Here is a 113,800-nt window from a genome sequence, read left to right on the forward strand (position 1 = left end):
ATGCGAATGTGGCGAATCAACACAAACCTGTGTTCCTACGAGCTGGGATCGGACTATTTCTGCATTTTTGGTAATAATCGAATGCACATAAGTGAGCCCCCCTCTTTTTAGAGTCGCCTCAATAAATGCAATGATCACCCTCAGTACAAAATTGGAACAGCAAAGATAAACTTCTTCGTAGATGGCTCTGATTTCCTGTGCCAAATTTTTGCTATATGACAGCAGACTGGCCTTGGCATCCAACGTTGGCCATTGCTTACCGGTATCCTCCAGAACGATAAATGACGCGCCCTTTTCAACCAGGAGTGCATACTCGTCGATAGCGGTTTTATGGCAGAACCGAAAAGAGGTATCGAGGATTAAAATTATATTGAGCCGACAGCATAGCACCACAATATTTTTCATCATGGCTGCATCAATGACGAAACCTGTCGGGTTATTGGGATTGACCATGAACAAAGCGTCAAGTTTTTTGTTCTGAATAAACCTTTCTAGCAAACACAGGTCCGAAAACATGCTTTCTGGAACAGCTTCAAGCTCGACTTCCCTACGCCGAAGTAACTGGGCGAGGTTGTCAAATGTGGGTTCGACAAGGCCTATTTTCAACTGCTTTGATCGCGCCCACGCTCCCACTATGTCTATGCTGTTTGATGCGGTAGGGCAGATCGAAAAATGCTGGTGTTTTTTTAAACCAGGAAGCGCGAAATAATCTGCAAAAACATCTTTGAAAGCCATTTCCATTTGCGGAATAGGCGTCTCGGCCGCCGAACCCCATAAGTCAGGCAACTCAGACAACACACCTCTAAAATGCGCTATCGCGGAAATGTAACTATGACCATCGGCAAGATTATATTTTGCCGACAATCCAAAAACTTCATGTTCAGTCAGGCTCTGGCTTTGGTAATCAGGCATAAGGCTCATCGGGTTTCCAATCGGCTAATTTTATATTTAGTTCGACCTTGATCCAAGACTGCCTTCCATGACGAACCAAACCTTAATAACCAGGCACCTGCATGTAAAGTTGATATACCCACAACTAGTTATCTAGATATTTCCCACGCTTAACCGACAGACAAAGCTGATACTTACGACAGGAAATTTTGTAACGTAGATATTCGACAAACCATCGACTTTATAGGCTAAAGTATTGTTACCACGACATGCCTACTAGCGTACCTACTCGCAACACACCCAATAACTTATCCCGCATTTCAAAATATCTCACAGTAATAATTTGTATGCCTTTGGCAAGCATAGGGTGGACATTAAAAATGTTACAATCTGTCACCTTTCAGTGAAAGCGCTTGACCTGCCATCTCCCACGCTGAGCACTCTCAAAAACCTATCAGTTCTGATAGTAGACAACATTTCCATTCCGGCCGAGACTGAGTTAATTGTCTGTTTCCTGGAAAACGATCGATGTCGAACACTTCTGACAGACTATTAATTCAATATCGATACGATGCTCTCGATCTTCTGGTCAGCTACGTGCCTACCAACCAACCCCGGTGTGACCGGTTCTATCTATTAGATCGGCTCGCTACAGAAATCCAAGGATCCATTCAGTATCAGGTTTTTCAGACCATGGATATCTTGCTGGCGGAAAACTACAGAGGGAACAACCCGCGTACGTCACGCCTGCTGACCGACAAGCATCGCTCGGTGCTGCAGAGCAGCGACGGCACCTCAATCTATACGCCTTACGGTCATCGCACCGCTCAAGGGGGCCTGAGCAGTCTTCTGGCTTTCAACGGCGAAAGGAACGATACAATCACGGGTTACTACTTGCTGGGAAATGGGCACCGTGCGTTCAATCCTGTTCTGATGCGTTTTAACAGCCCTGACAGCTTGAGCCCCTTTGGGGACGGAGGACTGAACTGTTATGCATATTGCCAGGGAGACCCCATTAATCGTACGGATCCCACGGGACGGATTCCGCACGGGTTGCTGTGGTTTGCAAATGGGCTGATGGAGTTCGGCGGGAGCTATGTACTTCCGTTCCTTGCTCCTAAAGCGCTGGCACGACGGCTTCCATTTGTCGCTGGCGCCAAATTCGGGCGCACCACCAAAGTAGTGGCGGCCAGCAGCGCCTTCGCAGGGACCGTCAGCTATATAGTGCTGAACCGAATGGAGGCGCATCATCCTGAATCACCCGTCAATGACCCGCTCCTGATCGCCCTGGTGGCGCTGGCGGCGATTGGCATGGTGAGTGGTTTTGGTGCTTTGCTGCATAAACGAGCTCAACTGCCCCGAATTTTGCTGCATAAACGAGCTCAACTGCCCCGAGCTCTGAATCCATTGAACCCACGCCGCCCTGGTCACTATCTTATTGCCAAACGCCCTAGCCATTCATCAATACCTACCGCCCCCCGAGAATCTCTAGTCTCCTCACCTGTTTCCTCGACGACTCCACGAAATTCAGGTTTTAACGAACGAAGGAGAATATTTGATCAGGGCGAGTTCAGGTTTACGCTAAAAGCTTTGGATATCCGAAGAAATTCCCGTTAGCAATGACCCTATGAATGGCACACACAAACAAAAAGCCCCGCTAGTTAGCGGGGCTCTTCGTCATGCAACTTGAGGCTGAACGCTCACCGGCTGTAGCGGCAGCAACGGTGCATGAGGGTCGGCCTTGACCGACTCACGCCACGCCGCCAGCCACTCTGGATGTGCCTCGCTCCAGACCTGCTCGTGCAGGCGAGACAAGGCCACCGGGTCGCTCAGCAGGGCCAGGCGCTCGGCATTGCTGAGACCGGCAGGGCCGACCTTCAGGGCGTGCCGAACACGCTCGACCCGCAGCCATTCAATCGGCTCGGCCTGGCCGTGACGCGAGGTGGCCAGCGCATACGCCAAGGCGTTCTGTTGTGGATCGACCACTGCCCGGATGAAACCGTCGTTCAGTGCATGCCAACGGTTCTCATGGGTGTACTGGTCCGTCGACAACAGTTCCTGCGGCGGTGCGTATTCCTCGGGAATCAGGAACAGGCTTTCGTCACGGGACTTCAAGCCCAGGCCCACGCGGCTGGAGATAACCGACACCGGGATCGACAGCATCAGCGAACCAACGATCGGCACCAGCCACCAGAGGAAGCTTGGGTTCAGCCAGATCACCAGCAAAGCCCAGAAGAAGCCCAGTAAGGTTTGTGGGCCGTGGCGCTTGACCGCTTCGCTCCATGGCGTGGAGTCGTCGTCACGTTTCGGCGAGTTCCAGGTCGCGGCCCAGCCCAGGAAAGCGGCAAGGACGAAACGAGTGTGGAAGATCATCCGCACCGGCGCCAGCAGCATGGAGAACAGCATCTCCAGCAGCATCGACATGGTCACCTTGAACTTGCCACCGAATTCCTTCGCGCCTTTGGCCCAGATCAGGACGATGCTCAAGAGCTTGGGCAGGAACAGCAGCACGATGGTCGTCGAGAACAGCGCGATGGCTTTTTCTGGATGCCATTGCGGCCACAGCGGATACAGCTGGCGTGGCTCGAGGAAGTACTGCGGCTCCATCAGCGTGTTCACCGCCAGCAGCGCGGTGGACAGCACCAGGAAGAAGAACCACAGCGGCGCCGATAAGTAGGACATCACGCCGGTCAGAAACACCGCACGGTGCACCGGGTGCATGCCCTTGACCAGGAACAGCCGGAAGTTCATCAGGTTGCCGTGGCACCAGCGACGGTCACGCTTGAGTTCGTCCAGCAGGTTCGGTGGCAGCTCTTCGTAGCTGCCCGGCAGGTCATAGGCAATCCACACGCCCCAGCCGGCACGGCGCATCAGCGCGGCTTCGACGAAGTCGTGGGACAGGATGGCACCGGCGAACGCGCCTTTACCGGGCAACGGCGCCAGGGCGCAGTGCTCGATGAAAGGTTTCATGCGGATGATCGCGTTGTGGCCCCAATAGTGGGATTCGCCCAACTGCCAGAAGTGCAAACCAGCGGTGAACAACGGGCCATACACCCGCGTGGCGAACTGCTGCATGCGCGCATACAACGTGTCCATGCCCGAAGCCCGTGGCGCGGTCTGGATGATGCCGGCGTCCGGCGTGGCTTCCATCAGGCGCACCAGACTGGTCAGGCATTCGCCGCTCATCACCGAGTCCGCGTCGAGCACGACCATGTACTTGTAATCACTGCCCCAACGACGGCAGAAGTCGTCGAGGTTACCGCTCTTGCGCTTCACGCGACGGCGACGACGGCGGTAGAAGATCTTGCCGAAGCCCCCGGCTTCACGGCAGACATCCAGCCAGGCTTGCTGTTCGGCCACGCAGATGTCGGTTTCGTTACTGTCGCTGAGCACGAAGAAGTCGAAACGATCCAGGTCACCGGTGGCGGCCACCGACTCGAAGGTCGCGCGCAAACCGGCGAATACCCGCGGCACGTCTTCGTTACAGATTGGCATCACCAACGCGGTGCGGGCGTCCTTGGGAATCGGCTCGTTGCCGGCGCTGGCGCCGGAAATGCGGTATTTGTCATGGCCGGTGAGCAATTCGAGAAAGCCCATCAGCGCCGTCCAGAAACCCGCCGACACCCAGCAGAACAGGATCCCGAACAGAATCAGGATGCTGGTTTGCAACGCATACGGCAGCACTTGCGTAGCCGTCTGCAGCAACGGTTGGTGCAGGACTTCGTCCAGGTCCACCAGCGACCAGCCCTGGTACGGCATGATGCCTTTCATGTACCAACCAGCCACGATGGTCTGGCCGAGCATCAGGATCAGCAGGATGTAGCGGCGGATCGAACCCACGGTACGCCAGCGTGCATGGGGCAGCACGCGCTCATCCTTGGGCGGCTTCGGCGGGTTGGTACGCCCGGTCAGGCGCCGCCAACCGCGCACCAGGATATTGGTGCGCCACGGTTCCGGCACGACCTTGGTCCGGCGAATCGGCGGAGTCGCCTTCAAGCACACCCGGCCGTTGGCATCGAGGGCCAGCATTTCGGCGTCCTCGAGTTCCTCGGCGGTGCTCAGCGTCAGGCGACGGCCCACCGAGGCTTGAGCCGCCTCGTTGGGTGCGTCGAATGTCGAAGAAGCCAGGCGCTTGTGCAACTCGCTGAATGACGAGCAGCCCGCCAGCTCGGCGCGCTGCTCGTCGGTCATCGGCAAATGGGCCAGATACTCACTGAGAGATTCTGGTTGTACGGACGTATTACTCATCGGCAGGCAACTGGTAGCTCCAGGTCTCGGTCAGGACTTGTTCAGTCTGTTCCGGTTCCTGTGGGGTTGGGGTCGGCTCGGCGGCGGCGGCGGACGCCTTGACGGCCTTGGCTTCTTTCTGCTCGCCGGCTTGCTCGTTGGCTTTCTCTTTTTCGCTCTGCTGCTTGGCGACCTTGTCGGCCTTGGCCAGTGTGGTCACGGAATGCCCGCTGGCTGGCAACTCGACAGGAACCAGCGGCCTGACCAATGCGGCACGCATCTCGGTCGCTTTGCTCGGGTCCTTGATCTTCAGGCGCAGCGTCAGGCGCCAGCCTTTGGTATCAGGGTTGTAGCGCACGCTGTTCTCGACGATCTCGCCGTTGTCGCCCACGCTCACCTGGCTACGCACCTCGGCGTCTTCAGGCAGCGCTTGCAGGGACGGCCCCTCGAAATCCACCAGGTAGGCCACACTGCCGTCCGGTTGACGGATCAGGTTGGACTGCTTCACGTCACCGGTGGAACGCAGGGTCTGTTTGACCCAGGCGCTGTCCGGCGAGTGTAGGTTGGCTTCGTCGAGGGTCCAGTGCAGACGGTAGGCGAAGTCCAGCGGCTGGCCTGGCTCAGGCAGCTTTTCCGGGCTCCAGAACGCAACGATGTTGTCGTTGGTTTCGTCGGCGGTCGGGATTTCAACCAGATCGACAGTACCTTTACCCCAATCGCCTTTCGGTTCGATCCAGGCGCTTGGACGTTTTTCGTAACGGTCATCCAGGTCTTCGTAGTGGCTGAAGTCACGACCCCGTTGCAGCAGGCCGAAACCACGCGGGTTTTCTACCGAGAAGTTGCTCACGGCCAGGTGTTTCGGGTTGTTCAGCGGACGCCAGATCCACTCGCCGTTGCCGGCATGGATGGACAGGCCGCTGGAATCGTGGAGTTCACGACGGTAGTTCAGCACCTTGGACGGCTGGTTGGCGCCGAACAGGAACATGCTGGTCAACGGAGCGATGCCCAGTTTGTTGACGCGATCACGCAGGAATACGCGTGATTTCACGTCGACGACGGTGTCGGTGCCCGGACGCACGGTCAGGCGATAGGCGCCAGTGGCCCGTGGCGAATCCAGCAGGGCGAAGATCACCAAGTGCTTGTCGGTCGGTTTCGGACGCTGGATCCAGAACTCGCGAAAGCGCGGGAATTCCTCACCGGATGGCAGCGCGGTGTCGATGGCCATGCCACGCGCGGACAAGCCGTAGACCTGGCCCTTGCCGATAACGCGGAAATAACTCGCGCCCAGCATGGTCATGATTTCGTCTTGCTTGTCGGCCTTGTTGATCGGGTACAACACGCGGAAACCGGCGTAGCCCAACTGTTCGGTAGCCTTGGGATCGAACTTCACATCACCGAAATCGAAACGTGTCGGGTCGTACTTGATCTCGTCGACGGTGGTCGCGGTGATTTCGTTGATCTTCACCGGCGTGTCGAAATGCATGCCCTGGTGATAGAAGGACAGCCGGAACGGGGTCTTCTGGTCGGCCCATTCAGCTTTTTCGGTGCGGAAACGGATTTTCTGATAATCGGCGAATTTCATTTCGCGGAATTCGTTCGGCAAATTGCTGCGCGGGGCTTCGAACTTCTGCCCGGCCAATTCTTGTGCCTTCGCCGATACATCATCCAGGCTGAATGCCCACAGTTGGCCCGCGCCGAACAGGCACAACAGGGCCGAGCCCGTTACCAGGGCGCTTCTCAACCGTTTGGCAGTCATTTTTGGTGCATTACAGGGACTAACAATCACGAGCAACCCTCGCCGAAAACTGATCAAAAAACCAACGGCCAGATAAAGTATCTGCACGGTAACGGTGCTGAAAAACCGTTCCTGCGGACCACTCTTGCCAAGTTGGCGAGCATTGTTCCGACTCCGACGGGGCAAAATGATTCCCCAAACGGTCCAGGACAACTCTCTACCTAAGTCAAATGGATCAGCGAACGCTGATCCCCCGTAGCGCGCGATTATCTAGTAGCCCGCGTGACAACGCATCAGGGGTAGCAAAGTATTTATCGAGAAAACTCCCTGTTTGACCTCGAAACAGAACCGAAAAGATGTTTCAAACGCTTTCAGGACTGTAACAGGAAGGTTACCGGGCCATCATTGACCAGATGAACCTGCATGTCGGCGCCGAATCTACCTGATGCCACAGTGCCATGCACCTGTTTCGCCTGGGTCAGCAAATAGTTGAACAACTCTTCGCCCAAGGCCGGTGGCGCGGCCGTGGAAAAACTCGGGCGCAAGCCGCTTTTGGTGTCGGCCGCCAAGGTGAACTGCGACACCAGCAGCAACCCACCACCGACATCCACCAAGGACAGGTTCATCTTGCCCTCGGCGTCGCTGAACACTCGATAGTTAAGCAGTTTGTGCAGGAGTTTGTCGGCGCTGGCCCGGGTATCCCCGGGCTCAACGGCCACCAACACCAGCAAGCCCTGGTCCACGGCCCCGACGATCTCGCCCGCCACTTCGACCCGGGCGCCACGCACCCGTTGCAACAGCCCCTTCATGCTTCTTCGGGCGGCAGATCAAGCAGGCGCCGGGCCATTTGCGCGGCGGCGCGCACCAGTGCATCGGTAATCCCCGGCTCCGAAGCGGCGTGACCGGCGTCGCGGATCACCTGCAGCTCGCTGTTGGGCCAGTTCTGATGTAGCTCCCAGGCATTGTCCAATGGGCAGATGACGTCGTAGCGGCCGTGCACGATGACGCCCGGCAAATGGGCGATCTTGCCCATGTCGCGAATCAACTGGTTGGGTTCGAGGAAGGCGTTGTTGGTGAAGTAGTGGCATTCGATCCGGGCGATGGACAGCGCCCGTTGCGGCTCGGAGAAGCGATCGACCACCAGCGGGTTCGGACGCAGGGTCGCGGTGCGACCTTCCCAGGTGGACCAGGCCTTGGCCGCGTGCATCTGGGCGATCTGGTCGTTGCCGGTCAGGCGTTTGTGGAAAGCGCTGAGCAGGTCATCGCGCTCGTCCAACGGGATCGGTGCGATGTAGTCCTGCCAGTAGTCGGGAAACAGGCGACTGGCGCCAGCCTGATAGAACCACTCGATTTCCTGCGGACGGCAGAGAAAGATCCCACGCAGGATCAGGCCATGCACCCGCTCCGGATGGGTCTGGGCATACGCCAGGGCCAGGGTCGAACCCCAGGAACCGCCGAACAGCACCCATTTCTCGATGCCCAGGTGCTTGCGGATGCGCTCCAGGTCTTCAACCAGGTCCCAGGTGGTGTTGTTTTCCAGGCTGGCGTGGGGGGTGGACCGACCGCACCCGCGCTGATCGAAGGTGACGATGCGGTACAGGTTCGGATCGAAGTAACGACGGCTCTGCGCATCGCAGCCGGCACCCGGGCCGCCGTGAATGAACACCACTGGCAGGCCTTCCGGGGAGCCGCTTTCATCGACATAGAGCGTGTGGGTGTCATCGACAGCCAGATCGTGCCGGGCATGGGGTTTGATCTGCGGGTACAAAGTCTGCATTGCGCGCTCCGTAAGGGGTCGAGTCATCCCTGTAGGGACTTCTATTTAGTCTGCCGTTCGGCATCATAAACCCGAATGACCTTAATGAGCATGCCCCCTGCGCAGTCAAAGCATGTCAGCCAGGTACGCCAACAGGGTGCGATACATCCGATCGACCTCTGGCACCTGGCCCCGGCCACGCAGGCAACCGTGGACCAACCCTTTGCCGAGATACAGCACGGCGTCGCCTCCTGCGGCGTTCAGCCGCTCGCTGTAACGGACGCCATCGTCGCGCAGCGGGTCCCATTGCGCGACGGCGACCAGGGCTGGCGGCAAGCCGCTCAAGTCGGCGGCAAGTAGCGGCATGGCATAGGGCGAGGGCCGAGCGCCACCCAGGTACAGCGCCTCATAACGTGCCAGGTCGCGGCTGCTCAGGAGTGGGGCATCGAAGCACTCGTGGCGCGAGGGCAGATCCGCGGGGCCGCCGAGCGCCGGATAAATCAAGACCTGGGCCCGGGGTAATGGTTGTCCAGCGTCGCGCAAGGCCAGGCATAACGCGGCGGCGAGATTGCCGCCGGCACTGTCACCAACCACCAGCCGACGACGCGGGTCGATGGCAAACGGGGCGTCCGTCAGGTGACGCCACACTGCGAGGCAATCTTCGAAACCGGCCGGAAATGGATGTTCCGGGGCCAGCCGGTAATCCACCGCCACCACCAACGCGCCCAGCTCAGCCGCCAGCGCCATGCAGATGAAGTCATGGGAGTCCAGGTCCCCCACCACCCAACCGCCACCGTGCAGGTAAAGAAGGCATGGCCAGCCGGCAATCGGTGCCGCGCGCTGCGGGTAATAGGCCCGCACCGCCACGCCGGCCAGCTCGAAATCCTCGATGGCCAGCGTCGGCGGACATGGGGGACTGAACGCCCGGCACATTCGGCTGTAGGCCTGGCGCGAACCGGCGAGGCTGTCGTCCGGGCTGGTGAAGCTCAGGGTCTGGTCGATGAAGGCTGATATCTGTTTAGAGAGTGGATATGAGGCCATGATGAACACCACCTATTAAAATGTGGGAGCAAGGCTTGCCCGCGATGGCAGTGGTACATCCAATCGTTATTTCGGCTGACACATCGCTATCGCGGGCAAGCCTTGCTCCCACAGATAAATCATTCCACCACAGATAAATCACCCCGCCGCAGCTAGGTAGGTCATTTTTTGAGACTGGCCTGCACCGCCGCTACGCCATCCTTGCCATCAAAGCTCGCGACGCCAGCCAGCCAGCGCTGCAAATCCTCGGGATGCTCGCGCAGCCATTGCCGGGCGACATCCTGGGGTGTCTTGCGCGCCATGATCGGCACCATCAACTGACTCTCCTGGGCAGCGGTGAAGGTGAGATTTTCCAACAGCCGGTTTACATTCGGGCACCGCTGTGCATAGTCCGGCGCTGTTACGGTGGACACGGTCGCGGCGCCTTCGTTCGGGCCGTAGACGTCCTCGCTGCCAGTCAGGTACGTGATATTCATATTGATGTTCATCGGGTGCGGGGTCCAGCCGACGAAGACCACGAACTCCTTGCGGTTCACCGCCCGCTGCACCGCCGCCAGCATCCCCGCTTCACCGGACTCGATCAGTTTGAAGTCCTTGAGGCCGAAGTGGTTGGTTTCAATCAGGGTCTTGATGGTGGTGTTGGCGCCACTGCCCGGCTCGATGCCGTAGATCTTGCCGCCGAGCTGATCCTTGAACCGGGCGATGTCGGCAAAGGTCTTGAGCCCCGCCGCCGCCACGTAATCCGGTACGGCCAATGTGGCCTGGGCGTCGGCCAGGCTTGGTTTGTCCAGCACCTTCACCTGGTTGGCCGCCAGGAACGGCGCGATGTTCTTGTCCATCGCCGGCTTCCAATACCCCAGGAAGATGTCGAGCCGCTTGTCGCGGATGCCGGCGAAGATGATCTGTTGCACGGCGCTGGTCTGCTTGCTGTCGTAGCCCAGTCCGGTGAGCAGCACATCGGCCATGCCGCTGGTGGCGATCACATCGGTCCAGTTGACCACGCCCATGCGCACGGTCTGGCAGGACGCAGGCTCGGCGGCCATCGCGCCGGTGCTCAAGATAGCGGTACCGCAGAGGATCGACAGACAGCCTTTGAACAGTCTTTTCATCGGGGGAGGTCTCGTGCGGCAGCGGGATTATTGTAGGTCGGTGTCTTGGCGCACCGTGACCGGAACATTACGCAGCGTCGAGGGGGCGAAGGTGAACTGTGGCGACGCGGTTTTGCACGGTGGCGACAGTTTCCGCCCGAGGCTCAAGAACAACACAAACCTGTAGCGAGAGGATCTGTGGGAGCAAGGCTTGCCCGCGATGAAGACACCGCGGTTCCCCTGAAACCGAGGCGCCTGTATCGCGAGCAAGCCTTGCTCCCACAGGTAAGTCCCCTCGCTACAGGAGTATTGGTAGGCCTTTATTTCTTGTAAGCCTGCCGTCCCCACGCCAGGAAACCTTCCAGCAGCTCCTTGAGTACCACTTGGGTCGGTGCCGCCAGATCCGGGCGGTAGTTGAACGGTTCGAACTCTTCCATGTAGGTGCTCTGGCACAGTTCCAGTTGCACCGCATGGATGTCTTCGGCCGGGTTGCCATAGTGCCGCGTGATGTGGCCACCCTTGAAACGCCCGTTGAGCACGTGGGTGAACTGACCATGGCGGGCGCAGATGGCTTCGAGTTTACTGGCCAAGGTCGGATCGCAACTGGCACCGTTGAACGTTCCGAGGTTGAAGTCCGGCAGCTTGCCGTCGAACAGGTGCGGGATCATCGAGCGAATCGAGTGGGCATCGAACAGCAAGGCATAGCCGAACTCGGCCTTGAGCCGTGCCAGTTCCTGCTGCAGCGCTTGGTGGTACGGCATCCAGACCTGTTGCAGATACGTCGCCCGTTCCTCGGCCGACGGTTCCAGCCCTTCGCGAAACAACGGCACGCCATCGAACAGCGTCGCCGGGTACAACCCAGTGGTGGCGCCGACGTACATCGGTTTGTCGTCGGAGGGGCGATTCAGGTCGACGACGAACCGCGAGTACTCCGCGGCCAGGGTGCTGGCGCCCAGCTCATTGGCGAATTCATAGAGCTTGGGAATGTGCCAGTCGGTGTCCGGCAGGCTCTGGGCTTCGGGGATCAACCCAGCCTTCACCGCCGGCGTCAGGCGCAGGCCGGCGTGGGGCATGCTGACCAACAGCGGCACACGCCCTTGCTTGAAATTCAGGACCTTCTCCACAACCGTTCTCCTCAATCGATTTCCACGCCGTGACGCACGACGCGTTTTTCCAGATCGCCACCGAGCCAGTACGCCAGGTCGGCCGGGCGGTCGATGTGCCAGGCGACAAAGTCCGCGACCTTGCCGACCTCCAGCGAACCGTGAGTCTGCGCCATGCCCAAGGCCTGTGCCGCATGAATCGTCGCCCCCGCCAAGGCTTCCTCCGGGGTCATGCGGAAACAGGTGCAGGCCATGTTCAACATCAAGCGCAACGACAACGCCGGCGAGGTGCCGGGGTTGAGGTCGCTGGCCACGGCGATTTTCACCCCGTGCTTACGCAGGGCATCCATAGGCGGCAGTTGAGTTTCGCGCAGGAAATAAAACGCCCCCGGCAGCAACACTGCCACGGTGCCGGCCTCGGCCATGGCCTTGGCGTCGTCCTCGGTCATGAACTCCAGGTGATCGGCCGACAGCGCCTGGTAACGCGCCGCCAGGCTGGAACCGTGCAGCGACGACAGTTGTTCGGCGTGCAGCTTTACCGGCAGCCCCAGTTGTTGTGCGGCGATGAACACGCGCTCGACCTGCGCCGGGGAAAACGCCAGGTATTCGCAAAAGGCATCCACCGCATCCACCAGCCCCTCGGCCGCCAGGGCCGGCAGCATCTCGGTGCAGATGTGTTCGATGTAGTCATCGGCGCGATCTTTGTATTCCGGCGGCAAGGCGTGGGCCGCCAGGCAGGTGCTGCGTACGCTGACCGGCAACTCGGCCCCAAGGCGACGGATGACTCGCAGGATCTTGCGTTCGCTGGCCAGGTCGAGACCGTAGCCGGACTTGATTTCCACCGTGGTCACGCCGTCGTGCATCAGGCTTTGCAGGCGCTTGGCGGCACTGGCGAACAGCTCGTCTTCACTGGCGGCGCGGGTGGCGCGCACGGTGCTGGCGATGCCACCGCCGGCCGCCGCGATCTCGGCGTAGCTGACGCCTTGCAGGCGCTGTTCGAACTCACCGCTGCGGTTGCCGCCAAACACCGTGTGGGTGTGGCAATCGATCAACCCCGGCGTGACCCAGGCGCCCTTGAGGTCGTTGACCGCCGGGTAGTCACCCGTCGGCAGTTCGGCACGCGGGCCGATCCAGTGAATGTGCTCGCCCTGGGTGACAATGGCCGCGTCTTCGATGATCGAGTAGACGCCCTGGGCCATGGTGGCGGCGTGGCAGTTTTGCCAGAGGGTTTTCATCCCGAGTCTCCTCGTCTCATTCAAAATCGATTCGCGAGCAGGCTCGCTCCCACAAGGGCCAGGGTGTATCCCAAATGAATGTTCAACCCCTACCCCTGTGGGAGCGAGCTTGCTCGCGATGAGGCCCTTACAGGCTCGGCAACAACTGCGCCGTGACCAATTCATTCAGGCAACGACTGGCCAACAATTCAGTAGCCGCATTGATGTCCGGCGCAAAGAAGCGGTCCTTCTCATAAAACGGCACTTCTGCGCGCAACAGGCTGCGAGCCTGTTCCAGTTTGACGGAGGTCTTCAAACCGCCGCGCAGGTCCAGCCCCTGGCACGCCGCGAGCCATTCCACCGCCAGAATCCCACGGGTATTTTCGGCCATTTCCCACAGGCGCTTGCCGGCGGCCGGGGCCATGGAGACGTGGTCTTCCTGGTTGGCCGAGGTCGGCAGGCTGTCCACCGAATGGGGATGGGACAGCGCCTTGTTTTCACTGGCCAGGGCCGCAGCGGTGACCTGGGCGATCATGAAGCCGGAGTTCACCCCGCCATTGGCCACCAGGAACGGCGGCAGTTGCGACATGTGCTTGTCCATCATCAACGAGATACGACGCTCGCTCAGGGAGCCGATTTCGGCAATCGCCAGGGCCATGTTGTCGGCGGCCATCGCCACCGGTTCGGCGTGGAAGTTGCCACCGGAAATCACGTCACCCTCGGCGGCGAACACCAGCGGGTTATCCGACACCGCGTTGGCCTCGATCACCAGCACCTCGGCGGCCTGGCGGAACTGAGTCAGGCAGGCGCCCATCACTTGCGGCTGGCAGCGTAAGGAGTACGGGTCCTGGACCTTGTCGCAGTTCTGGTGCGAATCGGAGACTTCGCTGCGCTCGCCCAGCAGATCGCGGTAAGCGGCGGCGGCATCGATCTGGCCTTTCTGGCCGCGCGCGGCATGGATGCGCGCATCGAATGGCGAACGCGAGCCGAGCACCGCTTCCACCGTCAGGCTGCCCAGGGCCAGGGCGCCGGCAAACAGGTCTTCGCCTTCGAACAGGCCACGCAGGGCAAACGCGGTGGACACCTGGGTGCCGTTGAGCAGCGCCAGGCCTTCTTTGGCAGCCAGGGTCAGCGGCGCGAGGCCAGCGACTTTCAGGGCATCGACAGCCGGCAGCCATTCGCCTTTGTAGCGGGCCTTGCCTTCACCCAGCAGCACCAGGGACATGTGAGCCAGCGGTGCCAGGTCGCCGGAAGCACCGACCGAACCTTTCAGCGGAATGTGCGGATAGACCTCGGCATTGATCAGCGCAATCAGCGCATCGATCACCTGCCGGCGAATGCCCGAAAAACCCCGGCTCAGACTGTTGACCTTGAGCACCATGACCAACCGCACCAGCGCATCGCTGATCGGCTCGCCCACACCGGCGGCATGGGACAGCACCAGGGAGCGCTGCAGGTTCTCCAGGTCTTCGCTGGCGATGCGGGTCGAAGCCAGCAGGCCGAAACCGGTGTTGATGCCGTACGCTGTACGGTTCTCGGCCAGGATCTGCTCGACACAGGCGACGCTGGCTTCGATCTGCGCCGACGCGCTGGCGTCGAGGCTGAGGGTCACGGGTTGCTGATAGATGTCACGCAATTGAGCCAAGCTCAATTGGCCGGGAATCAGGTTTAAGGCAGTCATGTATTGCTCCTTTTGAGAGTTTTGTTTTTTCACCCGCCAGTCGCTCCGGAATGTTCCGTTATCCGTCACCCTCGCCTTTTGGGCGATGGATGCCTTGGCACGCCGGCGGTTTTTTGATCAATTCAAATTCGGTAAAGCATCGTGCAGCACGATTGGATCTTTAAGCAGCGCCGCAGCACTGGCGATGTCCGGCGCCAGCCAGCGGTCCTGGTCGTAGGCCGGTACGCGCTCGCGCAGCAGCTTCCAGGCGATGTCGGTGCCGGCGCCGAAGCGCTGGGCCTTGAGAAACTCAAAGGCCTGAGCCGCCAACAGGTATTCGATGGCGAGGATCTGCGTGCAGTTTTCCAGCGCCCGGTGCAGCTTCAGGGCCGCGTTGGTGCCCATGCTCAGGTGATCTTCCTGCAAACCGGAGGTGACGAAGTTGTCCAGCACCGCCGGTTGCGCCAGTTGCTTGTTCTCCGCGCACAGCGACGCGGCGACATATTGCACAATCATCATCCCCGAGTTCACGCCGGGGTTGGCCACCAGGAAGGCTGGCAGGCCGCTGACGTGGGGGTTGATCAAGCGGTCGAGGCGACGCTCGGCGATGGAACCGATCTCTGCCATGGCAATCGCCAACAGGTCCGCCGCCAACGCCACCGACTGGCCGTGGGGATTGGCCTGGGACATGACCCGGAAATTCTCCGGCGTACCCAGCAGCAGCGGATTATCGGTGACCGCGTTGAGTTCGGTTTCGATCTGTTGCCGGGCGTGGGCCAACTGATCGCGAGCGGCGCCGTGCACCTGGGGAATCGAACGGATGCTCAAGGCGTCCTGGGTACGGATGCCCAGGCTCGCGGCGATGACCTCGCTGCCATCGAGCAATGCCCGTAAATTCACGCCGACCTGCTGCATGCCCGGGTGCGGCTTGAGGGCAATGACGTCGGCGTCGAATGCGGCAATCTGGCCGCGCTGGGCCTCGAAGCTCATGGCGCCGATCACGTCGGCCCATTGCACCAGGCGCGTCGCATCGGCCAGGGCCAGGCAGCTCAGGCCAGTCATGCACGGCGTGCCGTTGACCAGGCACAAACCGTCCTTGGCCCCCAGTTGCACCGGTTGCAAACCCTCGGCGGCCAAGGCCTGTTGCGCCGGGACTATTTGTCCGCGGTAGCTGACCTGGCCGACACCCAGCAGTGCGATGCCGATGTGAGCCATGTGGGTCAGGTAACCCACCGAACCTTGGGATGGCACTTGCGGTGTGATACCGCGATTGAGCAGCGCCAGCAACGCCTCGACCACTCGGCGATGGATACCGGACTTGCCCTGGCTGTAGTTGAGGATGGCGGCGCAGATAATCGCCCGGGTCTGCTCATCGGAAAGCACCGGGCCGACGCCACAGGCATGGCTGAGCAGGGTGTTGCGCGACAGCTGGCTGAGTTGTTCGTCCTTGAGCGAGACATTGCACAAGGCCCCCAGGCCGGTGTTGACGCCGTAAGCGCGCTCGCCGCTTTCGACGATGCGCTGGACGATGGCCTGGGCATTGTCGATCCGCGCCCAGGTCTGGGTCGACAACTCGAGCACAGCGCCGAAGCGGGCGACAGCGACGACGTCCTGCCAACGCAATGGAGCGCCGGTGATGATGATTTTTTCAGCCTGGGACATCTAAAGCCTCATGCACATAAAGTTGCCAATAACATTTGTGGCAAGGAGCGGACATCTGTGGGAGCAAGGCTTGCCCGCGATAAAAACAACGCGGCCTCTCTGGAACCGAGGCGCCTGTATCGCGAGCAAGCTTTGCTCCCACAGATAAATCCCCTCGCCACAACTGAGTTCAGCCTTACACCACCGCAGCCCTACGCTGCACAAACCGATCGACATACTCATCCGCCGGCGAGTGCAGGATCTCTCGCGGCGTGCCGACCTGGATCAGCTTGCCGTCCTTGAGAATCGCAATACGATTGCCAATGCGCACGGCCTCATCGAGGTCGTGGGTGATGAAGACGATGGTCTTGTGCAGGGTCTTTTGCAGTTCCAGCAACTGGTCCTGCATTTCCGCGCGGATCAACGGGTCGAGGGCGCTGAAGGCTTCGTCCATCAGGATGATGTCGGTGTCCGCCGCCAAGGCCCGGGCCAGACCGACCCGTTGGCGCATACCGCCGGAGAGCTGGTGCGGGTATTTGTTCTCGTAGCCTTTCAGGCCCACGGTGTTGATCCAATGCAGCGCGCGCTCGGCGCACACCTGCTTGCTCTCACCGCGCACTTTCAAACCATAGGCGACGTTGTCCAGCACACTCTTGTGGGGCAACAGACCGAAGCTCTGGAACACCATGCTGATCTTGTGCCGGCGAAACTCGCGCAGGGCGTCCATGTCCAGTTGCAGGATGTCTTCGCCGTCCACCAGGATCGCGCCACTGGTGGGATCGATCAGCCGGTTGAAGTGGCGCACCAACGTGGACTTGCCGGAGCCGGACAGGCCCATGATCACGAAGATCTCACCGGTGCCGATGCTCAACGACAGGTCGTTCACACCGACCACGCAACCGGTTTCCGCCAGCACCTGGTCCTTGGTCTTGTTCTGGCGGATCAGCTCCAGGGCTTCCTTGGAGCGATTGCCGAAAATCTTGAAGACGTTCTTGACTTCGATCTTGCTGATGGCTGCGTTGCTCATTTGCTCACCTCATGCCGAGGACGACCATAGGCCTGGGTAATGCGGTCGATGACCACGGCGAGAATCACGATGGCCAGCCCCGCTTCCAGGCCGCGTCCAACGTTGAGGGTCTGGATGCCCACCAGTACGTCTTCACCCAGGCCTCGGGCGCCGATCATCGAAGCGATGACGACCATCGACAAGGCCATCATGGTGGTCTGGTTGATCCCGGCCATGATGCTCGGCAGGGCCAGGGGCAGTTGCACGCCGAACAGCTGCTGCCAGCGGTTGGCGCCGAAGGCGTTGATGGCTTCCATCACTTCGCCGTCCACCTGGCGGATGCCCAGGTCGGTCAGGCGAATCAACGGCGGCGCGGCGTAGATCACCGTGGCGAAAATCGCCGGGACCTTGCCCAGGCCGAACAGCATCAACACCGGAATCAGGTACACGAAGCTCGGCATGGTCTGCATGATGTCCAGCAACGGCATCAGCACCGAACGCAGGCGATTGCTGCGCGCCGAGAGGATGCCCAGGGGAATGCCGATCAACACCGAGATCAGCGTCGCCACCAGCATCAACGCGAGGGTCTGCATCAGCTTGTCCCACAGGCCCACCGCGCCCACCAGGAACAACAGGCCGACGATCACCGCCGTGGTCACGACCTTGCGGGTGGCGTGCCAGGCAACGCCGCCGACGATGGCCAGCATCAGCCACCAGGGCGCCATGCGCAGCACACCTTCGAGGTTGACGATGGCCCACAGCAGGGTGTCGGAGATATGCCGGAACACATCGCCATAGTTGGTCACCAGGGAGTCGACCCAACCGTTGACCCAATCGGCGATGGAGAAGGTAAAGCTTTCGGGAAACATAAGAGACTCTCGATCAAGTGGATGCGGTGAACGTCCCGGCCAGCCCTAAGGTTGGCCGGGGGTATTCGACCTACAGAGCCGCGTCGATTTTCTTGGCAGCGTCTTCACTGACCCAGGCGTGCCAGACTTCAGGATGTTCCTTCAGGAAGATCTTCGCCAGTTTCGGCGACTCGATCCGCTCCTTGGCCATACGCCCGAGGTTCTGGTTCAGGATATCGATGGGCAGGTTGACCTTTTCCAGCACCGCCACCAGTTCCGGGGCTTCGTCGTGGAAGGTCTTGGACAGGCCGACCTTGATGCTTACGCTCTTATCCACGCCCGGTTTTTCTTCCAGTTTCACCAGGTCCACCTGGCCCATCAGCGGTGTTGGCGACCAGTAGTAGAACAGGATCGGTTCGCCACGCTTGTAGCTCGACAGCACCGCCGCATCCAAGGCCGGGCCGGTGCCTGGGCGGAAGTTGGTGTAGGTTTTTTCCAGGCCGTAGCTTTTCAGCATTTCGCTGTTGTCCAGCTCGCAGGTCCAGCCGGCCGGGCAGTTGTAGAAGCGGCCCTTGGACGGTTCTTCCGGGTCCTTGAACACGGCAGCGTATTGGCCCAGGTCGGCGATGTTCTTCAGGCCCGGGGCCTTGGCTTCGAGCTTGCGCTTGGCGTCGCCTTCAACCACGTAGCGTGGCACGTACCAGCCCTCGATGGCGCCCACGACCGGGGCACCGACGCCGACCACCTTGCCGGCTTTCTCGGCCTTGTTCCAGACTTCACTGCGGCCGACCCACTCTTCGGCGAACACCTGGATGTCGTTGCTGCTCAGGGCGTTTTCCATGGTGATGGAGTTGCCCGGCAGGCTGTCGGTCTTGCAGTCGTAGCCTTTTTCCAGCACCACTTGCAGGACATCGGTCAGTAGCATGCCGCTTTCCCAGTTCAGGCCGGCGAACTTCACCGGTTTACCCGACTCGCACCAACCCGCCGCTTGCGTGGCGCCGGCGCTGGCCAGCAGGCCCATGGAAAGCAATGTGGTCAGCAGGGTCTTGTTCGACTTCATTATGTGACGCTCCTAATCAGTTGGATTGGCTTACGGCAGTCAAGAGGCATCCAGCCCTGTCAACGTCCCATCAGACCGCTTGGATGCGGCCCGCCCTGCTCGGTTGTGCGTCAACCGCGTCCTGCTCGAGCGGCAGGATCAATTGATCGGGTACTGCGCTGTGCCACTTCTTGGCGAGGACGAAATACAGCGCCGCCGGGACCACCAGGCCGATGATCCAGGAGATATCCACACCGCCCATGGCTCCCACCAGCGGACCGGTATAGAACTTGGTGGCGATGAACGGCAATTGCACCAGCACACCGAAGACATAAACGCTGATGCCGAGGGCATTCCAACGACCATAGCGACCGTTCGGGTCGGCCAGTGCCGGCACGTCATAGCGCTCGCGCGTGATGCAGTAGTAATCCACCAGGTTGATCGCGCTCCAAGGCGTAAAAAACGCCAGCAAGAACAAGATGAAGGACTTGAACGCCCCGAGGAACGAGTGCTGGCCGAGCAGCGCGATCAGGGTCGCAGCGCCGACGATGACCAGCACGAAGATCAGCCGCTGCAAACGCGTGACGTTCAGGTGCCCCCGGAAACCGCTGATGATGGTGGCAATGCACATGAAGCTGCCGTAGGAGTTCAGCGTGGAGATGGTGACCTTGCCAAACGCGATGCTGAAGTACAGCAGCGCAGCGGTGGCGCCGGTACCCCCCAGGCCCACGATGTAGGCCACTTCGTGACCGGCGAATTGCCCATTGGCCGAGGCGGCGGCAAACACGCCGAGGATCATCGCCACCTGTGCGCCGATGACTGAACCGGCGCCTGCGGCAAAAAAGGTTTTCACCGAGGACGTCTTGCTCGGCAGGTAACGCGAATAGTCAGCCACGTAGGGGCCGAAGGCGATCTGCCAGGAGGCCGCGAGCGACACCGCCAGCAGGAAACTGCTCCAGCTGAAATGGCGGATCTGCAGGAGTGCGCCAACGTCCGTCTGGCTGATCAGTCGAGCGAACAGGTAAACAAAGGCAATCACACCGATAACGCTGGCGACACGGCCAATGAAGTGAATCACCCGATAACCGAGCACCGTGACCAGCACGATGACACTGGCGAAAATGAGGATGCCGACACTGTCGCTGACGCCAAACAACTGGCCCAGCGCCTGGCCGGAAAGCACGGTTCCCGTCGCGGTGAAACCCAGGTACATCAGGCACACCAGCACGATCGGGATAGCCGCGCCATACACACCAAACTGCACCCGGCTGGAGATCATCTGCGGCAGGCCAAGCTTGGGCCCTTGGGCGGCATGCAACGCCATGACGCCACCGCCGAGCACTTGGCCGATCAGCAAACCGATCAACGACCAGAACACATCACCGCCCAGCACCACCGCCAATGCACCGGTGACAATGGCCGTGATTTGCAGATTGGCCCCCATCCAGAGAGTGAACTGGCTCAACAGCCGACCGTGTCGCTCCGCTTCCGGGATGTAATCGATCGAACGTTTCTCGATCAACGGCTTGCTGCTTGCGCGTTCGCTGGTGACAGCCATGGTTCAACCTCTGGTGGATTGTTCTGGAATTCATTGGCTCTGCAATTTCCCTGTGGGAGCGAGCTTGCTCGCGATAGCGATGGGTCAGTACCCGCTCCATCGACTGACACACCCTCATCGCGAGCAAGCTCGCTCCCACATGGGCTTCAGGGGTTACTTGCCGGTGATCATCGGCAGGTTCAGCCCCTGCTCCTTGGCGCAATCAATGGCGATCTGGTAACCGGCATCGGCATGGCGCATCACCCCGGTGCCCGGGTCGTTGTGCAGTACGCGGGCAATCCGTTCAGCCGCTTCGTCGGTACCGTCGCAGACGATCACCATGCCCGAGTGCTGGGAGAAGCCCATGCCGACGCCGCCACCGTGGTGCAACGACACCCAGGTCGCGCCGCTGGCGGTGTTGAGCAAGGCGTTGAGCAGCGGCCAGTCGGAAACGGCGTCGGAGCCGTCCTGCATGGATTCGGTTTCACGGTTCGGGCTGGCGACGGAACCAGAGTCGAGGTGGTCGCGACCGATGACAATCGGCGCCGACAACTCGCCGCTGCGCACCATTTCGTTGAAGGCCAGACCCAACTTGGCGCGCTGGCCCAGGCCAACCCAGCAGATACGCGCCGGCAAGCCCTGGAAGCTGATGCGCTCGCGGGCCATGTCCAACCAGTTGTGCAGGTGGGCGTCGTCGGGGATCAGTTCCTTGACCTTGGCGTCGGTCTTGTAGATGTCCTGGGGGTCACCGGACAGCGCAGCCCAACGGAACGGGCCGATGCCACGGCAGAACAGCGGACGGATATAGGCCGGGACGAAGCCGGGGAAGTCGAAGGCATTTTCGACGCCCTCTTCCTGGGCCATCTGGCGGATGTTGTTGCCGTAGTCGAAGGTCGGCACGCCCATTTTCTGGAAGGCCAACATGGCTTTGACGTGGACGGCCATCGATTGCTTGGCAGCCTTCACCACGGCAGCGGGTTCGGTCTTGGCACGGGCACGGTATTCGTCCCAGGTCCAACCGGCCGGCAGGTAACCGTTGAGGGGATCGTGGGCGCTGGTCTGGTCGGTGACCATGTCCGGGCGCACACCACGACGGACCATTTCCGGCAGGATTTCGGCAGCATTCCCGCACAGCGCGATGGAAATGGCCTTGCCTTCGGCGGTGTATTTCTCGATACGCGCCAAGGCGTCGTCGAGGTCTTTGGCTTGCTCGTCGACGTAGCGGGTTTTCAGACGGAAATCGATGCTCACCTGCTGGCATTCGATGTTCAGCGAGCACGCACCCGCCAGTGTCGCGGCCAGGGGTTGTGCGCCGCCCATGCCACCCAAGCCGGCGGTCAGGACCCAACGGCCCTTGAGGTTGGAGTCGTAGTGCTGGCGACCGGCTTCGACGAAGGTTTCATAAGTGCCCTGCACGATGCCCTGGCTGCCGATGTAGATCCAGCTGCCAGCGGTCATCTGGCCGTACATGGCCAGGCCCTTGGCGTCGAGTTCGTTGAAGTGCTCCCAACTGGCCCAGTGCGGCACCAGGTTGGAGTTGGCGATCAGTACGCGAGGGGCATTGCTGTGGGTCTTGAATACGCCCACCGGCTTGCCGGATTGCACCAGCAGGGTTTCGTCGTCGTTCAGGTTGGTGAGGCTTTCGACGATCTTGTCGTAGCACTCCCAGTTACGCGCCGCGCGGCCGATGCCACCGTAGACCACCAGCTCCTTGGGGTTCTCGGCCACTTCCGGGTCGAGGTTGTTCATCAACATGCGCAGCGGCGCTTCAGTCAGCCAGCTTTTGGCGGTCAGCGTGTTACCGCGAGGGGCGCGAATTTCAACGTCACGGTATTTTTCGGGTTTACGGGTAGCGTCGGTCACAGCAAAAACTCCTCAGCGATCAATCCAGACCAGCCCGGGCAGTGGGCAGCGATTTTGCGAACGTTGCGTTGAATATCGGTGACTCATACGCATACGTCTTTACTTGTATGTACAAGCATATGCAATCAAGCGGCCAACTTGTTGGAAGTGATGCTTAGGAACGGCTGGGGAATTGGCTGAAAGCCCTGTAGTTGAAGGGTTAACGAGCCGTATGAAATTTTTTAAGAGGGCTTTTTAGGGGAAGATCAGAGGGACAAAAAAGCGTGGTATTGCGCCACGCTGGGGCATTCGGTAACAAGTTGGTGCGCAGAAGAAACAGTAGGCAGGCACCTTGTGAAGAGGGGATTTATCTGTAGGAGCAAGGCTTGCCCGCGACGCAGGCGACTCGATTTTCTGGCAGACCGCATCGCCTGCATCGCGGGCAAGCCTTGCTTCCACAGGGTACTCAAGAAGTTGAAATTAGTGGGCCGTCAGCTCGATCACGCAGCATTGACCGTGGGTGGAGACATCCACCAGCCCGGTGTTACCGCTCAGTTGCAAGCAGTCGTAGAGTCCCAAATCCACGGCAGATTCAGCGATCTTGATGGCCAATCCCGGGGCGGCACTGAACACCAACACCGTCCCCGCCTCGCTGAAAAACCGCTGCTGGCCGCCCAACCACTGCAACCGCACGCGGTAACGTTGTGGCGCGTAGATCAGGTTGAAGTCGCGAATCGGCCCGCCCAGCAGCGTGCAATACACATGACTCTCGCCACTGAACGCAAAAGGGTCCAGCGGATGCAAAGCCCGCGTGGCCTGGCCATCGACGCTCAACGTCATGCCATCACCTTGCAAGACGCTGATGATCCGCTCGTAACCGGCGAAGCTGGAAAAGCCGCCCGATTCAGCAATATCGGCGATCGACAGGCGCCAACCGAAACCTTCCAGGCCGGCCCCGGCATCGCGGGTGATTTCCTCGGTGCTGCCACCGCCGTTTTTCCACGGCATGCGGGGGTAATCCGCTGCGCGTAAAACCTTCAACTGGCTCATTTATGAAAGCGCCCTTCCAGGCTGTGGCGGGAGCCCGGATGGATCAGGCGTGCGGCGGTCACCGGTTGGCGTCCGGACCAGGTACGACGGCGGATCAACAGGCACGGCTCACCTCGCTCGATCTGCAGCAGCTTGCATTCGCTCGGCTCGGCCAGGATCGCTTCCACCACGTGCTCGCCTTCGGTCAGTGGCGCAACCTGGTTCAGGTAGGCGTAAGGGGTCTGCACGGTGAAATCCTGCTTGAGGTAGTCAGGCGCCACCAGTGCGTTGACAAAACGGTCCTCGATTTGCACGGGGATGTCATTCTCGAAATGCACGATCAGCGAATGGAACACCTTCTGGCCTTCACGCATGTCCAGGGCCAGGGCTCGCTCGGAACCGGCCGCCTCTTCTTCCAGGGTGATCACCTTGCAGGTGTGGCGATGACCACGGGAGGCGATTTCGTCGGCAATGTTGTGCACTTCGAACAACGCGGATTGGCTCTTGGGCTCGGCCACGAACGTGCCCACCCCCTGCATGCGCACCAACAGGCCGTCGGCGGTCATTTCCCGCAGGGCACGGTTGATGGTCATGCGACTGAAGCCCAACTGGCTGACCAGCTCGCTTTCCGACGGCACGCGGTAATGCGGCGGCCAGTTTCCACTGTCGATCTGCTGGGTGATCATCTGTTTGACGCGGGCGTACAAGGGCGCCGGACTGTCACCCATGTGTGCGGCCAGCGGCGGTTTGGCAGGCGGAGTCGGCACGGCGGTTCCCTGTTCTGCGGATAAGGTTGCTAGCTTGCCGGAGTTTACCGGCCAGGCAAACGTCTGTATATGTATATACAAATTACGCACGATGAGGTTGAACCATGTCCGCCTTCTTTGCCGAACGCGCGCTGCTGCCTAGTGGATGGGCCCACGATGTACGTCTTGAGGTCGATGCCGAGGGCGTACTGACCCATATCCAGGCCGGTTCCCACGCAGACGGCGCCGAACGGCTGGGCGGCCCGTTGTTGCCGGGCATGCCGAACCTGCACTCCCATGCTTTTCAACGGGCGATGGCCGGGCTGGCGGAAGTGGCGGGCAATCCCAACGACAGTTTCTGGACCTGGCGCGACTTGATGTATCGCCTCGTCGGAAAAATCAGCCCCGAGCAACTCGGCATCATCGCTCGCCAGCTGTACATCGAAATGCTCAAGGCCGGCTACACCTCGGTCGCCGAATTCCATTACGTGCACCATGACACCGACGGCGCGCCCTACGCCGACCCGGCGGAGCTGGCCCTGCGCATCAGCCACGCCGCCAGCGCCGCCGGCATCGGCCTGACGCTGCTGCCGGTGCTCTACAGCCATTCCGGTTTTGGCGGCCAGGCGCCCAATGACGGGCAGCGCCGGTTCATCAACAGCACTGAAAACTACTTGAAGCTTCAGTCGCGCTTGCAGCCGATCCTGGCCGGGCAACCGTCCCAGGCACTGGGCCTGTGTTTCCACTCGTTGCGCGCTGTGACGCCCGAACAGATCCAGGACGTGCTGGCCGCCAGCGACCGTGATTGCCCGGTGCACATTCACATCGCCGAGCAGCAAAAGGAAGTCGATGACTGCCTGAGCTGGAGCGGCGCCCGCCCGTTGCAATGGCTGTACGAAAACACCGAGGTCGACCAGCGCTGGTGCCTGGTCCATGCCACCCATGCCAACGCCCAGGAAGTCAGCCTCATTGCCAAGAGCCGGGCGATTGCCGGTCTGTGCCTGACCACCGAAGCCAACCTGGGGGACGGGATTTTCCCGGCCGTGGATTTCCTCGCCCAGGGCGGACGCCTGGGGATCGGCTCCGACAGTCATGTGTCGTTGAGCGTGGTCGAAGAATTGCGTTGGCTGGAATATGGCCAGCGCCTGCGTGATCAACGGCGCAACCGCTTATACCGGACGGATCAGCCGATGGTTGGCCGCACCTTGTTTGACGCGGCATTGGAAGGCGGCGCCAAGGCCCTGGGACAACCGGTCGGCGCCCTCGACATCGGCAAGCGCGCCGACTGGCTGGTGCTCGATGGCAACGACCCATACCTGGCCACCGCCCAGGGCGACGGGATCCTCAATCGCTGGCTGTTTGCCGGCGGCGATCGCCAGGTGCGCGATGTGATGGTCGGTGGACAGTGGGTTGTGCGCGATGGGCGTCATGCCGGCGAAGAGGAAAGCGCCCAGGCGTTTACCCAGGTATTGCGCGAACTCCTGGGCTGATCGCAAAGAATCAATGTGGGAATACCACTGTGGGAGCGAGCTTGCTCGCGATGAGGCCTTCACACTCAACGCAATGTTGACTGGAAATCCGTCATCGCGAGCAAGCTCGCTCCCACACTGGTTTTCGGGTGACCGTCAGTCCGAGGTCTTGGCCATCTGCCGATCCGAGGCGCGCCAGATCAGTCGTGTCGTGTCATAACCCTGCTGGCGCGCCTTGCTCAGCAGTTCCTCGCGCACGACGCTATTGACGGTCGGTGTGCGGGACAGCAGCCACATGTAGCGGCGGCTCGGGTCGCCGACAATGGCGGTCTTGTAGTCATCGCTGACGTACAGCACCCAGTACTGCCCTTTCGCCACGCCCGGCACGATCCGTGAAAACCAGTTATCGAACTCGACCCAGAGCTTGTCGGTCTTGCCCGGCACCTGCGGCGTGGCGGTACCCTTGGCTTCTTCCCACTGCCAGTCCGAGGTCAGGCAGCGATTGAGCACACCCACATTGCCGTCTGGCTTGAGGGTGTAGTGAGCTTCCGATTGCGCGCAATTGCGCTGGAAATACATGGGCAGGCGGGCCAACTCATACCAGGTCCCTTGGTAACGCTTGAGGTTGACGCTGTTGACCGTCTTGGGTGCCAGCGGATCTTCGCCAGAAGTGGCACAGCCAGCCAAAACCAGGCCAGCCAAAAGCACAAAAACTAACCGCATCATTATTTTTCTCCCGCAGGCCTCTGGCCTCGGTTTACTTCAGGCCTTGGCCGGAAAACATCAACACTTTGTCACCGGCGTACTGCACGCTGATAAAGCTTTTCTGGTCGCCCCAGGTGCAGCTGGACATGCCGAGGGCGCCTGAGCAATCGGTCGGTTTTCCCAGCAACGTTTCGACTTCGGCCTTGGGCATACCCGCCGACAGTTTCGAATAGTTTTCCTGGTTGACCTTGCTGCATGCGGTCAACACGACGCACATAAACAGCAGAGCGATAGATCGCAGCGACATGGTGTAACTCCTGGAACGGAAGGGAGGTGGCAGGGTGCCAACCTGATCCTTAGAAGAGAAAACCCTTATCTGGTTCCCTGACGTCCCCAGTATTTATTGGCCGTGCAGAGGTGTTTCATCGGTGAATCAACCGGTTTGTGACGCCGTCGTACCTTTCGTCGGGATTGACGCCCTGACGCCTGATGGGCCGGGCTTCTGCGCCGATAAAAAGTAACAGCGCAAAACCCTGCGCTATGGCAAATTGACAGCCCTTCCTGACCCGTCCCTCCGCGGTAGTGTTATTAATGACCAGAAACATGAAATTCAGCCATAAAATCCTGCTGGCTGCCGCCCTCGTGGTGGCCGTTGCATTCGCCTGTTTCATCCTGTTCAACGACTATCGTCAACGCCAGAGCCTGCACGCCAGCACCGAGACCTCCATGCAGGAGCTCGGCAGCCTGACCAGCCGCAACATCCAGACGTGGGTCGACGGCCGTATCCAATTGCTGCAATCGCTGGCCCAGCAGATCGCCGTGGACGGCAGCAGTGCCGACAGCCTCAAGCGCGCCGTGGGCCTGCCGGCCTACACCGGCAACTTCCAGCTCAGCTATTTCGGCGGCACCGACGGCGTGATGTTCTCGGTACCGGCCGGCAATCGCGCCGCCGACTACGACCCGCGCGCCCGTGGCTGGTACAAGGCCGCCAACAGCGCACAGCAAACCATTGTCACCGAGCCCTACATCGCCGCCTCGTCGGGCAAGCTGGTGATCACCGTCGCCACACCGGTACAGCGCCAGAACCAGATGATCGGCGTGGCCGGTGCGGACATCGACCTGTCCAGCGTCAGCGCCATCATCAACTCGCTGAACTTCGGCGGCCACGGCCACGCGTTCATCGTCAGCGCCGACGGCAAGATCCTGATCCACCCCGACAGCAAGCGAGTGCTCAAGACCTTGGCCGAGGCCTACCCCAACGGCGCACCGCAAATCAGCCCGGGCGTGAAGGAAGTCGATCTCGACGGCAAGACCCAATTCATCTCCTTCACCCGCGTCAACGGCGTGCCGGGCGCCGATTGGTACGTGGCGCTGGTGCTCGACAAGGACACCGCGCTGGCGATGCTCAGTGAGTTCCGTACATCGGCACTGATCGCCATGGTCATCGCCGTGGTGTTCATCATCGCCCTGCTGGGCATGTTGATCCGCGTGCTGATGCAGCCGCTGCTGACCATGGGCCGTGCCATGCATGACATCGCCGAAGGCGAAGGCGACCTGACCCGCCGCCTGGTCATCCACGGCCAGGACGAATTCGGCGCACTGGGCACGTCGTTCAACCGTTTTGTCGAGCGCATTCACACCTCGATCCGCGAAGTGGCCTCGGCCACCGGACAGGTCAACGAAGTCGCCTTGCGCGTGGTCAGTGCGTCCAACTCGTCGATGTTCAACTCCGACCAGCAGGCATCGCGCACCAGCAGCGTGGCCGCGGCCATCAACCAGCTTGGCGCCGCCGCCCAGGAAATCGCCCAGAACGCCGCCCTCGCCTCGCAACATTCCAGCGATGCCCGCAGCCTGGCCGAAGACGGTCAGCAAGTGGTGGATAAAACCATCGCGGCCATGCAGCAGTTGTCGGCCAAGATCAGCGATTCGTGTGGCAACATCGAAACCCTGAACAGCAACACGGTGAACATCGGCCAGATTCTTGAGGTGATCACCAGCATTTCCCAGCAGACCAACCTGCTCGCCCTGAACGCCGCCATCGAAGCAGCCCGGGCCGGTGAAGCCGGGCGCGGCTTCGCGGTGGTGGCCGATGAAGTGCGCAACCTGGCCCACCGCACCCAGGATTCGGCGCAGCAAGTGCAGAAGATGATCGAAGAACTGCAAGTCGGCGCACGGGAAGCGGTACTGACCATGACCGACAGCCAGCGCCAGAGCGAAAGCAGCGTCGGCATCGCCAACCAGGCCGGCGAACGACTGGGCAGCGTGACCCAGCGTATCGGTGAAATCGACGGCATGAACCAGTCCGTGGCGACCGCCACCGAAGAACAGACCGCCGTGGTGGAGTCGATCAACGTCGACATCACCGAGATCAATACCCTTAACCAGGAAGGCGTGGAAAACCTGCAAGCCACCTTGCGCGCCTGTGCCGACCTCGAGCAGCAGGCGGCGCGATTGAAGCAGTTGGTGGGCAGTTTCCGGATCTAGCGCCTGGAAGGGGCCCCATCGCGAGCAAGCTCGCTCCCACAGTTGATCAGATTTCCCTGACGGAACTCGGTCAACTGTGGGAGCGAGCTTGCTCGCGATAGCGGCATCAGACGCGCAGAAAACTCAGAACCTGGACCCAGGCCTGCTCAAAAACTCCAGCTCATCAGCCGTGGACTCGCGCCCCAACACCGCATTGCGATGGGGAAAGCGTCCAAACCGGGCAATGATCTTCTGATGCCGTTCGGCATAATCCAGGTTGTCTTCAAACACCGCCCGCTGCGCCTCAGGCTGCTCTCGGACCAGGTCGATAAACCGCGACACGGCTTCGTTCTGCACCGCGAGGTTTTCGCAGTGTTCGAGTACGAGGTAGATGAATATCCGCTGGATCGGTTTGAGTTGCCCGTCGAACCCCGCCGCCAGGCCCTGGGCTACCAGCGCTTGGGCACGCAGGTCGCCGGAAAAGCTTTTAGGGGTGTTGCGAAAGATCATTCGCGGGAGTTGGTCGAGTAGCAGCACCAGGGCCAGCCAACCTTCCGGGCGTTGCGCCCACTCGGTCAATCCGCCGGCCAGTGCCTGCTCGACCTGATCGCCGAAGCGCTCTCGCGCCTGGCGATCATGGCCTTTGCCAAACCACAGCTTGCCCTTGTCAGCGGCTATTTCGTCCGGTGTTTCGGCTGAACCAAACCACCAATCGAGCAACGCCTGCCAGGGCTCGGCCATGATTACTCCTTGTGATAGGCCGTGGCGCGCGCCACTTCTTCTTTCGAACCGAGGAACACCGCCACGCGCTGGTGCAGGCCTTCAGGCTTGATATCGAGGATGCGTTGGTGACCGTCGGTGGAAGCGCCGCCTGCCTGCTCCACCAGGAACGACATCGGGTTGGCTTCGTACATCAGGCGCAGCTTGCCCGGCTTGGACGGCTCGCGGCTGTCGCGCGGGTACATGAACAGGCCGCCACGGGTCAGGATCCGGTGCACGTCGGCAACCATCGCAGCGACCCAGCGCATGTTGTAGTTCTTCTTCAGTGGGCCTTCTTCGCCCGCCAGCAATTCTTCGACGTAGCGTTTTACCGGGGCTTCCCAGTGACGCTGGTTGGACATGTTGATGGCGAATTCCTGGGTGGTTTCAGGAATGGTGATGTCTTCGTGGGTCAGGACGAAGCTGCCCATCTCGCGGTCCAGGGTGAAGCCTTTGACGCCGTCGCCCAGGGTCAGCACCAACATGGTCTGAGGGCCGTAGATGGCATAACCGGCGGCGACCTGCTCGGTGCCTGGCTGCAAGAAGGCCTTTTCATTCAGGGCTTCGTTCTGGCTCAGGTACTCGTTCGGGCAGCGCAGTACCGAGAAGATGGTGCCGACCGGCGCGTTGATGTCGATGTTCGACGAACCGTCCAGCGGGTCGAACACCAGCAGGTAGGCACCCTTGGGGTATTTGCCCGGGATCTGGTAGGCATTGTCCATTTCCTCGGACGCCATGCCGGCCAAGTGACCGCCCCACTCGTTGGCTTCGAGCAGGATTTCGTTGGACAGCACGTCGAGCTTCTTCTGCACTTCGCCCTGCACGTTTTCGGTGCCCATGCTGCCCAGGACACCACCCAGCGCGCCTTTGGAGACGGCGTGGCTGATCTCCTTGCACGCACGCGCCACCACTTCGATCAAAAAGCGCAGATCGGCAGGGGTATTGTTGCTGCGGGTCTGCTCAATCAAATAGCGACTCAAGGTAACGCGGGACATGGACGGCTCCGAAGAATAGGGGGCGGAAAAACCAGCGCAGTTTAGCGCGAGTCGGGACTTAATTCCTCCTATGAGACGGGATATGGAGGATTGAGTTCACGGGGTGGGGGCTCGCTTGGGTATTTCTGTTGATTGGGAGGACGCCATCGCGAGCAAGCTCGCTCCCACAGTTGACCGAGCTGTTTCGACGAACGCGGTCTATTGTGGGAGCGAGCTTGCTCGCGATGAGCACACCTCAATTCTTGACCGGCGGCTTGCGCAACAGGCTGAACGCCATCGCCGCGAGGAACAGCACACTGAGCAACAACACCGCCCACAGGCCGATTTTCTTCCAGTTGGTATCGTCGGTCGCGGGGGTGGCGGCGCTAGCCGGTGTCGAGGTGGTTGCCAACCCGTTCACCGTCGCAGTGCCCAGCGTCGCCAGGCGTGACGGCTTGTAATCGGGCACCAGCGTGCTCAATGGCAAGTTTGCCGCTTTGACCGTCGCGCTGCCGAGCGCCAGACTGTAGGGCCCTTCGCCGCGCGCCAGGAACACCACCTGGGTCGGGCGCACGGCAAAGCGCAGGGCCGGGGCTTCGCTCCCCAGACCACCACCACGCTCATCCACCGTCAGTTTCAATTGCTGAACGGTCTGGCCGGACAGTTGCAATTGGTTTTGCAGCACATCCTGGCCGTTCTGGGTCAGGCGATAGAGCAAACCACTGCCCAACGGCTGCCACGGCTGGCTGCTTTCCCGGCGCCCGGCCAGCGTTACCGGTGCCAGGCTGTTGGCCTGGCTCAGTTCGACCTGCACTTGCTCGATGTTCAGCCCCATGGGCAACTGCCAGGTGTATTCACCGGCCTTCGTGGTGCTGCCAGCCAAAGGCTTGGACCAGGCCAGCGGCAACGGCAGGTTTTCGCGGCTGGCGCTTTGCAACTGGGCCGAGGTCAGCACCGGCGCGGAGGACGGCGAATCCCACAACAGCCGCAGGTAACGTGCCGGCTGCCCCGGCAGGCTCACTTCATGCTGCTCGACCCGCTCATCGGCAAAGGTCAGACGCGCCACCTGGCCTTCGCCCCATGACTGCCAGTGCTGCAAGTCGTCACTGGCCTCGATGGTGAACCGCTGGAAGCCATCGCGTTCGCTGGTCCAGTCGAGAATCAACTGCTGCAGCGGCGCCTTGATCGCGCTGGCATCCAGCAACCAGCCACGCAACTCCTCTTCCCCTGCTTCGAGCCGGCTGGAGGGTTGGACTTCCACCAGTGTGCCGTTGGCATTCGATTGCACTCGCACACTGGGCGCGCGCTCGTTGTCATCGGCGGCGTTGTACAGCGGGAACCACTTCACGTCGGTGAGGGTACGGTTTTCCCGGCTCTGGGCCGACTCGCGCACCAACGCATAAGCCTGGGCCTGCCCGGCCGCGTTGAAGACCCGCAGGTCGCTCAGGTCGGTCTGCCGCGCTTGCAGCTGAACGTCCAGTGGCAACGCGAGGCGATACCACGGCCCTTCGCCGCTCAAAGCCAACGGCACCTGATGGGCGAAATCCGCCGGTTGTTCCTGGGCCGTAGCCGACAACGCCACCCACAATCCGACCACGCCCAGCCCGATCCGATTCAACTTGCGACTCAAGATGACACTCCCTCACTGACAGGCATAGGCGGCTCATCCTGGGCGACCGTCTCCGGGCGCTTGGGCGGCAGCGGCGCAAAATAGCCCACGACCAGCAGCAACACGCCTACGCCGATAAACGAAACAATCCGCGCCAGACCGCCACGGTTACTCAATTCGACAAAGAACAGTTTGGCCACGACCACGGCGATCAACGCCGCACCGATCAGCCACACTTCACGGCGATGGCGCAGATGCCCACCGATCATCAGGCCCAGGGCGATCAGGGTCCAGACAATGGACAAGCCGGCCTGCACGAACATGGATTCAAGTAGCGCATCCAGCTCGAACGGCACCCCCATCCACTGGTGGGCAGTGCGCATCACCAGCGCGGTGAAGAACGCGAACAGCGACACACCGGCGATCAATTGGGCGATGTGTCCAACGCGACTCCATCGGCTCGTCGATTGCGCCACGGCGTTGCGGGCCCACACATAGACACCGAACAAGGCGAACAGCAGGCCCAGCTCCAAGGGGTTGAGCAACGGCACGTAAGGCAGTGGCTCGGCGGTGCCATCGCTGAAGGTGTTGGTCAGCCAGAACCAACCGAGCATCAGCAGTGCCATGGGTGCCGCCGCATAGACACGGTATTCCCGGGGCTGTGCCGAAACCGGCCATGGCCAGGCACGCGGCGCTGCCATCAGCACCAGGTACAGGCTCGGCAGGATCGCCCAGGCCAACCAGCGCCAGGCGTTGTACTGCTCGGACAGCAACAGCAGGCCGTAACGCAATTCCAGCATCAACACCGCCATCAGCAACCAGCAACCGAGCACGTGGGCCGTACTGCGCGCCTGGGCCGGCAGCGTCGGCGCCAAGTGCTTGAGGGAGAGGAAATGCACGCCGAATACCGCCAGCCAGGCCAGCCAGCCGAAATTCGCGGCCGGGTGATAGTAGCTGTGCCCCGTTGCCACCAGCACACAGCCCGCCGCCGGAATCAACAACGTGCACAGCAACCCCAGCGCCGGCCATTTCAACCGCAGCGCCAAGACCGTCCACACCGCCACACTGATCGCCGCGACCATCAGCAGCCAACTGCCTTGCAGGTTCGCCGGGGCAAAGCGCAGCACTTCGCTGACCCACGCCAACGCCCACCAACCCGCCCCCCAGACCAGCAACAGCTCGGACAGGCGCTGCAAGCTCAAGGCCTCCAGTTCCTGCGCCGCGTGCGCCCGTTGCAGGCGCCATGCGCCCACCAGCGCCGCCAACCCCAGCACCAGCGGCGTCCAGAAGCCGCTATGGGCCAGGGGCCGCAGATCTTCGGCATTGAGCGGCCCCAGCAGCGTCGGCCCCGCCGTCAGGAACGCCGCACCGCCCAGCAGTTGCAACAGCAGGCCGAAGACAAAGCTCACGCGTTGTTTCAGGTACAGGCTCAGCCAGATGATCAACAGGCCGCTGGCCGCCCATACACCGCTCGCCGTTTGCCACGGCAGGACGAACAGCACCGCGAGGTTGATCAGCACCAGCCCCGCCAACAACACCACCGACAAGCCGCGCAGCAACCGGACATCGTTGCGCACCATGTCGTCGCGCGCCGCCAGCAACATGCCGCCGATCAACGCCAGGCCGATCAGCGAAGCACTGAGCAAACCGCTCCAGCCCGCGCTGAACACCGCCGCCGAATCGCCTTCGGCGCCTTGCAAGCGCAACAGGAATAGCGCACCGCCGAGCAATTGCACCGCGAACGCCGTGAACAGGAAGCTGCGCGATTGCAGGCGCAAGCCAACGAACAGCGTCGCCAAACCGGCCAGGGCCCAGGCGATGGCGGTGCCGTGGGTGAGGAAGAACAGCGGTGCCAGCAGATAGAGGAAACTCAACCCCAGCACAGCCAGCACCGGCTGGCCTTGGCGCTCCCAATGTGCGCAGTGCTCAGGCTCAGCCTTGTGCAGTTGGTAGAAGGTGAACAGCAAGGCGCCGCCGAGCATCAACGCTCCCAGCGGTGAACCATCGAGCAGGCTACCGTCGCCGCTGCGCAACTCGCTGATGAACGCCACCGCCGAGCCCAATTGCAGCAGCAAGGCAAAGGCCCGGGCGAATGGACGCTGCTGGCGCAGGCCCAGCCAGAAGATCCCCGCGCCCTCCACGGCCCAGGCCGCCGCGGTCCAACGGGCGTCGAGCCCCAAGGGGATCGCCAGGCTGGCAAAAATCACCCCCAGGGCCAGGCAGGTTTCCGCCAACAGCAGGGCGCGGCCGCCCATCAATAGCCGCGCCAGGCCCATGTAGATCATGCCCAGGGCCAGGGCGCTGAAGGCGGCGGAGAACTCCAGGTGCTGCACCAACGCGAACTGCAAGCCGAAGCCCACCAACGGCGGACCGAACAGCATGCTGCCGTCCACGTAATCGCCCTTGCGCGCCGACCAGCGCAGCAGCGCCTCGCGGCTGCCGTCCTCGGGAGCATCGCCCATTTCCAACAGCTTGCGGCGGGTGAACAGCAAGCCGATCGCCAGGTAAATGAGGAAGAACAGAATCAGGAACGGCTCGGTGCTCCAGAGCAGTTCCGGCACGTAGGAACGCAGGCCCCAGGCGAAACCGATGCCGAAGGTGCCGACAAAACCGATCAGGTTGAGCAGGCGCCAGGCCTTGAACCAGGCAATCGCGAGGATGCCGGCATTGAGCAGGATGAAATAGCTGAACAGCGCGACGTGGTTGCCGCTGCCGGTGGAGGTCAGGATCGGTGCGGCGAACCCGCCCAGTGCCGCCGCAGCAGCCAGGCCGAGGGCATTCTGGGTCACCGCCAGGATCGCCGAGAACACCGTCACCGCTACCAGCAAGCCAAGGGCGGCCTTGGAATCTAGCAATGGATGCAGGCGCATGGCGGCGAACACGGTCAGGTACAACACGGCGATCCCGGTACCCTGGAGCATCAACGCATAATTACTGTTGCGGTTGCGCAGCCACCAACCCAGGCCCAGCAGGCCCAAGGCGCTGGCCGCGACGCCGGCGTAACGCAACTCGATCGGCACCACCATGCCTTCGGTGGCATAGCGCAGCAGGAACGCCAGGCCGAGGAACAACAGCACCACGCCGACTCGCAGCACGGTGTTGCCGCCGAACAGCCAGTTGCGCGCACCGATAATGGCGCGGTCGAACAGATTCGGACCACGGGGGGCCGCCGGCTCCGCCACCATCGGCTCCAGCGGCAGAGGGGCAAAGTCGCGGTGGGCACGCTGACTGGACGTCTCTGGCGCGGGCTTCCAAATGTCATCGGGCAACGGCTGGCTGGCCTGGGTGGCCATCGCGGGAGCGGGTTCGAGGTCTGGCGGCAATTCCCAGACGAGCTCCGGTTCGGTGCGCGTTGCGGGCTGCGCGGCCTGGGGCACGACAACCTCGGGCGCTAGTGCCGGATCAGGCGGTTCGGCCACCTGACCGCGCTCGAGCACCGCCAGACGGGCCTCCAACGTGAGCAAGCTCTGCTGGGCCTCTTGCAACAAGATCTGTTGCTTGGCCGCTTGGACCCCCAGGCGCCCCAATCGAAACGCCTGGGCGATGCCAAGCCCCACCAGTGCGCCTATCAGCGCATCGGCGAACGACTCGTCCACCACCCAGCCGAGTGCCAGGCCCAACAACGTCAAGATCCATTGCATGGTCGATATCCCTAAGCGGCCCGTTGCGGGCGTAACCGGGGTGATGCGGTGCCTGGATCAGTCTAGTGGAAACCCCCAAACCCTGTGGGAGCGGGCTGTGTGGGAGAAAAGCTTGCTCGCGATCCAGGCGCTGCGGTCCTCAAGAGACCGCGGCGTTTTCATCGCGGGCAAGCCTTGCTCCCACACAACTCGCTCCCACATTGGAATGTTGGCGCTGCCATTTACTGAGTCCGGCCACACAACCCGGCGAAACTGGCGCCTAGTATATCGACGAAGCCCAACCGCCGTTGGGCTTCGCTCACATTTCTTACAGCAAATGCTACTCCAGGGCTTTCCAGATGTCGGTGGCGTATTCACGGATGGTCCGGTCCGAGGAGAACCAGCCCATGCGCGCGGTATTCAGTACCGCCGAACGCCACCACTGCTTGGAGTCGTGCCAACGCTCTTCGACCTTGGCCTGGGCGTTCCAGTACGAGTCGAAGTCGGCGCACACCAGGAAGCGGTCGTAGTCCACCAACGAATCCACAAGCCCGGCGTAGCGCATCGGATCATCCGGCGAGAACACCCCGCCACGAATCGCCTGCAACACATCGTTGAGGCGATGGGACGCGGCGATGTCCGGCGCGGCGCTGAACTCTCCGTTTTGCTTGCGCGCCTCCACCTGCTCGGCGGTCAGGCCGAAGATGAACATGTGTTCGCCACCGATACGCTCATGCATCTCCACGTTGGCGCCGTCCATGGTGCCGATGGTCAGCGCGCCGTTGAGGCCGAACTTCATGTTGCTGGTGCCCGACGCTTCGAAACCGGCCGTGGAAATCTGCTCCGACAAGTCCGCCGCCGGGATGATGCTTTCGGCCAGGCTGACGTTGTAGTTGGGCAGGAACACCACTTTGAGCAAACCACGCACGGTGGGGTCGTTGTTCACCACCCGGGCGATGTCGTTGGTCAGCTTGATGATCAGCTTGGCCTGGTGATAACTGGCGGCGGCCTTGCCGGCGAAGATCTTCACCCGCGGCACCCAATCCACTTCCGGTTCGGCACGAATCGCCTGATACAGTGCCACGGTGTGCATCAGATTGAGCAACTGGCGCTTGTACTCGTGGATCCGCTTGACCTGCACGTCGAACATCGCCGCCGGGTTGACGGCGATGCCCAGTCGCTCGTGGATCAGATAAGCCAGGGCTTTCTTGCTGTGCAGCCGCTGCTCGGCGAACGCCTTGCGAAACGCCGGTTTGTCGGCAAACGGTTCCAATTCGATCAGGCGCTCCTCGGGGTTGTCGAGCACGCTCGGGCCGAGGGCGTCGACCATCATCGAGGTCAATTCGGCGTTGGCCTGGAACAACCAGCGGCGGAAGGTGATGCCGTTGGTCTTGTTGTTGATCCGATCCGGATAGAGTTTGTGCAACTCGGAGAACACCGTGCTGCGCATCAGTTGGGTATGCAATCCGGACACACCGTTGACGCTGTGGGAACCGAGGAACGCCAGGTTACCCATGCGCACCCGGCGGCCGTTGTCCTCTTCGATCAGCGACACCGAGCGCAGCACGTCGAAATCGTGCACGCCCTTGGCCCGCAGCGAATCGATATGCTGGGCGTTGATCAGGTAGATGATCTGCATGTGCCGGGGCAACATGCGCTCCATCAGCCCCACCGGCCAGGTTTCCAGGGCTTCGGGCAGCAGCGTGTGGTTGGTGTAGGACAGCGTGTCCTGGGTGATCTGCCAGGCCGCGTCCCAGGCCACGTCGTAGACGTCCACCAATTGGCGCATCAGCTCGGCCACGGCAATGGACGGGTGCGTGTCGTTAAGCTGGATCGCCGCGTGATCGCCCAGGGTCAGCACCGAGGTGTGCATGTTGCGATGGCGGCGCAGCAAGTCCTGCAACGAGGCGGCGACGAAGAAATATTCCTGGCGCAGGCGCAGTTCCTGGCCGGCCTCGGTGCTGTCGGCCGGGTACAGCACGCGGGAAATACTTTCAGCCCGGGCCACCTCCGCTACCGCGCCCAGGTGGTCGCCGGCATTGAAGCGCTCCAGGTGCAGGTCTTCCACGGCTCGGGCGCGCCATAGGCGCAGGGTATTGACGCTGGCACCGCGCCAGCCCACCACCGGGGTGTCATAGGCGATGGCTCGCACGGTTTCGCCCGGGGACCAGACTTGCCGAGTCTTGCCAGTGTCGTCGGTCACGGTTTCGACGCTGCCGCCAAAGCCGATCGGGTAGACCACTTCCGGGCGCTCGAACTCCCAAGGGTTGCCGAAGTCCAGCCAGTGCTCGGTCTGCTCCTGCTGCCAGCCATCGACAATCGCTTGGCGGAACAGGCCGTGCTCATAACGAATCCCGTAGCCATGACCGGCGATGCCCAGGGTCGACATGCTTTCCATGAAGCACGCCGCCAAGCGGCCAAGGCCACCGTTGCCCAACGCCGCATCCGGCTCGAGCAGGCGGATGCGCTCCAGGTCCACGCCCAGCTCGGTCAGGGCTTCACGGGCGGTGTCCAGCAGGCCGAGGTTGCTCAGGCTGTCGTAGAGCAAGCGACCGATGAGGAATTCCAGGGAGAGGTAATAGACGCGCTTCTGGCCCTTGCGGTAGATCTGCCGCGTGTGGTCCATCCAGTGTTCGACCATGTGGTCGCGGGCGGCCAGGGCAATAGCTTCGAACCAATCGTGATCAAACGCATGATCGGGGTCCTTGCCGACGGCATAAGTGAGTTTGGTCAACACAGCATCGCGAAAAGCAGCGACTTCGGCTTCGCGAACAAGTGGTTCTTGAGTCATTGATGAGACCTCGAACGAGCATGGAATTGTCTGAGCCTAGTCGGTCTGACAGGCGGTACAGGCGCAGGTTCGGTGGTTTTTCCACCGCGCCGGAGAATCGTCGCCAGGGAACTGCCATATGGACGAATGAATGCAGGGGGCGTGCCGGTCCTGGAGCGTTTTTGCCGGGATGAAAAAAAACCGGCAGATGGTCGTTCAAAATTTCACCAGTCCCGGTATGATCGCGCGCCCTGATGCATGCTGGTAAACCGTGATGATGAAGCCCAACCTGATCGCCGCCGCGGAGATCGACCGACTCGATACCTGGGCCAAGTACTCCGCCCCGATGTGCGGTTCCTGCGTGTCGAGCTGCTGCACGCTGCCGGTGGAGGTCAAGATCAAGGACCTGATCCGCATCGGTATCGTCGATGAGTTCGAACTGGGCGACCCGCCGAAGAACATCGCCAAGCGCCTGCAAAAGGAAGGGATCGTCGAGCGCTACAACCAGAAGTCGGAAATCTTCACGCTCCAGCGCATGAGCAACAACGATTGCCTTTATCTGGACCGCAAGAGCCGGTTGTGCACCATTTACGAGAAACGTCCGGACACCTGCCGCAACCATCCGCGGGTTGGACCGCGGCCGGGGTATTGTGCCTACAAGCCCAAGGAAGTGGAGCGCGAGCGCAATCCGCGGACGTTGGACAAATTCTGATCTACAGATGGTTCAGCGGTGCCTGAACCATCGCCATCGCGAGCAAGCTCGCTCCCACAGTAGATGTATGTCGGACACAAAATCTGTATCCGCTGAAAATCAACTGTGGGAGCGAGCTTGCTCGCGATAGGGCCCTGACAGACACCACATAACTTCCAAGCATAAAAAACGCCCCTGATCTCACAATCAGGGGCGTTTTTTTCAGCCGCTAACTAAGTCGAAACTCAGTTGCCGCTTTTCTTGGCAGCGCGGGTACGCTCGCTTTCGCCAAGGATTTTCTTACGCAGGCGGATCGACTTAGGCGTCACTTCACACAGTTCGTCTTCCTGCACGAACTCCAGCGCTTGTTCCAGGGTGAACTTGACCGGCGGAACCAGGGCGATGGTTTCGTCCTTGCCCGAAGCACGCATGTTGTCGAGCTTCTTGCCTTTGGTCGGGTTCACGCCCAGGTCGTTGTCGCGGCTGTTCAGACCGACGATTTGACCTTCGTAGATATCCTGGCCGTGCTCGACGAACAGCTTGCCGCGCGCTTGCAGGGTTTCCAGCGAGTAGGTCAGGGCCTTGCCGGTGGCAACCGATACCAGGACGCCGTTCTGACGGCCAGACATGTCGCCGGACTTCATCACGTCGTAACGATCGAAGATCGAAGTCAGGATGCCGCCACCGGAGGTCAGGGTCAGGAACTCGTTACGGAAACCGATCAGGCCACGGGCCGGGATGTTGTACTCAAGGCGCACACGGCCCTTGCCATCCGGAACCATGTTGGTCAGGTCGCCTTTACGCAGGCCCATTTGCTCCATGATCGCGCCCTGGGATTCTTCCGGCAGGTCGATGGTCACGTTTTCGTACGGTTCGTGCTTGACGCCATCCACCATGCGGATGATCACTTCAGGACGACCTACGCCCATTTCGAAGCCTTCGCGACGCATGGTTTCGATCAGTACCGAGAGGTGCAGCTCACCACGGCCGGAAACCTTGAACTTGTCGGCCGAGTCGCCTTCTTCAACGCGCAGGGCAACGTTGTAGAGCAGCTCTTTGTCCAGGCGTTCCTTGATGTTACGGCTGGTCACGAACTTGCCTTCTTTACCGCAGAATGGCGAGTCGTTGACCTGGAAGGTCATGGAAACGGTTGGCTCGTCGACGGTCAACGGCTTCATCGCTTCGACGTTCAGTGGGTCGCACAGGGTGTCGGAGATGAACAGTTGCTCGAAGCCGCTGATGCAGACGATGTCGCCGGCCGCTGCTTCTTCAACGTCGATGCGGTGCAGGCCGTGGTGACCCATCAGCTTGAGGATACGACCGTTGCGCTTCTTGCCGTCGGCGTCGATGGCGACCACCGGGGTGTTCGGCTTGATGCGACCACGGGCGATACGACCAACGCCGATCACACCCAGGAAGCTGTTGTAGTCCAGTGCCGAGATCTGCATCTGGAACGGACCGTCACGGTCGACTTTCGGCGCCGGTACGTCGTCGACGATCGACTGGTACAGCGGAGTCATGTCTTCAGCCATGGCGGTGTGGTCCAGACCGGCAATACCGTTCAGGGCCGAGGCGTAGACGACTTTGAAGTCCAGCTGTTCTTCGGTGGCACCCAGGTTGTCGAACAGGTCGAAGATCTGGTCCAGAACCCAATCCGGACGCGCGCCTGGACGGTCAACCTTGTTGATGACCACGATCGGACGCAGGCCGGCTTCGAAAGCCTTCTTGGTCACGAAACGGGTTTGCGGCATAGGGCCGTCTTGAGCGTCAACCAGCAGCAGCACGGAGTCGACCATCGACATCACGCGCTCTACTTCACCACCGAAGTCGGCGTGGCCCGGGGTGTCCACGATGTTGATGTGGTAGCCGTTCCAGTTGATGGCGGTGTTTTTCGCCAGGATGGTAATACCGCGCTCTTTTTCCTGGTCGTTGGAGTCCATCACGCGCTCGTCGTTGAGCTCGTTGCGCTCCAGGGTGCCGGATTGACGCAAGAGTTTGTCTACCAGGGTGGTCTTACCATGGTCAACGTGAGCAATGATGGCGATGTTGCGTAGATTTTCGATCACTTGTGTATCTCGATCAGAGGATTCGGTGTGCTGACAGGTCGTGGCAGCGATTTACGTTGAGTCCGACAAAGCCGTTACAGCCTGTCGGCGGCGTCGGGGGGCCGGTGACGCAGGCCACAGGCAAACAGCCCCGGGCACTTAGCTCGGTCGATAAACGCGCACATTGGCATGCCCCTCACTGAGCAAATGGTGGGCATGCAGGCGACTCATCACGCCTTTGTCGCAATACAGCAGGTACTGGCGAGTAGGGTCCAGTTCCTTGAAACGCGCGTTCACTGCATAGAACGGCATCGTTTGTACCTCGATGCCGGCGATACTCAGCGGGTCGTCTTCAGCGTCGTCCGGGTGACGGATGTCGATGATGATCTGACCGGCCAGCGCTTCGCCGACTTCTTCAATTTGTATGTCCTGGCCCAATTCATCGATAACCCGATCGATTGGCACCAGCCTGGCGTTTTCGAGCGCTCGCTCGAGCACCGCCATGTCGAATTCTTTCTCTTCGTGCTCCACCCGCCCGCGCTTGGCCGCCGTCTTCGGATTGACCGAGATGACGCCGCAGTACTCCGGCATGTGCCGGGCAAACTCGGCGGTGCCGATTTCGTTGGCCTGGTCGATGATGTCCTGCTTGTGGCTGGCGATCAGTGGACGCAAGACCAGCTTCTCGGTCACGCAGTCGATCACCGACAGATTCGGCAACGTCTGGCTCGACACCTGGGAGATCGCCTCGCCGGTCACCAGCGCATCGATTTGCAGGCGGTCGGCAATTCGTGAAGCGGCGCGCAACATCATACGCTTCAAAATGACGCCCATATGACTGTTATCGACTTTGCCGAGAATCTCGCCCAGGACTTCCTCGAACGGCACACTCACAAATAACACGCGTTGGGAGCTGCCGTACTTCTTCCAGATGAAGTGCGCCACTTCCATCACGCCCAATTCATGGGCACGTCCGCCGAGGTTGAAGAAGCAGAAATGGCTCATCAACCCGCGACGCATGATCTGGTAGGCGGCCACCGTGGAGTCGAAGCCACCGGACATCAGCACCAGGGTCTGCTCCAGCGAACCCAGCGGATAACCGCCGATGCTGTTGTGCTGGCTGTGGATCACGAACAACCGCTGGTCGCGAATTTCGATGCGCACTTCGATTTCCGGGTCTTTCAACGAAATACCGGCCGCGCCGCATTGCCGACGCAACTGGCTGCCGACGTATTTCTCCACGTCCATCGAGCTGAACGGGTGTTTGCCGGCACGCTTGCAACGCACCGAAAAAATCTTGCCAGCCAGCGCGTCACCATAATGGAGCATGCACTTGGCCAGGATGTCGTCGAAATCCCCCAGCGGGTATTCATCGACTTGCAAAAAATGCGCGATGCCCGGCATGCAGCTCAGGCGCTCGGTCATTTCCTTGAGGAGCTTGGGTTCGCTGACACGGGTTTCCAGTTCGAGGTTGTCCCACACGCCATTCACCACCACGGCCGGGTCCAGGTCTCGGAGCACGGCACGGATGTTCTTGGCCAACTGGCGGATGAAACGCATCCGTACCGGGCGGCTCTTGATGGTGATCTCGGGGAAGACTTTTACGATTAGTTTCATGAAAACAGCGCGCGAACGGCCAGCCGAAAAAGGGGGGCGCGGATTATAGCGGAAATTGCTCAAGGTTTAACCAGTTTATGTGCAGATGGTTTTAGATGCACCAAAACAGGTCATTATCGATTGGCGGCGCTACATTGCAGTGCGTTATTGTCTGACAATCTTTGATTTACGCCATTAAAAGCCTGGATTTGGTGCAAAAAACCCATGCTGGGGCACTGGCATGCAATTTGCTCCCTTGTGAGGCAGGTTGCCTTGGCAGAGTATTCGCGCCGGCATCACCCATATCTAAGGGCACTCCACTACCCGCCCGAAGCCACCCGGAGGACATATGTCGAAGTCGGTTCAACTCATCAAAGATCATGACGTCAAGTGGATTGATCTGCGCTTCACTGACACCAAAGGTACTCAACATCACGTGACCATGCCGGCCCGTGATGCGCTGGACGACGAATTCTTTGAAATCGGGAAAATGTTCGACGGCTCCTCCATCTCCGGCTGGAAAGGCATCGAAGCCTCCGACATGATCCTGATGCCGGACGACGAAACCGCCGTCCTGGACCCGTTCACCGAAGAGCCGACCCTGATCCTGGTCTGCGACATCATCGAACCTTCGACCATGCAAGGCTATGACCGCGACCCACGCGCCATCGCCCACCGCGCCGAGGAATACCTGAAGTCCACCGGCATCGGCGACACCGCTTTCTTCGGTCCTGAGCCTGAGTTCTTCATCTTCGACTCGGTCAAATTCAAGTCCGACATCTCCGGCTCCATGTTCAAGATCTTCTCCGAACAAGGTTCGTGGATGTCCGACCAGGACGTGGAAGGCGGCAACAAAGGCCACCGTCCAGGCATCAAAGGCGGTTACTTCCCGGTCCCACCGTTCGACTTCGACCACGAAATCCGTACCTCCATGTGCAACGCACTGGAAGAAATGGGCCAGACCGTCGAAGTTCACCACCACGAAGTGGCGACTGCCGGCCAGAACGAAATCGGCGTGAAATTCAACACGCTGGTCAAGAAGGCTGACGAAGTACAGACCCTCAAGTACTGCGTACACAACGTTGCCGACGCCTACGGCCGCACCGCGACCTTCATGCCGAAGCCTCTGTACGGCGACAACGGTTCGGGCATGCACGTTCACATGTCGATCTCCAAGGACGGCAAGAACACCTTCGCAGGCGAAGGCTATGCCGGTCTGTCGGACACCGCCCTGTACTTCATCGGCGGTATCATCAAGCACGGTAAGGCCCTGAACGGCTTCACCAACCCGTCGACCAACTCCTACAAGCGTCTGGTTCCAGGCTTCGAAGCTCCGGTCATGCTGGCCTACTCGGCTCGCAACCGTTCCGCCTCGATCCGTATTCCTTACGTGAACAGCCCTAAGGCTCGCCGTATCGAAGCACGCTTCCCGGATCCGGCGGCCAACCCGTACCTGGCCTTCGCTGCACTGATGATGGCCGGTCTGGACGGTATCCAGAACAAGATCCACCCTGGCGATGCCGCTGACAAAAACCTGTATGACCTGCCGCCTGAAGAGGCCAAGGAAATCCCACAGGTGTGTGGCAGCCTGAAAGAAGCCCTGGAAGAGCTGGACAAGGGCCGTGCGTTCCTGACCAAGGGCGGCGTATTCAGCGATGACTTCATCGACGCTTACATCGCACTGAAAAGCGAAGAAGAAATCAAGGTTCGCACCTTCGTACACCCACTGGAATACGAGCTGTACTACAGCTGCTAATCCAGTAAGCGCCGCCACGCACGGCGTGAAATAAAGAAAGGCCTCCTTCGGGAGGCCTTTTTCATGGGCGCCGGTTACGTGCATGATGCCCCATCGCTCCCCATAGAAGACGAGACTGCCCATGACTTTGCGCTTCAAGCTCTGCCTTGCCCTGTCTGCCGCACTGCTGGCTACCACCGCCGAAGCTGCCTCGACTCACGCTCCTGAGGCCCTGATCCCGCTGCTTAACGCCATTGGCGAACGCCTGGCCATCGCCGATCAAGTAGCGCTGAGCAAATGGGACAGTGGCAAACCCGTAGAGGACCGTCAGCGCGAGCGTGAAGTCATTGCCGCCGCCGTCGCCCAGGCACCGGTCTACAAGCTGAGTAGCGAAACCGTGGAAGCGTTTTTCGCCGCCCAGATAGAAGCCAACAAAATGGTGCAATACATCAACTTGTCCGACTGGGCTCTGGACGGCAAGGCCCCGGACCTTCCGCGCCCGGACCTGGTGGGGCAGATCCGCCCGCAGCTCGACCGCCTGCAAAAACGCCTGCTGCAACAATTGGCCGACTTCGCCCCCTACCGCACCGACCCGCAGTGCCCGCAATGGCTGGCCCGAGCCACCCACCACAACAAACAGCACCCGGTGCACCGGCTTGCCCTGATCCGGGCAACCGGAGAGCTGTGCATTTCAAAAAAAGCTTAAGACAGCCCCTTCCCCTGTGGGAGCGAGCTTGCTCGCGATGAGGCCAGCACATTCAGCACCTCAGTGACTGACACACCGCCATCGCGAGCAAGCTCGCTCCCACAGGGATCCAGCGTCGGGCATAAAGGCTGTGAACACCACAGATCCAATGTGGGAGCGAGCTTGCTCGCGATGAGGCCAGCACATTCAGCACCTCAGTGACTGACACACTGCCATCGCGAGCAAGCTCGCTCCCACAGGGATCCAGCGTCGGCCATAAAGGCTATGAACACCACAGATCCAATGTGGGAGCGAGCTTGCTCGGGATGGGACCAGCACATTCAGCACCTCAGTGACTGACACACCGCCATCGCGAGCAAGCGCGCTCCCACAGGGGATTGGGGGCGACAACTTGGGCCATCCGCGCCGCCTAGCCTATGCTGCACCCATCACTTTTCGCTTTCGGTCGATTTTCATGGGTCGTGGTTTTTCAATCATCCTGTTGTTGCTACTGGCTCTGCCCGCCGCCGCGCAGATCTACAAGTACACCGACGCCGAGGGCAACACCGCCTACAGCAACCAACCGCCCCAAGGCGTCCCGGCCCAGACGGTAGAGTTGCCGCCGCTCAACAGCATCGAGCGCCAATCCCCGGCCAGCCCGAGCACACCTACGCCCTCCGCCAACAGCGAAGAACCGCGCGATGCCTACGAAATCCTGGAACTGACCGACATCCCCACCGACGAGGCCCTGCGCGCCAACAACGGCACCTTCACCGTTAGCGTGCACGCTCAACCGCGCCTGCGCAGTCCGCATCTGTTCCGGTTGCTGCTGGACGGGCAGCCCTACGGCCAGCCGAGCAACGTACCGCGCCTGCAATTGGTGAATATCGATCGGGGCGAGCACAGCCTGGCGGTTCAAGTTGTCGACGGCGACAACCTCGTGCAGCAAAGCGAAACCGTCACCTTCACCGTACAACGGGTGCACCAACCATGATCCGTGGGTGGCTTGCGCTGGGCCTGGCGCTGACGGCGCTGCCCGGGATGGCGCAGGTCTATACCTACATCGATGCCCAGGGCAATCGCGTGTTCACCGATCAGCCGCGCCCCGGCAACGCAAAGAAAGTCCAACTGCCACCCGGCAACCGGATGCCGGCGCCCACGGGTACAACCTCGGCACCCGCGGCCCAAGCCCAGCCCGAGCCGCTGTTTCATTACGAAATGCTCAGGCTGTTGATTCCCGAGCCGGACGCAACGATACGCAGCACCGCAGGCGAACTGATCGTCAGTGTCACCAGCGAACCCGGCCTGAAAAAAGGCCACCGCTACCGCCTGTTGCTCGACGGCAAGCCAACGGGCGCACCGGGGCCGAGCCCGGTGTTTGCCTTGAGCAACATTGATCGAGGCACCCATCATCTGGCGGTCGAAATCCTCGACGAGCAGGACCGTATCGTCGAACGCACCGCCAACCAGCCCTTCCACATGCAGCGCATGTCCCTGGCGCAGAAGCGCCGCGTCAAGCCCTGTGCCACGGCCGATTACGGTCAGCGCCCCGAGTGCCCCCTCGCCGAAAAGCCTGAAGAAGAAAAAAGCAGCATCTTGCCGTTCTTCTAACGCCGGCCAAGCTTGCGCACTATATTGGTGCAATAGCTTGCACGCTTCCCAGACCCAACACCCATTTTGGTTCGAAAGTACCCGAAAAAGCTGGCAGAACGCCACGCAGCCGACCGAAAAACACCCTTTTGAGGCTCTAAACGCTTCTTTTCGGAGCCTTGGTTTGGTTTTTGCATTTTCCTAGCAACAGCGCATCAATCGCGCGCGCAATTTGGGACCGGTCCCGAATTGCTACGCTCCAAAAGAGGTCCTGATGACCATTAGCGACGCACTACACCGCTTGCTGCTCGACAACCTCACCACCGCGACCCTTCTGCTCGACGCCGAACTGCGCCTCGAATACATGAACCCAGCGGCGGAGATGCTCCTGGCTGTCAGCGGCCAGCGCAGCCACGGGCAGTTCATCAGCGAGTTGTTCACCGAATCCGCCGAAGCGCTCAATTCCCTGCGCCAGGCGGTGGAGCAGGCCCACCCGTTCACCAAGCGCGAGGCGATGCTCACCGCCCTGACCGGCCAGACCCTGACCGTGGATTACGCGGTCACGCCGATCCTCAACAACGGCGCCACCTTGCTGCTGCTGGAAGTCCACCCGCGTGATCGCTTGCTGCGCATCACCAAGGAAGAGGCGCAATTGTCCAAACAGGAAACCAGCAAGATGCTGGTGCGCGGCCTCGCCCACGAGATCAAGAACCCTCTCGGCGGAATACGTGGCGCGGCGCAGTTGCTCGCCCGCGAACTGCCGGAAGAGAGCCTCAAGGACTACACCAACGTCATCATCGAGGAAGCCGACCGCCTGCGGAACCTGGTGGACCGCATGCTCGGCTCGAACAAGCTGCCGTCCCTGGCGATGTGCAACGTCCATGAAGTGCTGGAGCGCGTCAGCAGCCTGGTGGAAGCGGAAAGCCAGGGCTGCATCACCTTGGTGCGCGACTATGACCCGAGCATTCCCGACGTCTTGATCGACCGCGAGCAGATGATCCAGGCCGTGCTGAACATCGTGCGAAATGCGATGCAGGCCATCAGCAGCCAGAACGAACTGCGCCTGGGCCGCATCAGTTTGCGTACCCGCGCCATGCGCCAGTTCACCATTGGCCACGTGCGTCATCGCCTGGTGACCAAGATCGAAATCATCGACAACGGCCCGGGCATCCCTGCCGAGCTGCAGGAAACCATCTTTTTCCCCATGGTCAGCGGCCGTCCGGACGGTACCGGGCTGGGCCTGGCCATTACCCAGAACATCATCAGTCAGCATCAGGGCTTGATCGAGTGTGAGAGCCACCCCGGCCACACCACCTTCTCGATCTTCCTGCCACTGGAACAAGGAGCCACATCGACATGAGCCGTAGTGAAACCGTGTGGATCGTCGATGACGACCGTTCTATCCGTTGGGTCCTGGAAAAAGCCTTGCAACAGGAAGGCATGACCACCCAGAGCTTCGACAGCGCGGATGGGGTGATGAGTCGCCTGGCGCGTCAGCAACCGGACGTCATCATCTCCGACATCCGCATGCCGGGCGCCAGCGGCCTGGACCTGTTGGCGCGGATTCGCGAACAGCATCCGCGGCTGCCGGTGATCATCATGACCGCCCATTCCGACCTGGACAGCGCCGTGGCGTCCTACCAGGGTGGGGCCTTTGAATACCTGCCCAAACCATTCGACGTCGACGAAGCCGTGTCGCTGGTCAAGCGCGCCAATCAACATGCCCAGGAACAACAGGGCATGGAAGAGGTGCCGGCCCTGGCCCGCACCCCGGAAATCATCGGCGAAGCGCCGGCGATGCAGGAAGTGTTTCGCGCCATCGGCCGCTTGAGCCACTCCAACATCACTGTGCTGATCAACGGCGAGTCGGGCACCGGTAAGGAACTGGTGGCCCACGCCCTGCACCGCCACAGTCCACGGGCGGCGTCGCCGTTCATCGCGCTGAACATGGCGGCGATTCCCAAGGACCTGATGGAGTCCGAACTGTTCGGCCACGAAAAAGGTGCGTTCACCGGCGCGGCCAACCTGCGGCGCGGGCGCTTCGAGCAAGCCGACGGCGGCACGTTGTTCCTCGATGAAATCGGCGACATGCCGGCCGACACCCAGACCCGCTTGCTGCGCGTGCTGGCCGATGGCGAGTTCTATCGGGTTGGCGGCCATACGCCGGTCAAGGTGGACGTGCGCATTATTGCCGCGACCCACCAGAACCTGGAAACCCTGGTCCACGCCGGCAAATTCCGTGAGGACTTGTTCCACCGCCTGAACGTGATCCGGATTCATATCCCGCGCCTGGCGGATCGTCGCGAAGACATCCCGACCCTGGCCCGGCACTTCCTCAGCCGCGCAGCCCAGGAACTGGCGGTCGAGCCCAAGCTGCTCAAGAGCGAAACCGAGGAATACCTCAAGAACCTGCCGTGGCCGGGCAACGTGCGCCAGCTGGAGAACACCTGCCGCTGGATCACGGTGATGGCTTCGGGTCGCGAAGTGCACATCAGCGACCTGCCGCCGGAGTTGTTGAGCCTGCCGCAGGATTCGGCCCCCGTGACCAACTGGGAGCAAGCCCTGCGCCAGTGGGCTGACCAGGCCCTGGCCCGCGGTCAGTCGAGCCTGTTGGACAGCGCCGTGCCGGCGTTCGAGCGGATCATGATCGAAACCGCCCTCAAGCATACCGCCGGCCGCCGCCGCGACGCCGCCGTGCTGCTGGGCTGGGGCCGCAACACCTTGACCCGCAAGATCAAGGAGTTGGGGATGAAGGTCGATGGTGGGGATGATGATGACGGGGATGAGGGCTGATCAGCCTCTAGCCCTTCGCTGATCTTGAAGGCCAATCGCGAGCAAGCTCGCTCCCACAGGAGTTGCGTTTCCCTTGTGGGAGCGAGCTTGCTCGCGATGCTTTTGAAGGCTTCATGCACCGCATCAATGCACGGCGAACCGCAATTGCACATGCACTACACGCCAAAACCCAATCGATCCAACCCGAAAAACCGCACAAACAAAAGCCAAAGCCCCGAAATACGGGGCTTTCAACCTCACTAGAAGCTTTTTTGTGACAAGCCATTAAAAACTGGCACGCCCCCTGCAATAGCTAGATCACTACCCAGTTTCGGGGACCTTGGTACAGGCAGGCCGGGGATTCCCCATTTTATACGGGCTCAGCGAGCCCACTGTTTTGGGGGCCTTGATACAGGCAGGTCAAGGTTTCCCTTCTTTACACTCAGGGCCATGCGCTAAGCGCAGCCCTCCCGTTTTGGGGACCTTGGTACAGGCAGGCCGGGGATTCCCTCTTTTATTGCTCCTGGAGACGGACCTCCAGCCGCCAGCGATCATCCACTTCGCTGCCGGTCCACTCCCCTCGCAACGGACGCGCCGCTACCAGCGTCAGCAACAATCCCTTGTCACTCAAACGCACCCGCCAGTTCACATCCTTGCCGTTGAGCTTGAGTTGGCCCTTCTGCGGCCGGCCTTCTGCTTGAAACAGTAGCGCCACTGAGCCGTCGACAATTTCTCCATGGAGCTTGGGTTCATTGTTGAACCAGGCCACCAGCGTTCCGTCTGTCACCTCGACCTGTTGCAACGCGCTCGGGTCGGGCGTGGTCAGGCGCCCAATCATCAGCCCAACCATCATGCCGAAGATAGCCAAAGAGCCCATCACCCGAAGCATTAGCTTCGAACGTCGGTCGGTTTGCGGCGTAGAATGCCGCTCATCTTTATCTGCGGAGCCGTGCATGTTTCACGTCATCCTTTTTCAACCGGAAATTCCGCCAAATACCGGCAACGTCATCAGGCTGTGCGCCAACAGCGGCTGCCACCTGCATTTGATCGAACCGCTGGGCTTTGACATGGACGACAAGCGCCTGCGCCGCGCCGGCCTCGACTACCACGAGTATGCCACCTTGCAGCGTCACGCCGATCTCGCCAGTTGTCTGGAAAGCCTCGGGCATCCGCGCCTGTTCGCCTTTACCACCAAGGGTTCGCGGCCGTTCCACGAGGCCAGCTTCGTCGCCGGCGATGCGTTCCTGTTCGGCCCGGAAAGCCGTGGCCTGCCGGCCGACGTACTGGACGCCCTGCCCGCCGAGCAGCGCCTGCGCCTGCCGATGCGCGAAGGCTGCCGCAGCCTAAACCTGTCCAATACCGTGGCGGTGGCGGTTTATGAGGCGTGGCGGCAGAACGGTTTCGCCTGAGCCCTGGCTGTCGGCCAGAAACACCTGTGGGAACGAGCCTGTGGGAGCTGAGCTTGCTCGCGATGAGGTCGACACGGTTCAACTGCAAAACCGCGTCATCGTTCATCGCGAGCAAGCTCAGCTCCCACAGGGCTCGCTCCCACAGTTTTGTGCCGGGGCTGGCAGCGCCGCTTACTGAACGGTCGCGCCGCCTTCTTGTTGCATGCGCTGCAGTTCTTGCGCATACAGGGCATCGAAGTTCACCGGAGCCAGCATCAGGGCCGGGAATGAGCCGCGGGTCACCAGGCTGTCCAGGGTTTCACGGGCATAAGGGAACAGGATGTTCGGGCAGAAGGCACCCAGGGTGTGGCTCATCGAAGGAGCATCCAGGTTCTTGATCAGGAAGATCCCGGCCTGCTGCACTTCGGCGATGAACGCCACTTCATCACCGTTCTTCACGGTCACCGACAGGGTCAGCACCACTTCGTGGAAGTCATCTTCCAGGGCTTTCTGACGGGTGTTCAGGTCCAGGCCTACGCTCGGCTCCCACTGCTGGCGAAAGATCGCCGGGCTTTTCGGGGCTTCGAAGGACAGGTCACGTACATAAATGCGCTGCAAGGAGAATTGCGGTGCGGTTTCTTCTTCGCTGGCAGCTGTGTTCTGTTGGTCAGTCATCGCAGATCCTTCTTACTTTCAGGTTCTTTAGTGGGAAATTCAGGCCTTGAGCAGCGCGTCGAGCTTGCCGGCGCGGTCCAGGGCGAACAGATCATCGCAACCGCCCACGTGGGTGCTGCCGATCCAGATCTGCGGCACGGACGTGCGTCCGGCCTTCTGGGTCATTTCGGCGCGCAGTTGCGGCTTGCCGTCGACCTTGATCTCTTCGAAGGCCACGCCTTTGTTCTGGAGCAGGAACTTCGCTCTGGAGCAATAGGGGCAGTAATCGCTGGAATAGACAACAACGTGGGGCATTTCACTTCACCAGGGGCAGATTGTCGGCTTTCCAGCTGGCAACGCCACCGGACAGCTTGGCAGCGGTGAAGCCGGATTTCATCAGCTCGCGGGCGTGGGTGCCGGCATGCTGGCCCTGGGCGTCCACCAGGATCAGCGTCTTGGCCTTGTGTTTTTCCAGTTCGCCGATGCGGGCGATCAATTTGTCCTGGGGAATGTTCACCGCCCCGACAATGTGACCAGCGGCGTAATCCTTGCTCGGGCGGATGTCCACCACCACGCCGGCGTCCTTGTTGACCAACGCGGTCAGTTCGCCGGTGCTCAGGCTGCGGCCGCCGCCCTGCATCGTGTGGGCAACCAGCAACGCCAGCAGCACGACGAAGATACCGACGAGAATGTAGTGGTTAGTGGCAAATTGAATCAGGTGAGCAACCATCGAAGGAGGTTCCAGGGCGTTAAAATGTCGGCCAGTATACACAGCACGCAAGGCCGGCCAAACCCCGCCCGGCGGTGACGCCGCCGGAACTTACCTTTAAACTGCCCGTCCCTTTTCCATCGTCTTCTTTTAACCCGCCACGAGTGGATTCCATGACTACCACGCCTAAACCTTTGGTCCTGATGATTCTCGACGGCTTCGGTCACAGTGAAAGCCACGAATCCAACGCCGTGTATTCGGCCAACAAGCCTGTGCTGGACCGTTTGTGGGCCACCGTGCCCAACGGCCTGATCTCCGGCAGCGGCATGGACGTCGGCCTGCCGGACGGGCAGATGGGCAACTCCGAAGTCGGCCACATGAACCTCGGCGCAGGCCGCGTGGTGTACCAGGACTTCACCCGCGTGACCAAATCGATCCGCGATGGTGAGTTCTTCGAAAACCCCACTATCTGCGCCGCCGTGGATAAAGCCGTGGCCGCCGACAAGGCCGTGCACTTCATGGGCCTGCTGTCCGACGGTGGCGTGCACAGCCACCAGGACCACCTGGTCGCCATGGCCGAACTGGCTGCCAAGCGCGGCGCCGAGAAGATCTACCTGCACGCGTTCCTCGATGGCCGCGACACCCCGCCGAAAAGCGCCACGTCGTCGATCGAGCTGTTGGACGCAACGTTCCAGGCCCTCGGCAAGGGGCGCATCGCCAGCCTCGTCGGCCGCTACTACGCCATGGACCGTGACAACCGTTGGGACCGCGTGTCCCAGGCCTATAACCTGATCGTCGACGGCAACGCCGAATTCAACGCCGCCACCGCCCAGGAAGGCCTGCAAGCCGCCTACGAGCGCGGCGAAAGCGACGAATTCGTCAAGGCCACCACTATCGGCGAGCCGGTGAAAGTCGAAGATGGCGACGCCGTGGTGTTCATGAACTTCCGCGCCGACCGCGCCCGCGAGCTGACCCGGGTGTTTGTCGAAGACGATTTCAAGGAATTCGAGCGCGCCCGCCAGCCAAAACTGGCCGGTTTCGTGATGCTGACCCAATACGCCGCCAGCATTCCCGCGCCATCGGCCTTCGCCGCCGGCAGCCTGGAAAACGTGCTGGGCGACTACCTGGCGAAAAACGGCAAGACCCAACTGCGCATTGCCGAGACCGAAAAATACGCCCACGTGACGTTCTTTTTCTCCGGCGGCCGTGAAGAACCCTTCCCGGGCGAAGAACGCATCCTGATCCCTTCGCCGAAAGTCGCCACCTACGACCTGCAACCGGAGATGAGCGCGCCGGAAGTGACCGACCGCATCGTCGACGCCATCGAAAACCAGCGTTACGACGTGATCGTGGTCAACTACGCCAACGGCGACATGGTGGGCCACAGCGGTGTGTTCGACGCGGCGGTCAAGGCCGTGGAATGCCTGGATACCTGCGTTGGCCGCATCGTCGAGGCCCTGGAAAAGGTTGGCGGCGAAGCATTGATCACGGCTGACCACGGCAACGTCGAGCAGATGTCCGACGAATCCACCGGCCAGGCCCACACCGCCCACACCACTGAACCGGTGCCGTTCATCTATGTCGGCAAGCGCGGCTTCAAGGTTCGCGACGGTGGCGTGCTGGCCGATGTCGCACCGACGATGCTGATGTTGCTGGGCATGGAGAAGCCGGCGGAGATGACCGGGACTTCGATCCTGGTCTGATTGATCCATCAATCACCGCAAACCCTGTGGGAGCGAGCTTGCTCGCGATAGCGATCTTCCAATCAACATCTTTGTTGAATGTGCTGGCGCCATCGCGAGCAAGCTCGCTCCCACATTGGTTTCTGGTGTTTTTTGGGCCAGTTATCACACAGTCCCAAATGGGCGTTTTTTTTGCAGCCTGGGGCGGGCATACTAGGCCGTCCCTTTCCCTGGTGTCGCCCGCCTCTATGCTTCGCGTCCTGATAGCCCTCGCTCTGACCTGCTTGCTCCAACCGGCCTTTGCCGACGAGCGCGCGCAAACCCAACAGCAGTTGGAAGCCACGCGCCAGGACATTGCCGAGCTGAAAAAGCTGCTGGGCAAGTTGCAGGAAGAGAAATCCAGCGTGCAGAAAGACCTGCGCGGCACCGAAACCGAGATGGGCAAGCTGGAGAAGCAGGTCGACGCCCTGCAAAAAGAGCTGAAGAAAAGCGAATCCGAGCTGCAGCGGCTCGATGGAGAGAAAAAAAAACTCCAGAGCGCGCGCACTGAACAGCAAAAGCTGATCGCCATCCAGGCCCGGGCCGCCTACCAGAACGGCCGCCAGGAATACCTCAAGCTGCTGCTCAACCAGCAGAACCCCGAGAAATTCGCCCGTACCCTCACCTATTACGATTACCTGAGCCAGGCCCGCCTGGAACAGCTCAAGAACTTCAACGAAACCTTGCGCCAGCTGGCCAATGTCGAAAAAGACATCGAGCTGCAGCAGGCCCAGTTGTTGGTGCAGAAAAGCAGCCTCGACACCCAGCGCGAAGAACTCGAGAAGGTTCGCAAGGAACGCCAAGTGGCCCTGGCCAAGCTCAACGACGACGTGAAGGCCCGCGACAGCAAGCTCAAGGCCCGCGAGCAGGACCAGGCCGAACTGGCCAATGTGTTGAAAACCATCGAAGAGACCCTGGCCCGCCAGGCCCGAGAGGCGGAAGAAGCGCGCCAGAAAGCGCTGATCGCCCAGCAGGAAGCCGAAAAAAAGCGTTTGCGTGAAGCCCAGGCCGACGCGGACGCCGGTGACGCACCGCGCAAGCCGGCAAAGTCCAGCCCCGGTGCGCTGGTTTCCAGTGACGGCGAAACCTTCGGCGGCGCTTTTGCTTCGGCACGAGGCAAACTTCCATGGCCGGTCAATGGTCGATTGCTTGCACGCTTCGGTGAAACCCGCGGCGACGACACCCGCACCAAGTGGGACGGGGTGATGATCAGCGCCTCCGCCGGCAGCCAGGTGCATGCCGTGCATGGCGGGCGCGTGGTATTCGCCGATTGGCTGCGCGGTGCCGGCCTGCTGGTGATTCTGGATCACGGCAACGGTTATTTGAGCCTGTACGGCCACAACCAGACCCTGCTCAAGGCCGCGGGCGATGTGGTCAAGGCCGGTGAGTCCATCTCCACGGTCGGTAACAGTGGCGGGCAGGATACGCCCGCACTGTATTTCGCTATTCGTCAGCAGGGTCGCCCCAGCGACCCGGCCCAATGGTGTCGTGCGCAAGGATAAGCGCGCCCATCCTATTAAGGAGTTCGTTCGACATGCTGCATTTGTCCCGCCTTACCTCGCTGGCCCTGACGATCGCCCTCGTGATCGGTGCGCCCCTGGCTTTCGCCGCCGAACCGGCCCCGTCGGCCCCCGCCGCCACGGCCGCGACCACCAAGGCCCCGCTACCGCTGGACGAACTGCGCACCTTTGCCGAGGTCATGGACCGGATCAAGGCCGCCTACGTGGAACCGGTGGATGACAAGGTGCTGCTGGAGAACGCCATCAAAGGCATGCTCAGCAACCTTGACCCGCACTCGGCCTACCTGGGGCCAGAAGACTTTGCCGAGCTGCAGGAAAGCACCAGCGGCGAGTTCGGTGGCCTGGGCATCGAGGTCGGCAGCGAAGACGGCTTCGTCAAGGTGGTCTCGCCGATCGACGACACCCCAGCTTCCAAGGCCGGCATCCAGGCCGGTGACTTCATCGTCAAGATCAACGGCCAACCGACCCGCGGCCAGAGCATGACCGAAGCCGTGGACAAGATGCGCGGCAAGATCGGCCAGAAGATCACCCTGACCCTGGTCCGCGACGGCGGCACACCTTTCGACGTGACCCTCACGCGAGCGGTCATCCAGGTCAAGAGCGTGAAGAGCCAGTTGCTGGAGTCGGGCTACGGCTACATCCGCATCACCCAGTTCCAGGTCAAGACCGGCGAAGAAGTCGCCAAGGCCCTGGCCAAGATGCGCAAGGACAACGGCAAGAAACTCAACGGCCTGGTCCTGGACCTGCGTAACAACCCCGGCGGCGTGCTGCAGTCGGCGGTGGAAGTGGTGGATCACTTCATCACCAAGGGCCTGATTGTCTACACCAAGGGCCGCATCGCCAATTCCGAACTGCGCTTCTCGGCCACCGGCAACGATTTGAGCGAGGCTGTGCCATTGGTGGTGCTGATCAACGGCGGCAGCGCTTCGGCTTCGGAAATCGTTGCCGGTGCCCTGCAGGACCAGAAGCGTGGCGTGGTCATGGGCACCACCAGTTTCGGCAAGGGCTCGGTGCAGACCGTATTGCCACTGAACAACGACCGTGCCCTGAAGATCACCACCGCGCTGTACTTCACACCCAACGGCCGCTCCATCCAGGCCCAGGGCATTGTCCCGGACATCGAAGTGCGCAAGGCCAAGATCACCAATGAGCAGGACAGCGAATACTTCAAGGAAGCCGACCTGCAAGGTCACCTGGGCAATGGCAACGGCGGCGCCGACAAACCGACCGGTTCCGGCGCCAAGGCCAAGCCAATGCCGCAGGATGACGACTATCAGTTGGCCCAGGCCTTGAGCTTGCTCAAAGGGTTGAACATCACGTCCGGCCGCTGAGATGGGCCTGCGTTTCACCGTCGTCCTGCTGTGCCTGCTGGCAGGGGCCGTTAACGCGGCGCCCGCCACACCCTCTTCGCCACACAAGGCGTACCTGAGCCTGATCATCGACGACCTGGGGCAAAATCTGCCCCGGGATCGCCGGGTTCTAGCCCTCCCCGGTCCGGTCACCGCCGCGATCATGCCTGACACCCCTCACGCCGCCGAAGTCGCCCGCGAAGCCCATCGCGCCGGCAAGCTGGTCATGCTGCACATGCCCATGGACCCGGCCACCGGGCCGTTCGCCTGGCATCCGGAACTGTCCATCGAAGAACTGGGCAAGCGCCTCGACACCGCGTTCGCGGCCGTGCCCTACACCAGCGGGATCAACAACCACATGGGCAGCCGCATGACCGCCCAGCCCCAGGCCATGGCGTGGCTGATGGCGAACTTGCAGCAGCGCCATAAGTTTTTCGTCGACAGCCGCACCAGCGCCCAGACGGTCGCTGCCGCCGAGGCCCAGAAGATTGGCCTGGCCAGTGTGTCGCGGGATGTGTTCCTCGACGACGAGCGCACCGAAGCCGCCATCGCCCAGCAGTTGCAAACCGCCATCGACCTGGCCCGCCGGCAAGGCTCGGCCGTGATGATCGGCCATCCCTACCCGCAGACCCTGGCGGTGCTCGAACGCGAATTGCCCAAGCTCAAGGCCCAGGGCATTGAATGGATCGACATCAAGTCGATGATCAGCCTGCGCAGCAATCGAGCGATGGCTGGGCATGGGAAAGATGGGGTTTATCGGTAGCGGCTGAGCGCTATCTCAAACCGCGCTGCCGCCATCGCGAGCAAGCTCGCTCCCACAGGGATTCTGCACCGGGCACAAGAATTGTGTTCACGGCAGATCCCCTGTGGGAGCGAGCTCGCTCGCGATGGCGGCGTTGCGATGGGTGAAATTCTTAGAGATACCGCGCCATGATCGCGTCCACCACACCTTCCTTGCGCAATTCATCCAGGGCCTTTTGAAGCCGGGCGACCACCTCGTCAGGCACGTCTTTGTTCAACGCCAGGTACAACTCGGCACTGTTGAATCGCAACACGGTCTTGAGATCGTCCACCCCTTCCTGTCGCGCCAGGTAACGCCCGGCGGGATCCCCGGTGGCCCACAGGTCGATCTGGCCGCTGACCAGTTTTTTAGCGTTGTCCTGATCACGCAATACGACAATCGGGTTCAGCCCTTGTTTGGCCAGCGTCTCGGCAATCGCGTCGCCCTTATATGCACCGATCTTGTATTGGCGCGCCTGCTCCAGCGAGTCGAGGGCGATCTTGCTGTCGGCCTTGGCGAGCATGATCCAGTCGTCCGGACCGATGGGGCCGACCCATTTGAACAGCTTCTCTCGCTCCGGCAACCGCGCCATGACAAACACACCGTAACCCGGATTTTCCAGGGCGAGTTTATAGATACGTTCCCAGGGGAAACGTAGCGTCAGGCTGTAGGAGATATCGGCGCGCTTGAATATTTCGCGGACGATGTCCACGGCAATGCCGTGGATATTCTCGTCCTGGGCGAAGTTCTTGCCGTTCTTGGCCATGTTGTACGGGGGGAAATTTTCCGTCAGCAACACCAGCGATGTATCAGCGGCGCGGACAGTGCCTGCGAGCAGCAACGTGGCGCCCGCAAAGGCAAGAACGAGACGTTTGAGCATGTCGGGCTACCGCAATCCATGGTGTGCCCAAGAGTGCCTTGGGCCCGCCATGGTGTCCAGCGATCAGCGAATGCAGATACCGCGATGCGCCATGTAGGCCTTGGCTTCCGGCACGGTGTATTCGCCGAAGTGGAAAATGCTCGCCGCCAGTACCGCGCTGGCGTGGCCTTCAAGAATGCCATCGGCCAGGTGCTGCAGGTTGCCGACGCCGCCAGAGGCGATGACCGGAATGCCCAGGGCATCGCTGATGGCGCGGGTGACGCCCAGGTCGAAACCGTTTTTCATGCCGTCCTGGTCCATGCTGGTCAGCAGGATTTCCCCGGCACCCAGGCCTTCCATCTTCTTCGCCCACTCGACGGCGTCCAGGCCCGTGGGTTTACGCCCACCGTGGGTGAAGATTTCCCAGCGCGGGGTCTCGCCCGGGCCAGAGACCTTCTTCGCATCGATGGCCACGACGATGCACTGCGAGCCGAAGTGCTGGGCCGCTTCACCGACGAATTCCGGGTTGAACACCGCCGCCGTGTTGATCGACACCTTGTCCGCCCCGGCATTGAGCAGGTTGCGGATGTCCTGCACGGTGCGCACGCCGCCGCCCACGGTCAGCGGGATGAACACCTGGCTGGCCATGCGCTCGACGGTATGCAGCGTGGTATCGCGGCCATCGACGCTGGCCGTGATATCGAGGAAGGTAATCTCGTCCGCACCCTGTTCGTCGTAGCGACGGGCGATTTCCACCGGGTCGCCGGCATCACGGATGTTCTCGAACTTGACGCCCTTGACCACCCGGCCGTTGTCCACGTCCAGGCAAGGGATGATGCGTTTGGCCAGCGCCATGGTCAGTCCTCAGCCTTTGTACGAATCGCAGAAAGCTTGCGCTTCAGCGACGTCGAGGGTGCCTTCGTAGATCGCGCGGCCGGTGATTGCACCGATGATGCCCGGCGCCTTGGCGTCGAGCAGCGACTTGATGTCACCCAGATTATGGATGCCACCGGAGGCGATCACCGGGATTTTGGTGGCAGCGGCCAGCGCAGCGGTGAACGGTACGTTGCAGCCCTGCATCATGCCGTCTTTGGCGATGTCGGTATAAACGATCGAAGACACGCCGTCGGCTTCGAACTGCTTGGCCAGATCAATGACTTGCACGGTGCTGATTTCAGCCCAGCCATCGGTGGCGACGAAACCGTCCTTGGCATCCAGACCGACGATGATCTTGCCAGGGAACGCGCGACAGGCTTCGGCGACAAAAGCCGGGTCTTTCACGGCCTTGGTGCCAATGATCACGTAGCTCACGCCAGCCTTGACATAGTGCTCGATGGTTTCCAGCGAGCGAATGCCACCGCCGATCTGGATCGGCAGGTTCGGGTAACGCTTGGCAATGGCCGTGACCACTTCACCGTTCACCGGCTGCCCTTCGAAAGCGCCGTTCAGGTCGACCAGATGCAGGCGACGGCAGCCGCCCTCCACCCACTTGGCGGCCATGCTCACCGGGTCATCGGAAAACACCGTGGAGTCTTCCATGCGGCCCTGACGCAGACGTACGCAAGCGCCGTCCTTGAGATCGATAGCGGGGATAATCAGCATCTGGCAAACCTTCAAATACGAATATTCAGCTTGGCTCGAAAATCAGTTTTTCTCGAGCGCCCACAAGTCGCTTTCAATGCTTTCGAACCTTTCTTTAAGGTGCGTCTGCACATCGAAAATCGCCCTGTTGTAATAGTGCGGAGCAATTTCGCGGGTAAACAGGTCAAGAATTTCCGCCGCTTCGAACGAACCCAGCTCCAGTTCGAAACGCTCCTCCATGAACCGCTGGATCTTGCGGTTCGCTTCACTCTCCTGCTCGGGCGTGAGAGTGAGGATCGGCGGTTTCTTGCGGGCCATTACCAGCGCCCGTCCCACGCCGCGAAGTTCTGCAACAGTTGCAGGCCATGGGTATGGCTCTTCTCCGGGTGGAACTGCACGGCGAAGCGCGAACCATCGGCCAGGGCCGCGGCGAAATCGACGCCATAGTGACCGCTGCCCACCACCTGCCGCGCATTGCCGGCGGCGATGTAGTAGCTGTGCACGAAGTAGAAGCGCGCCAGGTCCGGAATGTTGTGCCACAGCGGGTGATCCACCGTCTGCTTCACTTCGTTCCAGCCCATGTGCGGGACCTTCAAGTGCTCGCCGTCTTCATGCAGGCCCTTGCCAAAAAACTTCACCTGGCCTGGGAACATGCTGATGCAATCGACACCATCATTCTCTTCGCTGCGTTCAAGCAGGGCTTGCATGCCCACGCAAATGCCGAGGAACGGACGGTCCTGGCTGACTTCGTGCACCAGCTTGTCGAAGCCCAGGCGACGAATCTCGGCCATGCAATCACGAATCGCACCAACGCCGGGGAACACCACCCGGTCGGCTTCGCGAATTACGTCGGCATCGCTGGTGATCAGCACTTTGCCGGCGCCCACGTGCTCGAGGGCCTTGGCCACCGAGTGCAGGTTGCCCATGCCGTAGTCGATAACCGCGACCGTCTGCATTACAGGACGCCCTTGGTGGAAGGCATCTGGCCGGCCATGCGGTCATCGAGCTCCACGGCCATGCGCAGCGCGCGGCCGAAAGCCTTGAACACGGTTTCGATCTGGTGGTGGGTGTTGTGCCCGCGCAGGTTGTCGATGTGCAGGGTCACGTTGGCGTGGTTGACGAAGCCCTGGAAGAATTCCTGGAACAGGTCAACGTCGAAGCCGCCGACAGTGGCACGGGTGTACGGCACATGCATCTGCAGGCCCGGGCGGCCAGAGAAGTCGATGACCACCCGCGACAGCGCTTCATCGAGCGGCACGTAGGCATGGCCGTAGCGACGGATGCCCTTCTTGTCGCCGATGGCTTTGGTAAAGGCTTGCCCCAAGGTGATACCGACGTCCTCCACCGTGTGGTGGTCGTCGATATGCAGGTCGCCCTTGCTGACGATGTCCAGGTCGATCAGCCCGTGGCGGGCGATCTGGTCCAGCATGTGCTCAAGAAAAGGTACACCGATATCAAACCGGGCCTTTCCGGTGCCATCCAGGTTGATCGAGGCTTTGATCTGGGTTTCCAGAGTGTCGCGCTCGACAGACGCCTTACGTTCGGCCATCACCAGCTCCGCAAAATCATTGGGCGAAAAAGGCAGCCATTATAGGGGCGCGAGCGGCAAACAGAAACACAAGAGGTGACATCACTGACGGGCTGAACCCCGGGCTGTCGGTGATAGACATGTCCATACAAGTCTTTTTCATCACCTAAAACGACTGTGGGAGCGAGCTTGCTCGCGATGGCGGTGGGTCAGCAGACAATGATGTCGACTGACACGCCCCATCGCGAGCAAGCTCGCTCCCACAAGGGTTGCCCTGACCTGGTGGTCAGGGCAACGGTCTTAGCGGAACAACACCGCCGTTTTCTGCAGGGTCACCCACACACCCCACGCCAACGGAATGCCCACCACCAGCCAGGCGGCGATCGCCAGGGGCTTGGTGCCCGGTGCGGCTTTCCACTCCAGCGACGTGGTGCTGTCAGCACCCTTGTCATGGCCCAGCGCCTGTTCGGCGGCCAGTTCGGCGTCGGTCATGAAGTACTTGTCGGCGACCGGACGGACCATCAGGTTGCACAGGAAGCCCAGCACCAGCAGACCGGCGAGGATGTACAAGGTGATGTCATAGGCCGCGGCACGTTCAACGCCGATGCTCAATTGATATTCACGCAGGTAGTTCACCAGTACCGGACCCAGCACGCCTGCCGCAGCCCAGGCGGTCAACAAGCGACCGTGGATTGCGCCGACCATTTGCGTACCGAACAGGTCCGCCAGGTAGGCCGGCACGGTGGCGAAGCCGCCGCCGTACATCGACAGGATGATGCAGAACGCCGCCACGAACAGCGCGACGCTGCCCAGGTGACCCAGGTTCGGGATCAGCGCGTACAGGGCAAAGCCCAGGGCGAAGAACACGAAATAGGTATTTTTACGACCCAGGTAATCCGAGAAGGAGGCCCAGAAGAACCGGCCGCCAATGTTGAACAGGCTCAACAGACCGGTGAAGCCGGCCGCGATGGCCGCGATCTGGCCCAGTTGCACGGCGTCCAGTTGACCGAAAGGCAGGTCATTGCCGAGCAGCTTGCCGCCGAACACTTCCTGCAACAGGGGCGAAGCCATGCCCAGGATGCCGATACCGGCGGAGACGTTCAGGCACAGCACCAGCCAGACCAGGCGGAACTGCGGGGTCTTCCAGGCTACGTTCACGTGAACGTGGCGATGGGTGATCATCGCGTTCGCGGCTTTCTTCGGTGCCGGGGTCCAGCCTTCAGGCTTCCAGCCGGTCGGCGGAACGCGATACGACAAGGCGCCACCGATCATGAACACGAAGTAGATCGCGGCCATGACCAGGAAGCTCTGCCAGACGCCCACGCCCGTCGGCGAAGCGAAATGGTTCATCAGCGCCGCGGCCAATGGAGCACCGACCATCGCACCACCGCCGAAGCCCATGATCGCCATGCCAGTCGCCATGCCGCGCTTGTCCGGGAACCACTTGATCAGGGTCGACACCGGGGAGATGTAGCCCAGGCCCAGGCCAATACCACCGATCACCCCGGAACCGACCCACATCAGCCAGATCTGGTGGGTATAGATACCCAGCGCGGAAATCAGCAGGCCACCGCACCAGCACAAGGCCGATACAACGCCAGCCTTGCGTGGACCGGCGTGTTCCAGCCAGCCACCCCAGATGGCTGCCGAGCAACCCAGGAAGATGAAGAACAGGGTGTAGATCCAGCCGAGCATCGAGATCGGCCAGTCACATTGGGACGAAAAGACTTGCGAGATGAAGCTCATATCCGGTGCACAGGCCACAGGCTTGGTGACACCCAAGGCCTTGGACAGTGGCAACCAGAACACCGAGAAGCCATAGGCCATGCCGATGCACAGGTGAATGGCCAGTGCGGCCGGTGGAACCAACCACCGGTTGAAACCGGGCTTGGCGATGATGCGTTCCTTGGAGAGGAACGCTGGCTGGTCGGCGATGCCGCCCGCCGTGATGCTCGTGCTCATTGTGTATCCCCCAATTATTGGAATGGTCCGTCAGCCACGCGTCACCCTCAGCCTTCATTGCACGCAGGCATGGCTGTATTTTCTGGTGAAGCTCCATAGTGTGCGACATCAAGTCGCAGAAGGACGGACGAACGGGCAAAGGTTACCATTTGATCGTGGCAGAGAAACCAAAGTGATATCACCTTTTTCGTGCCATCTGTCTTATCGCACGCTTGCTGGCTTTCTGTAGGGGGCTAACGATTTATTTTTTCAGGAGCTTTCATGCCCATCCGTTGTAGAACCACTGTGTGGGAGCGAGCTTGCTCGCGATGGCGGTCGCCCACTCAGCATTTTCATTGACGGTCACACCGCTATCGCGAGCAAGCTCGCTCCCACATTGATCTACGGACGGGACTTATAACGAGCACCCGACGCACCACCACCAATCCACAGCGTTATACTCCCGGCTAAATTTTGAACTCACCTACAAGGATTCGCCCATGAAAGCGTTCGGCAAAATCCTGGGTCTGGTACTTCTCGGGCTGTTGCTGATCATTGTGGCCCTGGGCTTTGCCCTGACCCACCTGTTCGATCCCAACGACTACAAAGAAGAGATCCGCCAGATAGCCCGCGACAAGGCCCACATCGAGCTGACCCTCAATGGCGACATCGGCTGGAGCCTGTTCCCTTGGCTGGGCCTGGAGTTGCACGACGCCAGCGTCGCGACCCTGGCCAATCCGACCCAACCTTTCGCCGACCTGCAGATGCTTGGCCTCTCGGTCCGGGTGATACCGCTACTGCGCCGGGAAGTGCAGATGAGCGATGTGCGCGTCGAAGGCCTGAACCTGCGGCTCAACCGTGACAAGAACGGTCACGGCAACTGGGAAGACATCGGCAAGGCACCAGCCTCCACGACGACGGCGAACACCCCAGCACCAACCGAACAACCGGCCCCGCCCGCCAGCACCCCGGCAGAAAAACCTGCCCAGCCGACCCGCCTGGACATCGACAGCCTGACCGTGAACAACGCCCGGGTCGAATACACCGACGAGCAGACCGGCAAGCTGTACACCGCCGAGAGCATCCAACTGAGCACCGGCCCGGTCCACGATTCCACCAACATTCCGGTGACCCTGACCGCCTTCCTGTCCAGCAACCAGCCGGCCGTGCGCGTACGCACCGAAGTGACCGGCGAACTGCGCTTCGAGCGGGCCCTGCAACGCTACAAGTTCGAAGACCTGAAACTGTCCGGCGAAGCCACCGGCGCCCCCCTGCAGGGCAAGACCCTGAATTTCGCCGCCCAAGGCCAACTGTTCCTGGACAAGGCGGCCAACGTCGCCGAATGGACCGGCATCAAGCTGTCGCTCAACCAACTGCGCGCCCTGGGTGAACTGAAGGTCAACGACCTCGACAAGACCCCGCAATTGAACGGTGGAATATCGATCGCCCAGTTCGATCTGGCGAAGTTTGTCGACAGCATCGGCCAGACACTCCCGGCCATGGCCGAAGGCAGCCTGAGCAAGGTCGAGCTGGCCAGCCGCATTGCCGGCACGCCGACCAGTGTCGAGTTCAACAACATCAACCTGAAGCTCGACGACAGCAACTTCAGCGGTCGTATCGCAGTGGAAGACTTTGCCAAACAGGCCCTGCGCGTGCAGCTCAAGGCCGACACGTTCAACGTCGACCGCTACCTGCCGCCAAAATCCGCCGAAGCCGACAGTTCCAAGGCGGCCCGTGAGGCCGAAGTCAGCAACACCGAAGCCAGCGCCCTGGCCGGCGCCGGCAGCACACCGTTGCCGAGCGCTCCAACCCAGGGTGCCTGGAGTAACGATCGGATGTTTCCGGTGGAGCGCCTGAGCAAGCTGGACCTCGATGCCGACCTGACCTTCGGGCAACTGACCCTGGATAAACTGCCGATCCAGAACGCCGCGCTCAAGGCCACCGGCCTGGGTGGCCTGCTGACCCTGGAAAATCTGCGGGGCGATCTGTACAGCGGCAACTTCGAAACCAAGGGCACCCTGGATGTGCGCCAGCCTACGCCACAGTTGAGCCTGCAAACCCGCATCAACCGGGTCCCTGCCGAGAAGATCATCGAAAGCCAGGGCAAGAATCCGCCGGTCAAAGGCCTGGTCACGCTCAACAGCGCGATCACCGCCACCGGCAATAGCCAGAAGGCTCTGATCGACAGCCTCAACGGCAACGCCGGGTTCGTCATCAACGATGGCGTGCTGCTCAATGCCAACCTCGAACAGCAACTGTGCAAAGGCATTGCCACCCTCAATCGCAAGTCCCTCAGCGGCGAACCCCGGGGCAAGGACACGCCGTTCCAGCAACTCAACGGCAACCTCACCTTCAACAATGGCGTTGCCCACAACCCCGACCTGAAAGTCCGCATCCCCGGCATGGCCGTCAACGGCAACGGCGATATCGATCTGCGGGTGCTGGGCATGGATTACCGCGTCGGCGTCATCGTCGAAGGCGATAAGAGCGACATGCCCGACCCGGCCTGCCAGGTCAACGAACGCTACGTCGACGTCGAATGGCCGTTGCGCTGCCGCGGCCCACTGGAGTTGGGGGCGAAGGCCTGCCGCCTGGACAACGACGGGCTGGGCAAGGTCGCGGCGAAACTGGCCGGCGACCGGCTCGGCGACAAGATCGATGAGAAACTCGGCGATAAGGTCAGCCCGGAGCTGAAAGATGCGCTCAAGGGGTTGTTCAAGCGATGAGAGCCGAGCAGTTTTCCACCGCCGTCCTGGACTGGTTCGATCGCCACGGGCGCCACGACTTGCCCTGGCAGCAGGACATCTCACCCTATCGGGTGTGGGTCTCGGAAATCATGTTGCAGCAGACCCAGGTCAGTACTGTGCTCAACTATTTCGACCGGTTCATGGCCTCACTGCCCACCGTCGAAGCGCTGGCCGCCGCGCCGGAGGACGAAGTGCTGCACCTGTGGACCGGGCTGGGCTATTACACCCGTGCGCGCAACTTGCAGAAAACCGCGAAAATCGTCGTCGAGCAGTACGATGGCGAATTTCCCCGGGACGTGGAAAAACTCACCGAGTTGCCGGGGATCGGCCTGTCCACCGCCGGCGCCATCGCCAGCATCAGCATGGGCCTGCGGGCGCCGATCCTCGATGGCAACGTCAAGCGGGTGCTAGCGCGCTTCACCGCCCAGGAAGGCTACCCGGGCGAACCCAAGGTGGCGAAACAGCTATGGGCCACCGCCGAGCGCTTCACGCCACAAGACCGGGTCAACGCCTATACCCAGGCGATGATGGACCTGGGCGCCACGCTCTGCACCCGCAGCAAGCCCAGTTGCCTGCTCTGCCCACTGAAGCAAGGCTGCGAGGCCCACATGCTGGGCCTGGAAACCCGCTACCCGATTCCCAAGCCTCGCAAGGAGGTGCCCAAAAAGCGCACCTTGATGCCGATGCTGGCCAACCACGAGGGCGCGATCCTGCTTTACCGACGCCCTTCCACCGGGCTATGGGGCGGGCTGTGGAGCCTGCCGGAACTCGACGACCTCGACGACCTGCAACACCTGGCCCTGCAGCACTCGCTGGAACTGGGCAGCCAACACGAAATGCCAGGCCTGGTGCACACCTTCAGCCACTTCCAGTTGGCGATCGAACCCTGGCTGGTCCGGGTCCGGGAAACCGGCCATCACGTGGCCGAGGCCGACTGGCTCTGGTATAACCTCGCCACCCCGCCGCGCCTGGGCCTTGCCGCCCCGGTCAAAACCTTGCTCGAACGCGCGGCCGCCGTAATGAACGCAGGAGAGTTGCAATGACCCGCACCATCATGTGCCGCAAGTACAAAGAAGAACTCGAAGGCCTGGAACGTCCACCGTTCCCGGGCGCCAAGGGCGAAGATATCTTCGACCACGTCTCTGCCAAGGCCTGGGCCGACTGGCAGAAACACCAGACCCTGCTGATCAATGAAAAACGCCTGAACATGATGAACGCCGAAGATCGCAAATACCTTCAGGGCGAGATGGACAAGTACTTTTCCGGCGAAGATTACGCCAAGGCCGAAGGCTACGTACCGCCATCCGAATAAGCTGTTCAGTGCGGGGGCGAATCGTAAGCGACGGTAATAGTTAAATATTTTTTGAAAACTTGCTTGACGCCCCCCTGAAAAACCCGTTTAATGCGCCCCGTTGCCCAGATAGCTCAGTCGGTAGAGCAGGGGATTGAAAATCCCCGTGTCGGCGGTTCGATTCCGTCTCTGGGCACCAAATACCGAAAACCTCGATCAAGCAATTGATCGGGGTTTTTTATTGCCTGGGATTTTCTTCCTGTGCACTGTCGACTCAGCTACATTCGTCCGCTCCCCTCTGGCAAACGAGTCGACATGGACATCACCGGCATCCCCTTCGGCACCACCGATTGGTCAACCATCGAACCTACCGAGCACAAAGGCGTCACCGGAACCGCCTATTGGCGCACGCAACAATTCGGGAACATTCGGGTACGGATGGTGGAATACACAGCCGGGTATCTGGCCGACCATTGGTGCACCAAGGGCCACATCCTGTTTTGCCTCAAGGGCGAGCTCAATACTGAACTCGAAGACGGTCGGCAATTTTTGCTCAAGCCCGGCATGAGCTATCAGGTCGCCGACCAGGCTGAGCCCCATCGATCCTCCACCTCATCGGGGGCTACGCTTTTCATAGTGGATTGAGATTCGAAGCGTGCGCGTTGAAGCTGTAGGATAGATGGCCTTATCCATCAGGAATCCGACCATGTCATCGGCGAACAAACAGCACAAGCGCAGCCAGCGCGCCAAGGCGAAAGCCAAGCAGAACCGTACTAAGCGTGCTGCTGCGCCGAACGATTTCCTGGATCCGAACGACGAGCGCATCGATCTGGAAACCGTGGACCTGACGGAGTTGTTCCAACTCATGAGTGCCGCTGAAAAGGTCAGCCAGAAGGCGATGTGCGAAGCGTTCCTGGCCCATCCCCTGCTGGCGCTGGTACTGGAGCAGGAAGGTGAGGAAGAAGCGACCGACTTCATCATTACCGCATTGATCGAATACCGCCGCCTCACCACCGGCGTGGATGAGCAGACCGCGCTGGATTGGGTGGAAAGCAAGCAGTTCCAGGCCGACTATGTGGCTGCGTCCCAGGCACTGACACAAGGCCAGGACTGACTGTCTGGCCGGGACCGCGGTGGATGACGCCCTGCGGGGATAATTTCCACAATCCAAGGTTAACCAACATGGGGCGGCGTCATACCCGTCCTGCGTCAATCAGCTATTTTTCCTCCCAAGCAATCAGCCTCGTCCGGCATCATCGAAACGTCGCCCGGAGCATCCTTGCGGTCTGCCCCTCTCAATGGCTGGACACTGCGATGACGCCACTGCTGCCCCAAGATGCCCCTCAGCTCGCCCCCTTGATCAACGAACTCGGCGAGCTGATTCGCCAGGCACGCCAGAAGGTTCTGCGTGCCGTCGATACGCTCCAAGTGCAAACCTGCTGGCAGATCGGCCGGCATATCATCGAATTTGAACAAGGCGGCGCCGAACGGGCGGCCTATGGTGCAAGGTTGCTACCGTCGTTGGCGAAGGTGTTGACGGCGCGGTTTGGGAAAGGGTTTGATGCTTCAAATTTGCGCTACATGCGCCTCTTTTATCAGGCGTTTCCAATCTGTGACGCACTGCGTCATGAATTGAGCTGGACTCACTATCGAACGCTGCTACGCGTCGAAGTATCAGCTGGTGCTCCCCACCGAAGAAGAACTGCGCAACGAGCTGGACCGTGAACAGGCGCGCCTCGAGGAAGGGGCGATCGGGCGCAGCGACTTGAAGGAGTAAAAGCCAATGACCGCGCACTCAAAAAACCCATGTAATATTCATGCGCTTTTTTTCCAGCAATGCTTCAGTCAATGAGCTTCATCCTGCATGTCACCGGCCGCGCCTCACCCTTCCCTGATCCAGGCATTGCGGACCGAAACCGCTGAACTGCACGTAGCCCTGGAAAAACGCTTGCCGTTTTTCTCGCAACAGTTGGACCTGGATCTGTACCGGCGCCTGATGGCGGCCTACTACGGTTTTTATCAGCCGCTGGAGCAACGGCTTCATGTGCTGGCGTTGATTCCAACCGGGCTGGACCAATCCTTGCGCATCAAACTCCCGGTATTGCGAGCCGACCTCGCGGCACTGGGCCTGGATGAAGCGGCTATCGAGGCATTGCCCCTTTGCCAGGCACTTCCGCGAATCGACTCCCGAGCCGCCGCGCTCGGCGTTTCCTACGTACTGGAAGGCGCGACCCTCGGCGGGCAGATCCTGCGGCGCAGGGTGGCCGAGCAGCTCGGCCTTGATGCTTCCAGCGGCGCGGCCTTTCTCAATGTGTATGGCGAACTCACCGGCCGACGCTGGAGGGATTTCCTCCAATACCTGGACGACAGGAACCTTGGCGAGGCCCAGGTGTTCGAAGTCACACGCGCCGCCAAGGCGACGTTCTCTCATTTTGAACACTGGCTGGACAGCCAAAAGGTACTGTTATGACCCCGGAAAACCAGGAAGCCTTCGAAGAACTGCTGGCCAATTGTGCAGACGAACCGATTCGCTTTCCTGGGGCCATCCAACCTCACGGCGTGTTGTTGATGCTGTCCGAGCCCGATTTCGTGATCCGTCAGATCAGCGCCAACGTGCTGCAATTGATGGCGCAAGATCCCCACAGGTTGTTGGGCCAGACACTCGATGCACTGTTGGGGCTGGAACAGGCCGAGGCGATCCTCATCGCCTGCCGCGCCGCGCCGGAAAGCGACAACGCGCCCGTGGCCATTGTCGTGAATCAGCAGCGTTTTGATGCCCTGGTGCATCGCCACCAGGGCGCCCTGATCATCGAACTGGAACAGCACCTGAGCGACTATCGCCCCGAAGGCGTCAGCGGCGAGGCCAACATGGGCCGCATGCTGCAACGCCTGCAAAGTGCGAAAACCCTTCAGGCCCTGTACGAAATCAGCGTGCGGGAAATCCAGGCCATGACCGGTTACGACCGGGTGCTGATCTACCGCTTCGAGGAAGAAGGCCACGGCCAGGTGATTGCCGAGGCCAGCGCGCCGTCGATGGAGCTCTACAAAGGCCTGTTTTTCCCGGCATCGGATATTCCCGAACAGGCCCGCGAGCTGTATCGCACCAACTGGCTGCGGATCATCCCCAACGCCGACTACGCGCCGGTGCCGCTGGTCCCGGAACTGCGCCCCGACACCCTGGCACCCCTGGACCTGAGTTTTGCCACACTGCGCAGCGTCTCGCCGATCCACCGCCAGTACATGAAAAACATGGGCGTGCTGTCGTCCATGAGCATCTCGCTGATGGAAGGTGAACGCTTGTGGGGACTGATCAGTTGCGGCAATCGCCAGCCGCTGCTGGTTCCTCATGAAATGCGCATGGCCTGCCAGACCATCGGCCAGGTGCTGTCATTGCAGATCAGCGCCATGCAGGCCCTGGAACTGACCCGGCAACGGGACGCCAAGCTGGAAGACCTCAAGGTCCTCGCCGCGGTCATGGCCGAATCCAGCGATAACGTATTCGACGGCTTGTCCCACGAGCCGCAACGGCTCATGGACCTGACCGGCGCCAGCGGCGTGGCGATTTTCGAGAACAACAAACTGCATCGCCATGGCCAGTGCCCGGAACCGGAGCAGATCCGCGAGCTGCACAAATGGATCCTGGAAACCGGCAAGCCCGTGTTTTCCCACCACAACCTGAGCAGCGTCTTCGCACCTGCCCAGACTTATCAGGACGTGGCGAGCGGCGTGCTGGCGATCCACCTGCCCAAGCCTGTGGAAAACGGCGTGCTGTGGTTCCGCCCCGAGGTGAAGCAAACCCTCCAATGGAGCGGCGACCCGCAAAAACCCCTGGACCTGGAAAACAGCGAGACCGGCCTGCGCCTACGGCCCCGGACGTCTTTCGAGATCTGGAAAGTCGAAATGGCCGGCATCAGTGCCAAATGGACCCATGGCGATCTGTTTGCCGCCAACGACCTGCGCCGCTCGGCCTTGGAAAACGACCTGGCCCGCCAGGTGCACAAAGAGCGCCTGGCCGTACAAGCGCGCGATGAACTGGTGGCCGTGGTTTCCCATGACCTGCGCAGCCCGATGACGGTCATTTCCATGCTCTGCGGCATGATGCAAAAGGCCTTCAGCTCGGACGGATCCCACAGTTCCAAGCGAATTTCTTCCGCCATCGACACCATGCAACAGGCCACCAGCCGCATGAACACGCTGCTGGAAGACCTGCTAGACACTTCACGCATCGATGCCGGGCGCTACACCATCAATCCCCAGCCGATGGACGTCAGCCAGATCTTCGACGACGCCTGCTCGCTACTGACGCCGCTGGCCACTGCCAAGGCGATCGACATTTCCTTCCATGCCGAACCCAACCTGAGGATCAACGCCGACCCCGAGCGGCTGTTCCAGGTGCTGTCCAACCTGATCGGCAATGCCATCAAGTTCACGCCGCAGCAGGGCTCGGTGGGCATCAGTGCGATGTCCGTCGGTAACGAGATCGTGTTCAGCGTCCGCGACACCGGTGAAGGGATTGCGCCAGAGCAATTGCCTCATGTTTTCGAGCGCTACTGGACGACCAAGGAAGGCAACCCGAACGGCACCGGGCTGGGGTTGTACATTTCCAAGGGGATTGTCCAGGCCCATGGCGGTAAACTGCACGCCGAAAGCCAGCCAGGCCAGGGCAGCGAATTCCGCTTTACCGTGCCGAAAATCGACTGAGCCGGGCACCGTCCCCTAACGAATTGGAAACCGAAGCCCAATGGCCTCACTGAACAAACAGCAAAAACGCGCCAAGCGCGCCAAAGACAAAGCCAAGCAGATCCGCATGACCGGGCGCAAATCCATCCCGATGTATGGTGACCCGGCCCACGCCACAGCTCAGCCACCGGTCTACGTGCTGGAACTGTTCGCCAAGCTGCGCGAAGCCGAGGCCGTCAGCCGCAGTGAAATGCTCGATACGCTGCTCACGTCCCTGAGCGTGATGATCATCGAACGCCCAGGCCTGCTCGACCTGAAAAACGCCGAAAACGAAAGCATGGCGGCGACCAACCTGGCCGCCGACATGCTGGTGGATTACCGCATGTGGGTCGATGACATGGACCGCGAGACCGCCCAACGCTGGCTCAGCACACCGGAGTTCATCAAGGACTTCAGCGAGGCGCTGGACCGCTATCGCCAGACCCTGGAAGAACCCGCCAGCGAATAAGCCGACCGGCTATTCGTCACTGTTCCAATGGAACACCAGGTTGCGTGCGGCCCCGCTGCCTACCTCAGCGGTGTCGCGCCGCGCCTCACCGTTGCGCGTCGCCACCACGTTGTACTTGCCCGGCGGCAGTTGCACATAAACCAGCGGCCCGGCATCGCTGAGGGTCAGCACTGTTTGTCCCGATGCGTTCTGCACGGTCACGTCCACATCCGGGACGTACTTATTTTCCGGGCCGATCGCAAAGGTCATGTGCACGTTGTAACCCTGGGCCTGCCCGATGGCCCGAGCTTCGTCCTCGCCGATACCGCCGGACAGATACGTGATGCCGTTCTGCTGCATGGGGTGGACCTGGACGCCTGTGTTGTCTACAGGGGCGAGGTTGGTGGCGTTGAGCATGACGGGAAAAAGCAGCGCGCCTAACACGATGAGGCAAAATAGCGACTTCATGACCACAACTCCTGATATTGGACGCCACCTCGTTTGATCGATTTATGAACATCGATGTTCAGACCGATTGGAAGTTGAGTCGAATGCCAATCGGAATAGCACGCTCATCCGGTTAACCCTTCCAACCCCCGCCCAAAGCTGGCACCATCGCGCCTTTTTTTACGCGACTCCCCGGGTTTTTCACCGGCAAACAGGGTTCAAACGGCCGTTCGGTTGTTGATGGCGCGACAGTCTGCTGTGCCGATGCGACAACCTGCCGCACATCACCGGTTTACCGCCCGTAGCGCTGTTGGCTGCCATTCGGACGCATGCTAGCTTGGCCGCCTCGCCAAGGAAGGCAGCCAACAGCAAGGGAGCACATACCATGAGGACCGCACATGGCCCAGGCCACGCCCGCGCTTGAAATCCGCAATTTGCACAAACGCTACGGACAGCTGGAGGTGCTCAAAGGCGTCTCGCTGACCGCCCGCGACGGCGATGTGATCTCGATCCTCGGATCCTCCGGGTCCGGCAAGTCCACGTTTCTGCGTTGCATCAACCTGCTGGAAAACCCCAACCAGGGCCAGATCCTGGTGGCCGGCGAAGAACTCAAGCTCAAGGCCGCCAAGAACGGTGAGCTGGTGGCCGCCGACGGCAAACAGATCAACCGCCTGCGCAGCGAGATCGGTTTTGTTTTCCAGAACTTCAACCTCTGGCCGCACATGAGCGTGCTCGATAACATCATCGAAGCCCCGCGCCGGGTGCTTGGCCAGAGCAAGGCTGAAGCCGTCGAAGTCGCCGAAGCACTGCTGGCCAAGGTCGGTATCGCCGACAAGCGCCACGCCTACCCGGCCGAACTGTCTGGCGGCCAGCAACAACGCGCGGCCATCGCCCGCACGCTGGCGATGCAGCCCAAGGTGATTCTGTTCGACGAACCCACCTCCGCCCTTGACCCGGAAATGGTCCAGGAAGTACTTAGTGTGATCCGCGCCCTGGCCGAAGAAGGACGCACCATGCTGCTGGTCACCCATGAAATGGGCTTCGCCCGTCAGGTTTCCAGCGAAGTCGTGTTCCTTCATCAAGGCCTGGTCGAGGAGCAAGGATCGCCACAGCAGGTCTTCGAGAACCCGCTTTCGGCGCGCTGCAAACAATTCATGTCCAGCAACCGCTAACGGAGCAGTACACATGCAGACCTACAAGAAATTCCTCGTGGCCGCAGCGGCCAGCCTGGTCTTCTCGGCCAGTGCCATGGCGGCCGAAAAGCTGAAGATGGGCATCGAAGCGGCCTATCCGCCGTTCAACAACAAGGACGCCAGCGGCCAGGTCGTGGGTTTCGATAAAGACATCGGCGACGCCCTGTGCGCCAAGATGGAAGTCGAGTGCGAAGTGGTCACCTCCGACTGGGACGGCATCATCCCGGCCCTGAACGCCAAGAAGTTCGACTTCCTGATTTCTTCGCTGTCGATCAACGAAGAACGCAAGCAGGCCGTGGACTTCACCGACCCGTACTACTCCAACAAACTGCAATTCATTGCACCGAAAGACGTCGATTTCAAAATCGATAAAGAATCTCTCCAGGGCAAAGTCATCGGGGCACAGCGCTCCACGCTCGCCGGCACCTGGATGGAAGACAACATGGAAGGCGTCGAACTGAAACTCTACGACACTCAGGAAAACGCCTACCTGGACCTGACCTCCGGCCGTCTCGACGGAATCCTGGCAGACAAATACGTGAACTACGACTGGCTGAAAACCGACGCTGGCCGTGCTTACGAATTCAAAGGTGACCCGGTGGTAGAGGGCGACAAGATCGGCATCGCCGTGCGCAAGGGTGACCCGCTGCGCGACAAGCTGAACGCTGCCTTGAAAGAAATTGTTGCCGACGGCACCTATAAAAAGATCAACGACAAGTACTTCCCGTTCAGCATCTATTGATGCTGGCGTGCCTGGCCGGCGCGGCTCCCAGCAGCGCCGGCCCTTAGCAAAGCCTGCCGCGATATGAACTCTTACCCATGATGATCGATCTCTACGGATTCGGCCCGGCGCTCGCCGCCGGCGCGCTGATGACCGTCAAGTTGGCGCTCACGGCCCTCTGCCTGGGGCTGGTGCTCGGCCTGCTCGGCGCCTTGGCCAAGACCTCGCCCTACAAGCCGCTGCAATGGCTGGGCGGCACCTATTCGACGCTGGTTCGCGGCATCCCGGAATTGCTCTGGGTGCTGCTGATCTATTTCGGCACCGTCAACCTGATGCGTGCCCTGGGTGAGTATTTCGGCAAACCCGACCTCGCCCTTGACGCCTTCGCCGCCGGGGTCATTGCCCTGGGCCTGTGCTTTGGCGCCTACGCCACCGAAGTGTTTCGCGGCGCGATCCTGGCGATCCCGAAGGGCCACCGTGAGGCCGGTGTTGCCCTGGGCCTGTCGAAGTGGCGGATCTTTACCCGGTTGATCATGCCGCAGATGTGGCGCATCGCCCTGCCTGGCTTGGGCAACCTGTTCATGATCCTGATGAAGGACACCGCGTTGGTCTCGGTGATCGGCCTGGAAGAAATCATGCGCCATGCGCAAATCGGCGTGACCGTGTCCAAGCAACCGTTCACCTTCTATACGGTCGCAGCGTTCATGTACCTGGGCCTGACGGTGCTCGCCATGATCGGCATGCACCTGCTGGAACGACGCGCCGCCCGTGGATTTACCAGGAGCACCCAATGAACTGGGACGTCATCATCAAGTGGCTACCGAAGCTGGCCCAGGGCGCGACACTGACCCTGGAGCTGGTGGCCATCGCCGTGATCGCCGGGCTGCTGCTGGCGATCCCACTGGGCATCGCCCGCTCTTCGCGCCTGTGGCAGGTGCGGGCATTGCCCTACGCCTACATCTTCTTTTTCCGTGGCACGCCGCTGCTGGTCCAGCTGTTTTTGGTCTACTACGGCCTGGCGCAATTCGATGCCGTGCGCAGCAGCGCGCTGTGGCCGTACCTGCGAGACCCGTTCTGGTGCGCTACGGTCACCATGACCCTGCACACCGCCGCCTACATCGCCGAGATCCTGCGCGGCGCGATCCAGGCCATCCCAAAGGGCGAGATCGAAGCCGCACGGGCCCTGGGCATGTCGCGGCCCAAGGCGCTTTTCTACATCATGCTGCCCCGCGCCGCGCGCATCGGCCTGCCGGCCTACAGTAACGAAGTGATCCTGATGCTCAAGGCCAGCGCCCTGGCGAGCACCGTGACCCTACTGGAACTCACCGGCATGGCCCGCACCATCATTGCCCGGACCTACCTGCCGGTGGAGATCTTCTTCGCGGCTGGCATGTTCTACCTGCTGATGTCCTTCGTGTTGGTGCAAGGCTTCAAGCAGCTGGAACGCTGGTTGCGCGTCGATGCCTGCCAAGGACGCTGACAGCGGCCTGCTGACGGGCGAGGCATTGCTCGCCCGCTTCACGGCACTGGACGTTTTTCTCACGGCGCACCAGGCACTGTGGAAACCGCGCCCGTTCACCCATCTGCAGTTGCCTTGGGAAACGTCTCACCCAGAATTGGCCCGATGGCTACGCCAGCGTTCGCTGGAAGCTGCGGAAAACGACCATCATCAGCCGTGGTTGATGGAAGACGCACCAGCGCCCTTCCCGGAATTGGCCACAATCTCCCGCGCATTGAGCGCTGTCGCAGAATTGCCTGCCAGCACGCTCGAAGCGCCAAGCCACCGCCTGAACGTCGACGTGCCCGGGCGTAAATGGCAGCAGATCGAAGCCTTCGCCAGTCGCCTGCGCTTCACCACCCGGCCAACCCACTGGCTGGACTGGTGCGCCGGCAAAGGCCATCTCGGTCGACGCCTGCTACACAACGAACAGCAACTGACCTGCCTGGAGTACGACCCCGCACTGGTCGCCAGCGGCCAACAACTGAGCCTGCGCCATCGCCTGCCTGCCACGCACCTGCAACAAGACGTGCTAGCGGCAGACGCCACCCAGGCGCTCCACCCCGAATATACGCCCGTGGCTCTGCACGCCTGCGGTGACCTGCATGTGCGCTTGATACAGCTGGCCAGCGCCGCTGGTTGTGCACAACTGGCTATCGCGCCGTGCTGTTACAACCGCATCAACACCGAGCGCTATCAAGCGCTGTCCGACGCCGCCAAGGGCTCTGCCCTACAGCTGTCGCTCGACGATCTCAGCCTGCCCCTGACCGAAACCGTCACCGCCGGCGCGCGCGTCAGAAGACAACGGGACCACTCCATGGCCTGGCGCCTGGGCTTCGATTTGCTGCAACGGCAAATCAGAGGGTGTGACGACTACCTGCCCACGCCGTCACTGCCCACCGTTTGGCTGGAAAAATCCTTCGCCCAGTACTGCACCGATCTGGCGGCCCTGAAAGACTTATCCACAGTCGGCACGCCTGATTGGCTCGCCTTGGAAGCAGCGGGCCACCAGCGCCTGGCCGAGGTGCGCAACCTGGAGTTGCTGCGAGGCCTTTTCCGACGGCCGTTGGAGCTTTGGCTGGTGCTGGACCGGGCGCTTTTCCTCACGCAAAAAGGCTACGACGTTCGCCTCGGCACCTTCTGCGAAACGCCGCTGACACCACGCAATCTGTTGTTGCTGGCAGAGCGTTACTGAGACGAAACAGCCTGTGGATAACTCTGTTGATGAAATAAACTCGGATCCCAGAAATCCGTGATTTCCTGACCGAATCAGCATTGGTCATTTTTTGTTCATATGGATAAAAAACCATGAAAACAGGCATTTGCGACGAAACGCGAAAGCGGTCACAAAATCGCAAGATGCACCGCGACTCATCCTGCCCGTTGTGCATAAGCGTCTAAGCAAAACGACATAACCGCCGAATTCAGTGCCCGCCCTTCGGTGGAAAACGGCTTTTACCTCGACGTCGGCGCCAACCATCCGACAGATGATTCGGGCACCCGTGCGTTTTACGACCGCAGCTGGCGCGGCAAACATCGAGCCAGTGTCGGCCTACTACGACGCGCTCTGCCAACAACACCGCGACGCCGGCATGGACGTGCGCAACCAGACCGTCCAGTCCCGCACCCTGGCCGCCATCTGCGAGCAATACGCCCTGGACCGCCCCATCCACTTCCTGAAAATCGACGTCGAGGGCCACGAAGAAACCGTGCTGCGCGGCATGGACTTCACCCGCTGGCGCCCCTGGATCATCCTCATCGAAACCCATGGGCCCGCGACCAGGTCTGGGAAACCCTGGTGACCGACGCCGGCTACCAGTCCATCCTGTTCGACGGCATCAACACCTACTACCTCGCCGAAGAACACCTGGCCCTCAAACCCGCCTTCGACATCCCCCCGTGCAACCTCGACGGCTTCCAACTCTGCAAAGGCCACAAATTCAGCCACCCCGTCGACGACACGAACCAACAACTCAGTGTCGCCCTGCAACGGGCTGAACAAGCCGAAGCCCAACTCCATGCCATGCAAAACAGCCGCACCTGGCGAGCCCTGAACAAACTGCGCAACCTGCTGCACCGCGCCTAAGCCGGACCTGCGCAAAAATAGTCAGAATTCAGGGGTTTACAGAACGCACCCAATCGCTATAATCGTCGCCCACACGCCGGTATAGCTCAGTTGGTAGAGCAACTGACTTGTAATCAGTAGGTCCCGGGTTCGACTCCTGGTGCCGGCACCATACAAAACAAAGCCCTCGCAGAAATGCGGGGGCTTTGTTGTTTCTGGGGTGTTCACTTTTCGTCCAAACCCTGAAAAACCTGTGGGAGCGAGCTTGCTCGCGATGAGGCACCAAACCCACCGACAATCTTTCGGCCAAGACAACGGGGTGCGTTTCCTAGACCAGCTCAACCAAACAACATCTTTTGCCAGTGATCCTCACCCACAATGGCAATCGAAGCACCCGCCTCCCGCAGTTCCACTGCCTTCATGATCTTCGTTCCGTAGGTGCTGTGGCGCCATTGCTCATTACCCACGCTGCCGACCACCAGGTAATGCACCTTCTTACTCACCCCGCCCCCAATCAAACCGCCACGCTCCTCGACCAATGCCTGACAATCTTTGCGTAGCCCAAAGGCCATGACGCCTGTGAATACAAACATTCGGCCATCCCATACCAAATCAGGGGCTGGGAAATTGAACGGAAGGTCAGTAGGAACAACGGCGAAAAGCTCCGCCGACCTGCGATCTATCGATGCCCACGCCAGAAAAACTACTCAGAACGTTAAGCAGCTCAAGAGACTCATCCGGGTCCAGAGCATCATCCCGAAGCATGGACGCCAAACGCGAATAGGCCAGATTGATCACCGGGTCATTCAGACAGGCGAGGTTGCCTTCCAACCATTGCTTTAGAAAAACCGCTTCGTTGGTTTTCACGATACCGTCCAACGCTATTCCAGCAGCCAACCCCACTAGGGCATCGGCGACGCGTTGATCAATGCGGGGGCGGTGGAAGAGGTTGCTGTTTTCAAATTTGTTATGTAGGCCCATTACGAATTTTCCTTCGGGCGTGTATTGGCTCGACACTAAAACATTGCCAACTGAGGAAGTGCTGGGTTCAACCTAGCACTCCTGCGCGCGCCCTCTTTTTTCAAGGAAAAAAATCGCCTCCTTTCCCCTCGCGTAGACGCGCGCTCGATAGCTTCATGCTGGGTAGCGCTCTCTTCTATAGCCGTTTCATATCGCAGTAATTTCTCAGGTATGCTATGAATTAGCAGCGACATCAACGACAATTGGTTTACATAAAGCGCATCAGGATGGCGCATTAAAATGAACCTCAACGACTTCAAGAAACTCATTAAATCCCAAGCACCAAAAAACATTGCGGAAGAGTTCATACTGAAGAAATCGATACATGCCTTTGAAACCGCAGCAGAGTACAGTGATTATCTAGACATTATTAAGCAAGATCATCAAAATGCTTATCGGATTGCCATCGTCGGCTCGGCAAATTGGAAATTCAGTTTAAATCCTGAAAAAAATCTAAGCGAATTCCACGTAAAGTCCGATATTGACATAGCAATTATTTGCGCCGAACACTACTTACAAACGTGGGATGAATTAAGATCCTTCCACAGAAATCAGTACTATTCAATGGGCCTAGATGCGAGACACTCCCTGCGGAGGAACGGAGAAAATGTTTATTCTGGCTTTGTTTCACCTAAATGGGTTCCATCGCTAAAATCAACATTGCGACAGCGGTATGAGAAGCTGACAAACAAGTACTCGAACATATCGGTTGGCTATAGAGCCGTCAATATGATGTACTTCCGAAACATGGACGAAACAATTGACTATTACGTGCGTGGAATCCGCGCCGTAAAAAGATAAGGGATACCTATGGAATACGAAGTTAGTCTACAAACCATCGCATGGTTTAATCGCCTAAAGAGTGATGATAGCTTACAGATAAGTCCTAAGTTCCAAAGAAGAGCCGTTTGGATGGATAAGGAACGCTCCCTCTTGATGGACACCATCCTAAGTAACCTTCCATTTCCAGAAGTTTATATGCAGGTTCAGACGGACACTGACACTGGAGATCAGCAGCATATCGTTGTGGACGGCCAGCAGCGGATAACATCTATCTTGCAATTCATTGACAACTCATTTCCACTGCCTATTAATGACAATTGGAAAGGCCAATACTTTAGAGATCTAAATGTTGAGCAGAAGGAATTGTTCTGGGATTACAAAATCGTGGTTCGCTTCCTTAGAAAGACAAATGATGATGAAATCCGTAACATTTTCACTAGGCTAAACACCAACAACATCGTCCTCAACGATCAAGAGCTGCGAAATGCAAGATACACAGGTCATTTCAAGCAATTAGCTGAGCGACTAGCAGACAACCCTTACTTCCAGAGCATTGGACTTTTTACTGCAAGAGATGTTCGCAGGATGCTTGACATTGAATATGTTAGCGAGCTTTTTGTTAAGACAAGTGTATGGAATCACTAACAAAAAAGACCTGCTAGAACTCGCTTACATGGAGTACGACGATGAATTCCCTATGGAAGTCGAACATGAAAACTCGTTCAACTCGACCATTGGCTTAATAAAAACTATTTTGGACAAAGAAAACTTACCACTTTTCAAATCCAAGGGTGTATTCCACTCTCTGTTCGGCGTCTGCCTTGAATACAACAACTCACTAGACCGCTTGTACTTCCAAAATATTGACGAAGTAAAGCGACGCCTTACCGAGTTAGTTGTCCGTGCCAAGAACAATGATTTTCTTCCGGAGGACACCGACATTGCATCCTATGCAGAGGTTTCGTCTCGATCCACGTCAGACAAATCTAAACGAGCAGAAAGAGAGAGAATATTCTGGGAAATAATTAAAAGCGCGGAACAACTAAATTAGTTTCAATAGGCAATAGCCATTAATGCGGTACCTATAAATAAGCGTCGCGCGACTGGCTTTAACCGAAAATTCAACGAATTCGGGGGCACAAATTCGGGGACAGACTACGATTACTGGAGGCAATGGACTAGACTGCCCCTACGCTGGCCTCTCAAGGGAGCTTTTGAGGACTCTTTCCTGCTCCAACGCCGGGCAGACATCGCTACCACCTGATTATTGGAGGCGAACTTACCTTGAACGGAGACCTCTACGGCGGAAAAGTTACGACGGCTTGAGCAAGCACCACCTTCACGATCTCATTGGAAGGTATCCTTCCGACTGAGTCAGTCCTGCCTGCCCACCGAACTCAGGGCTATAGATCATCCATTGAAACTTTAACCCGCTGTGGAGCGGCAAGCCGCTCTCGCACCTTAAGGATCAAGGCTACATCATCCTCGTTCGTCAGGACCGACTTGGAGGACAATTGGCCCTTGTGCGCCACAACCCGCATGGCTTTTCCCGCTGCCATTTGATGTTCAGAGTCGAACACGTCCTGCTGAAATTGCTCGCATTCATCATCCAAACGGAAATCTCCTCCAATCGCTCGACTTCGCGCGTCGATAGCCGGCTATTTCGACAGGGATGTAAATTATTGCCCATCCATAAAAATACCTAAACCTCACCCGCCAGCATCACGCCACGATTGCAGCCTCCTCAATCGCCCGCTACTCTCTGACCGTCGCTGCCAATTCAGTGACCGGGCGTGAGAACCCGAAGCAATCAAGGCGCAAAAGCGCCCATAATCCATCGCGGCGTTTTTTTTCGCCTGCGATGTCGTTTTATGGCGGCTGTGCGTGGGAGACCTTCGGGTCTACCGGTTGCCTTGATTGCCGGATTCTCACCCCGCGCATGGCTGCCACCCCAACCTGTGAGAAGGTCGGTGGCAGCTCTTTCAAGTCAAGGAGCCAGACAATGCCAAACCCGCAAGACCTCAAAACCCCAGGCCTAACCCCCTTCTGCTACCACTCCGACCGCCCGCTATTCCGTGTCAACAGCGGCATCCCCATCGGCGAAGCCCTGTCCCACGCTTCCGACCTGCTCCACGTTGCCAAGGTCCTGGCCGAGGACGCGGCGATGATCCGCAGTACGGACCGGTATGCCTGGGCGTCGTGTTATTTGCAGGATATGAGCAAGGCCGTCATCGATGACGTGGTGAAGGTGCTGGAGGCGCCGGGGAGCAATCCTGCTTAAGAGCTACTGGTGCAATGCTGCTCACTGAGCGGGGCACGGGAGCACGCTCCCTCGCCACGGGGGTTACGGAGTAGTTCCGGGGCAGACCACGATGACTGGCTGCAATGAGTAGACAGGCACTAAATTAATCTGCCCCGTTTTCCGTCTATAAATTGTCAGGAGGTCAAACCACCTGTAAATCACGTAGGGCTTCAGGATGCTGAGTCGCGACTCTCAACAATGTCTGCGCAGCTCCTGTTGGTTGACGACGCCCCTGTTCCCAGTCTTGCAGAGTGCGCAAACTGACTCCGAGCAATTTGGCGAACGCATTTTGAGAGACCCCCACTTTGGCTCGCGCTTGGGCGGCAGCCGATAAAGGTACTTCTGTTATACGAGCCGCCTTGCCAGCTTTCATTTGACGTACAGAATCCAACAAGTCTTGCTGGAACTGCTCCAGTTCATTGACCATTGCTGATTTCCTCCTTCAGTTGCTTGAGGAAGGCTGTGGGTAAATTGTCGAATTTCGCCTTGGTGTAGGCGATCAGCAACCAAATAGAGCCTTCGGCAAGCGTGTTGTAATAAATGACACGTGCGCCACCTCGTTTGCCCATTCCGCTACGGGACCAACGGACCTTTCGCAAACCTCCGCTGCCAGGAACGACATCACCGATCAGCGGATTGGCCGCCAGCCAAGTAATGAACTCGTGACGTTCGCCATCGTCCCAGATGGACTGCGCATAACGTTTGAAAATTTCAGTTTCGATAATCGTGTACATGTGTCGGACTATACGGCCTTGCCGTATAGTCCGACAAGACGCGTTTGTCTGATGGGAGCCTTCCTAGCTGTACGTCCATCGTCTCTCCACGACTTTGCGCTCACTCCAGCGGGAGCAAGCCCCCTCGCCACGAGCTTGCAGCGAATTCATCAAATCATTTCCTCCGCCGATAGCCTCAGATAAGAGCATCGCCTGACCCAAGGCTCGGCCGGCACTCGACTACACTTTCCCAGAATTCCCCCGCTCCAGGAGCAGTAGGCAATGAAGATCCGCACCAAGGTCATAGGCTCGGGGTTGGTCAGTCTTTCCTTTGCGTTGCTGCTCGGTGGTATCGGGCTGTGGGGTTATCACTCCATGACCGAGGCCCTGGTGCAGAACGAGACCAGTATTTCGGCCATGCGCAAGCACATGGAGGCGGACATGATGCACGACGCCATTCGTGCCGATGTGCTGGCCGCGCTGCTGGTGAAGCCGGGGGATGCCCAGGGGGCGAAAGAGGTGCTGGAGGCGTTCGATGAGCATACGCAGCGGATGCGCAAGGTCATCGCCGAAAACGCCGAGGCGAAGTTGCCGGGGGATGTCGCCAAGGCGATTGGCGAGCTCAAGCCACAGGTCGAAACCTACATCGATAAAGCCAAGCAAGTGATCGGCAAGGCGCTGAATGGCGCCCAGGATGGCCAGGCGTTGCGGGCGGAGTTCGACGGGGCGTTTTCGGCGTTGGAGGAGCGCAACGAGGCGGTGAGCGAGCTGATCGAAAACCAGGCACAGTCATCGCGCGAGCATCAGGACCACAGCATTCACACCTCGGAGCGCTGGCTGATCGCGACGTTGTTGGCCACCTGCGTGGCGCTGGCGCTGTTGTCGTGGAGCCTGCTCAAGGCGGTGCTGACGCCGCTGAACAAGATCATCCTCAATACCCAGGCGATTTCCCAAGGGGATTTGCAGCGCTCGATGGGGGCTCAGAGCAAGGATGAACTGGGTCAGTTGCAAGGCGTGATCGAGCAAATGCAGACCAATCTGCGGCAGATGATCGCCACCATCCGCAACCAGAGCGATGAATTACACGGCACGTCCCAGAATTTGGGCGATACGGCGCGGCAGATTGTGTCCAGCGCCGATCAGCAGGCCCAAAGCGCGACCAGCATGGCGGCGAGCATGGAGCAGATGATGGCGAACATCAGCCAGATCCATCAGCACGCCGACAGCGCCCGGACGATTTCGGCGCAGTCCGAACATTTGGCGAGCAGCGGCGGCCAAGTGATTCTCGGGGTGGTAGAAGGCATGAACCGGATCGCCGAGGTGGTCAACCAGTCGTCCAGCAAGATCACGGCGCTGGACGCCTCGTCTGAAGACATTCACTCCATCATCCAGGTGATCAAGAGCATCGCCGAACAGACCAACTTGCTGGCCCTCAACGCCGCCATCGAAGCGGCCCGCGCCGGTGAGGCGGGGCGCGGTTTTGCGGTAGTGGCCGACGAAGTGCGCAACCTGGCGGCGCGCACGACGCAGTCCACCCAGGAAATCACCGCGATGATCGAGCGCATCCAGTCCAGCGCACGGGACGCGGTGGCGAACATGCAGGCGTGCGTCAGCCGCGTGGACGAAGGTGTCAACCTGGCCCAACAGGCCGGGGTCTCCATCAGCGAAATCCGCACTGGTGCCCGGCATGCGGCCGAAGTGGTGGAGGAGATTTCCCAGACGATTGCCGAGCAATCCAAAGCCAGTGACGAGATGGCCCAGCGAGTGGAGTCGATTGCCGAGCAATCCCGTGAGAACACCCGCTCGATTCACAACCTGACGCAAACGGCGGATCAATTGAACGATGCGGCGGGATCGATGCAGGCTTCGGTGCAGCAGTTCAAGATTTGATCAGTCGACACTTTTGTGGCCAAGGAGCTGGCTCCCGCTGGGCTGCACAGCAGCCGCCAGTTTCAATAATCGTCAATTATTGAAAATTATGGCTGGGCAATAATTATTGCTCAGCCATAAAACGCGATAAAAAGCCCTGGCTCACACCTGACTCACCTCAAACACAAACGAAATCTCCCGCTTCTGGGCGCTCCAGACGTATCGAATATGCTTGCCCTGCACCGGAATCGACACCGCCGGGGGGCGAAACGCGGCCACGCATTCATGGCCAGGCAGGCGGACGCTGTTGTACAGCAGCCCCCAAGACAAGGTTTCCCGCAGCTGTCGGGCGAACACCTGGGATGGGCCGTAGGCCGTAGGGTCCGGATTGTGGAGGTGGGGGTAGTCGTGGCGGATGTCGTGCAGGGGTTTGACGACCTTGTTGACGTAGGTGCGCATGGTCAATTCCAGGTCTGGCTCGTTGGTCGCCCCGAGAAATCGTGCCTGGTGGTAGCAAGTTTCGGCAATGGCGGCTTCCTGGCTGCTGGCGGCGTAGTAGACGCCGAAGGTGCCGTCGCTGAAGCGGCTGCTTTTGCCGATGTGGGTAAACGCCGCCATCACCGGCGAGGAGCCGGGCCCGGAAACGCGGTCCTCGGGGCGGACCCGGGACAGCACGCCGGCTTGTTCCATCAGCCGGTCATTGGTCAACGCCTCCAGGGCGTAAGCCGTGGGCAGGTCTTCAGGGTCGAGTACGTCTTCAAACAGCGAAATCGGGGGGAAGCTGCTGTTGACGATCCGATAGGCCCGTTTCCATTGCGGGTCCGTCAGTGGTGGCACCATCAGCCGCGCACTCCATCGAGGTATCGCCGCACATCGGCGATGTCCACCACCCGCCCGGTCAACATGTAGGACAGCGCCGACTGACCGTTGAACGGTGCCGCGGTATTCGGGCTGCTGATCCACTGATAGGCACGGTCACGGCTGTTGCTGAAGATGATGCTCAGGGCCTTGTGAATACCCATGAGGTATGAAATGCGCTCCAGCGTATCGCGAGGCAGCTTCACGTTTTCCGGCAATTGTTTGTATTTGTAGAAAGTCGTATTTCCCACCTTGCCCAGCAATGTGCGTTGCTGCTCGACGCTGCAGCCCCAGAGCGCCATGAGATTGAAGAAAAACTTCAACGCGACTCGACCCGCGTCCGGGGAGTCCAATTGTTGCTGTGCGTTGAGGGTGATGGAGGAAGTCGCCATGGGTTTGGGCTCCTTTTTAGCGGGGTGGTGCTTAGAGGATAGTACATATATGGATTATTTTTAAGTTTTTATTCGTATACGAATAAAAAAGCCTGAGTAGATAATTTTCCACGCTTCCTCTTGTTACATTTCTGACTTGAAGAAGAACAGGGGGACGGGATTGACATAAACCTTAGCCATGTCAGAAAATCGGCCTCAAGAGCGCGAAACCGACTGCCTTCAGGTGGCGATAGTCGGCGTTAGGAACCCCGTTGATAACCTGAACATCAGCGCTCGGGTGAGACCTCTTCTCCCCTGCTTGAGGGAGCACAATATCAAGCGCCTCTTCAAAAAAAAGCAGCCCTTGGGCTGCTTTTTTCATTCTTGGGGGGCCAGGCATCGCTGATAAACCAAATGGCCATGTCTGTGCTTGTTGAGTGTTTTTTATCGCAATTCATGAAATTCCAGAGTACCTGTCCATGATCGACATTGATCACCACAAGCATCTGGTATTTCGCCGCGTAAGCGCCGATGAACGCGAGACGATACGACCCATCAGAATAAAGAACCCGCCAAATCTCCAAAGGGTTGCGCACCGTATCCACTGCAAATTCCGTGAAGCGCTCTCGAGCGTTGGGTCTTTTCTCAACGATATGTAAAAGGTAGCGCCGCCTGACAATCACCGGCACATACGGTGTATCTATCCAGACAGTATCCATACCTTCCTGCAGCCCAAAACCCAGGGCTACTTGTTTCAGGGCACTGTCGAAGTCAACTGCACCGGGTAATTCCCGCACTGGGGAGGCCGTTGGTGCGACCGAAATATCTCGAATATCGGGCAAGCCAAGATTTTTCCAGCTTGTTTGCCCAGACACCTCCTTCGTCCCAGGAAGATTCATGCAAGTGACCTTCAGCAACCACTTGCATGTTTCGTAGACGCCGGTAATTACCTTTATCCAAACGATCCAGACGTGGCGATGCTTCTCTAATGTAAGCGCCACATTTCAACCGTTCGAACAACACGCGGGATATCAGCCAGAGCCTTTTCTTTCCTGGGAAGTTTCTGACAAGGTTGCAGGCAAAGCGTTAACCAGGCGAACGATACAAGCCAATTCACGCCAAACCGGCAAAATCCCCAAATCCCGCATAAGCTCCAACCATCGCCAGCCAGCGCTTTTCGGCACAAAATCGCGACAAGCGTGGCAAGGTGCATGATGATAGCCAGCATGACCACCTGGCCCGGCCCAGGTGCACAACAATAGCGAGCCCACTTAAGCAGAGGGCATTACCTCATGGATAGCAGAACCCTACGCAACCTTATGCGTATCGTGCAGACCGGCTCGTTGTCGGCAGCGGCCGAGCATTCGTGCCTCACGGTACAGGCGTTGGCGGCGCAGTTGAACAAGGTCGAGGAACAGTTCGGTTTCCGGTTGTTCCGGCGCTCGAACAAGGGCCTGACGTTGACGAGCCAGGGCTCGGAATTGACCCCTTTCATGGATCAGGTGCTGATTGCCACCCGGCAATTGGAGGAAAAAGTCGCGGCGCTCAAGACGCCGCGACAGCGCACGCTCAGAGTGGCGCTCAATACCACCCTGCCGGCGGAGTTCAACCGGCGGATGATTGATCGGTTGATCGCCGTGTTCCCCCAATATCAATTGGAATTCAGCTACGCCGAGTCGATGGAGAACCTGAGCAAGCTCAGGAACGAAGATTTTGACCTGGCGATCCTTATCGGGCAGCAACCGGGCGGCTTTACCAGCATCACTATGCCGGATGTGCAGGTGCAGGTGGTTGGCGCCCATTGTGGCGACGAAGACGATTCCCTTGGCCTGCTGGGTGGCAAGTTTCAGGTGCGTCCGGCAGAAGAATGTCCGTATTCCCACAGTTTCCTGCGCTTTCTCGACGCTGGCCTGGGCGAATACGGGTCGAGCCAGCGGATGGTGTATTCCTGCAGTGAAACGCTGACGTTGTCGCTGATCACCCAGCTCGATGGCTTGGGACTGGTGTCCCTGGAGGCAGCGTTGCGCAACGGCCTGGCGATTTTCCCGGACTTCGAGGATTTCCTTGAGGTCCGCCTGGCCGTGAATAATCCGGAGCTGTCTGGCCAGGCGCTGCATGATGTGGTGGACCTGACGCTACAGCAACGAACCGAGCGCGATGTACGCCGCCGTGCCCAGCGCCACACTGAGAAACAGGTTGCGGCTGAAATACGCACATAACAGCGTCGGAATCGCGGCATAAAACTCAGGGCGATCAAGCTGTATCTGCTGGTCCTTGATCAACAACGGGGTCAGGCTGATGGCAGCGACGATCGCCACTGGCAGGTATTCCAGGGCACGGGCGACGAAGGGCGGCCAGTGGTCGGTATTGATCTGCAGCGGCAGGGCCCGCGGCAGGAAGGTCACCGCCATCATCAGGACCACGACCAGAATCAGGAACGTTTGGTCAAGCATACGCCCACCCCGCAGCCAACGAACGTGGCAATGAAGACATTGAACGGCGAGCTGCCCAGCAGGCTCAGCCCGCCCATGCAGACGACAGCCGCCAGGGCTGCGATCAGTTTGTTACGGGTGTCGCACAACGAAACCAGCACATAGAGCATCATCGCCGTCAGCGCATAGTCGAGCTGGTATTTGATGAGGTGCGCCGCGTATTGCGCGCACACCGCGCCCAGCAAGCCACCGAGCACCCAGGACGTATGGCAGAACAGGTTGAAGCCAACCAGGTAGCGCACGCTCACCGGCGCCCCGCTGCCAAGCTTGACGCTGTGGAAAGCGAATGACTCGTCGGTCAGCCCTGCCGCGTAGCACCAGCGCTCGAAACGACTGAGCCCCAGCGCACGCAGAGCCTTGGCCATGTAGACCGACATCAGCATGTGCCGAGCATTGATCAGGAACGTAGTGAGCACGATGGTGGTCAGTGACGCACCGCTGGAAATCAACGCCAGCGCTGCGAATTGCGAAGCGCCCGCGTAGACGAACAGGCACATCGCCACCGGCAACCACAGGGGCAGCCCGGCGTTGACCGCCATCAGACCGAACACAAACGAAACCGTGAAATAACCCGCTACCACCGGACTGGCTTCAGCAAAGGTACGCGAGGCTTGTGGTTCGACCGCCAGCGGCTGGCTGGAAGTCTTGTTCATAAATCCCTCTCGAAGGTGATTTCACCCCGGGGCTCACAGAACCCCTGGGCGGCCCAGAAACGCTTGCCGGCCAGATTAGCATCGTCGACGAAAAGGAACATGCGCAGCACGCCGACCCGCTTCATGTCCGCCGATGCGGCCTCGACCAGGCGCTGGCCCAGGCCTCTGGTGCGATGCCGCGGGCTGACCGCCAAGTGATTGATCGTGCCACGGGTACCGAGCATGCCGCCGATCACCGCGCCCACTACTTCGCCGCTCGCATCGATGGCCAGGTAGGCGGTGGTGGTTTCCTGTAATAACACACCACGCAAGAATCGGGCGTCCTGCCACTCGCAGAAAGACACTTCGTCGAAACCGCGAAAGAACCGCTCCAGTCGCTCGGCGTCCCGGATCATCGCCCGGCGCAGCAGGACTTGCTGCGTCGGCTCGTCCATGGGTTCGAGCCGTTCAGCGAACAATGTCGAAAGCGGTCCCGGGCCGCGAGAAGGAAATGGCCAGGATCTGCCGGTACGCCATGTCATGGCTATGGGTGTTGCGTGCCGGGGTCACGTAATGACGCATGTCGCGATCCAGGAAAAACGTGGTGTCGAGGATGTCCTCGTAGGTCGTCGCCGCCAGCTGTTCTTCCTGGGCGGTGTACAAGCGGCTTTCCGCACCCGCCACATTCTGGCGGCCCCAGAAGTGCACGCCGCTGAACGGATAGCCGTCGCAGTGAATCCCTTCGGGGGTGATTTCCAGTTGTTTACCCGGCTTGATCTCGATGCGGATCTGATGGATCTGGCACTGCCAGATTTCATCGTGCAGCTCCTGCGGCAGAACGTTCTTGTACACCTCGAAGTCCGTGTCGATCAGGCTGCGCATCACCGGCGAATTGATCACTTCGTTGGAGAAATCCTGGAAGTGCCGCTCCAGTCCGCCGACATAGCTGTTGTTGGCCTTGGACTGAACGTAGGCCCGGTGTTCGAGCTGCTTGAGCTCACGGGTCGTAGGGTTGTATTCGAAGTCGCTGTAGCGGCGAAAACGCATGCCTGACTCGGCCTGGCCGTAGTAACTGTCGGGCTCCATGTTTTCCCAGCTTTTGGTCAGCCGGACAAAATCGCCGAAATGACCGTAGAGGTTGAAGTCCCCACCGCGAACGTTGACGAATTTGTCACGTCTCAGCGCTTCGCCCACTTCCCTGTTCAGAACGATCATTTTTCATAGGTCTCCACTGCATTGAGCGGCCTAATCTAGTAGGTGCAGGATTTACGTCCATGAGAAAGTATTTGAGGCATTTCAAGCGACGCTTGAAACGGTGGGCAGCGTTGCATTAGTACGACTTTTTCTCGGGAAAACAGGTGGTTTCAGTGGCTTTTCTGGCGCTAAAGGCCAAAAGAACCCGAGTTTGGCGACGCAACCCTATTCACTTCAGGCAGGTATGAATCAATTGTGGCGAGGGAGCTTGCTCCCGCTTGAGTGCGCAGCGCTCACCCAAGAAGGGCTGCTGCGCAGCCCAGCGGGAGCAAGCTCCCTCGCCACGGTTTTATACGCTCGTAACCTGATCAGGCATCAGAAGACGCTGATCGGGTAATCCACGAACACCCGCAGCTCATTGCCGCTGACGTTGTACTCGCTGGACTTTTGCGACACCCGCAACACGGAGCTGCGCAACCTGACGCTCAAGTCCTTGGCCGGGCCGCTCTGGACCACGTACTTGAACTGGTTGAAGATCTCGCGCTCGGTACCGCCTTCGCTGGTGGAGGTGGTGATGTTATCGCCACGCACATAAGCGACGTTGTAGGTCAGGCCCGGTACGCCAAAGGTGGTGAAGTCCAGACCGTAGCCCAACTGCCAGCTGCGCTCATCCTCAGCGTTGAAGTCGGACCAGTAGGAGTTGGCCAGGTAGATGGTGTTGCCGCCATCACCCACCCGATTCTGCCCGCGCTGATAGCCACCGTAGGCGTAGCCCAGGTTGCTGTCGCCGGTGCTGCGCTGGTGAGCAAGTGTGAAGCTGTGCGGGCCGGTGGCGAAGGTGGCGGCCAGGCTCCAGATCTTGTTGTCGTCGCCAGTGACGTTGTTTTCGCGAACGTAGCTGTTGTCCAGCTTGGTGCGATAACCGTTGAAGTCCAGGGTCAGGGATTGATCCTTGGCCAGCGGAAACACGTAGTTGGCGTTCACGTATTGCTTCTTCAGTACGTCCTCGACATCCGAGGCGTAGAGCGAAGCCTTGAACTGCTCGGTGAACTGATAGCTGCCGCCCAAGACGTTGATCGACTTCAGGCCACCGCTGTCACGGCCCTCGGCGCTCTTGCGCGATTCGGCGGTGAAACGGCCGGCATTCAGTTCCAGGCCCTTGATCTCCTTGGAGGTGATCAGCGTGCCGGTGTAGCTTTCCGGCAGCAAGCGCGAGTTGTCATAGCTCAGCACCGGCAGGGCCGGCATCTGGTCACCGTAGGCCAATACAGTATTGGAGACACGGAACTTGACCGCCGCACCGAACTTGGACAAGTCATCGGCCGCGTTGCCGCTGTCACCTTTCTTGAAGAAATCGATGCCTTGCGCACCGCTACGCCCCTTGCCGCCGTCCAGACGCAACGCGTACAGGCCGAAAGCATCTACACCCACACCCACTGTGCCTTGGGTGAAACCGGACGAGAACGTACCGATGGCCGCCTGGCCCCATTCGGCCTTGTCCTTGTTGCCGTCTTTGTAGTCGCGGTTGATATAAGCGTTGCGCAGCAGCACTTTCAGGCTGCTGTCTTCAACGAACCCCTTTGATTCCGCCTGGTCGTTGGCCATGGCGTGTGTCGTGCTCAAGATCCCCAGTGCGATCAAACTAATGCGCTTGTTCAACATGATTATTTTCCTTGTACGGGTTGATACGCACCGCGGCGAGCAGCCGAAATGGCGCTTTGCGCTCTTTTTCGGACTCTTGCTCCTGAAAATAATGAAAAGGCCCGCCCACGTCTGATCGTGTCGGGCCTTTTTATTATTTAAGAGTCATGGCTGTCAGCCACAGGCGTAGGGCGAATCCTAGTCGCGCCCTCAACGGTGTGTCAATTTCGTGAATTGTCTGTAATTAGGCGAAAAATGTCTAAGAACCGATCAAAACGAACAACCATCCAAACCGCAAGTCGCTGATGGCGCAGCGGCCTGCTCCGGCAGGGTTTGCTTCAGCCATTGGGCGAAGGCCTCGGGCTTGCCCAGCCAGGGGCCGATGTCGATCAGCGTGAACCGGCCGTCCTGCTCCAGGGCCAGGGTTGGGAAGCCCTGGCCGCCGACCTGGGCCAGCAAGGTGCGGCTGGCCTTGATGTGCCCTTGCACATCAGCCGCACGGAACGCCGCCAGGAATGCCTCGGCCGGCAGGCCGACGGAGTGAGCGAGTTCCAGCAGGACGGCGTCGTCCGAGATGCGCCGGCCTTCGACGTAGTGCGCGGTTTGCAAGCGCCCCAGCAGTTCCAGGCCGTGGCCGCCGAGCTGTTCGGCCGCCAGGACGGCGGCGGTCGGCGGCGTCGAATCGAACACCGCGCTGTGGTCTCGCAGCAAGCCTTCGAAATAGTCCTCGCCAAATGGCTGCCCGGAATATTCGGCGATGCGCCGGTCATGGGGCATCACATAATTGCGCAACTGCGGTGAGACCTGCTGGCGATTGGTGCCGGTCATCATGCCGCCGCCATGCAGGGTCACCGGCAATACGCTCCGGGCCGCCTGCACCAGCGGCTTGGCGCCATAGCACCAGCCGCACAGCGGGTCGTAGATGTAATGAAGAGTGGTCATGGAAACTCCGCTAGCCATGAGGGTTCGATGGCAGCAGGTTAGTCTCTGGAGTGCTTTGGAAAAACGCTGGAACGGTTTTCAGTGTGTTTCGTGGATCGGGCGAATGCCCACTTGAATTGAACACCCTCCCACAGGGATTTAAGTGAATTCGACATCCAGCGGGCACAAAAAAAGCGCTGCCATCCCGGCCAGCGCTTTTTATCAATCCGTCGAATTCTATCCTTGCATTACATCCCACAACGCTTCCAGCTCTGCCTCGCTAAACAGGCCAACGGGATAACGCTCAACGATCATCCGGCGCGGATCAGGTTCTCTGATCTGACGCGTTCCGTTGGACTTCAACCACTGCGCCAAGGCTTGAAGCGACTCACCATTAACGGCCAAGGGATGGCATGTGCGCTCGCTTGTCATATTCATTCCAGCGCCCTCTCCTGGTTGATGAGCGGCTAATTTATCCAAGGTTTATGACAAAACAACTCAGCTCCACTCCCCGGAACTGCCACTGATCCGATACAAGAGCTATGCCAATGTAACCGCGCCCCCCATTAACAGACACAAAAAAACCCACGGCCCAATCGGGCCGCGGGCTTGCCGGGATGGATCCAAAATCGCCGAGTTAGAGCCGGCGCAGGCGCTATCAGCAGGCTGTTACATCGCCACTCATTTTACGTATGGCGCGGGTTGCTGTTGGGTAAGGCAATGGATATTCCCGCCGCCCAGTAACAGTTCGCGCCCTGGCACCATGACCACTTCGTGCTCCGGGAACAGGCTCTGCAGAAGCGCCTGGGCCGGGCCGTCCAGCGGATCGTCAAAGCTGGGCGCAATGATGCCGCCGTTGACGATCAGGAAGTTCACATAGGAACCGGCCAGTCGCACGCTCGGGTTGCGTTCCTGGGATCCCTCCACCGCATCCACCCCCGCACATTCCTCTTCGGTGGCATACATCGGCCCCGGAATCGGCATTTTGTGCACTGTGAACGGGCGACCCTTGGCATCAGTGCTGTTTTCCAGCACGTCCATCGCCGCATGGCAGCGGGTGTAGTTCGGGTTTTGCGGGTCGTCGGTCCAGGCAAGCAGCACCTCGCCAGGACGCACGTAGCAGCAGAAGTTATCCACATGACCGTCGGTTTCGTCATTGAACAGACCGTCCGGCAGCCAGATGACCTTGTCCACGGCCAATTGTGCGCTGAGTACCGCCTCGATTTCTTCACGGCTCATGTGCGGGTTGCGATTGCGGTTGAGCAGGCATTCCTTGGTGGTGATCACGGTGCCTTCGCCGTCCACATGGATCGACCCGCCCTCGAGCACAAAACCTTCGGTGCGATAACGCGGGCTGCGCTCGATCTCGAGGATCTTGCTGGCCACTTGCGAATCGCGGTTCCACGGCGCATACAGGCCGCCGTCAAAACCGCCCCAGGCGTTGAAATCCCAGTCGACACCGCGCACTTCACCGCGGTCATTGATCACGAATGTAGGACCGGTATCGCGGACCCAGGCATCGTCGCTGGACATTTCCACCAGGCGGATATTAGGCACGTCGAGGCGCGCCCGGGCATTTTCGTATTGGGCCGCGGAGACCGCCACGGTCACCGGTTCAAAACGGGCGATGGCCTTGGCAACCGCGACATGGGCAGCCTGCGCGGGCTTGCCGCCCAGGCGCCAGTTATCCGGGCGCTCGGGCCAGATCATCCAGACCTGGGTCTGGGGCGCCCATTCGGCTGGCATGTGGAAACCATCCGCGCGCGGAGTGCTGTGCAATGTTGTCATGGGTCATCTCCTGGGGCGATGGGCAATGACACCTTTATAGACGATAAATATCGACTAATAAAGTCTAAAAACCTAACAACCACCAGAAGGAAGGTAAAAACATCGACAAAAATCGATTTAAACACGCTAAGCCCCTGTGGGAGCGAGCTTGCTCGCGATAGCGGTGGGTCAGCCATATTAATAGTGGCTTGGACACCGTCATCGCGAGCAAGCTCGCTCCCACAGGGGAAACAGCTTCACAGCTTGACGTTCCCGATCGGTTACAGCCCCTCGTCCAATACCTTCGCCAGCATATCGACAAAGAAATCCACACTCTGACGCGTGGTCACCATCGGTGGTTTGATCTTGAGGATGTTCAGATAATCGCCCGTCGGTTGCATGAAGATTCCCAATTCTCGCAGGCGATCGCACAGCGCCATGGTTTCTTCAGTGGCCGGCTCCAAGGTCTCGCGATCACGGATCAGCTCCACGCCCAGGTAGAACCCGGAGCCATGCACCGCACCGACCAATGGATACTGGTCGATCAAGGCCTCCAGTCGAGCCTTGAAATGCCCGCCAACCTCCCGGGCATTTTCCCAGAGGTTGTCTTCTTCCATGACATCCAGCACGGCCATGCCGATCTGGCAACTGACCGGGCTACCACCGGCCGACGAGAAGAAATACCCCTCGGCTTCCAGCGCTTCGGCGATTTCCCGGCGGGTGATGACGGCTCCCAGCGGCTGGCCGTTGCCCATGCCCTTGGCCATGGTGATGATGTCCGGCACCACGCCTTGCTCTTCGAAGCCCCAGAAAAACTCGCCCATGCGCCCGTAACCGACCTGCACCTCATCGGCGATGCAGACCCCACCGCGCTCGCGCACCATCGCGTAGACCTGCTTCAGGTAGCCAGGCGGCAGTGCGATCCCACCAGCATTGCCGTACACCGGTTCGCAGATGAAACCGGCGAGCTGGCGCTTGCTCTCGGCAATTTTCGCCAGATTGTGCTCGACGCTACGCACGTAGTCCGGCGCACTGTCGGGGCCACGGAACTCGCCGCGATAGGTGTTCGGGGCGGTCACCGGGTGCACCCACTCCGGGCGACTGCTCAGGGCCTGGGGGTTATCGGCAATGGACGTCGACACCGCATCGGCGGCCACCGACCAGCCGTGATAGGCCTCCAGCACACTGAGCATGTCCCGTCCGCCGCTGTAGGCCCAGGCCAGGCGGATCGCCAAGTCGTTGGCCTCGGTGCCGCTGTTGACCAGGAATACCCGGTCCATGTTGGACGGCGACAGCGCCAGCAGGCGCTCGGAAAACTCGGCGATCGCCGCATAGTGGAAACGCGAGTTGGTATTGAGCAGCGACCATTGCCGGGCAGCCACCGCCGCCATGCGTGGATGGCCGTGGCCCAGCACGGCGACGTTGTTGAGCATGTCCAGGTACGAGCGGCCCTGCATGTCGATCAGGTGGTTGCGCCAGCCACGCTCGATGCGCGGCGGATCGACGTAGTAGTGTTTCTGCGAACGGGCGAAGCTCGCATCGCGGCGGGCCAGCAGTGCCTCGGGATCGACGTCTGGCTCGGCATCGCACGCCAGCCCCAGCAGCACCGCCGGCGAAGGGCAAAGCGCCTGCCAGGCCAGGGCCCTGGAGGGCGTGCAGAACAGCGGCGGATTCACCTGGGCGCCCCGGCACAACTGGACCTGCAACGGCCCTGTCACTTCACCCAGCACCTGCCCCTTGACCAGCGCCGCGCCGGAATGCAGCGGCGATGTCACGCCCCACAAGCGCACGCTCAGTTGCGCGCTGTCCAGTTGCAACATGCCGTCGGCGGTCTTGTGCACAACCCCGGCGAACGGTGATTCGAGCGGCGTACCCTGGGGAACACTCAACGCCACGTGCAACGGATAAGTGTCGGGTTCGACGGCGCTGTCCGGACGGGTGCGAGACAAACGGTACTGCCCGTAGCGGCTGGCGGCCAGGCCGTGAAGCCCGGCGGCTTCATCCAGCAGGCGCTGGTCGATCCCCGGCTGCTCCCAATTGCCAGCCTCGAAATGCGGGCTCAGCACACCCAGGTCAATCAAGGCGAACTCACGCCCTACCAGGGTCGGCAAAAGCGGCGCAAAGCCCTCGCTGGCAATGGCCGGAAGGCTGTGGCCGACGGCGGTGAGAATCGCCGCTTCCATCAGTTCGAAGGGCACCGAGTGGGCGACGCGGAAAATTTCCCACTCATGGGCCAGGTTGTCGCGGCTGTATTGATTATCCGGGTCGATGGAAACCTGCTGTTCACCACTGAGCACCAGCACCGCGGCGCGCGCCACGATCAGCGGCCACAGGGCCAACAGCTCCTGGCGCTGCAAGGGGTTGACCGCGTGGTAGGCCTTGATCGCCGGCAAGATGAAGAACGGGTCGCCGTCGGCGTGATGCAGCAGGGCCGCGCACGTCACCGACAAGTCAGTGATGCGCCACGTACGGACCAGGTCGCCGAAATCGATGACGCCCTGCAAGTGCCACTGGCGCTGGGCATCGCGCTGCCAGACCACGTTGTCATCGGTGATGTCCATGTGGATCGCCTGCACCGGCAGGCTGGCCTTGAGCGGCTGCAAGCGTCGCTCGGCCTGTTGTGCAACCTCGGCAACCAGATGGCGCCGTTGTTCATCCTCAATGACAGGCAACAGGTACTCGACCAGAGCCGGGGCGTGGCGCGCGTCCCATTGCAGGGTGCGCTCCAGGCCCGGGTGATCGAATGTCGCCAGGGCCAGGTCCATTTCCGCGCACAGGCGGCCCAGGCCGGTCACCAGCTCGGGCGTCAGGTGCTTGAGCTGCGTGAGGGACTGGCCGTCGATGTACTCCAGCAGTCGCATGTGAACCGCTTGGCCGTCGACGTCCAATGTCAGCAGGTCCTGGCCGTTGGCGGCCGCAATGACCCGCGGCACTTTCACCGCGTCGTGTCCGGCCAACTGCTTGAGGGCGGCGTGTTGGGCCTCTATTTCCGGGACAGCGTAGTCACCGTGGCAAATTTTCAACACAAAGCGCCCGCGCTCGCTGTCGACGCGGTAGTTGAGGTCCTGGTTGCTGCCAAGGGGGCGCAGGTCACCGCTGAGTCCGTAATTCGAGCGCAGCAGCACCAGCGCTTGCTCGGCGCTGATCTGTGGGCTTGGCAAACTGGCACGGTGAACCAACGTAGCGAATGGCATACAAGGACCCCTGAGGTGGTTTTGTTCGGATGCCTATCTCGCCACTGAGTCGGAGGATAAGCAACCCCCCTGTTCAAAAATATGCACAGTCCTCTCGAGACGCTGTGTGGGGAGGGTGCATCCGTGGGATATTCGCTTGCACCGCTCCCGCCTTGCCGACAAGCTATGCGCCTATGCTTTGTGGTCCCACGGAAAAAGGCTTTAACCGGATGCGCATTCTCATCACTGGCGGTGCGGGCTTCATCGGCTCGGCGCTCATACGGCACTTGATTCTCGATACCGAGCACCAGGTCCTGAACCTCGACAAGCTGACCTACGCTGGCAATCTCGAATCGCTGAGCAGCATCGATCACGACAGCCGCTACGAATTCGTCCAGGCCGATATTGTCGATCAAGCGACCGTCAGTGCGGTGCTGGCGCGATTCCAGCCTGAGGCCATCATGCACCTGGCGGCCGAGTCCCATGTGGACCGCTCCATCGATGGCCCGGCGGACTTCATCCAGACCAACATTGTGGGCACCTACAGCCTCCTGGAAGCCACCCGCGCCTACTGGCAGGCCCTGGCCGAACCGCAGAAGCGCGCGTTTCGCTTCCACCACATCTCCACCGATGAGGTGTATGGCGACTTGCACGGCGTGGATGATCTGTTCACCGAAACCACTGCCTATGCCCCAAGCTCACCGTATTCGGCGAGCAAGGCGGCGTCCGACCACTTGGTCCGCGCCTGGCAACGCACCTACGGTTTGCCCGTGCTGCTGACCAACTGCTCGAACAACTACGGGCCGTTTCATTTCCCCGAAAAATTGATTCCCCTGGTGATTCTCAACGCGCTGGCTGGTAAACCGCTGCCGGTCTACGGCAACGGTCAGCAAGTGCGCGACTGGCTGTTCGTCGAAGACCATGCTCGTGCGCTGCTCAAGGTCGTCACCCAAGGCGCGGTCGGCGAGACGTACAACATTGGCGGGCACAACGAGCAGAAAAACATCGACGTGGTGCGCAGCATCTGCGCGCTGCTCGAAGAATTGGCGCCACGCAAACCCGAAGGGGTGGAGCACTATGCCGACCTGATCAGCTTCGTCCAGGATCGCCCAGGCCATGACCTGCGCTACGCCATCGACGCCAGCAAGATCGAACGGGAACTGGGCTGGACACCTCAAGAAACCTTCGAGACCGGGCTGCGCAAGACGGTGCAGTGGTACCTCGAAAACCTGCTGTGGTGTCAACGTGTCCAGGACGGCAGTTATCAGGGCGAGCGCCTGGGCTCGCTCGACAACAAGGATGCAATTGCATGATGAAGGGTATTGTTCTGGCCGGCGGTTCCGGCACCCGCCTGCACCCGATTACTCTCGGGGTTTCCAAGCAGCTATTGCCGATTTATGACAAGCCGATGATTTATTACCCGATCTCGGTGCTGATGCTCGCGGGCATCAAGGACATCCTGATCATTTCTACCCCTCAGGACCTGCCGCAATACCGCAACCTGTTGGGCGACGGCCAGCAGTTTGGCGTGCAGTTCAGCTACGCCGAGCAGCCATCACCCGATGGCTTGGCCCAGGCGTTCCTGATTGGCGAGCAGTTCATTGGCGGCGACTCGGTGTGCCTGATCCTGGGCGACAACATTTTCCACGGCCAGTATTTCGGCGAGCAACTGCAGACGGCCATCAACCGGACAAGTGGCGCGACAGTGTTCGGCTACTGGGTCAAGGACCCTGAGCGATTTGGCGTGATCGACTTCGACTCAGAAGGGCGGGCGATGTCAATCGAAGAAAAACCCACCGCGCCTAAATCCAGCTACGCGGTGACCGGCCTGTACTTCTACGACAACGACGTGATCGAGATCGCCAAGGCCATCAAGCCATCCAAACGTGGCGAACTGGAAATCACCGACGTCAACAATGTGTATCTGCAACGCGGCGACCTGCACGTCGAGCGCTTCGGCCGTGGGTTTGCCTGGCTGGACACCGGCACCCACGACAGCCTGCTGGAAGCCTCGCAGTACGTGCAGACCATCGAACATCGCCAAGGCCTGAAAGTGGCGTGCCTGGAAGAAATTGCCTACCAGCAAGGTTGGGTCAGCCGCGAACATATCCTTGAGCGCGCCCAGTATTTTGGCAAGACCGGCTACGGCCAGTACCTGTTCAAGATCGCCGGAGAAACACGTTGAACGTCATCGCCACCCGTTTGCCGGACGTCCTGATCATCGAACCGAAAGTCTTCGGTGACGATCGGGGGTTTTTCTACGAAAGCTTCAATGCCCGGGCGTTTGCCGAGGCAACCGGCTGCACCCTGCAGTTCGTCCAGGACAACCATTCACGCTCCACCCGGGGCGTGCTGCGGGGCCTGCACTACCAGATCGAACAGGCCCAGGGAAAACTCGTGCGCGTCACTGCCGGGGAGGTGCTGGATATCGTGGTGGACATTCGCCGCAGTTCGCCGACCTTCGGCCAATGGGCAGGCGTTCGCCTGTCGGCGCAGAACCATCGGCAGTTGTGGGTACCACCAGGATTTGCTCACGGCTTCGTCGTGCTGAGCGAATCGGCGGACTTCCTCTACAAGACCACCGATTACTACGCGCCCTCGGCCGAACGCTGCATTCGCTGGGACGACCCGCAACTGGCCATCGACTGGGAGCTGGAAGGCGCGCCGATCCTCTCGGCCAAGGACCAGAACGGCAAGGCCTTGCACGAGGCAGACCTGTTCCCATGAATACCCCCCTGCGCATCCTGATTATCGGCCAGAATGGCCAGGTTTCCCGGGCGCTTCAATCGCGCCTGAGCGGCATGGGCGAGTTGCTCGTACGCGGCAGCGACCAGCTCGACCTGGCGCAGGCGGATTCCCTGCGCGCGCCCATCGAGGCCCTGAGGCCCGGCCTGATCATCAATGCCGCCGCCCACACAGCCGTCGACCAGGCCGAGAGCGAGCCGGAACAAGCCTTTGCCATCAACGCCACGGCACCGGGCATCCTGGCCCAGGCCGCGGTCGAACTAGGCATACCGTTGATTCACTACTCCACCGACTACGTCTTCGATGGGCTCAAGCCCGCTCCCTACACCGAAGACGACACGCCCAACCCGCTGAGTGTCTACGGGCGCAGTAAACTGGCCGGCGAAAATGCCATCCGCCAGGCTGGCGGCCAGCACCTGATCCTGCGCACCAGTTGGGTCTACTCCACCGAGGGCCGCAACTTCCTGTTGACCATGCAGCGCCTGCTGCAGGAAAAACCGCAACTGCGGGTGGTGGCCGATCAGATTGGCGCACCAACCTGGGCCGGCACCATTGCCGACAGCACCGCCCAACTGATCGAGCGCTGGCAGGCCGGTCAACCCGGAGCCTGGGGCACCTATCACCTGACGGCCCGGGGCGAGACTTCCTGGTTCGGTTTCGCCCAGGCCATCGGCGAAAACCTGCTCGAACGACACAAGCCGTGTGCGCTGCTAGAGCCCATTGCATCCAGCGACTATCCGACGCCGGCCCCTCGGCCGTTGAACTCGCGCCTGGATTGCAGCCGCCTGCTCAAGGAATGGGCGGTGAGCCAACCCGACTGGCGAAACGCGCTGCAACAGTGCCTTGCCGGACAAGCCTGGTAAGGCCTTACAAATAGTATTTGCGAAGCAACTAGGCATAATACGCCTGTCACCACAGGCTCCCGATGCTCATGAATTCCACCCTTCCCCGCAGACCCCGTTGGCGCAGCCTGGCCTTGCTCGCGCTGTGCCTGGCGCCGTTGCTGTGGCCGTTGGAGCACCTGGCCGAGCGTTATTACCGCAGTGAACTGGCTGGGCAGAACCGCCAGACCCTGGACCTTTACGTCGCCAACCTGTTGGGCACGCTGCACCGCTATGAGGTGCTGCCACAGATTCTCGGCGAGCTGCCGGCCCTGCGCGCCGCCCTGTCGGCCCCGGACGACGGCGTGACCCAAGGCAACGCCAACCGGCTGCTGAAAAACATCAGCACCCAGACCGGCGCCGAAGTCATGTACCTGATGGACCCTTCCGGTAAGACCCTGGCCGCGTCGAACTGGGACAAACACGACAGTTTCGTCGGGCGTAATTTCGCCTTCCGACCGTACTTCATCGAAGCCATGGCCGGGCGCCTGGGTCGCTTCTTCGGCTTGGGCACCACGTCGGCCAAGCGCGGTTATTTCTTCGCCGCCGCCGTGCACGACCGCGAAAAAGTCATCGGCGTGCTGGTGGTCAAGGTCGACCTCGACCACACCGAAAGCCTGTGGGGCAAGACCCCGGAACAGTTGCTGGTGACTGACCATAATGGCGTGGTCATTCTCACATCACGCCAGGAATGGCGATTTCGTGCGACCCGGCCGTTGGGTGACGATGAGCGCAAGGCCATCAGCGCGGTACAACCTTATCCAACCCGCGATCCCAAGCCACTGAACCTGGATGCCAACGCCTGGCTGACCCAGACCCAATCCATCGAAGAAACCGGCTGGAGCGTGAGCATTCTCGCCCCGCGCACGCTGATCGACCGTCCGGTGCGCACCGTGGTCGCCATCGGTGGCGCGGCGTTGCTGGTCTTGATGCTGTTGCTCGGGTTGATGATGCAACGCAGGCGCCATTACCTGGACCGGATCGCCTTCGAAGCCAAGGCCCGTCAGGAACTGGAGGGCCGGGTGGCCGAACGGACCAGTGACCTGGAAGGATTGAACCGACGTTTGAAGCAGGAAGTGCTGGAGCGCGAGCAGGCCCAGCAGGAATTGGTCCGTGCCCAGGATGATCTGGTGCAGGCCGGCAAGCTGTCGGCTCTGGGCACCATGTCGGCGAGCATCAGCCACGAGCTCAACCAGCCGCTGGCGGCGATTCGCAGCTACGCGGAAAACGCCGAGATATTGCTCGATCACCAACGCACCGAGGATGCCCGCGGCAACCTCAAGCTGATCAGCGAACTGACCGGGCGCATGGCGTCGATCATCGCCCACCTGCGCGCCTTCGCCCGCCGCGACCGCCACGCCCCGGAAAGCGTCGCCCTGCAGCCGGCGCTGGACGATGCCCTGGCGCTGCTCGCCAAACGTCGGCGAAGCATGGAAGTGGAACTGATCCGCGACCTACCGGCCGCCACGCTGTGGGTCGAGGCCGGCGAAACCCGCCTGCGCCAAGTACTCGGCAACCTGCTGGCCAATGCTCTCGATGCGCTCACCGAAAAAGGCCCGCCGCGCAAGCTCTGGCTCAGTGCCCAGGCCACCGAAACCGGCGTCAACCTGTACATCCGCGATAACGGCCCGGGGTTTTGCATGGAAGCCCTGGGCCGCGCCGGCGAGCCCTTCTACACCACCAAGACGCGCACCCAGGGCCTTGGCCTGGGGCTGGCGATCTGCGACACCCTGATGCGCGCCTTCGGCGGCGAACTGTCGTTCGCCAACCACAAGGAAGGCGGCGCCCTGATCACCCTGAAGCTGCGCGCCGGCGCGCCCGGGGTGAGCCTGCAACCGTCCGAGGACCGAAGTGTATGACCATCGATAACCGGATTGAGGTGGTGCTGATCGATGACGATCCCCATCTACGTCAGGCCTTGAGCCAGACCCTCGACCTGGCTGGCCTGAAAATCCTGCCCCTGGCCGAAGCCAAGGGCGTGGCCGGACAACTGCCCCGTGACTGGCCGGGTGTGGTGGTCAGTGATATTCGCATGCCGGGCATGGACGGCCTCGAATTGCTAGGCGAACTCCACGCCCAGGACCCGGAGCTACCGGTGCTGCTGATCACCGGCCACGGCGACGTGCCGCTGGCGGTACAGGCGATGCGCGCCGGGGCCTACGACTTCTTGGAAAAACCTTTCGCCAGCGATCATCTGCTCGACAGCGTACGCCGCGCCCTGGCCTTGCGCCGCCTGGTGCTGGACAACCGCAGCCTGCGCCTGGCCCTGAGCGATCGCCATGAACTCAGCGCCCGCCTGGTCGGCCAGTCGACCCCAATGCTGCGCTTGCGCGAGCAGATCGGCGCACTGGCCGCCACCCGCGCCGATGTGCTGATCCTCGGTGAAACCGGCGCCGGCAAGGAAGTGGTCGCCCGGGCCTTGCACGACCTCTCAAGCCGGCGCAACGGCCCCTTCGTGGCGATCAACGCCGGGGCCCTGGCCGAGTCGGTGGTGGAAAGCGAGCTGTTCGGCCACGAACCCGGTGCTTTTACCGGCGCGCAGAAACGCCGCATCGGCAAGTTTGAGTTCGCCAACGGCGGCACGCTGTTTCTGGATGAAATCGAAAGCATGAGCCTGGATGTCCAGGTCAAGCTGTTGCGTCTGCTGCAAGAACGCATGGTGGAACGGTTGGGGGGCAATCAACAGATCCCGCTGGATATCCGCGTCATCGCCGCGACCAAGGAAGACCTGCGCCAGGCCGCCGACCAGGGGCGTTTTCGCGCCGACCTCTATTACCGCCTGAACGTCGCGCCGCTGCGCATACCGCCGTTGCGCGAACGGGGCGAGGATGCGCTGATGCTGTTCCAGCATTTCGCCAACGAAGCCAGTGCTCGCCATGGCCTGCCGCCTCACGAATTGCAGCCGGCACAACGGGCGTTGCTGCTGCGTCACAGCTGGCCAGGCAACGTCCGGGAACTGCAGAACGCCGCCGAACGCTTTGCCCTGGGCCTGGAATTGGCCCTGGACAACAGCGCGCCCGACGGCAGCCCGGGCGCGCCGGTGGAGGTGGTCAGCGGCGGCTTGAGCGAGCAGGTGGAAAACTTCGAGAAAACCCTCATCGCCGCCGAACTCGCCCGCCCCCACAGCTCGGTGCGCAGCCTGGCCGAAGCCCTGGGCATCCCCCGCAAGACCCTGCACGACAAGTTGCGCAAGCATGGCCTGACCTTCGGCGACAGCGGCCAGGGTTCGGCCGATGAGCCTGATTGAATTATCGTCATTTCCCGTCAAGCAAGAGGCCCCGCAATGAACCGCGACAGTCGTTACCTGGAATCGATCCTGCACCACGACATCCCCTTGACCCGGGACATGGGCCTCAAGGTGCTCGATTGGCAGGCCCGGCAACTGCGCCTGTCCTTGCCGCTGGCGGCTAACGTCAACCACAAGAGCACCATGTTCGGGGGCAGCCTGTACTGCGGCGCCGTACTCGGTGGCTGGGGCTGGCTGCACCTGGCCCTGCGCGAGGAAGGCATCGAAGACGGGCATATCGTGATTCAGGAAGGGCAGATCAGCTATCCGCTGCCAGTGACACGCGATGCGACTGTGGTTTGCCAAGCGCCCGAGGAAAAGCTCTGGAAGCGCTTCCTGGCCACCTACCGGCGTTATGGACGGGCGCGGCTGGCGTTGCAAACGCAGGTGTTGAATAGCGGGAGCGAGGACGTGGCGGTGCAGTTTGAGGGGCAGTACGTATTGCACCGCTGAAACAGCGCATGACCCCGTGGCGAAGTACTTCTGTGTGGGAGCAAGGCTTGCCCGCGATACAGGCGCCGCGGACTTTCAGGAACCGGGGCGCCTGTATCGCGAGCAAGCTTTACTCCCACAATCCTCTCTGCCACAAGGGATCGAGCCGGGCTCAGGAGCGAGCAAGCTCCAACAACTTCCCACGCCACGCCGCTTTCGCCGGCAACGCCAGGAACGACGCATTCAACAGCGACTCACGCGGTGGATAACAGAACGGCTCACCGCTCAAGTCCAACACCTCGCCACCCGCGCCTTCCAATACGCCCTGGGCAGCGGCCGTGTCCCACTGGGAGGTCGGCGCCAGCCGGGGATAACAATCCGCCGCGCCTTCGGCCAGCAGGCAAAACTTCAACGAACTGCCGATACTGGTCAGTTGCAGTTCGCCCAGACTCCCACTCAAGCCCTCCAGCAGGCGCTCCTGCTCAGGGCTGGTGTGCCGGCGACTGGCGACCACGGTGAACGCCTCGCCCGGCGCCAATACATCACGAACCGCGATCGGCAAAGGCACACCGCCCTTGTCACCACGCCAGGCACCCAGCCCTGCGCCGCCCACGTAAAAGCGACCATTGGTGGGCATCGACACCACGCCGAACACCACGCGCCCCTGTTCCACCAAGGCAATGTTGACAGTGAACTCTTCGCTGCCGGAAATGAATTCCTTGGTGCCATCCAATGGGTCCACCAACCACCAGCGTTGCCAGCCGGCGCGTACGCTTTGGGCAATATCGGCGTCTTCTTCGGAAAGGATGGGAATATCCGGGGCCAGCGCCGTCAGCCCGGCCACGATCACATCATGAGCCGCCATATCTGCGGCAGTCACCGGCGACTCGTCGGCCTTATGGTTGACCTGCACGTTGGCGCGCCAGAACGGCAGGATCGCCTCGCCGGCCTTGAGCGCCAGCTCGACCACCGGAGCCATCAGCGAATGAGGAAATGTCATGACAGGAACGCTCCACGCTGGGTCAGCAGGTCACGGGCCAGGTACAGCGCCGCCAAGGCCCGGCCCTCGGTGAACTGCGGGTTCTGCGCCAGGGCCGAGAGCTCACGCAGGTTGACCTTGTCCACGCGCATCGGCTCGGGCTCGTCGCCCTCCAGCCGTTCTTCATACAGATCGGTGGCCAGCACCACCTGGATCTTCTGGCTCATGTAGCCAGGGGACAGCGACAACTCGGTCAGGTGTTCCAACTGTCGCGCACCGAAACCGGCCTCTTCCTTGAGCTCCCGCTCGGCCGCCGCCAGCACATCTTCCCCCGGCTCGATCAAGCCCTTGGGCAGGGACAATTCATAGGCATCGGTGCCGCCGCAATATTCTTCCACCAGCACTGCGTGATCGGCGTCGAGCATCGCCACGATCATCACCGCGCCGTAGCCTGCACCCTTGCTCGCCAGACGCTCATAAGTGCGCTCCACACCGTTGGAAAACCGCAATTTCAGTTCTTCCACGCAGAACAGGCGGCTGGTAGCGACGATCCGGCGATCGAGTATGGTGGGTTTCTGGCGCATAAACGGCTCCCTGGGCGATAGCGGGCTACTATACCCGGCCTATTCTGATTGTTTGTGTCGGATATCCGATTACCGCTGGAGAAGTTTTATGGCCTTGCTGCCCTGGCATGAGATCGATACGGTTCTGCTGGACATGGACGGCACCCTGCTGGACCTGCATTACGACAACCATTTCTGGCTCGAACACCTGCCCCAGCGCTACGCCGAACTGCATGGCGTGAGCCGGGCGATGGCCGAGATGGAGCTACAGCCGCTGTTCGAGCGCAACGCCGGCCAGTTGCAATGGTATTGCCTGGATTTCTGGAGCACTGAGCTGAAACTGCCGGTGCGCGAACTGAAGTTGGAAACCGCGCACCTGATCGCCTTGCGCCCGGACGCCGATACGTTCCTGGCGGCGATCAAACAGGCCGGCAAACGGGTGGTGATGATCACCAACGCCCACCGCGATTCGTTGTCCTTGAAGCTGGAACGCATCGAACTGGCCCCCTACTTCGAACGCTTGATCAGTTCCCACGACTACGGCTTCCCCAAGGAAAATCCGCAATTCTGGGACGCGCTGCAAGCCGACCTGAATTTCGACCCGGCCCGCAGCCTGTTCATCGACGATACGTTGCCGGTGTTGCGCAGCGCCAGGGACTTCGGCGTGGCGCACCTGCTGGCCGTGAGCGAGCCGGACAGTCGCAAGGGGCCGAAGGACACGGGGGAGTTCGAGGCGTTGGGGGATTATCGAGTCCTGATCGAAGGGCTTTGACAGGCTCTAATGTGGCGAGGGGATCTATCCCCGCTGGGCCGCGAAGCGGCCCCCAACCAGCCAACTCGGCATGCAAGGAAGATTGAGTTCACTGCTTTAGGGCTGCTGCGCAGCCCAGCGGGGATAAATCCCCTCGCCACAGGGGGCCGGTTACTCAGGGATACGCAACACCTGCCCCGGGTAGATCTTGTCCGGGTGCGACAGCATCGGTTTGTTGGCCTCGAAGATCTTGTTGTACTTGTTCGCGTCGCCGTACTCGGCCTTGGAGATGGCGCTGAGTGTGTCGCCTTTCTTCACGGTCACGAAGCGCGCTGCTTTTGCTACTGGGCCGGTCACGGTGATCTGGTCGTCGACACTGCCGACACCGGCGATGTTGCCCACCGCCAACAGGATCTTTTCCTTCTCTTCCTGGCTCGCCACTTCACCCGTGACGATGACTTTGTCGCCTTCGACGGTCGCCTGGACATTCGGATTACCCAGACCGACCTTTTCAATATGCTCTTTCAGTTGTTCGCTGGCATTGGCATTACCGGGGGTCAGCAGGTCGATCAGCTTTTCACCGGCTTCCTTCACAAAGCTAAAGATACTCATGGCACACGCTCCTTGATTAAGTGTCCAGACGCAAAGACTAGACCAGGCGAAACGAACCCGGTTCCCAGCCGACCAATGACCCCGCCACGCGCAAGCGCTAGAATCCGAACCTTCCCGCGCCCTGGAGCGAAGATGGACATCAAGCAGCTGAAATTTCTCATCGCGCTGGACGAAACCCGTCACTTCGGCCAGGCCGCCGCACGCTGCCATATCACCCAGCCGACCCTGTCGATGCGACTGCGCAGCCTTGAAGAAGAACTCGACCTGCCGCTGGTCAACCGCGGCCAGCGCTTTGAAGGTTTCACCGCGCCGGGGGAACGGGTACTGGCCTGGGCGCGCACGGTGCTGGCGGCCTATGACGGGCTGCAGGCCGAAGCGGCAGCCTGTCGGGGCAACCTGGTGGGTACGCTGCGCCTGGGCGTGGTGCCGTTGTCGGACTTCGACCCGCTGGCGATGATGCAGCGCTTGCACGCCGAGCACCCCAGCCTGCGTTTCGAATTGTCGTCCCTGAGCTCCGAACGCATCCTCGAACAGTTGGCGAACAACCGCATCGACCTGGGGGTTTCCTACCTGGAACGCCTGGACAACGAACGCTTCGAGGCCCTGCCCTTCAGCCCCACCCGCATGGGCCTGCTTTACGACCAGCGGTTTTTCTTTTTCGGTGAACAACCGCTGAGCTGGGAAGCCCTGATCGAACTGCCTCTGGGCATGCTCACCAGCGGCATGCATTTTCGCCAATCCATCGACCACAACTTCCACAGCCGGGGTCTGACGCCCCAACCGCTGTTGCAAACCGACGCGGTGCATCAATTGTTACAAGCTGTGCACGGCGGGCTGTGTTGCGCGGTGATGCCCCTGGACAGCGGCCTGGACGTCTTGACCGAAGACTTGCGCATCCAGCCTATTGAAAGCGCCCAGACGCTTGTCCCGCTGGGCCTGATCATGCGCCGCGGCGCCCCCCGCTCGGCGTTGGCGGAGGCCTGTTTCGCCCTCTATCAGAAATCACCGACAGCTTCTTGATCGACGTCATCTATTGGAAGATCAGTAATAGCGATTAGACGTGGCAGATTGCCGCATTTAGTCTTAACACTATTCCTACTTTCAGTGATGCCTATGAACGACAAGCCTCCGGTCAGTCCAGCGCCCGCGATGGAAACATCCACGCCGGTCGCCAGCCAGAGCTATCGCTACTGCAATCTGGACCACTCTCAATCGGACAGCACCGCGCTGGCCGAGGAAGTGGCGCTGGCGATTGCCTATAACGGCATCAGCCAGGCGGTCATGCTGGTCACCCCCACCGACCTTGAAGACTTCATCGTCGGCTTCAGTCTTGGCAGTGGCATCATCGAAGATTCAGCGGATATCTATGACCTGCAACTGAGCGGCACGGGTGCCGCGCACTATGCCCAGGTGACCATCGCCAACCGCGCCTTCTGGAACCTCAAGCAGCAACGCCGACAGTTGGCGGGCACCAGTGGCTGCGGATTGTGCGGCGTGGAAGCGGTGGAACAGGCCTTGCCAAACCTCAAGGTGCTACCCGGCGCACCACTGCCTGCGGCGCAATGGCTCGATGGCCTGCGTGACCGTATCAGCCAGTTCCAGCCCCTGGGCCAACATTGCGGCGCAGTGCATGCGGCGCTGTTCATGAACGCCCAGGGTGAATTACTGCTGGGCCGCGAAGACATCGGCCGGCACAACGCTCTCGACAAGCTGATCGGCGCGTTGATCCGGCAACAGGTCCCGGTAGCCGGTGGCGTGGCGATCGTCACCAGCCGCTGCAGCCTCGAACTGATCCAGAAAGTACTGCGCGCCGGCATCCAGACCCTGGTCAGCCTGTCGTCGCCCACGGGCCTCGCCGTGCAGTGGGCCCGCCAACACAACCTCAACCTCATCCACCTGCCGCAAAAAAGTGCGCCGCGGGTCTACAGCCCTGCGATGGAGAAACAAGCGTGAGCAATCATCAACAAGCCGACCAGAAACCCGTACCACGCTACAAGCCCTACAAGGGCCCCGCTGGTGGTTGGGGTGCGCTGATCAGTGTCGCTCAGGCCTGGTTGACCAGTGACAATGCGCTGAAAAATATCCGCATGATGCTCAAGACCAACCAGAATGGCGGTTTTGACTGCCCCGGCTGCGCTTGGGGTGACTCTCCGGAAAGCGGCATGGTCAAGTTCTGCGAGAACGGCGCCAAGGCCGTGAACTGGGAAGCCACCAAACGCCGCGTCGATGGTGCATTTTTCGCCAAGCACAGCGTGACCTCGCTGCTGGAGCAGAGCGACTACTGGCTCGAGTACCAGGGTCGTCTCACCGAGCCAATGCGCTACGACGCCGAAACCGACCGCTACAAGCCCATCAGTTGGGAAGCGGCGTTCGCCCTGATCGGCAAGCACCTGCAAGGGCTGTCCAGCCCCAACCAGGCCGAGTTCTACACCTCGGGCCGGGCCAGCAACGAAGCGGCCTACCTGTATCAACTGTTCGTGCGCGCCTATGGCACCAACAACTTCCCCGACTGCTCGAACATGTGCCACGAAGCCAGCGGCGTAGCACTGGCCCAGAGCGTGGGCGTGGGCAAGGGCACGGTGACGTTCGACGACTTCGAACACGCCGACGCGATTTTCGTCTGGGGCCAGAACCCTGGCACCAACCATCCGCGGATGCTCGAACCACTGCGCGAGGCCGTGAAACGCGGCGCCCAGGTGGTGTGCATCAACCCGCTCAAGGAGCGTGGCCTGGAGCGTTTCCAGCATCCACAGCATCCGCTTGAAATGCTTACCAACGGTGATAAGCCGACCAACACCGCGTATTTCCGCCCCGCCCTGGGCGGTGACATGGCGATCTTGCGCGGCATGGCGAAGTTCCTGCTGCAATGGGAACGTGAGGCGCAGAACACTGGCGCTGCGGCGGTGTTCGACCACGCGTTCCTCAATGAGCACAGCACCAACGTGCTGGATTACCTGGCGGCGGTCGACGATACGCCGTGGGAACAGATCGTCGAGCAATCGGGCTTGACCCTGGTCGAAATCGAGCAGGCGGCGCGCATGTACGCCAAAAGCGAGAACGTGATCATGTGCTGGGCGATGGGCATCACCCAGCACCGTCATTCGGTGGCGACCATCCAGGAAATCGCCAACGTGATGATGCTGCGCGGCAACATTGGCCGGCCAGGCGCAGGCCTGTGCCCGGTTCGCGGCCACAGCAACGTGCAGGGCGACCGGACCATGGGCATCAACGAACGTCCACCAGCGGCATTCCTCGACGCGCTGGAGCGGCGCTTCCATTTCAAGGTACCGCGGGAAAACGGCCACAACGTGGTCGAGGCGATCCACGCCATGGCCGACGGCCAGGCGAAGGTGTTCATTGCCCTGGGCGGCAACTTCGCCCAAGCCACGCCGGACAGCCATCGGACGTTCCAGGCCTTGGCCAATTGCGACCTGACGGTGCAGATCAGCACCAAGCTCAATCGCAGCCACCTGGCTCACGGCAAGGACGCGCTGATCCTGCCGTGCCTGGGCCGCACCGACATCGACCTGCAAACCGAAGGTGCGCAAGCAGTGACCGTGGAGGACTCCTTCAGCATGGTGCATGCTTCCAACGGCCAGTTGCAGCCGCTGTCGAACCAGATGCGCTCCGAACCGTGGATCATCGCCGGCATCGCCGCCGCCACGCTGGGTAGCCGCCCGGTGGACTGGAACTGGCTGGTGGCCGACTACAGTCGCATCCGCGACCTGATCGCCGATACCATACCCGGCTTCAAGGACTTCAACGAAAAGCTGAAGAACCCCGGTGGATTCTATCTGGGCAACAGCGCCGGTTCGCGACGCTGGAACACCCCGTCAGGCCGCGCCAACTTCAAGCCCAACCTGCTGCCGACCGACCTCGTGCATGAACGCACCCGTGCCACCGGCCAGTTGCCCGATCTGATCATGCAATCCATGCGGTCCCACGATCAATACAACACCACCATCTATGGCCTTGATGACCGCTATCGCGGCGTCAAGGGCCAGCGTGACGTGTTGTTCGCCAACGAAGCGGACATCATTCGCCTGGGCTTCAAGCCGGGGCAGAAAGCCGACATCGTCTCGCTCTGGGATGACGGTCGCGAACGTCGGGTCAAGGGCTTTACCCTGCTGGCGTTTGACATTCCGGCCGGGCAGGCTGCGGCCTACTACCCTGAAGTGAACCCGTTGGTGCCACTGGAAAGCACGGGCGACGGCAGCCACACCCCGACCTCGAAATTCGTTGCGATCCGCCTGGAAGCGGCAAGCGAGAATGGACTGATCCTGGCCAAGTCGGCCTGACACACAGTTCCATGGCGAGGAGATTGGGTTGTGTGGGAGCAAGGCTTGCCCGCGATGAAAGCGATGCGGTCTTGCAGAAATAGAGTCGCCTGTGTCGCGAGCAAGCTTTGCTCCCACACAGTGTTGCTCCCATCATCGTACTTTTCGAACGCCCACAAAAAAGGCCGTTTTCCATAGAAAACGGCCCATCTGAAGTAACTAAAGACCGGCCGATTTGCCTTAAGTTCCCGCCGAAAAACAATAACTTAGAGAATTGTGCACAAGTCGTGTTACTCGTCGGATTTCGATTGTAACCAAGCGAAGCCAGCCTCAGGATCGCGCCGTCATCCCTTTGAGGCTCCTCTATGAAGTTCTCCTCCATTCTCTTGTTGTCCCTTAGCCTGGCCAGTGGCATCGCTTCTGCCGGTGGTACTGCCGAAGCAGGTGTAGGCGGCGCATTGGGCGGGGTTTTGGGTTCGGTCGTCGGCCAGTCCC

The 113,800-nt window shown here is 60.5% G+C and carries 103 protein-coding genes, 2 tRNA genes and 3 pseudogenes (2 of these 108 running past the window's edge); 50 read left to right on the plus strand and 58 right to left on the minus strand.

The annotated features are described in order from the left end of the window. Positions 1–921: the 5' portion of an aminotransferase class I/II-fold pyridoxal phosphate-dependent enzyme gene (locus AC3A5O_RS01370; protein WP_122565279.1), read on the minus strand. 273 nt of this gene lie to the left of the window's left edge; only the first 921 of its 1,194 coding nucleotides appear in the window; the start codon lies at positions 919–921; its stop codon lies off the left edge, out of view. A 498-nt stretch (positions 922–1,419) separates the two neighbouring features. Between AC3A5O_RS01370 and AC3A5O_RS01375 the strand changes: the two genes are divergently transcribed. Beyond that, a complete protein-coding gene (locus tag AC3A5O_RS01375; RefSeq protein ID WP_487752770.1) occupies positions 1,420–2,508 on the plus strand; it encodes an RHS repeat-associated core domain-containing protein in 1,089 nt (362 codons plus the stop codon). Positions 2,509–2,568: 60 nt separating this feature from the next. Here AC3A5O_RS01375 and mdoH read toward each other — a convergent pair whose 3' ends face one another. The 17 genes from mdoH to hutC form a co-directional block, all read right to left on the minus strand. Then, positions 2,569–5,139: a glucans biosynthesis glucosyltransferase MdoH gene (gene mdoH, locus AC3A5O_RS01380; RefSeq protein ID WP_487752771.1), complete on the minus strand. Its 2,571-nt coding sequence runs from the start codon at positions 5,137–5,139 to the stop codon at positions 2,569–2,571. After that, complete coding sequence (locus AC3A5O_RS01385) at positions 5,132–6,904, minus strand: glucan biosynthesis protein G (protein WP_122565372.1); 1,773 nt, start codon at positions 6,902–6,904, stop codon at positions 5,132–5,134. The genes mdoH and AC3A5O_RS01385 overlap by 8 nt, the downstream gene beginning before the upstream one ends. A gap of 320 nt (positions 6,905–7,224) precedes the next feature. Further along, positions 7,225–7,662 carry a D-aminoacyl-tRNA deacylase gene (dtd, locus tag AC3A5O_RS01390; protein ID WP_053117600.1) on the minus strand — a complete coding sequence of 146 codons (438 nt, stop codon included), beginning with the start codon at positions 7,660–7,662 and terminating at the stop codon, positions 7,225–7,227. Then, a complete protein-coding gene (pip, locus tag AC3A5O_RS01395; protein ID WP_003196909.1) occupies positions 7,659–8,630 on the minus strand; it encodes a prolyl aminopeptidase in 972 nt (323 codons plus the stop codon). Before pip ends, dtd begins: the two co-directional genes overlap by 4 nt. 105 nt (positions 8,631–8,735) lie before the next feature. Continuing rightward, positions 8,736–9,650 (minus strand): alpha/beta hydrolase, encoded by a 915-nt coding sequence (locus AC3A5O_RS01400; RefSeq protein WP_122565276.1) that lies wholly within the window; start codon positions 9,648–9,650, stop codon positions 8,736–8,738. Between the two features lie 161 nt (positions 9,651–9,811). Then, a complete protein-coding gene (locus tag AC3A5O_RS01405; RefSeq protein WP_487752772.1) occupies positions 9,812–10,759 on the minus strand; it encodes a choline ABC transporter substrate-binding protein in 948 nt (315 codons plus the stop codon). Positions 10,760–11,058: 299 nt separating this feature from the next. After that, positions 11,059–11,862 carry an N-formylglutamate deformylase gene (gene hutG / locus AC3A5O_RS01410; protein ID WP_487752773.1) on the minus strand — a complete coding sequence of 268 codons (804 nt, stop codon included), beginning with the start codon at positions 11,860–11,862 and terminating at the stop codon, positions 11,059–11,061. An 11-nt stretch (positions 11,863–11,873) separates the two neighbouring features. Then, positions 11,874–13,076 (minus strand): imidazolonepropionase, encoded by a 1,203-nt coding sequence (gene hutI, locus AC3A5O_RS01415; protein ID WP_487752774.1) that lies wholly within the window; start codon positions 13,074–13,076, stop codon positions 11,874–11,876. A gap of 127 nt (positions 13,077–13,203) precedes the next feature. After that, a complete protein-coding gene (gene hutH / locus AC3A5O_RS01420) occupies positions 13,204–14,736 on the minus strand; it encodes a histidine ammonia-lyase (protein ID WP_487752775.1) in 1,533 nt (510 codons plus the stop codon). Between the two features lie 117 nt (positions 14,737–14,853). Next, positions 14,854–16,377, minus strand: a complete 1,524-nt coding sequence (hutH, locus tag AC3A5O_RS01425) for a histidine ammonia-lyase (protein WP_487752776.1) — start codon at positions 16,375–16,377, stop codon at positions 14,854–14,856. Positions 16,378–16,552: 175 nt separating this feature from the next. Beyond that, positions 16,553–17,383 carry a quaternary amine ABC transporter ATP-binding protein gene (locus AC3A5O_RS01430; RefSeq protein WP_050586211.1) on the minus strand — a complete coding sequence of 277 codons (831 nt, stop codon included), beginning with the start codon at positions 17,381–17,383 and terminating at the stop codon, positions 16,553–16,555. Continuing rightward, positions 17,380–18,231, minus strand: coding sequence for an ABC transporter permease (locus tag AC3A5O_RS01435; protein WP_122565270.1), 852 nt, complete (start codon positions 18,229–18,231; stop codon positions 17,380–17,382). The genes AC3A5O_RS01430 and AC3A5O_RS01435 overlap by 4 nt, the downstream gene beginning before the upstream one ends. A 70-nt stretch (positions 18,232–18,301) precedes the next feature. Beyond that, positions 18,302–19,270, minus strand: coding sequence for an ABC transporter substrate-binding protein (locus tag AC3A5O_RS01440; protein WP_014336129.1), 969 nt, complete (start codon positions 19,268–19,270; stop codon positions 18,302–18,304). Between the two features lie 70 nt (positions 19,271–19,340). Next, positions 19,341–20,807, minus strand: coding sequence for a purine-cytosine permease family protein (locus tag AC3A5O_RS01445; protein ID WP_122565269.1), 1,467 nt, complete (start codon positions 20,805–20,807; stop codon positions 19,341–19,343). 153 nt (positions 20,808–20,960) lie between these two features. Next, the gene (gene hutU / locus AC3A5O_RS01450; protein WP_039592729.1) at positions 20,961–22,649 is read right to left on the minus strand and encodes a urocanate hydratase; all 1,689 of its coding nucleotides are present in this window, start codon (positions 22,647–22,649) and stop codon (positions 20,961–20,963) included. Between the two features lie 459 nt (positions 22,650–23,108). Further along, on the minus strand, positions 23,109–23,678 hold the full coding sequence (locus tag AC3A5O_RS01455; RefSeq protein WP_487752777.1) for a HutD/Ves family protein: 570 nt from the start codon (positions 23,676–23,678) through the stop codon (positions 23,109–23,111). Further along, positions 23,675–24,385, minus strand: coding sequence for a histidine utilization transcriptional repressor HutC (gene hutC, locus AC3A5O_RS01460; RefSeq protein ID WP_170845945.1), 711 nt, complete (start codon positions 24,383–24,385; stop codon positions 23,675–23,677). Before hutC ends, AC3A5O_RS01455 begins: the two co-directional genes overlap by 4 nt. Before the next feature lie 143 nt (positions 24,386–24,528). Here hutC and AC3A5O_RS01465 point away from each other — a divergent pair, with 143 nt between their 5' ends. Then, positions 24,529–25,893, plus strand: a complete 1,365-nt coding sequence (locus tag AC3A5O_RS01465; protein ID WP_305491541.1) for a formimidoylglutamate deiminase — start codon at positions 24,529–24,531, stop codon at positions 25,891–25,893. A 135-nt stretch (positions 25,894–26,028) separates the two neighbouring features. On the opposite strand, the gene AC3A5O_RS01470 is transcribed toward AC3A5O_RS01465, so the two are convergent. Continuing rightward, complete coding sequence (locus AC3A5O_RS01470) at positions 26,029–26,598, minus strand: lipocalin family protein (RefSeq protein WP_122565265.1); 570 nt, start codon at positions 26,596–26,598, stop codon at positions 26,029–26,031. 31 nt (positions 26,599–26,629) lie between these two features. Next, a complete protein-coding gene (locus tag AC3A5O_RS01475) occupies positions 26,630–26,884 on the minus strand; it encodes a hypothetical protein (protein WP_003186715.1) in 255 nt (84 codons plus the stop codon). Between the two features lie 284 nt (positions 26,885–27,168). Between AC3A5O_RS01475 and AC3A5O_RS01480 the strand changes: the two genes are divergently transcribed. Continuing rightward, complete coding sequence (locus AC3A5O_RS01480; protein WP_305469312.1) at positions 27,169–29,061, plus strand: methyl-accepting chemotaxis protein; 1,893 nt, start codon at positions 27,169–27,171, stop codon at positions 29,059–29,061. Between the two features lie 123 nt (positions 29,062–29,184). Here AC3A5O_RS01480 and AC3A5O_RS01485 read toward each other — a convergent pair whose 3' ends face one another. The 5 genes from AC3A5O_RS01485 to AC3A5O_RS01505 all read right to left on the minus strand — a co-directional run bounded on the left by AC3A5O_RS01485 (position 29,185) and on the right by AC3A5O_RS01505 (position 38,793). Further along, complete coding sequence (locus tag AC3A5O_RS01485) at positions 29,185–29,781, minus strand: DUF924 family protein (protein ID WP_487752778.1); 597 nt, start codon at positions 29,779–29,781, stop codon at positions 29,185–29,187. 2 nt (positions 29,782–29,783) lie between these two features. After that, positions 29,784–30,794, minus strand: a complete 1,011-nt coding sequence (locus AC3A5O_RS01490; protein WP_018607993.1) for a class 1 fructose-bisphosphatase — start codon at positions 30,792–30,794, stop codon at positions 29,784–29,786. Positions 30,795–31,029: 235 nt separating this feature from the next. After that, positions 31,030–32,403 carry a DUF3999 domain-containing protein gene (locus AC3A5O_RS01495; RefSeq protein ID WP_305469309.1) on the minus strand — a complete coding sequence of 458 codons (1,374 nt, stop codon included), beginning with the start codon at positions 32,401–32,403 and terminating at the stop codon, positions 31,030–31,032. Further along, the gene (locus AC3A5O_RS01500) at positions 32,400–36,023 is read right to left on the minus strand and encodes a DUF2339 domain-containing protein (RefSeq protein WP_487752779.1); all 3,624 of its coding nucleotides are present in this window, start codon (positions 36,021–36,023) and stop codon (positions 32,400–32,402) included. The genes AC3A5O_RS01495 and AC3A5O_RS01500 overlap by 4 nt, the downstream gene beginning before the upstream one ends. Positions 36,024–36,342: 319 nt before the next feature. Further along, a complete protein-coding gene (locus tag AC3A5O_RS01505) occupies positions 36,343–38,793 on the minus strand; it encodes a glycogen/starch/alpha-glucan phosphorylase (RefSeq protein ID WP_122565259.1) in 2,451 nt (816 codons plus the stop codon). A 253-nt stretch (positions 38,794–39,046) separates the two neighbouring features. On the opposite strand from AC3A5O_RS01505, the gene AC3A5O_RS01510 reads away from it, so the two are divergent. Then, positions 39,047–39,484 (plus strand): YkgJ family cysteine cluster protein, encoded by a 438-nt coding sequence (locus AC3A5O_RS01510; protein ID WP_003196865.1) that lies wholly within the window; start codon positions 39,047–39,049, stop codon positions 39,482–39,484. Between the two features lie 224 nt (positions 39,485–39,708). On the opposite strand, the gene typA is transcribed toward AC3A5O_RS01510, so the two are convergent. Then, positions 39,709–41,529, minus strand: coding sequence for a translational GTPase TypA (gene typA, locus AC3A5O_RS01515; RefSeq protein ID WP_003186725.1), 1,821 nt, complete (start codon positions 41,527–41,529; stop codon positions 39,709–39,711). Positions 41,530–41,667: 138 nt separating this feature from the next. Next, positions 41,668–43,122 carry a tRNA uracil 4-sulfurtransferase ThiI gene (gene thiI / locus AC3A5O_RS01520; protein ID WP_122565257.1) on the minus strand — a complete coding sequence of 485 codons (1,455 nt, stop codon included), beginning with the start codon at positions 43,120–43,122 and terminating at the stop codon, positions 41,668–41,670. Between the two features lie 328 nt (positions 43,123–43,450). Here thiI and glnA point away from each other — a divergent pair, with 328 nt between their 5' ends. The 6 genes from glnA to ntrC all read left to right on the plus strand — a co-directional run bounded on the left by glnA (position 43,451) and on the right by ntrC (position 49,904). Continuing rightward, entirely contained in the window at positions 43,451–44,857 is a 1,407-nt protein-coding gene (glnA, locus tag AC3A5O_RS01525) for a type I glutamate--ammonia ligase (RefSeq protein WP_014336114.1), read from the plus strand. 121 nt (positions 44,858–44,978) lie between these two features. Then, complete coding sequence (locus AC3A5O_RS01530) at positions 44,979–45,542, plus strand: chorismate mutase (protein ID WP_487752780.1); 564 nt, start codon at positions 44,979–44,981, stop codon at positions 45,540–45,542. Between the two features lie 454 nt (positions 45,543–45,996). Beyond that, positions 45,997–46,515: a DUF4124 domain-containing protein gene (locus AC3A5O_RS01535; protein WP_305469304.1), complete on the plus strand. Its 519-nt coding sequence runs from the start codon at positions 45,997–45,999 to the stop codon at positions 46,513–46,515. Next, on the plus strand, positions 46,512–47,132 hold the full coding sequence (locus AC3A5O_RS01540; RefSeq protein WP_487752781.1) for a DUF4124 domain-containing protein: 621 nt from the start codon (positions 46,512–46,514) through the stop codon (positions 47,130–47,132). Before AC3A5O_RS01535 ends, AC3A5O_RS01540 begins: the two co-directional genes overlap by 4 nt. Before the next feature lie 253 nt (positions 47,133–47,385). After that, positions 47,386–48,471 carry a nitrogen regulation protein NR(II) gene (gene glnL, locus AC3A5O_RS01545; protein ID WP_122565253.1) on the plus strand — a complete coding sequence of 362 codons (1,086 nt, stop codon included), beginning with the start codon at positions 47,386–47,388 and terminating at the stop codon, positions 48,469–48,471. After that, positions 48,468–49,904: a nitrogen regulation protein NR(I) gene (gene ntrC, locus AC3A5O_RS01550; protein WP_060739603.1), complete on the plus strand. Its 1,437-nt coding sequence runs from the start codon at positions 48,468–48,470 to the stop codon at positions 49,902–49,904. Before glnL ends, ntrC begins: the two co-directional genes overlap by 4 nt. A gap of 493 nt (positions 49,905–50,397) precedes the next feature. Here the strand turns inward: ntrC and AC3A5O_RS01555 are convergent, their stop codons facing one another. Then, on the minus strand, positions 50,398–50,838 hold the full coding sequence (locus AC3A5O_RS01555) for a hypothetical protein (RefSeq protein WP_122565252.1): 441 nt from the start codon (positions 50,836–50,838) through the stop codon (positions 50,398–50,400). Here AC3A5O_RS01555 and trmL point away from each other — a divergent pair. Then, entirely contained in the window at positions 50,837–51,292 is a 456-nt protein-coding gene (gene trmL, locus AC3A5O_RS01560) for a tRNA (uridine(34)/cytosine(34)/5-carboxymethylaminomethyluridine(34)-2'-O)-methyltransferase TrmL (RefSeq protein ID WP_487752782.1), read from the plus strand. The genes AC3A5O_RS01555 and trmL overlap by 2 nt on opposite strands. Positions 51,293–51,463: 171 nt before the next feature. On the opposite strand, the gene secB is transcribed toward trmL, so the two are convergent. From secB to AC3A5O_RS01575, 3 genes are read right to left on the minus strand one after another with little or no spacing between them, the layout of a single operon-like run. After that, positions 51,464–51,946: a protein-export chaperone SecB gene (secB, locus tag AC3A5O_RS01565; protein WP_122565250.1), complete on the minus strand. Its 483-nt coding sequence runs from the start codon at positions 51,944–51,946 to the stop codon at positions 51,464–51,466. Positions 51,947–51,985: 39 nt separating this feature from the next. Next, positions 51,986–52,240: a glutaredoxin 3 gene (gene grxC, locus AC3A5O_RS01570; protein ID WP_305469301.1), complete on the minus strand. Its 255-nt coding sequence runs from the start codon at positions 52,238–52,240 to the stop codon at positions 51,986–51,988. A gap of 1 nt (position 52,241) precedes the next feature. Continuing rightward, positions 52,242–52,655: a rhodanese-like domain-containing protein gene (locus AC3A5O_RS01575; RefSeq protein WP_109751986.1), complete on the minus strand. Its 414-nt coding sequence runs from the start codon at positions 52,653–52,655 to the stop codon at positions 52,242–52,244. Between the two features lie 152 nt (positions 52,656–52,807). On the opposite strand from AC3A5O_RS01575, the gene gpmI reads away from it, so the two are divergent. The 4 genes from gpmI (at position 52,808) to AC3A5O_RS01595 (ending at position 57,987) form a co-directional block, all read left to right on the plus strand. Then, positions 52,808–54,337: a 2,3-bisphosphoglycerate-independent phosphoglycerate mutase gene (gene gpmI / locus AC3A5O_RS01580; protein ID WP_487752783.1), complete on the plus strand. Its 1,530-nt coding sequence runs from the start codon at positions 52,808–52,810 to the stop codon at positions 54,335–54,337. A 227-nt stretch (positions 54,338–54,564) separates the two neighbouring features. After that, entirely contained in the window at positions 54,565–55,857 is a 1,293-nt protein-coding gene (locus AC3A5O_RS01585; protein WP_122565247.1) for a murein hydrolase activator EnvC family protein, read from the plus strand. A gap of 32 nt (positions 55,858–55,889) precedes the next feature. Further along, the gene (locus tag AC3A5O_RS01590) at positions 55,890–57,206 is read left to right on the plus strand and encodes a S41 family peptidase (RefSeq protein WP_122565246.1); all 1,317 of its coding nucleotides are present in this window, start codon (positions 55,890–55,892) and stop codon (positions 57,204–57,206) included. A gap of 1 nt (position 57,207) precedes the next feature. Beyond that, complete coding sequence (locus AC3A5O_RS01595) at positions 57,208–57,987, plus strand: divergent polysaccharide deacetylase family protein (RefSeq protein ID WP_487752784.1); 780 nt, start codon at positions 57,208–57,210, stop codon at positions 57,985–57,987. A 151-nt stretch (positions 57,988–58,138) separates the two neighbouring features. Here the strand turns inward: AC3A5O_RS01595 and AC3A5O_RS01600 are convergent, their stop codons facing one another. From AC3A5O_RS01600 to AC3A5O_RS01630, 7 genes are all read right to left on the minus strand, one after another. Beyond that, a complete protein-coding gene (locus AC3A5O_RS01600; RefSeq protein ID WP_487752785.1) occupies positions 58,139–58,885 on the minus strand; it encodes a substrate-binding periplasmic protein in 747 nt (248 codons plus the stop codon). A 63-nt stretch (positions 58,886–58,948) separates the two neighbouring features. Beyond that, entirely contained in the window at positions 58,949–59,719 is a 771-nt protein-coding gene (gene hisF, locus AC3A5O_RS01605) for an imidazole glycerol phosphate synthase subunit HisF (protein WP_003196830.1), read from the minus strand. 9 nt (positions 59,720–59,728) lie between these two features. Beyond that, entirely contained in the window at positions 59,729–60,466 is a 738-nt protein-coding gene (hisA, locus tag AC3A5O_RS01610) for a 1-(5-phosphoribosyl)-5-[(5-phosphoribosylamino)methylideneamino]imidazole-4-carboxamide isomerase (RefSeq protein ID WP_014336098.1), read from the minus strand. A 42-nt stretch (positions 60,467–60,508) separates the two neighbouring features. Beyond that, positions 60,509–60,763 carry a DUF2164 domain-containing protein gene (locus tag AC3A5O_RS01615; protein WP_122565242.1) on the minus strand — a complete coding sequence of 85 codons (255 nt, stop codon included), beginning with the start codon at positions 60,761–60,763 and terminating at the stop codon, positions 60,509–60,511. Further along, positions 60,763–61,401, minus strand: coding sequence for an imidazole glycerol phosphate synthase subunit HisH (gene hisH, locus AC3A5O_RS01620; protein WP_018606318.1), 639 nt, complete (start codon positions 61,399–61,401; stop codon positions 60,763–60,765). The genes AC3A5O_RS01615 and hisH overlap by 1 nt, the downstream gene beginning before the upstream one ends. Then, a complete protein-coding gene (gene hisB, locus AC3A5O_RS01625; RefSeq protein ID WP_003186751.1) occupies positions 61,401–61,994 on the minus strand; it encodes an imidazoleglycerol-phosphate dehydratase HisB in 594 nt (197 codons plus the stop codon). The genes hisH and hisB overlap by 1 nt, the downstream gene beginning before the upstream one ends. A gap of 279 nt (positions 61,995–62,273) precedes the next feature. Then, positions 62,274–63,935 carry an OFA family MFS transporter gene (locus AC3A5O_RS01630; protein WP_122565241.1) on the minus strand — a complete coding sequence of 554 codons (1,662 nt, stop codon included), beginning with the start codon at positions 63,933–63,935 and terminating at the stop codon, positions 62,274–62,276. A gap of 479 nt (positions 63,936–64,414) precedes the next feature. On the opposite strand from AC3A5O_RS01630, the gene AC3A5O_RS01635 reads away from it, so the two are divergent. From AC3A5O_RS01635 to AC3A5O_RS01680, 10 genes and pseudogenes are all read left to right on the plus strand, one after another. Continuing rightward, a complete protein-coding gene (locus tag AC3A5O_RS01635; RefSeq protein WP_487752786.1) occupies positions 64,415–66,640 on the plus strand; it encodes an AsmA family protein in 2,226 nt (741 codons plus the stop codon). After that, complete coding sequence (mutY, locus tag AC3A5O_RS01640; RefSeq protein ID WP_122565239.1) at positions 66,637–67,704, plus strand: A/G-specific adenine glycosylase; 1,068 nt, start codon at positions 66,637–66,639, stop codon at positions 67,702–67,704. The genes AC3A5O_RS01635 and mutY overlap by 4 nt, the downstream gene beginning before the upstream one ends. After that, positions 67,701–67,973, plus strand: coding sequence for an oxidative damage protection protein (locus AC3A5O_RS01645; protein ID WP_122565238.1), 273 nt, complete (start codon positions 67,701–67,703; stop codon positions 67,971–67,973). The genes mutY and AC3A5O_RS01645 overlap by 4 nt, the downstream gene beginning before the upstream one ends. A 102-nt stretch (positions 67,974–68,075) precedes the next feature. After that, positions 68,076–68,151: transfer RNA gene (locus tag AC3A5O_RS01650), tRNA-Phe, on the plus strand. A 116-nt stretch (positions 68,152–68,267) separates the two neighbouring features. Further along, positions 68,268–68,597, plus strand: a complete 330-nt coding sequence (locus AC3A5O_RS01655; protein WP_122565237.1) for a DHCW motif cupin fold protein — start codon at positions 68,268–68,270, stop codon at positions 68,595–68,597. 61 nt (positions 68,598–68,658) lie between these two features. Continuing rightward, on the plus strand, positions 68,659–69,066 hold the full coding sequence (locus tag AC3A5O_RS01660) for a hypothetical protein (RefSeq protein WP_122565236.1): 408 nt from the start codon (positions 68,659–68,661) through the stop codon (positions 69,064–69,066). A gap of 200 nt (positions 69,067–69,266) precedes the next feature. Next, positions 69,267–69,623 (plus strand): annotated as a pseudogene (locus tag AC3A5O_RS01665) (DUF1016 N-terminal domain-containing protein); the annotation flags it as partial. A 193-nt stretch (positions 69,624–69,816) separates the two neighbouring features. Continuing rightward, positions 69,817–70,422: a biliverdin-producing heme oxygenase gene (locus AC3A5O_RS01670; RefSeq protein WP_122565235.1), complete on the plus strand. Its 606-nt coding sequence runs from the start codon at positions 69,817–69,819 to the stop codon at positions 70,420–70,422. Next, on the plus strand, positions 70,419–72,653 hold the full coding sequence (locus AC3A5O_RS01675; RefSeq protein ID WP_487752787.1) for an ATP-binding protein: 2,235 nt from the start codon (positions 70,419–70,421) through the stop codon (positions 72,651–72,653). The genes AC3A5O_RS01670 and AC3A5O_RS01675 overlap by 4 nt, the downstream gene beginning before the upstream one ends. A gap of 40 nt (positions 72,654–72,693) precedes the next feature. After that, positions 72,694–73,140: a hypothetical protein gene (locus AC3A5O_RS01680; protein ID WP_122565233.1), complete on the plus strand. Its 447-nt coding sequence runs from the start codon at positions 72,694–72,696 to the stop codon at positions 73,138–73,140. A gap of 9 nt (positions 73,141–73,149) precedes the next feature. Here the strand turns inward: AC3A5O_RS01680 and AC3A5O_RS01685 are convergent, their stop codons facing one another. Continuing rightward, positions 73,150–73,587 carry a flagellar hook assembly protein FlgD gene (locus AC3A5O_RS01685; protein ID WP_305469283.1) on the minus strand — a complete coding sequence of 146 codons (438 nt, stop codon included), beginning with the start codon at positions 73,585–73,587 and terminating at the stop codon, positions 73,150–73,152. A 377-nt stretch (positions 73,588–73,964) separates the two neighbouring features. On the opposite strand from AC3A5O_RS01685, the gene AC3A5O_RS01690 reads away from it, so the two are divergent. From AC3A5O_RS01690 to AC3A5O_RS01720, 7 genes and pseudogenes are all read left to right on the plus strand, one after another. Next, positions 73,965–74,738 carry an ABC transporter ATP-binding protein gene (locus tag AC3A5O_RS01690; protein WP_014336086.1) on the plus strand — a complete coding sequence of 258 codons (774 nt, stop codon included), beginning with the start codon at positions 73,965–73,967 and terminating at the stop codon, positions 74,736–74,738. A gap of 13 nt (positions 74,739–74,751) precedes the next feature. Next, positions 74,752–75,501 (plus strand): ABC transporter substrate-binding protein, encoded by a 750-nt coding sequence (locus tag AC3A5O_RS01695; RefSeq protein ID WP_122565231.1) that lies wholly within the window; start codon positions 74,752–74,754, stop codon positions 75,499–75,501. Positions 75,502–75,578: 77 nt separating this feature from the next. Further along, a complete protein-coding gene (locus AC3A5O_RS01700) occupies positions 75,579–76,274 on the plus strand; it encodes an ABC transporter permease (RefSeq protein WP_122565230.1) in 696 nt (231 codons plus the stop codon). Then, entirely contained in the window at positions 76,271–76,960 is a 690-nt protein-coding gene (locus AC3A5O_RS01705) for an ABC transporter permease (RefSeq protein ID WP_122565229.1), read from the plus strand. The genes AC3A5O_RS01700 and AC3A5O_RS01705 overlap by 4 nt, the downstream gene beginning before the upstream one ends. Then, entirely contained in the window at positions 76,941–78,173 is a 1,233-nt protein-coding gene (locus AC3A5O_RS01710) for a methyltransferase (RefSeq protein WP_487752788.1), read from the plus strand. Before AC3A5O_RS01705 ends, AC3A5O_RS01710 begins: the two co-directional genes overlap by 20 nt. A gap of 216 nt (positions 78,174–78,389) precedes the next feature. Then, positions 78,390–79,064: pseudogene (locus AC3A5O_RS01715) on the plus strand (FkbM family methyltransferase). Between the two features lie 75 nt (positions 79,065–79,139). Beyond that, a tRNA-Thr gene (locus tag AC3A5O_RS01720) sits at positions 79,140–79,215 on the plus strand. Between the two features lie 166 nt (positions 79,216–79,381). Here AC3A5O_RS01720 and AC3A5O_RS01725 read toward each other — a convergent pair. After that, a pseudogene (locus tag AC3A5O_RS01725) lies at positions 79,382–80,024 on the minus strand (BRCT domain-containing protein). A gap of 279 nt (positions 80,025–80,303) precedes the next feature. On the opposite strand from AC3A5O_RS01725, the gene AC3A5O_RS01730 reads away from it, so the two are divergent. The 3 genes from AC3A5O_RS01730 (at position 80,304) to AC3A5O_RS01740 (ending at position 81,897) form a co-directional block, all read left to right on the plus strand. Beyond that, complete coding sequence (locus tag AC3A5O_RS01730) at positions 80,304–80,864, plus strand: hypothetical protein (RefSeq protein WP_487752789.1); 561 nt, start codon at positions 80,304–80,306, stop codon at positions 80,862–80,864. 111 nt (positions 80,865–80,975) lie between these two features. After that, positions 80,976–81,491, plus strand: a complete 516-nt coding sequence (locus AC3A5O_RS01735) for a DUF262 domain-containing protein (RefSeq protein ID WP_487752790.1) — start codon at positions 80,976–80,978, stop codon at positions 81,489–81,491. Positions 81,492–81,519: 28 nt separating this feature from the next. Further along, positions 81,520–81,897, plus strand: coding sequence for a hypothetical protein (locus tag AC3A5O_RS01740; RefSeq protein ID WP_487752791.1), 378 nt, complete (start codon positions 81,520–81,522; stop codon positions 81,895–81,897). A gap of 352 nt (positions 81,898–82,249) precedes the next feature. Here the strand turns inward: AC3A5O_RS01740 and AC3A5O_RS01745 are convergent, their stop codons facing one another. Beyond that, a complete protein-coding gene (locus tag AC3A5O_RS01745; RefSeq protein WP_487752792.1) occupies positions 82,250–82,459 on the minus strand; it encodes a hypothetical protein in 210 nt (69 codons plus the stop codon). A gap of 389 nt (positions 82,460–82,848) precedes the next feature. Between AC3A5O_RS01745 and AC3A5O_RS01750 the strand changes: the two genes are divergently transcribed. Further along, positions 82,849–83,127: a DUF3077 domain-containing protein gene (locus AC3A5O_RS01750; RefSeq protein WP_024619250.1), complete on the plus strand. Its 279-nt coding sequence runs from the start codon at positions 82,849–82,851 to the stop codon at positions 83,125–83,127. Positions 83,128–83,290: 163 nt separating this feature from the next. Here AC3A5O_RS01750 and AC3A5O_RS01755 read toward each other — a convergent pair whose 3' ends face one another. Together AC3A5O_RS01755 and AC3A5O_RS01760 are read right to left on the minus strand one after the other, a co-directional pair. Beyond that, positions 83,291–83,575: a helix-turn-helix domain-containing protein gene (locus tag AC3A5O_RS01755; protein ID WP_178082461.1), complete on the minus strand. Its 285-nt coding sequence runs from the start codon at positions 83,573–83,575 to the stop codon at positions 83,291–83,293. Next, on the minus strand, positions 83,565–83,882 hold the full coding sequence (locus tag AC3A5O_RS01760; RefSeq protein WP_487752793.1) for a transcriptional regulator: 318 nt from the start codon (positions 83,880–83,882) through the stop codon (positions 83,565–83,567). Before AC3A5O_RS01760 ends, AC3A5O_RS01755 begins: the two co-directional genes overlap by 11 nt. A gap of 261 nt (positions 83,883–84,143) precedes the next feature. On the opposite strand from AC3A5O_RS01760, the gene AC3A5O_RS01765 reads away from it, so the two are divergent. Next, positions 84,144–85,751, plus strand: a complete 1,608-nt coding sequence (locus AC3A5O_RS01765) for a methyl-accepting chemotaxis protein (protein WP_122565225.1) — start codon at positions 84,144–84,146, stop codon at positions 85,749–85,751. Positions 85,752–85,892: 141 nt separating this feature from the next. Here the strand turns inward: AC3A5O_RS01765 and AC3A5O_RS01770 are convergent, their stop codons facing one another. The 3 genes from AC3A5O_RS01770 to AC3A5O_RS01780 form a co-directional block, all read right to left on the minus strand. Further along, the gene (locus tag AC3A5O_RS01770) at positions 85,893–86,570 is read right to left on the minus strand and encodes an RES family NAD+ phosphorylase (RefSeq protein ID WP_305469260.1); all 678 of its coding nucleotides are present in this window, start codon (positions 86,568–86,570) and stop codon (positions 85,893–85,895) included. Then, positions 86,570–86,980, minus strand: coding sequence for an MbcA/ParS/Xre antitoxin family protein (locus tag AC3A5O_RS01775; protein WP_014336071.1), 411 nt, complete (start codon positions 86,978–86,980; stop codon positions 86,570–86,572). Before AC3A5O_RS01775 ends, AC3A5O_RS01770 begins: the two co-directional genes overlap by 1 nt. A 326-nt stretch (positions 86,981–87,306) precedes the next feature. Further along, complete coding sequence (locus AC3A5O_RS01780) at positions 87,307–87,858, minus strand: PBECR2 nuclease fold domain-containing protein (RefSeq protein WP_487752794.1); 552 nt, start codon at positions 87,856–87,858, stop codon at positions 87,307–87,309. 393 nt (positions 87,859–88,251) lie between these two features. Here AC3A5O_RS01780 and AC3A5O_RS01785 point away from each other — a divergent pair, with 393 nt between their 5' ends. Next, on the plus strand, positions 88,252–89,178 hold the full coding sequence (locus tag AC3A5O_RS01785; RefSeq protein ID WP_487752795.1) for a LysR family transcriptional regulator: 927 nt from the start codon (positions 88,252–88,254) through the stop codon (positions 89,176–89,178). Here the strand turns inward: AC3A5O_RS01785 and AC3A5O_RS01790 are convergent. The 9 genes from AC3A5O_RS01790 to AC3A5O_RS01830 all read right to left on the minus strand — a co-directional run bounded on the left by AC3A5O_RS01790 (position 89,095) and on the right by AC3A5O_RS01830 (position 98,800). Beyond that, positions 89,095–89,412, minus strand: coding sequence for an AzlD domain-containing protein (locus tag AC3A5O_RS01790; RefSeq protein ID WP_487752796.1), 318 nt, complete (start codon positions 89,410–89,412; stop codon positions 89,095–89,097). The two genes, AC3A5O_RS01785 and AC3A5O_RS01790, sit on opposite strands and share 84 nt — an antisense overlap. After that, positions 89,391–90,104, minus strand: a complete 714-nt coding sequence (locus AC3A5O_RS01795; RefSeq protein ID WP_053117411.1) for an AzlC family ABC transporter permease — start codon at positions 90,102–90,104, stop codon at positions 89,391–89,393. The genes AC3A5O_RS01790 and AC3A5O_RS01795 overlap by 22 nt, the downstream gene beginning before the upstream one ends. Then, positions 90,101–90,538 (minus strand): GNAT family N-acetyltransferase, encoded by a 438-nt coding sequence (locus AC3A5O_RS01800; RefSeq protein WP_205929580.1) that lies wholly within the window; start codon positions 90,536–90,538, stop codon positions 90,101–90,103. The genes AC3A5O_RS01795 and AC3A5O_RS01800 overlap by 4 nt, the downstream gene beginning before the upstream one ends. Positions 90,539–90,551: 13 nt before the next feature. Next, positions 90,552–91,298: a 2OG-Fe dioxygenase family protein gene (locus AC3A5O_RS01805; protein ID WP_122565217.1), complete on the minus strand. Its 747-nt coding sequence runs from the start codon at positions 91,296–91,298 to the stop codon at positions 90,552–90,554. Positions 91,299–91,652: 354 nt separating this feature from the next. Then, positions 91,653–92,939 carry an OprD family porin gene (locus AC3A5O_RS01810; RefSeq protein WP_487752797.1) on the minus strand — a complete coding sequence of 429 codons (1,287 nt, stop codon included), beginning with the start codon at positions 92,937–92,939 and terminating at the stop codon, positions 91,653–91,655. 249 nt (positions 92,940–93,188) lie between these two features. Further along, the gene (locus tag AC3A5O_RS01815; RefSeq protein ID WP_487752798.1) at positions 93,189–93,860 is read right to left on the minus strand and encodes a DsbA family protein; all 672 of its coding nucleotides are present in this window, start codon (positions 93,858–93,860) and stop codon (positions 93,189–93,191) included. A 216-nt stretch (positions 93,861–94,076) separates the two neighbouring features. After that, positions 94,077–94,277: a hypothetical protein gene (locus AC3A5O_RS01820; protein WP_003196752.1), complete on the minus strand. Its 201-nt coding sequence runs from the start codon at positions 94,275–94,277 to the stop codon at positions 94,077–94,079. A gap of 243 nt (positions 94,278–94,520) precedes the next feature. Continuing rightward, positions 94,521–95,627, minus strand: coding sequence for an agmatine deiminase (aguA, locus tag AC3A5O_RS01825; protein ID WP_305469251.1), 1,107 nt, complete (start codon positions 95,625–95,627; stop codon positions 94,521–94,523). 260 nt (positions 95,628–95,887) lie between these two features. After that, positions 95,888–98,800, minus strand: a complete 2,913-nt coding sequence (locus AC3A5O_RS01830; RefSeq protein ID WP_354337997.1) for an aminotransferase — start codon at positions 98,798–98,800, stop codon at positions 95,888–95,890. Between the two features lie 209 nt (positions 98,801–99,009). Here AC3A5O_RS01830 and rfbB point away from each other — a divergent pair, with 209 nt between their 5' ends. From rfbB to AC3A5O_RS01865, 7 genes are all read left to right on the plus strand, one after another. After that, complete coding sequence (gene rfbB, locus AC3A5O_RS01835) at positions 99,010–100,092, plus strand: dTDP-glucose 4,6-dehydratase (protein WP_354337996.1); 1,083 nt, start codon at positions 99,010–99,012, stop codon at positions 100,090–100,092. Then, on the plus strand, positions 100,089–100,964 hold the full coding sequence (rfbA, locus tag AC3A5O_RS01840; protein ID WP_305469245.1) for a glucose-1-phosphate thymidylyltransferase RfbA: 876 nt from the start codon (positions 100,089–100,091) through the stop codon (positions 100,962–100,964). Before rfbB ends, rfbA begins: the two co-directional genes overlap by 4 nt. Continuing rightward, complete coding sequence (rfbC, locus tag AC3A5O_RS01845) at positions 100,961–101,506, plus strand: dTDP-4-dehydrorhamnose 3,5-epimerase (protein WP_305491518.1); 546 nt, start codon at positions 100,961–100,963, stop codon at positions 101,504–101,506. Before rfbA ends, rfbC begins: the two co-directional genes overlap by 4 nt. Then, positions 101,503–102,387 carry a dTDP-4-dehydrorhamnose reductase gene (rfbD, locus tag AC3A5O_RS01850; RefSeq protein WP_305469241.1) on the plus strand — a complete coding sequence of 295 codons (885 nt, stop codon included), beginning with the start codon at positions 101,503–101,505 and terminating at the stop codon, positions 102,385–102,387. Before rfbC ends, rfbD begins: the two co-directional genes overlap by 4 nt. A 68-nt stretch (positions 102,388–102,455) precedes the next feature. Further along, positions 102,456–104,264 (plus strand): sensor histidine kinase, encoded by a 1,809-nt coding sequence (locus AC3A5O_RS01855; protein ID WP_122565207.1) that lies wholly within the window; start codon positions 102,456–102,458, stop codon positions 104,262–104,264. Beyond that, a complete protein-coding gene (locus AC3A5O_RS01860; protein WP_305491516.1) occupies positions 104,261–105,652 on the plus strand; it encodes a sigma-54-dependent transcriptional regulator in 1,392 nt (463 codons plus the stop codon). Before AC3A5O_RS01855 ends, AC3A5O_RS01860 begins: the two co-directional genes overlap by 4 nt. 36 nt (positions 105,653–105,688) lie before the next feature. Continuing rightward, positions 105,689–106,144, plus strand: coding sequence for a YiiD C-terminal domain-containing protein (locus tag AC3A5O_RS01865; protein WP_122565205.1), 456 nt, complete (start codon positions 105,689–105,691; stop codon positions 106,142–106,144). Between the two features lie 151 nt (positions 106,145–106,295). On the opposite strand, the gene cysQ is transcribed toward AC3A5O_RS01865, so the two are convergent. Both cysQ and nudE read right to left on the minus strand, forming a co-directional pair. Then, positions 106,296–107,123 (minus strand): 3'(2'),5'-bisphosphate nucleotidase CysQ, encoded by an 828-nt coding sequence (gene cysQ, locus AC3A5O_RS01870; protein WP_122565204.1) that lies wholly within the window; start codon positions 107,121–107,123, stop codon positions 106,296–106,298. Further along, positions 107,120–107,686: an ADP compounds hydrolase NudE gene (gene nudE, locus AC3A5O_RS01875; RefSeq protein WP_214510973.1), complete on the minus strand. Its 567-nt coding sequence runs from the start codon at positions 107,684–107,686 to the stop codon at positions 107,120–107,122. The genes cysQ and nudE overlap by 4 nt, the downstream gene beginning before the upstream one ends. 88 nt (positions 107,687–107,774) lie before the next feature. Between nudE and yrfG the strand changes: the two genes are divergently transcribed. Beyond that, positions 107,775–108,437 (plus strand): GMP/IMP nucleotidase, encoded by a 663-nt coding sequence (gene yrfG, locus AC3A5O_RS01880; protein ID WP_122565202.1) that lies wholly within the window; start codon positions 107,775–107,777, stop codon positions 108,435–108,437. Between the two features lie 150 nt (positions 108,438–108,587). Here yrfG and lysM read toward each other — a convergent pair whose 3' ends face one another. Next, on the minus strand, positions 108,588–109,028 hold the full coding sequence (lysM, locus tag AC3A5O_RS01885; protein ID WP_092330074.1) for a peptidoglycan-binding protein LysM: 441 nt from the start codon (positions 109,026–109,028) through the stop codon (positions 108,588–108,590). A 132-nt stretch (positions 109,029–109,160) separates the two neighbouring features. On the opposite strand from lysM, the gene AC3A5O_RS01890 reads away from it, so the two are divergent. From AC3A5O_RS01890 to AC3A5O_RS01905, 4 genes are all read left to right on the plus strand, one after another. Next, positions 109,161–110,048: a LysR family transcriptional regulator gene (locus AC3A5O_RS01890; RefSeq protein WP_305469235.1), complete on the plus strand. Its 888-nt coding sequence runs from the start codon at positions 109,161–109,163 to the stop codon at positions 110,046–110,048. Between the two features lie 93 nt (positions 110,049–110,141). Further along, entirely contained in the window at positions 110,142–110,981 is an 840-nt protein-coding gene (fdhD, locus tag AC3A5O_RS01895; RefSeq protein WP_305469234.1) for a formate dehydrogenase accessory sulfurtransferase FdhD, read from the plus strand. Next, the gene (locus AC3A5O_RS01900) at positions 110,978–113,326 is read left to right on the plus strand and encodes an FdhF/YdeP family oxidoreductase (RefSeq protein ID WP_122565199.1); all 2,349 of its coding nucleotides are present in this window, start codon (positions 110,978–110,980) and stop codon (positions 113,324–113,326) included. The genes fdhD and AC3A5O_RS01900 overlap by 4 nt, the downstream gene beginning before the upstream one ends. Before the next feature lie 344 nt (positions 113,327–113,670). Continuing rightward, on the plus strand, positions 113,671–113,800 hold the 5' portion of the coding sequence (locus AC3A5O_RS01905) for a glycine zipper domain-containing protein (RefSeq protein WP_122565198.1). It continues 353 nt past the right edge of the window; the window shows 130 of its 483 coding nt (coding positions 1–130); the start codon lies at positions 113,671–113,673; its stop codon lies beyond the right edge, outside the window.

This window comes from Pseudomonas sp. Soil_N_39, assembly GCF_057655955.1.

What these genes read in the sequence shown, in the direction of transcription:
- AC3A5O_RS01375 (WP_487752770.1), top strand. Translation starts at nt 1,420, where the DNA reads ATGTCGAACACTTCTGACAGACTATTAATTCAATATCGATACGATGCT.
- mdoH (WP_487752771.1), bottom strand. Translation starts at nt 5,139, where the DNA reads ATGAGTAATACGTCCGTACAACCAGAATCTCTCAGTGAGTATCTGGCC.
- dtd (WP_053117600.1), bottom strand. Translation starts at nt 7,662, where the DNA reads ATGAAGGGGCTGTTGCAACGGGTGCGTGGCGCCCGGGTCGAAGTGGCG.
- pip (WP_003196909.1), bottom strand. Translation starts at nt 8,630, where the DNA reads ATGCAGACTTTGTACCCGCAGATCAAACCCCATGCCCGGCACGATCTG.
- AC3A5O_RS01400 (WP_122565276.1), bottom strand. Translation starts at nt 9,650, where the DNA reads ATGGCCTCATATCCACTCTCTAAACAGATATCAGCCTTCATCGACCAG.
- AC3A5O_RS01405 (WP_487752772.1), bottom strand. Translation starts at nt 10,759, where the DNA reads ATGAAAAGACTGTTCAAAGGCTGTCTGTCGATCCTCTGCGGTACCGCT.
- hutI (WP_487752774.1), bottom strand. Translation starts at nt 13,076, where the DNA reads ATGAAAACCCTCTGGCAAAACTGCCACGCCGCCACCATGGCCCAGGGC.
- hutH (WP_487752775.1), bottom strand. Translation starts at nt 14,736, where the DNA reads ATGACTGCCTTAAACCTGATTCCCGGCCAATTGAGCTTGGCTCAATTG.
- hutH (WP_487752776.1), bottom strand. Translation starts at nt 16,377, where the DNA reads ATGTCCCAGGCTGAAAAAATCATCATCACCGGCGCTCCATTGCGTTGG.
- AC3A5O_RS01430 (WP_050586211.1), bottom strand. Translation starts at nt 17,383, where the DNA reads ATGAGCAACGCAGCCATCAGCAAGATCGAAGTCAAGAACGTCTTCAAG.
- AC3A5O_RS01435 (WP_122565270.1), bottom strand. Translation starts at nt 18,231, where the DNA reads ATGTTTCCCGAAAGCTTTACCTTCTCCATCGCCGATTGGGTCAACGGT.
- AC3A5O_RS01440 (WP_014336129.1), bottom strand. Translation starts at nt 19,270, where the DNA reads ATGAAGTCGAACAAGACCCTGCTGACCACATTGCTTTCCATGGGCCTG.
- AC3A5O_RS01445 (WP_122565269.1), bottom strand. Translation starts at nt 20,807, where the DNA reads ATGGCTGTCACCAGCGAACGCGCAAGCAGCAAGCCGTTGATCGAGAAA.
- AC3A5O_RS01455 (WP_487752777.1), bottom strand. Translation starts at nt 23,678, where the DNA reads ATGAGCCAGTTGAAGGTTTTACGCGCAGCGGATTACCCCCGCATGCCG.
- hutC (WP_170845945.1), bottom strand. Translation starts at nt 24,385, where the DNA reads ATGGGTGACAGTCCGGCGCCCTTGTACGCCCGCGTCAAACAGATGATC.
- AC3A5O_RS01465 (WP_305491541.1), top strand. Translation starts at nt 24,529, where the DNA reads ATGTCCGCCTTCTTTGCCGAACGCGCGCTGCTGCCTAGTGGATGGGCC.
- AC3A5O_RS01470 (WP_122565265.1), bottom strand. Translation starts at nt 26,598, where the DNA reads ATGATGCGGTTAGTTTTTGTGCTTTTGGCTGGCCTGGTTTTGGCTGGC.
- AC3A5O_RS01475 (WP_003186715.1), bottom strand. Translation starts at nt 26,884, where the DNA reads ATGTCGCTGCGATCTATCGCTCTGCTGTTTATGTGCGTCGTGTTGACC.
- AC3A5O_RS01480 (WP_305469312.1), top strand. Translation starts at nt 27,169, where the DNA reads ATGACCAGAAACATGAAATTCAGCCATAAAATCCTGCTGGCTGCCGCC.
- AC3A5O_RS01485 (WP_487752778.1), bottom strand. Translation starts at nt 29,781, where the DNA reads ATGGCCGAGCCCTGGCAGGCGTTGCTCGATTGGTGGTTTGGTTCAGCC.
- AC3A5O_RS01490 (WP_018607993.1), bottom strand. Translation starts at nt 30,794, where the DNA reads ATGTCCCGCGTTACCTTGAGTCGCTATTTGATTGAGCAGACCCGCAGC.
- AC3A5O_RS01500 (WP_487752779.1), bottom strand. Translation starts at nt 36,023, where the DNA reads ATGCAATGGATCTTGACGTTGTTGGGCCTGGCACTCGGCTGGGTGGTG.
- AC3A5O_RS01505 (WP_122565259.1), bottom strand. Translation starts at nt 38,793, where the DNA reads ATGACTCAAGAACCACTTGTTCGCGAAGCCGAAGTCGCTGCTTTTCGC.
- AC3A5O_RS01510 (WP_003196865.1), top strand. Translation starts at nt 39,047, where the DNA reads ATGATGAAGCCCAACCTGATCGCCGCCGCGGAGATCGACCGACTCGAT.
- thiI (WP_122565257.1), bottom strand. Translation starts at nt 43,122, where the DNA reads ATGAAACTAATCGTAAAAGTCTTCCCCGAGATCACCATCAAGAGCCGC.
- glnA (WP_014336114.1), top strand. Translation starts at nt 43,451, where the DNA reads ATGTCGAAGTCGGTTCAACTCATCAAAGATCATGACGTCAAGTGGATT.
- AC3A5O_RS01530 (WP_487752780.1), top strand. Translation starts at nt 44,979, where the DNA reads ATGACTTTGCGCTTCAAGCTCTGCCTTGCCCTGTCTGCCGCACTGCTG.
- AC3A5O_RS01535 (WP_305469304.1), top strand. Translation starts at nt 45,997, where the DNA reads ATGGGTCGTGGTTTTTCAATCATCCTGTTGTTGCTACTGGCTCTGCCC.
- AC3A5O_RS01540 (WP_487752781.1), top strand. Translation starts at nt 46,512, where the DNA reads ATGATCCGTGGGTGGCTTGCGCTGGGCCTGGCGCTGACGGCGCTGCCC.
- glnL (WP_122565253.1), top strand. Translation starts at nt 47,386, where the DNA reads ATGACCATTAGCGACGCACTACACCGCTTGCTGCTCGACAACCTCACC.
- ntrC (WP_060739603.1), top strand. Translation starts at nt 48,468, where the DNA reads ATGAGCCGTAGTGAAACCGTGTGGATCGTCGATGACGACCGTTCTATC.
- trmL (WP_487752782.1), top strand. Translation starts at nt 50,837, where the DNA reads ATGTTTCACGTCATCCTTTTTCAACCGGAAATTCCGCCAAATACCGGC.
- AC3A5O_RS01555 (WP_122565252.1), bottom strand. Translation starts at nt 50,838, where the DNA reads ATGCACGGCTCCGCAGATAAAGATGAGCGGCATTCTACGCCGCAAACC.
- secB (WP_122565250.1), bottom strand. Translation starts at nt 51,946, where the DNA reads ATGACTGACCAACAGAACACAGCTGCCAGCGAAGAAGAAACCGCACCG.
- grxC (WP_305469301.1), bottom strand. Translation starts at nt 52,240, where the DNA reads ATGCCCCACGTTGTTGTCTATTCCAGCGATTACTGCCCCTATTGCTCC.
- AC3A5O_RS01575 (WP_109751986.1), bottom strand. Translation starts at nt 52,655, where the DNA reads ATGGTTGCTCACCTGATTCAATTTGCCACTAACCACTACATTCTCGTC.
- gpmI (WP_487752783.1), top strand. Translation starts at nt 52,808, where the DNA reads ATGACTACCACGCCTAAACCTTTGGTCCTGATGATTCTCGACGGCTTC.
- AC3A5O_RS01585 (WP_122565247.1), top strand. Translation starts at nt 54,565, where the DNA reads ATGCTTCGCGTCCTGATAGCCCTCGCTCTGACCTGCTTGCTCCAACCG.
- AC3A5O_RS01590 (WP_122565246.1), top strand. Translation starts at nt 55,890, where the DNA reads ATGCTGCATTTGTCCCGCCTTACCTCGCTGGCCCTGACGATCGCCCTC.
- AC3A5O_RS01595 (WP_487752784.1), top strand. Translation starts at nt 57,208, where the DNA reads ATGGGCCTGCGTTTCACCGTCGTCCTGCTGTGCCTGCTGGCAGGGGCC.
- AC3A5O_RS01600 (WP_487752785.1), bottom strand. Translation starts at nt 58,885, where the DNA reads ATGCTCAAACGTCTCGTTCTTGCCTTTGCGGGCGCCACGTTGCTGCTC.
- hisF (WP_003196830.1), bottom strand. Translation starts at nt 59,719, where the DNA reads ATGGCGCTGGCCAAACGCATCATCCCTTGCCTGGACGTGGACAACGGC.
- hisA (WP_014336098.1), bottom strand. Translation starts at nt 60,466, where the DNA reads ATGCTGATTATCCCCGCTATCGATCTCAAGGACGGCGCTTGCGTACGT.
- AC3A5O_RS01615 (WP_122565242.1), bottom strand. Translation starts at nt 60,763, where the DNA reads ATGGCCCGCAAGAAACCGCCGATCCTCACTCTCACGCCCGAGCAGGAG.
- hisH (WP_018606318.1), bottom strand. Translation starts at nt 61,401, where the DNA reads ATGCAGACGGTCGCGGTTATCGACTACGGCATGGGCAACCTGCACTCG.
- hisB (WP_003186751.1), bottom strand. Translation starts at nt 61,994, where the DNA reads ATGGCCGAACGTAAGGCGTCTGTCGAGCGCGACACTCTGGAAACCCAG.
- AC3A5O_RS01630 (WP_122565241.1), bottom strand. Translation starts at nt 63,935, where the DNA reads ATGAGCACGAGCATCACGGCGGGCGGCATCGCCGACCAGCCAGCGTTC.
- AC3A5O_RS01635 (WP_487752786.1), top strand. Translation starts at nt 64,415, where the DNA reads ATGAAAGCGTTCGGCAAAATCCTGGGTCTGGTACTTCTCGGGCTGTTG.
- mutY (WP_122565239.1), top strand. Translation starts at nt 66,637, where the DNA reads ATGAGAGCCGAGCAGTTTTCCACCGCCGTCCTGGACTGGTTCGATCGC.
- AC3A5O_RS01645 (WP_122565238.1), top strand. Translation starts at nt 67,701, where the DNA reads ATGACCCGCACCATCATGTGCCGCAAGTACAAAGAAGAACTCGAAGGC.
- AC3A5O_RS01655 (WP_122565237.1), top strand. Translation starts at nt 68,268, where the DNA reads ATGGACATCACCGGCATCCCCTTCGGCACCACCGATTGGTCAACCATC.
- AC3A5O_RS01660 (WP_122565236.1), top strand. Translation starts at nt 68,659, where the DNA reads ATGTCATCGGCGAACAAACAGCACAAGCGCAGCCAGCGCGCCAAGGCG.
- AC3A5O_RS01670 (WP_122565235.1), top strand. Translation starts at nt 69,817, where the DNA reads ATGTCACCGGCCGCGCCTCACCCTTCCCTGATCCAGGCATTGCGGACC.
- AC3A5O_RS01675 (WP_487752787.1), top strand. Translation starts at nt 70,419, where the DNA reads ATGACCCCGGAAAACCAGGAAGCCTTCGAAGAACTGCTGGCCAATTGT.
- AC3A5O_RS01680 (WP_122565233.1), top strand. Translation starts at nt 72,694, where the DNA reads ATGGCCTCACTGAACAAACAGCAAAAACGCGCCAAGCGCGCCAAAGAC.
- AC3A5O_RS01685 (WP_305469283.1), bottom strand. Translation starts at nt 73,587, where the DNA reads ATGAAGTCGCTATTTTGCCTCATCGTGTTAGGCGCGCTGCTTTTTCCC.
- AC3A5O_RS01690 (WP_014336086.1), top strand. Translation starts at nt 73,965, where the DNA reads ATGGCCCAGGCCACGCCCGCGCTTGAAATCCGCAATTTGCACAAACGC.
- AC3A5O_RS01695 (WP_122565231.1), top strand. Translation starts at nt 74,752, where the DNA reads ATGCAGACCTACAAGAAATTCCTCGTGGCCGCAGCGGCCAGCCTGGTC.
- AC3A5O_RS01700 (WP_122565230.1), top strand. Translation starts at nt 75,579, where the DNA reads ATGATGATCGATCTCTACGGATTCGGCCCGGCGCTCGCCGCCGGCGCG.
- AC3A5O_RS01705 (WP_122565229.1), top strand. Translation starts at nt 76,271, where the DNA reads ATGAACTGGGACGTCATCATCAAGTGGCTACCGAAGCTGGCCCAGGGC.
- AC3A5O_RS01710 (WP_487752788.1), top strand. Translation starts at nt 76,941, where the DNA reads ATGCCTGCCAAGGACGCTGACAGCGGCCTGCTGACGGGCGAGGCATTG.
- AC3A5O_RS01730 (WP_487752789.1), top strand. Translation starts at nt 80,304, where the DNA reads ATGAACCTCAACGACTTCAAGAAACTCATTAAATCCCAAGCACCAAAA.
- AC3A5O_RS01735 (WP_487752790.1), top strand. Translation starts at nt 80,976, where the DNA reads ATGGATAAGGAACGCTCCCTCTTGATGGACACCATCCTAAGTAACCTT.
- AC3A5O_RS01740 (WP_487752791.1), top strand. Translation starts at nt 81,520, where the DNA reads ATGGAGTACGACGATGAATTCCCTATGGAAGTCGAACATGAAAACTCG.
- AC3A5O_RS01750 (WP_024619250.1), top strand. Translation starts at nt 82,849, where the DNA reads ATGCCAAACCCGCAAGACCTCAAAACCCCAGGCCTAACCCCCTTCTGC.
- AC3A5O_RS01755 (WP_178082461.1), bottom strand. Translation starts at nt 83,575, where the DNA reads ATGGTCAATGAACTGGAGCAGTTCCAGCAAGACTTGTTGGATTCTGTA.
- AC3A5O_RS01760 (WP_487752793.1), bottom strand. Translation starts at nt 83,882, where the DNA reads ATGTACACGATTATCGAAACTGAAATTTTCAAACGTTATGCGCAGTCC.
- AC3A5O_RS01765 (WP_122565225.1), top strand. Translation starts at nt 84,144, where the DNA reads ATGAAGATCCGCACCAAGGTCATAGGCTCGGGGTTGGTCAGTCTTTCC.
- AC3A5O_RS01770 (WP_305469260.1), bottom strand. Translation starts at nt 86,570, where the DNA reads ATGGTGCCACCACTGACGGACCCGCAATGGAAACGGGCCTATCGGATC.
- AC3A5O_RS01775 (WP_014336071.1), bottom strand. Translation starts at nt 86,980, where the DNA reads ATGGCGACTTCCTCCATCACCCTCAACGCACAGCAACAATTGGACTCC.
- AC3A5O_RS01780 (WP_487752794.1), bottom strand. Translation starts at nt 87,858, where the DNA reads ATGAATCTTCCTGGGACGAAGGAGGTGTCTGGGCAAACAAGCTGGAAA.
- AC3A5O_RS01785 (WP_487752795.1), top strand. Translation starts at nt 88,252, where the DNA reads ATGGATAGCAGAACCCTACGCAACCTTATGCGTATCGTGCAGACCGGC.
- AC3A5O_RS01790 (WP_487752796.1), bottom strand. Translation starts at nt 89,412, where the DNA reads ATGCTTGACCAAACGTTCCTGATTCTGGTCGTGGTCCTGATGATGGCG.
- AC3A5O_RS01795 (WP_053117411.1), bottom strand. Translation starts at nt 90,104, where the DNA reads ATGAACAAGACTTCCAGCCAGCCGCTGGCGGTCGAACCACAAGCCTCG.
- AC3A5O_RS01800 (WP_205929580.1), bottom strand. Translation starts at nt 90,538, where the DNA reads ATGGACGAGCCGACGCAGCAAGTCCTGCTGCGCCGGGCGATGATCCGG.
- AC3A5O_RS01805 (WP_122565217.1), bottom strand. Translation starts at nt 91,298, where the DNA reads ATGATCGTTCTGAACAGGGAAGTGGGCGAAGCGCTGAGACGTGACAAA.
- AC3A5O_RS01810 (WP_487752797.1), bottom strand. Translation starts at nt 92,939, where the DNA reads ATGTTGAACAAGCGCATTAGTTTGATCGCACTGGGGATCTTGAGCACG.
- AC3A5O_RS01815 (WP_487752798.1), bottom strand. Translation starts at nt 93,860, where the DNA reads ATGACCACTCTTCATTACATCTACGACCCGCTGTGCGGCTGGTGCTAT.
- AC3A5O_RS01820 (WP_003196752.1), bottom strand. Translation starts at nt 94,277, where the DNA reads ATGAATATGACAAGCGAGCGCACATGCCATCCCTTGGCCGTTAATGGT.
- aguA (WP_305469251.1), bottom strand. Translation starts at nt 95,627, where the DNA reads ATGACAACATTGCACAGCACTCCGCGCGCGGATGGTTTCCACATGCCA.
- AC3A5O_RS01830 (WP_354337997.1), bottom strand. Translation starts at nt 98,800, where the DNA reads ATGCCATTCGCTACGTTGGTTCACCGTGCCAGTTTGCCAAGCCCACAG.
- rfbB (WP_354337996.1), top strand. Translation starts at nt 99,010, where the DNA reads ATGCGCATTCTCATCACTGGCGGTGCGGGCTTCATCGGCTCGGCGCTC.
- rfbA (WP_305469245.1), top strand. Translation starts at nt 100,089, where the DNA reads ATGATGAAGGGTATTGTTCTGGCCGGCGGTTCCGGCACCCGCCTGCAC.
- rfbD (WP_305469241.1), top strand. Translation starts at nt 101,503, where the DNA reads ATGAATACCCCCCTGCGCATCCTGATTATCGGCCAGAATGGCCAGGTT.
- AC3A5O_RS01855 (WP_122565207.1), top strand. Translation starts at nt 102,456, where the DNA reads ATGAATTCCACCCTTCCCCGCAGACCCCGTTGGCGCAGCCTGGCCTTG.
- AC3A5O_RS01860 (WP_305491516.1), top strand. Translation starts at nt 104,261, where the DNA reads ATGACCATCGATAACCGGATTGAGGTGGTGCTGATCGATGACGATCCC.
- AC3A5O_RS01865 (WP_122565205.1), top strand. Translation starts at nt 105,689, where the DNA reads ATGAACCGCGACAGTCGTTACCTGGAATCGATCCTGCACCACGACATC.
- cysQ (WP_122565204.1), bottom strand. Translation starts at nt 107,123, where the DNA reads ATGACATTTCCTCATTCGCTGATGGCTCCGGTGGTCGAGCTGGCGCTC.
- nudE (WP_214510973.1), bottom strand. Translation starts at nt 107,686, where the DNA reads ATGCGCCAGAAACCCACCATACTCGATCGCCGGATCGTCGCTACCAGC.
- yrfG (WP_122565202.1), top strand. Translation starts at nt 107,775, where the DNA reads ATGGCCTTGCTGCCCTGGCATGAGATCGATACGGTTCTGCTGGACATG.
- lysM (WP_092330074.1), bottom strand. Translation starts at nt 109,028, where the DNA reads ATGAGTATCTTTAGCTTTGTGAAGGAAGCCGGTGAAAAGCTGATCGAC.
- AC3A5O_RS01890 (WP_305469235.1), top strand. Translation starts at nt 109,161, where the DNA reads ATGGACATCAAGCAGCTGAAATTTCTCATCGCGCTGGACGAAACCCGT.
- fdhD (WP_305469234.1), top strand. Translation starts at nt 110,142, where the DNA reads ATGAACGACAAGCCTCCGGTCAGTCCAGCGCCCGCGATGGAAACATCC.